Annotated in this window: 98 protein-coding genes, 1 tRNA gene, 1 other RNA gene and 1 pseudogene (2 of these 101 only partly in view); 35 read left to right on the top strand and 66 right to left on the bottom strand. The window is 58.0% G+C overall.

Annotated elements, in window-relative coordinates:
* On the top strand, positions 1-558 hold the 3' portion of the coding sequence (gene yvcK, locus AB5Y99_RS04215; RefSeq protein ID WP_047438497.1) for a uridine diphosphate-N-acetylglucosamine-binding protein YvcK. The gene continues 357 nt to the left of window position 1, outside the view; the window shows 558 of its 915 coding nt (coding positions 358-915); the start codon falls outside the window, past its left edge; it ends in the stop codon at positions 556-558.
* Between the two features lie 39 nt (positions 559-597).
* On the opposite strand, the gene AB5Y99_RS04220 is transcribed toward yvcK, so the two are convergent.
* The 3 genes from AB5Y99_RS04220 to lpcA all read right to left on the bottom strand — a co-directional run bounded on the left by AB5Y99_RS04220 (position 598) and on the right by lpcA (position 2,777).
* Positions 598-933 (bottom strand): Hpt domain-containing protein, encoded by a 336-nt coding sequence (locus AB5Y99_RS04220; protein ID WP_368208780.1) that lies wholly within the window; start codon positions 931-933, stop codon positions 598-600.
* A gap of 291 nt (positions 934-1,224) precedes the next feature.
* Positions 1,225-2,034, bottom strand: a complete 810-nt coding sequence (locus AB5Y99_RS04225) for a class II glutamine amidotransferase (protein WP_005334483.1) — start codon at positions 2,032-2,034, stop codon at positions 1,225-1,227.
* Positions 2,035-2,198: 164 nt separating this feature from the next.
* Positions 2,199-2,777, bottom strand: coding sequence for a D-sedoheptulose 7-phosphate isomerase (lpcA, locus tag AB5Y99_RS04230; protein ID WP_005334485.1), 579 nt, complete (start codon positions 2,775-2,777; stop codon positions 2,199-2,201).
* 255 nt (positions 2,778-3,032) lie between these two features.
* Between lpcA and fadE the strand changes: the two genes are divergently transcribed.
* Entirely contained in the window at positions 3,033-5,489 is a 2,457-nt protein-coding gene (fadE, locus tag AB5Y99_RS04235; protein ID WP_368208782.1) for an acyl-CoA dehydrogenase FadE, read from the top strand.
* A 179-nt stretch (positions 5,490-5,668) separates the two neighbouring features.
* The gene (locus AB5Y99_RS04240) at positions 5,669-6,943 is read left to right on the top strand and encodes an amidohydrolase (RefSeq protein WP_368208784.1); all 1,275 of its coding nucleotides are present in this window, start codon (positions 5,669-5,671) and stop codon (positions 6,941-6,943) included.
* Between the two features lie 81 nt (positions 6,944-7,024).
* Here the strand turns inward: AB5Y99_RS04240 and AB5Y99_RS04245 are convergent, their stop codons facing one another.
* Both AB5Y99_RS04245 and AB5Y99_RS04250 read right to left on the bottom strand, forming a co-directional pair.
* Complete coding sequence (locus AB5Y99_RS04245; protein ID WP_042054648.1) at positions 7,025-7,372, bottom strand: RnfH family protein; 348 nt, start codon at positions 7,370-7,372, stop codon at positions 7,025-7,027.
* On the bottom strand, positions 7,365-7,799 hold the full coding sequence (locus AB5Y99_RS04250; RefSeq protein ID WP_005334496.1) for an SRPBCC family protein: 435 nt from the start codon (positions 7,797-7,799) through the stop codon (positions 7,365-7,367). Before AB5Y99_RS04250 ends, AB5Y99_RS04245 begins: the two co-directional genes overlap by 8 nt.
* Positions 7,800-7,968: 169 nt before the next feature.
* Between AB5Y99_RS04250 and smpB the strand changes: the two genes are divergently transcribed.
* The 5 genes from smpB (at position 7,969) to fdhF (ending at position 19,418) form a co-directional block, all read left to right on the top strand.
* The gene (gene smpB / locus AB5Y99_RS04255; protein ID WP_005334498.1) at positions 7,969-8,457 is read left to right on the top strand and encodes an SsrA-binding protein SmpB; all 489 of its coding nucleotides are present in this window, start codon (positions 7,969-7,971) and stop codon (positions 8,455-8,457) included.
* A 166-nt stretch (positions 8,458-8,623) separates the two neighbouring features.
* Positions 8,624-8,983, top strand: a transfer-messenger RNA (tmRNA) gene (gene ssrA, locus AB5Y99_RS04260).
* A 293-nt stretch (positions 8,984-9,276) separates the two neighbouring features.
* Complete coding sequence (locus AB5Y99_RS04265; protein WP_368208786.1) at positions 9,277-13,521, top strand: transporter substrate-binding domain-containing protein; 4,245 nt, start codon at positions 9,277-9,279, stop codon at positions 13,519-13,521.
* The gene (locus tag AB5Y99_RS04270; RefSeq protein WP_368208787.1) at positions 13,514-14,725 is read left to right on the top strand and encodes an EAL domain-containing protein; all 1,212 of its coding nucleotides are present in this window, start codon (positions 13,514-13,516) and stop codon (positions 14,723-14,725) included. The genes AB5Y99_RS04265 and AB5Y99_RS04270 overlap by 8 nt, the downstream gene beginning before the upstream one ends.
* A 526-nt stretch (positions 14,726-15,251) precedes the next feature.
* Positions 15,252-19,418 carry a formate dehydrogenase subunit alpha gene (gene fdhF, locus AB5Y99_RS04275; RefSeq protein ID WP_368208789.1) on the top strand — a complete coding sequence of 1,389 codons (4,167 nt, stop codon included), beginning with the start codon at positions 15,252-15,254 and terminating at the stop codon, positions 19,416-19,418.
* 95 nt (positions 19,419-19,513) lie between these two features.
* On the opposite strand, the gene AB5Y99_RS04280 is transcribed toward fdhF, so the two are convergent.
* The 3 genes from AB5Y99_RS04280 to AB5Y99_RS04290 form a co-directional block, all read right to left on the bottom strand.
* Positions 19,514-20,371: an aldose 1-epimerase gene (locus AB5Y99_RS04280; protein WP_368208791.1), complete on the bottom strand. Its 858-nt coding sequence runs from the start codon at positions 20,369-20,371 to the stop codon at positions 19,514-19,516.
* The gene (locus AB5Y99_RS04285) at positions 20,368-21,819 is read right to left on the bottom strand and encodes a sugar porter family MFS transporter (protein WP_033136275.1); all 1,452 of its coding nucleotides are present in this window, start codon (positions 21,817-21,819) and stop codon (positions 20,368-20,370) included. Before AB5Y99_RS04285 ends, AB5Y99_RS04280 begins: the two co-directional genes overlap by 4 nt.
* An 81-nt stretch (positions 21,820-21,900) precedes the next feature.
* Positions 21,901-25,179, bottom strand: a complete 3,279-nt coding sequence (locus AB5Y99_RS04290; protein ID WP_368208793.1) for a DUF5107 domain-containing protein — start codon at positions 25,177-25,179, stop codon at positions 21,901-21,903.
* Between the two features lie 119 nt (positions 25,180-25,298).
* On the opposite strand from AB5Y99_RS04290, the gene AB5Y99_RS04295 reads away from it, so the two are divergent.
* On the top strand, positions 25,299-26,495 hold the full coding sequence (locus AB5Y99_RS04295; protein WP_368208795.1) for an ROK family protein: 1,197 nt from the start codon (positions 25,299-25,301) through the stop codon (positions 26,493-26,495).
* A 39-nt stretch (positions 26,496-26,534) separates the two neighbouring features.
* Here AB5Y99_RS04295 and AB5Y99_RS04300 read toward each other — a convergent pair.
* Positions 26,535-26,610: transfer RNA gene (locus tag AB5Y99_RS04300), tRNA-Thr, on the bottom strand.
* An 89-nt stretch (positions 26,611-26,699) separates the two neighbouring features.
* Complete coding sequence (locus AB5Y99_RS04305; protein WP_368208797.1) at positions 26,700-27,440, bottom strand: phosphatase; 741 nt, start codon at positions 27,438-27,440, stop codon at positions 26,700-26,702.
* A 471-nt stretch (positions 27,441-27,911) separates the two neighbouring features.
* Here AB5Y99_RS04305 and AB5Y99_RS04310 point away from each other — a divergent pair, with 471 nt between their 5' ends.
* From AB5Y99_RS04310 to ruvC, 5 genes are all read left to right on the top strand, one after another.
* On the top strand, positions 27,912-28,565 hold the full coding sequence (locus AB5Y99_RS04310) for a TetR/AcrR family transcriptional regulator (protein ID WP_005334507.1): 654 nt from the start codon (positions 27,912-27,914) through the stop codon (positions 28,563-28,565).
* A gap of 48 nt (positions 28,566-28,613) precedes the next feature.
* Positions 28,614-30,953, top strand: coding sequence for an acyl-CoA dehydrogenase (locus AB5Y99_RS04315; protein WP_368208799.1), 2,340 nt, complete (start codon positions 28,614-28,616; stop codon positions 30,951-30,953).
* A 167-nt stretch (positions 30,954-31,120) separates the two neighbouring features.
* Positions 31,121-34,183, top strand: coding sequence for an efflux RND transporter permease subunit (locus AB5Y99_RS04320; RefSeq protein WP_368208800.1), 3,063 nt, complete (start codon positions 31,121-31,123; stop codon positions 34,181-34,183).
* Positions 34,184-34,198: 15 nt separating this feature from the next.
* The gene (locus AB5Y99_RS04325; RefSeq protein WP_159164047.1) at positions 34,199-35,248 is read left to right on the top strand and encodes an efflux RND transporter periplasmic adaptor subunit; all 1,050 of its coding nucleotides are present in this window, start codon (positions 34,199-34,201) and stop codon (positions 35,246-35,248) included.
* Positions 35,249-35,363: 115 nt separating this feature from the next.
* Positions 35,364-35,885 carry a crossover junction endodeoxyribonuclease RuvC gene (gene ruvC, locus AB5Y99_RS04330; protein ID WP_005334512.1) on the top strand — a complete coding sequence of 174 codons (522 nt, stop codon included), beginning with the start codon at positions 35,364-35,366 and terminating at the stop codon, positions 35,883-35,885.
* Positions 35,886-36,028: 143 nt separating this feature from the next.
* On the opposite strand, the gene AB5Y99_RS04335 is transcribed toward ruvC, so the two are convergent.
* Together AB5Y99_RS04335 and malX are read right to left on the bottom strand one after the other, a co-directional pair.
* Positions 36,029-37,219, bottom strand: coding sequence for a MalY/PatB family protein (locus AB5Y99_RS04335; RefSeq protein ID WP_368208802.1), 1,191 nt, complete (start codon positions 37,217-37,219; stop codon positions 36,029-36,031).
* Between the two features lie 87 nt (positions 37,220-37,306).
* Complete coding sequence (gene malX, locus AB5Y99_RS04340; protein WP_368208804.1) at positions 37,307-38,878, bottom strand: maltose/glucose-specific PTS transporter subunit IIBC; 1,572 nt, start codon at positions 38,876-38,878, stop codon at positions 37,307-37,309.
* 281 nt (positions 38,879-39,159) lie between these two features.
* On the opposite strand from malX, the gene AB5Y99_RS04345 reads away from it, so the two are divergent.
* The 16 genes from AB5Y99_RS04345 (at position 39,160) to AB5Y99_RS04420 (ending at position 56,629) form a co-directional block, all read left to right on the top strand.
* On the top strand, positions 39,160-40,197 hold the full coding sequence (locus AB5Y99_RS04345; RefSeq protein ID WP_005344074.1) for a Mal regulon transcriptional regulator MalI: 1,038 nt from the start codon (positions 39,160-39,162) through the stop codon (positions 40,195-40,197).
* A 205-nt stretch (positions 40,198-40,402) separates the two neighbouring features.
* Complete coding sequence (locus AB5Y99_RS04350) at positions 40,403-40,666, top strand: hypothetical protein (protein WP_368208806.1); 264 nt, start codon at positions 40,403-40,405, stop codon at positions 40,664-40,666.
* A 379-nt stretch (positions 40,667-41,045) separates the two neighbouring features.
* On the top strand, positions 41,046-41,885 hold the full coding sequence (locus AB5Y99_RS04355; protein ID WP_368208808.1) for a hypothetical protein: 840 nt from the start codon (positions 41,046-41,048) through the stop codon (positions 41,883-41,885).
* Between the two features lie 77 nt (positions 41,886-41,962).
* A complete protein-coding gene (locus AB5Y99_RS04360) occupies positions 41,963-42,964 on the top strand; it encodes a hypothetical protein (RefSeq protein ID WP_368208810.1) in 1,002 nt (333 codons plus the stop codon).
* A gap of 307 nt (positions 42,965-43,271) precedes the next feature.
* A complete protein-coding gene (locus AB5Y99_RS04365) occupies positions 43,272-44,078 on the top strand; it encodes a phosphotransferase (RefSeq protein ID WP_368208812.1) in 807 nt (268 codons plus the stop codon).
* Positions 44,079-44,614: 536 nt separating this feature from the next.
* The gene (locus AB5Y99_RS04370; protein WP_368208813.1) at positions 44,615-46,522 is read left to right on the top strand and encodes a fructose-specific PTS transporter subunit EIIC; all 1,908 of its coding nucleotides are present in this window, start codon (positions 44,615-44,617) and stop codon (positions 46,520-46,522) included.
* Between the two features lie 632 nt (positions 46,523-47,154).
* A complete protein-coding gene (uhpT, locus tag AB5Y99_RS04375; protein ID WP_005353611.1) occupies positions 47,155-48,561 on the top strand; it encodes a hexose-6-phosphate:phosphate antiporter in 1,407 nt (468 codons plus the stop codon).
* A gap of 219 nt (positions 48,562-48,780) precedes the next feature.
* A complete protein-coding gene (locus tag AB5Y99_RS04380; RefSeq protein ID WP_005334611.1) occupies positions 48,781-49,086 on the top strand; it encodes a PTS fructose transporter subunit IIB in 306 nt (101 codons plus the stop codon).
* Positions 49,086-49,853: a PTS sugar transporter subunit IIA gene (locus AB5Y99_RS04385; RefSeq protein WP_216949018.1), complete on the top strand. Its 768-nt coding sequence runs from the start codon at positions 49,086-49,088 to the stop codon at positions 49,851-49,853. Before AB5Y99_RS04380 ends, AB5Y99_RS04385 begins: the two co-directional genes overlap by 1 nt.
* 104 nt (positions 49,854-49,957) lie before the next feature.
* Positions 49,958-50,869, top strand: a complete 912-nt coding sequence (gene rluE, locus AB5Y99_RS04390) for a 23S rRNA pseudouridine(2457) synthase RluE (RefSeq protein ID WP_368208816.1) — start codon at positions 49,958-49,960, stop codon at positions 50,867-50,869.
* Complete coding sequence (locus AB5Y99_RS04395) at positions 50,869-51,360, top strand: NUDIX hydrolase (protein WP_335873546.1); 492 nt, start codon at positions 50,869-50,871, stop codon at positions 51,358-51,360. Before rluE ends, AB5Y99_RS04395 begins: the two co-directional genes overlap by 1 nt.
* 157 nt (positions 51,361-51,517) lie before the next feature.
* On the top strand, positions 51,518-52,624 hold the full coding sequence (gene mnmA / locus AB5Y99_RS04400) for a tRNA 2-thiouridine(34) synthase MnmA (protein ID WP_127006697.1): 1,107 nt from the start codon (positions 51,518-51,520) through the stop codon (positions 52,622-52,624).
* Between the two features lie 23 nt (positions 52,625-52,647).
* Entirely contained in the window at positions 52,648-53,262 is a 615-nt protein-coding gene (gene hflD / locus AB5Y99_RS04405) for a high frequency lysogenization protein HflD (protein WP_005334622.1), read from the top strand.
* A gap of 129 nt (positions 53,263-53,391) precedes the next feature.
* The gene (gene purB / locus AB5Y99_RS04410) at positions 53,392-54,762 is read left to right on the top strand and encodes an adenylosuccinate lyase (RefSeq protein WP_368208819.1); all 1,371 of its coding nucleotides are present in this window, start codon (positions 53,392-53,394) and stop codon (positions 54,760-54,762) included.
* 139 nt (positions 54,763-54,901) lie between these two features.
* Positions 54,902-56,032 carry a cupin domain-containing protein gene (locus AB5Y99_RS04415; protein ID WP_005334626.1) on the top strand — a complete coding sequence of 377 codons (1,131 nt, stop codon included), beginning with the start codon at positions 54,902-54,904 and terminating at the stop codon, positions 56,030-56,032.
* A gap of 183 nt (positions 56,033-56,215) precedes the next feature.
* On the top strand, positions 56,216-56,629 hold the full coding sequence (locus AB5Y99_RS04420; RefSeq protein ID WP_368208820.1) for a hypothetical protein: 414 nt from the start codon (positions 56,216-56,218) through the stop codon (positions 56,627-56,629).
* Positions 56,630-56,725: 96 nt separating this feature from the next.
* On the opposite strand, the gene AB5Y99_RS04425 is transcribed toward AB5Y99_RS04420, so the two are convergent.
* Positions 56,726-57,265, bottom strand: a complete 540-nt coding sequence (locus AB5Y99_RS04425; protein ID WP_124928857.1) for a GNAT family N-acetyltransferase — start codon at positions 57,263-57,265, stop codon at positions 56,726-56,728.
* 300 nt (positions 57,266-57,565) lie between these two features.
* On the opposite strand from AB5Y99_RS04425, the gene AB5Y99_RS04430 reads away from it, so the two are divergent.
* Entirely contained in the window at positions 57,566-57,631 is a 66-nt protein-coding gene (locus AB5Y99_RS04430) for a hypothetical protein (RefSeq protein WP_368208877.1), read from the top strand.
* 456 nt (positions 57,632-58,087) lie between these two features.
* Here the strand turns inward: AB5Y99_RS04430 and AB5Y99_RS04435 are convergent.
* The 8 genes and pseudogenes from AB5Y99_RS04435 to AB5Y99_RS04470 form a co-directional block, all read right to left on the bottom strand.
* Positions 58,088-58,912 (bottom strand): annotated as a pseudogene (locus AB5Y99_RS04435) (GNAT family N-acetyltransferase); the annotation flags it as partial.
* Positions 58,912-59,526: a glutathione S-transferase family protein gene (locus AB5Y99_RS04440; protein WP_368208822.1), complete on the bottom strand. Its 615-nt coding sequence runs from the start codon at positions 59,524-59,526 to the stop codon at positions 58,912-58,914. The pseudogene AB5Y99_RS04435 and the gene AB5Y99_RS04440, both read right to left, overlap by 1 nt.
* 36 nt (positions 59,527-59,562) lie before the next feature.
* The gene (gene pdxH, locus AB5Y99_RS04445; protein ID WP_139734964.1) at positions 59,563-60,201 is read right to left on the bottom strand and encodes a pyridoxamine 5'-phosphate oxidase; all 639 of its coding nucleotides are present in this window, start codon (positions 60,199-60,201) and stop codon (positions 59,563-59,565) included.
* A gap of 176 nt (positions 60,202-60,377) precedes the next feature.
* Positions 60,378-62,567 (bottom strand): reprolysin-like metallopeptidase, encoded by a 2,190-nt coding sequence (locus AB5Y99_RS04450; RefSeq protein WP_368208825.1) that lies wholly within the window; start codon positions 62,565-62,567, stop codon positions 60,378-60,380.
* 303 nt (positions 62,568-62,870) lie between these two features.
* Entirely contained in the window at positions 62,871-63,209 is a 339-nt protein-coding gene (locus AB5Y99_RS04455) for a hypothetical protein (protein ID WP_368150323.1), read from the bottom strand.
* Entirely contained in the window at positions 63,188-65,158 is a 1,971-nt protein-coding gene (locus tag AB5Y99_RS04460; protein WP_368208827.1) for a reprolysin-like metallopeptidase, read from the bottom strand. The genes AB5Y99_RS04455 and AB5Y99_RS04460 overlap by 22 nt, the downstream gene beginning before the upstream one ends.
* Positions 65,159-65,411: 253 nt before the next feature.
* Positions 65,412-65,741 carry a hypothetical protein gene (locus AB5Y99_RS04465; RefSeq protein ID WP_368208828.1) on the bottom strand — a complete coding sequence of 110 codons (330 nt, stop codon included), beginning with the start codon at positions 65,739-65,741 and terminating at the stop codon, positions 65,412-65,414.
* Entirely contained in the window at positions 65,738-67,714 is a 1,977-nt protein-coding gene (locus AB5Y99_RS04470; RefSeq protein ID WP_368208829.1) for a reprolysin-like metallopeptidase, read from the bottom strand. Before AB5Y99_RS04470 ends, AB5Y99_RS04465 begins: the two co-directional genes overlap by 4 nt.
* Positions 67,715-67,929: 215 nt before the next feature.
* Between AB5Y99_RS04470 and AB5Y99_RS04475 the strand changes: the two genes are divergently transcribed.
* Positions 67,930-69,141 (top strand): RsmB/NOP family class I SAM-dependent RNA methyltransferase, encoded by a 1,212-nt coding sequence (locus tag AB5Y99_RS04475; protein ID WP_368208831.1) that lies wholly within the window; start codon positions 67,930-67,932, stop codon positions 69,139-69,141.
* Between the two features lie 81 nt (positions 69,142-69,222).
* Here the strand turns inward: AB5Y99_RS04475 and AB5Y99_RS04480 are convergent, their stop codons facing one another.
* The 6 genes from AB5Y99_RS04480 to AB5Y99_RS04505 all read right to left on the bottom strand — a co-directional run bounded on the left by AB5Y99_RS04480 (position 69,223) and on the right by AB5Y99_RS04505 (position 76,474).
* Positions 69,223-69,606 (bottom strand): RidA family protein, encoded by a 384-nt coding sequence (locus AB5Y99_RS04480; protein ID WP_368208833.1) that lies wholly within the window; start codon positions 69,604-69,606, stop codon positions 69,223-69,225.
* Positions 69,607-69,675: 69 nt separating this feature from the next.
* Positions 69,676-71,970, bottom strand: coding sequence for a formate C-acetyltransferase (pflB, locus tag AB5Y99_RS04485; RefSeq protein WP_368208835.1), 2,295 nt, complete (start codon positions 71,968-71,970; stop codon positions 69,676-69,678).
* Positions 71,971-72,014: 44 nt separating this feature from the next.
* Entirely contained in the window at positions 72,015-73,373 is a 1,359-nt protein-coding gene (tdcD, locus tag AB5Y99_RS04490) for a propionate kinase (protein ID WP_368208837.1), read from the bottom strand.
* Positions 73,374-73,423: 50 nt separating this feature from the next.
* On the bottom strand, positions 73,424-74,755 hold the full coding sequence (gene tdcC / locus AB5Y99_RS04495; protein WP_368208838.1) for a threonine/serine transporter TdcC: 1,332 nt from the start codon (positions 74,753-74,755) through the stop codon (positions 73,424-73,426).
* Positions 74,756-74,766: 11 nt separating this feature from the next.
* Complete coding sequence (gene tdcB, locus AB5Y99_RS04500) at positions 74,767-75,771, bottom strand: bifunctional threonine ammonia-lyase/L-serine ammonia-lyase TdcB (RefSeq protein WP_368208841.1); 1,005 nt, start codon at positions 75,769-75,771, stop codon at positions 74,767-74,769.
* 358 nt (positions 75,772-76,129) lie between these two features.
* Positions 76,130-76,474 (bottom strand): Grx4 family monothiol glutaredoxin, encoded by a 345-nt coding sequence (locus AB5Y99_RS04505; RefSeq protein WP_005353650.1) that lies wholly within the window; start codon positions 76,472-76,474, stop codon positions 76,130-76,132.
* Positions 76,475-76,762: 288 nt separating this feature from the next.
* Between AB5Y99_RS04505 and sodB the strand changes: the two genes are divergently transcribed.
* Positions 76,763-77,347, top strand: a complete 585-nt coding sequence (gene sodB, locus AB5Y99_RS04510; RefSeq protein WP_005334664.1) for a superoxide dismutase [Fe] — start codon at positions 76,763-76,765, stop codon at positions 77,345-77,347.
* A gap of 111 nt (positions 77,348-77,458) precedes the next feature.
* Here the strand turns inward: sodB and AB5Y99_RS04515 are convergent, their stop codons facing one another.
* The 39 genes from AB5Y99_RS04515 to fliE all read right to left on the bottom strand — a co-directional run bounded on the left by AB5Y99_RS04515 (position 77,459) and on the right by fliE (position 113,213).
* A complete protein-coding gene (locus AB5Y99_RS04515; protein ID WP_005334673.1) occupies positions 77,459-78,271 on the bottom strand; it encodes a VacJ family lipoprotein in 813 nt (270 codons plus the stop codon).
* An 85-nt stretch (positions 78,272-78,356) separates the two neighbouring features.
* The gene (gene ccmI, locus AB5Y99_RS04520; RefSeq protein ID WP_139493477.1) at positions 78,357-79,625 is read right to left on the bottom strand and encodes a c-type cytochrome biogenesis protein CcmI; all 1,269 of its coding nucleotides are present in this window, start codon (positions 79,623-79,625) and stop codon (positions 78,357-78,359) included.
* The gene (locus AB5Y99_RS04525) at positions 79,622-80,101 is read right to left on the bottom strand and encodes a cytochrome c-type biogenesis protein (RefSeq protein ID WP_368208842.1); all 480 of its coding nucleotides are present in this window, start codon (positions 80,099-80,101) and stop codon (positions 79,622-79,624) included. The genes ccmI and AB5Y99_RS04525 overlap by 4 nt, the downstream gene beginning before the upstream one ends.
* A gap of 11 nt (positions 80,102-80,112) precedes the next feature.
* Complete coding sequence (locus AB5Y99_RS04530; RefSeq protein WP_182925946.1) at positions 80,113-80,643, bottom strand: DsbE family thiol:disulfide interchange protein; 531 nt, start codon at positions 80,641-80,643, stop codon at positions 80,113-80,115.
* Positions 80,640-82,595 carry a heme lyase CcmF/NrfE family subunit gene (locus AB5Y99_RS04535; protein ID WP_368208843.1) on the bottom strand — a complete coding sequence of 652 codons (1,956 nt, stop codon included), beginning with the start codon at positions 82,593-82,595 and terminating at the stop codon, positions 80,640-80,642. The genes AB5Y99_RS04530 and AB5Y99_RS04535 overlap by 4 nt, the downstream gene beginning before the upstream one ends.
* On the bottom strand, positions 82,592-83,083 hold the full coding sequence (ccmE, locus tag AB5Y99_RS04540) for a cytochrome c maturation protein CcmE (RefSeq protein ID WP_368208845.1): 492 nt from the start codon (positions 83,081-83,083) through the stop codon (positions 82,592-82,594). The genes AB5Y99_RS04535 and ccmE overlap by 4 nt, the downstream gene beginning before the upstream one ends.
* Positions 83,080-83,286 (bottom strand): heme exporter protein CcmD, encoded by a 207-nt coding sequence (ccmD, locus tag AB5Y99_RS04545; RefSeq protein ID WP_100653287.1) that lies wholly within the window; start codon positions 83,284-83,286, stop codon positions 83,080-83,082. The genes ccmE and ccmD overlap by 4 nt, the downstream gene beginning before the upstream one ends.
* Positions 83,287-83,288: 2 nt before the next feature.
* Positions 83,289-84,029, bottom strand: coding sequence for a heme ABC transporter permease (locus AB5Y99_RS04550; protein WP_279488191.1), 741 nt, complete (start codon positions 84,027-84,029; stop codon positions 83,289-83,291).
* Positions 84,030-84,199: 170 nt separating this feature from the next.
* Positions 84,200-84,868 (bottom strand): heme exporter protein CcmB, encoded by a 669-nt coding sequence (ccmB, locus tag AB5Y99_RS04555; RefSeq protein ID WP_368208846.1) that lies wholly within the window; start codon positions 84,866-84,868, stop codon positions 84,200-84,202.
* A gap of 4 nt (positions 84,869-84,872) precedes the next feature.
* Positions 84,873-85,517 carry a cytochrome c biogenesis heme-transporting ATPase CcmA gene (ccmA, locus tag AB5Y99_RS04560; protein WP_368208847.1) on the bottom strand — a complete coding sequence of 215 codons (645 nt, stop codon included), beginning with the start codon at positions 85,515-85,517 and terminating at the stop codon, positions 84,873-84,875.
* Positions 85,518-85,715: 198 nt separating this feature from the next.
* On the bottom strand, positions 85,716-86,093 hold the full coding sequence (locus tag AB5Y99_RS04565; RefSeq protein ID WP_005353661.1) for a DUF2802 domain-containing protein: 378 nt from the start codon (positions 86,091-86,093) through the stop codon (positions 85,716-85,718).
* 28 nt (positions 86,094-86,121) lie between these two features.
* Positions 86,122-86,610 (bottom strand): chemotaxis protein CheW, encoded by a 489-nt coding sequence (locus tag AB5Y99_RS04570; RefSeq protein ID WP_005298836.1) that lies wholly within the window; start codon positions 86,608-86,610, stop codon positions 86,122-86,124.
* Positions 86,611-86,679: 69 nt separating this feature from the next.
* A complete protein-coding gene (locus AB5Y99_RS04575; RefSeq protein WP_042054452.1) occupies positions 86,680-87,552 on the bottom strand; it encodes a chemotaxis protein CheW in 873 nt (290 codons plus the stop codon).
* A complete protein-coding gene (locus AB5Y99_RS04580; RefSeq protein WP_005353663.1) occupies positions 87,549-88,343 on the bottom strand; it encodes a ParA family protein in 795 nt (264 codons plus the stop codon). The genes AB5Y99_RS04575 and AB5Y99_RS04580 overlap by 4 nt, the downstream gene beginning before the upstream one ends.
* A gap of 4 nt (positions 88,344-88,347) precedes the next feature.
* Complete coding sequence (locus tag AB5Y99_RS04585; protein ID WP_227274102.1) at positions 88,348-89,268, bottom strand: flagellar motor protein MotB; 921 nt, start codon at positions 89,266-89,268, stop codon at positions 88,348-88,350.
* Positions 89,269-89,270: 2 nt separating this feature from the next.
* A complete protein-coding gene (locus AB5Y99_RS04590; protein WP_201933214.1) occupies positions 89,271-90,008 on the bottom strand; it encodes a flagellar motor protein in 738 nt (245 codons plus the stop codon).
* Positions 90,009-90,010: 2 nt separating this feature from the next.
* Positions 90,011-91,126: a chemotaxis response regulator protein-glutamate methylesterase gene (locus tag AB5Y99_RS04595; protein ID WP_368208850.1), complete on the bottom strand. Its 1,116-nt coding sequence runs from the start codon at positions 91,124-91,126 to the stop codon at positions 90,011-90,013.
* A gap of 32 nt (positions 91,127-91,158) precedes the next feature.
* On the bottom strand, positions 91,159-93,387 hold the full coding sequence (locus AB5Y99_RS04600) for a chemotaxis protein CheA (protein ID WP_368208851.1): 2,229 nt from the start codon (positions 93,385-93,387) through the stop codon (positions 91,159-91,161).
* Positions 93,388-93,398: 11 nt separating this feature from the next.
* Positions 93,399-94,139, bottom strand: a complete 741-nt coding sequence (locus AB5Y99_RS04605) for a protein phosphatase CheZ (protein ID WP_005353668.1) — start codon at positions 94,137-94,139, stop codon at positions 93,399-93,401.
* A gap of 12 nt (positions 94,140-94,151) precedes the next feature.
* Positions 94,152-94,535, bottom strand: a complete 384-nt coding sequence (gene cheY / locus AB5Y99_RS04610) for a chemotaxis response regulator CheY (RefSeq protein ID WP_013723552.1) — start codon at positions 94,533-94,535, stop codon at positions 94,152-94,154.
* A gap of 111 nt (positions 94,536-94,646) precedes the next feature.
* The gene (locus AB5Y99_RS04615; RefSeq protein WP_047439647.1) at positions 94,647-95,366 is read right to left on the bottom strand and encodes an RNA polymerase sigma factor FliA; all 720 of its coding nucleotides are present in this window, start codon (positions 95,364-95,366) and stop codon (positions 94,647-94,649) included.
* Positions 95,359-96,234: a MinD/ParA family protein gene (locus tag AB5Y99_RS04620; protein ID WP_013723550.1), complete on the bottom strand. Its 876-nt coding sequence runs from the start codon at positions 96,232-96,234 to the stop codon at positions 95,359-95,361. The genes AB5Y99_RS04615 and AB5Y99_RS04620 overlap by 8 nt, the downstream gene beginning before the upstream one ends.
* A 1-nt stretch (position 96,235) precedes the next feature.
* Complete coding sequence (gene flhF / locus AB5Y99_RS04625) at positions 96,236-97,660, bottom strand: flagellar biosynthesis protein FlhF (protein WP_005362047.1); 1,425 nt, start codon at positions 97,658-97,660, stop codon at positions 96,236-96,238.
* 16 nt (positions 97,661-97,676) lie between these two features.
* Positions 97,677-99,779 carry a flagellar biosynthesis protein FlhA gene (flhA, locus tag AB5Y99_RS04630; protein ID WP_005353675.1) on the bottom strand — a complete coding sequence of 701 codons (2,103 nt, stop codon included), beginning with the start codon at positions 99,777-99,779 and terminating at the stop codon, positions 97,677-97,679.
* 107 nt (positions 99,780-99,886) lie between these two features.
* Positions 99,887-101,017 carry a flagellar biosynthesis protein FlhB gene (flhB, locus tag AB5Y99_RS04635; RefSeq protein ID WP_019444721.1) on the bottom strand — a complete coding sequence of 377 codons (1,131 nt, stop codon included), beginning with the start codon at positions 101,015-101,017 and terminating at the stop codon, positions 99,887-99,889.
* Positions 101,010-101,807, bottom strand: a complete 798-nt coding sequence (gene fliR / locus AB5Y99_RS04640) for a flagellar biosynthetic protein FliR (protein ID WP_368208854.1) — start codon at positions 101,805-101,807, stop codon at positions 101,010-101,012. Before fliR ends, flhB begins: the two co-directional genes overlap by 8 nt.
* Positions 101,804-102,073 carry a flagellar biosynthesis protein FliQ gene (gene fliQ, locus AB5Y99_RS04645; protein ID WP_069529536.1) on the bottom strand — a complete coding sequence of 90 codons (270 nt, stop codon included), beginning with the start codon at positions 102,071-102,073 and terminating at the stop codon, positions 101,804-101,806. The genes fliR and fliQ overlap by 4 nt, the downstream gene beginning before the upstream one ends.
* 25 nt (positions 102,074-102,098) lie before the next feature.
* Positions 102,099-102,872, bottom strand: a complete 774-nt coding sequence (fliP, locus tag AB5Y99_RS04650; protein ID WP_319889403.1) for a flagellar type III secretion system pore protein FliP — start codon at positions 102,870-102,872, stop codon at positions 102,099-102,101.
* A complete protein-coding gene (fliO, locus tag AB5Y99_RS04655; RefSeq protein ID WP_005362049.1) occupies positions 102,859-103,239 on the bottom strand; it encodes a flagellar biosynthetic protein FliO in 381 nt (126 codons plus the stop codon). Before fliO ends, fliP begins: the two co-directional genes overlap by 14 nt.
* Positions 103,236-103,628 carry a flagellar motor switch protein FliN gene (gene fliN / locus AB5Y99_RS04660; protein WP_005298791.1) on the bottom strand — a complete coding sequence of 131 codons (393 nt, stop codon included), beginning with the start codon at positions 103,626-103,628 and terminating at the stop codon, positions 103,236-103,238. Before fliN ends, fliO begins: the two co-directional genes overlap by 4 nt.
* Positions 103,629-103,677: 49 nt before the next feature.
* Entirely contained in the window at positions 103,678-104,748 is a 1,071-nt protein-coding gene (gene fliM, locus AB5Y99_RS04665) for a flagellar motor switch protein FliM (protein WP_005334736.1), read from the bottom strand.
* A gap of 7 nt (positions 104,749-104,755) precedes the next feature.
* Positions 104,756-105,271, bottom strand: a complete 516-nt coding sequence (gene fliL / locus AB5Y99_RS04670; RefSeq protein WP_043822474.1) for a flagellar basal body-associated protein FliL — start codon at positions 105,269-105,271, stop codon at positions 104,756-104,758.
* A 57-nt stretch (positions 105,272-105,328) separates the two neighbouring features.
* Entirely contained in the window at positions 105,329-107,257 is a 1,929-nt protein-coding gene (locus AB5Y99_RS04675) for a flagellar hook-length control protein FliK (RefSeq protein ID WP_368208857.1), read from the bottom strand.
* A gap of 67 nt (positions 107,258-107,324) precedes the next feature.
* Positions 107,325-107,765 (bottom strand): flagellar export protein FliJ, encoded by a 441-nt coding sequence (fliJ, locus tag AB5Y99_RS04680; protein ID WP_005334746.1) that lies wholly within the window; start codon positions 107,763-107,765, stop codon positions 107,325-107,327.
* A gap of 27 nt (positions 107,766-107,792) precedes the next feature.
* A complete protein-coding gene (gene fliI, locus AB5Y99_RS04685; protein WP_005334747.1) occupies positions 107,793-109,124 on the bottom strand; it encodes a flagellar protein export ATPase FliI in 1,332 nt (443 codons plus the stop codon).
* A gap of 52 nt (positions 109,125-109,176) precedes the next feature.
* Complete coding sequence (gene fliH, locus AB5Y99_RS04690; protein ID WP_368208859.1) at positions 109,177-110,001, bottom strand: flagellar assembly protein FliH; 825 nt, start codon at positions 109,999-110,001, stop codon at positions 109,177-109,179.
* Positions 110,002-110,069: 68 nt separating this feature from the next.
* On the bottom strand, positions 110,070-111,131 hold the full coding sequence (gene fliG, locus AB5Y99_RS04695; RefSeq protein WP_005334749.1) for a flagellar motor switch protein FliG: 1,062 nt from the start codon (positions 111,129-111,131) through the stop codon (positions 110,070-110,072).
* Positions 111,124-112,833 carry a flagellar basal-body MS-ring/collar protein FliF gene (gene fliF / locus AB5Y99_RS04700; protein ID WP_005334750.1) on the bottom strand — a complete coding sequence of 570 codons (1,710 nt, stop codon included), beginning with the start codon at positions 112,831-112,833 and terminating at the stop codon, positions 111,124-111,126. The genes fliG and fliF overlap by 8 nt, the downstream gene beginning before the upstream one ends.
* A gap of 62 nt (positions 112,834-112,895) precedes the next feature.
* Positions 112,896-113,213, bottom strand: a complete 318-nt coding sequence (gene fliE, locus AB5Y99_RS04705) for a flagellar hook-basal body complex protein FliE (RefSeq protein WP_005353687.1) — start codon at positions 113,211-113,213, stop codon at positions 112,896-112,898.
* A 155-nt stretch (positions 113,214-113,368) separates the two neighbouring features.
* On the opposite strand from fliE, the gene AB5Y99_RS04710 reads away from it, so the two are divergent.
* Positions 113,369-114,280 (top strand): GyrI-like domain-containing protein, encoded by a 912-nt coding sequence (locus AB5Y99_RS04710; RefSeq protein WP_368208861.1) that lies wholly within the window; start codon positions 113,369-113,371, stop codon positions 114,278-114,280.
* A gap of 65 nt (positions 114,281-114,345) precedes the next feature.
* On the top strand, positions 114,346-115,343 hold the 5' portion of the coding sequence (locus AB5Y99_RS04715; RefSeq protein WP_368208863.1) for an amidohydrolase. Its footprint extends 754 nt past the window's final position; only the first 998 of its 1,752 coding nucleotides appear in the window; the start codon lies at positions 114,346-114,348; its stop codon lies beyond the right edge, outside the window.

The following is a 115,343-nucleotide window of genomic DNA, read 5'->3' on the forward strand; positions in this document are numbered from 1 at the left end:
GACATGCTCAAAATCGAGTCACAATTGCTACCCATGTCTGAATTTCCCACTGATCTCTGCGCCCATATGGAGTGTGGCACCCAGATCCTGGGAGAGGTATCCATCGATCAACTGGCAACACCACCCCTCTCCCTCGGCCTGATGCCGGAGGTGCAAGCGACCCGGGAAGCGGTGCTGGCATTGCAGCAGGCGGACATGATCATTCTTGGGCCGGGCAGTTTTCTCACCTCCATCATGCCGCCACTGCTGCTGGCCGAGATCGCCCAGGCCATCAACGAGAGCAGCGCCATGCTGGTTTTCGTCTGCAATCTGGTGGCGGAAAACGGCCCTGCCAGTCAGCTGGACCTGATGAGTCAATGTCGCTGGCTGGAATCCCGGGTCGGTCAGGGTCGGCTGGATGCCATCCTGGCCCCACAAGGCGCGGGTGATGCGGGGGACTGGCAAGGGCGAGTGATCGAAGCCGAGCTGGGCGAGCTTGAGCTGCCCCATCGGCACGATCGGTTGAAGCTGAAACTGGCGCTGGACCGAATCATCCAGCAACTGCTCAACCAGCGTTAGGCAACGGTCACGGCGCCCCGGCATCCCTGCATGGCGCCGTTACTGATAATCGACAAGAAACGCGAGCACTTGGGGCAAGGAGGCCTCCAGCAGTTGCAATTGGCGCTCTGCCTCGGCCACATCGGCCTGCTTGCTGGCCATCTCCAGCGCCATCACCTGCTGATAACTCGGCATGGCGCCGTAGCTGCCACAGGATGATTTCATGCTGTGCGCCACCCGAGCCAGCGCCTCCCACTCTCCCTGTTCATAGAGGGGTCTGAGCTGACTCAGCTGCTCGCCCACCTCTTCAATAAAGACTGCGATGACCACGGGCAGCATATCCGGACCGATATCCTCTGCCAGCTGCTGCAACACCTTGCGATCCACCCACTCCATGCGAGGCTCCTCCAGAACGGTATTCAAACAGACCATACTATAGATAGTTTTCGATGTCGTGGCTCACGACCAGGCAGTGATGAAGCACCCGATTGGATGGCTCAGGGAATAAAGTGGCAAAAAATGTGATCAGTATCGAAATAGCGATGCTGAAACGCCCATCAAGACAACAATTTGATTGCTAAAAATTAACAATTGATCAACACTCAATGCCGTCAGAGTGATGATGCTCAGCAACACCTCTCATCCCTTTTGCCTTTTATGGCTGCTGCGAAGAACCAGGGTAGGTATCTACCCTGGTATTTTTTTATCTTGCTCAAACGCGACCTGGTTGGTCGCCACCCGCTCCCCCATGCGAAACAGATTGAATTCGCCGGGCGCCATTTTGACCCAATTCTCATTGCCGGTCAGCGGACGGGTGGTGATCAGGGTGACCACATCGTTGGGGGTGGTCTCCCTTTGAAAGTCGATCACCACCTCCTCATCCAGCAGGCTCGCCTCGCCAAAGGGCGCACAGCGAGTCAGCCAGTGCAGGTTGTTGCTGCAGTAGCTCATCACATACTCCCCGTCCGAGAGCAGCATGTTGAACACCCCGAACGCTCTGAGCTCGTCACACAGGGTGGCGAGATAGCGAAACATGGCAGGAAAGTTGGCCGGACGCTTGGGATATTTTTGCTCCAGCCTGTCGAGCAGCCAGCAGAAGGCGTGCTCGCTGTCGGTATCCCCCACCGGCCGGTGGCGGCCGGTGGGCAGCTTCTTGTAGCCGGTGAGTTGACCGTTGTGGGCGAAGGTCCAGTAACGGCCCCACAGCTCACGGGTAAAGGGGTGGGTATTTTCCAGTGACACGCAGCCACGGTTGGCCTGCCGAATGTGGCTGACCACAGCGCAGCTCTTGATGGGCAGCGCCTGTACCAGTCTGGCGATGGGAGATTGGGCGCTGGGCTCGGGATCCTTGAAGGTGCGAAAGCCCTTCCCCTCGTAGAAGGTGATCCCCCAGCCATCCTTGTGGGGCCCGGTCTTGCCGCCGCGCAGCATCAACCCGGTAAAGCTGAAGCAGATATCGGTCGGCACATTGGCACTCATGCCGAGCAGTTCGCACATATCCGGCAGACTCCTTTCATGATTTGGCTTGTGTCATGTTCGACCAGCACGCTGGTTCGACAGACAGCAAGGGAAGGCGCAATCCCTTCCCCTGTGACTGGCAACAACCGGCCGATGGCGAACCATGCTACCGGCGTTGCCCTTGTCTGGTGACGATGGCCTGATTACTTGGCCATCTCTTTTTCGACCAGCTGGATCAGGATGTGGATCACCTTGATGTGCACTTCCTGAATACGGTCGGCATAGCCAAAGTGCGGCACGCGGATCTCGACATCCGCCAGACCCGCCATCTTGCCGCCATCCTTGCCGGTCAGGGCGATCACTTTCATGCCTTTGGCGCGGGCAGCCTCGATGGCTTTCAGGATATTGCCGGAGTTGCCGCTGGTGGAGATGCCAAGCAGCACGTCGCCACGGCGGCCGACCGCTTCTACGTAGCGGGAGAAGACATAGTCATAGCCAAAGTCGTTGGAGACGCAGGAGAGGTGGCTCGGATCGGAGATGGCGATACCGGCATAACCCGGGCGGTTCTCGCGGTAACGACCGGTCAGCTCTTCGGCAAAGTGCATGGCATCACAGTGGGAGCCACCGTTGCCACAAGAGAGCACCTTGCCCTCTTCCTTGAAAGAGTCAGCCAGCAGTTTGGCGGCCGCTTCGATGTTTTTCAGGTTCTGCTCATCAGCCAGGAAGGCCTGCAGCACGCTGGCAGCTTCGGTCAGTTCATTGCGGATCAATTCTTGGTACATGATGTCTCTTCCACTGTTTTTAGTGTGCGTGTAGATCGCGGCTATTCTCGCACAAGCGAATCGCACAGTCGCCCCCCTGCGAGCCACAGCGCTGGCGGCGCGTGAGCGTTATGGGGATCACAGAGAGAAGGTAATGAAGATGTAAACAGCTTGATAACTTTGTGCGTATGAATTACAACAGGGGCCATATCCAACAGGTCAGACCTCTGGATCAGTTACGCCACGTTGGCAACCTAACCACGCAAGGAGCAAGCAATGACGACGACCCTCACTCTGCTCGGGGTGATCCTGGTTATCGGAGCCCTGGCCTATCGCCGGGCATCCCTGTTCATCTCCACCCTGGTCACCGGCGCCGCCCTGGTGCTTGGCGCCATCTATGGTCATGTGCCCTTGCTGGTATGGGCGCTGTTCGCGGTGATCGCCATCCCGCTCAATCTGGTGGAATTTCGCCGCAATCAAATAACCAAGCCGCTGTTCAAGATCTACAAATCGATCATGCCGGAGATGTCCCGCACCGAGAAAGAGGCGATTGAAGCGGGCACCACTTGGTGGGAAGCCGATCTGTTCGCGGGCAACCCGGACTGGAAAAAGCTGCACGCCATTCCGGTCAGCGCCCTCTCTGCCGAAGAGCAGGCCTTTATGGATGGCCCGGTCGAGGAAGTGTGCCGCATGGTGAGCGACTGGGAAGTGACCCACGAGCGCGCGGACCTCTCCCCCGAGGTGTGGCAATACCTGAAGGACAACAAGTTCTTCGCCATGATCATCAAGAAGAAATATGGCGGTCTGGAGTTCTCTGCCTACGCCCAGTCCTGTGTCCTGCAAAAGCTGTGCGGTGCCAGCGCCGTGCTCGCCTCCACCGTTGGCGTGCCCAACTCGCTGGGCCCGGGCGAACTGCTGCAGCACTATGGCACTGACGAGCAGAAGGATTACTACCTGCCCCGTCTGGCGGTAGGTAAAGAGATCCCCTGCTTCGCCCTGACCAGCCCGGAAGCGGGTTCTGATGCCGGCTCCATCCCCGACTTCGGTATCGTCTGCAAGGGCGAGTGGGAAGGAAAAGAGGTGCTCGGTATGCGCCTCACCTGGAACAAGCGCTACATCACGCTCGCCCCTATTGCTACCGTGCTGGGTCTCGCCTTCAAACTGCGTGATCCGGAACACCTGCTGGGCGAAGAGGAAGAGCTCGGCATCACCTGCGCGCTGATCCCCACTCACATCAAGGGTGTCGGCATTGGCCGTCGCCACTTCCCGCTCAACGTGCCGTTCCAGAACGGTCCGACCCAGGGCAAGGATGTGTTCGTCCCGCTCGATTTCATCATCGGTGGCCCGGCCATGGCCGGTCAGGGCTGGCGCATGCTGGTCGAGTGTCTGTCGGTCGGTCGCGGCATCACCTTGCCCTCCAACAGCACTGGCGGCGTCAAGATGCTGGCCCTGGCAAGCGGCGCATATAGCCGCATTCGTCGCCAGTTCAAACTGCCCATCGGCAAGATGGAAGGGATTGAAGAGCCGCTGGCCCGCATCGGCGGCAACGCCTACATCATGGGCGCCGCAGCCAACCTGACCGTGACCGGCATCGACCTTGGCGAGAAGCCCTCGGTCATCTCCGCCATCGTCAAATACCACCTCACCGACCGTGCCCAGAAGTGCATCATCGATGCCATGGACATCCACGGCGGCAAGGCCATCTGCATGGGCCCCAACAACTATCTGGCCCGTGGCTATCAGGGTGCCCCCATCGCCGTTACGGTGGAAGGGGCCAACATCCTGACCCGCAGCATGATCATCTACGGTCAGGGCGCTATCCGCTGCCACCCGTATGTACTGCCGGAGATGCTGGCCGCCAGCCACCCCGACAAGGAGCAGGCGCTGAAGGATTTTGACAAGGCGGTATTCAGCCACGTCGGCTTTGCCATCAGCAACCTGGTACGCAGCTTCTGGCTCGGTATCACCGGCGCCCGCTTTGCCGCGGCACCGTACAAGGATCAGACCAAGGGCTACTACCAGCAGCTCTCCCGCCTCTCGGCCAACCTGGCGTTCCTGTCAGACATGGCGATGGGCACCCTGGGTGGCGAGCTCAAGCGCAAGGAGCGGGTTTCCGCCCGTCTTGGCGACGTGCTGAGCCAGCTCTATCTGGCCTCCAGCGCCCTCAAGCGCTATCAGGACGAGGGACGCCAGCAGGCCGACCTGCCGCTGCTGCACTGGGCACTGCAAGATGCCATGTTCAAGGCACAAGAGGCGATCGACGAGCTGCTGCGCAACTTCCCGAACCGCTGGATTGGTCTGGCCCTGCGCGCCGTGGTGCTGCCGCTGGGTCGTGACCTGAACCGTCCGTGCGACAAGCTGGACCAGCAAGTGGCCCGTCTGCTGCAAACCCCGAGCGAGACCCGCAGCCGCCTGGCCAAGGGGCAATACCTGACTCGCGAAGAGGGCAACCCCTTCGGTCTGCTGGAGCAGGCGCTCGATGACGTGCTGGCCGCCGAGCCGCTGTTCGAGAAAGTCTGCAAGGCAGATGGTATCAAGCGTCCCTTCATGGCGCTGGACAAGGTGGCCGACATCGGCCTGGCCGCTGGCGTACTGACCCAGAGCGAAGCCGAGCTGCTGCGTCGCGCCGAGGTAAGTCGCCTTCGCACCATCAACGTCGATGATTTTGACCCCATCGATCTGGTGGCCAACAAGAAGCTGTTTGAAGCCTCCGCGTACCATCACGCGGCCTGATAACCAGCTATCGACAACGCCTCCCTTGTGGAGGCGTTTTTTATGGGCGCTCACCACTATTCACGGCCCTCACAGCCACCACTTGCACTCACAGCTCCCCCGACCAGCTGCGGGCCCCGTGTGGTCAGCCAGGAAAAAAGGCACAATAGCCGACAAATCGAATCACCAAGGAAGCCAAGATGACCCTTGAGCACCTGATCCTGTGGCGCCGCGACCTGCACCGCCTGCCGGAAGCTGCCTGGAAAGAGTTTCGCACCACCAGCCTGATTGCCCACCACCTGAGCGAGCTCGGTTATCGCATCGTGCTCGGCGACAAGCTGCTGGCCAGCAATTTGATGATGGGCCGTGATGTGGATGTGGCGGCCGAGAAGGCTCGCGCCCGTCGTCAGGGAGCCCATCCCGACTGGCTGGAGCGGATCGGCGATGTCACTGGCCTGATGGGAGAGCTGGATACCGGCCGTCCCGGTCCGACCCTGGCCTTTCGCTTCGATATCGACGCGGTGGAGGTGGAAGAGTCCGACGCTGAACAACACCAACCGCAGCAGGAGGGTTTTGCCTCCCACAACAAGGGGTGGATGCACGCCTGCGCCCACGATGGCCATACCGCCATCGGCATGGGGCTGGCCAGCAGCCTGATGGCGATGAAAGAGCAGCTGTGCGGTCGCATCAAACTCTTCTTCCAACCCGCCGAAGAGGGGTGTCGCGGTGGCAAGGCGCTGGCTGCCGGTGGTGCACTCGATGACGTGGATGCCCTGCTCTCGCTCCATATCGGCATTCACGCTGGCAGCGGCGAGCTGGTGATCAACCCCACCGAGTTTCTCTGCTCCACCAAGTTCGACGTCCACTTTATGGGCAGCGCCGCCCATGCCGGGCTCGAGCCCAATGCCGGCAGCAATGCGCTGGCTGCCGCCTGCATGGCCACCACCGCCATGCTCGGCATTCCCCGCCACCGAGACGGCATGACCCGCATCAACGTCGGCCAGCTTCACGCTGGCAGCGGCCGCAACGTCATCCCCGATCATGCCGAGCTGCGCGGTGAGACCCGCGGCGCCGACAGCGCGCTCAACGACTACATGTTCAGTCAGGTACAGCGCATCGTCGAAGGTACCGCCCTCGCCCACGGTGTCACCTATCGCATCATCAAGCAGGGTGAGGCCATTGCCCTCGACAACAGCCCGGCACTGCAGGCCGAGCTGGCGGCGCTGGCCCGCAAGCAGGGGCTCGCCACCATCCAGACTCGCCGCTTTGGCGCCAGCGAAGATGCCGGTTTTCTGATGGAGCGGGTGCAAAAGCAGGGGGGCGAAGCGGCTTACCTCATCCTGGGGGCCGATCTGGCGGCACCACACCATCACAACGAATTCGATTTCGATGAGCGAGTGATGCAAAGCGGGGTAGAGCTACTGGCCGCCTGGGCCCGTGCCCGACTGGGTGTGGTAGAAGCAACCCTCTCTTGATATCCCCTCGGCCAGCTCACTGGTTAACGGGATCAAAAAAAGGCGCCTCGGCGCCTTTTTTCTGCAAGAAAAACCTGAGCGCTACTCGCGGAGCTTGCGATGCACATCGGGGCGACCACCGGTCACGCTATCGGCTCTCCCCTCCTCTTTAGCCTTCTCGGCGCGCTTTTTACGCATCTCGCGGGGATCGGCGATGAGCGGGCGGTAGATCTCGATACGATCCCCGTCGTGCAGCGGTTCGCTCCCTTTCACCGGTCGGCTGTAGATGCCGAACTTGTTGACCGCCAGATCGATCTCGGGGTGCTTTTGCACGATGCCGGACTGCTCGATGGCTGCCAGCACACAGGTCTCGGGCGCCACCCGCAGGGCAATCACCGTCTGCTGCTGCGGCAAGGCATAGACAACCTCGATATTGAGCTGGTCAGACACCGTAGACCTCCTTCGCCCGGTTGGAGAAAGCGGAGACCATGGAGCTCACCAGATCGCGGAATACCTGACCAAAGGCCACCTCGATGAGCTTGGAGGTAAACTCGAAATCGAGATCGAACTCCACCTTGCAGGCGTCGACATCGAGCGGGGTAAAGGTCCACCAGCCCGCCAGCTTGCGGAACGGGCCATCCACCAGTTCCATCCTGATCTGGCGGTTCACATCCAGCTGATTGCGGGTAGTAAAGGTCTTGGCAATCCCCGCCTTGGCCACATCGACCGACGCCATCATGTAGTCATCGCCAGCCTCGTGGACACGGCTGCCGACACAGCCGGGCAAAAACTGCGGGTAGGCATCCACATCGTTAACCAACTTGAACATCTGTTCTGCACTGAACATCACCAGGGCACTGCGCGTAATTCGGGGCATGGCTTTTCCTCATCCAATCGGCGCGATTTTATCACCATGTTTAGGGTTGTGGAGGTAAAACCTCAGCCAAACCGCTCAGAAAGCCACCACTTGACCTGCTGCGCGTTTTACAGCCGTCCCTGCCTACGTATAATACGAGCCTCCTAGTCATTGCCGGAAATCGCCCGTCATGAGCAAAAAAAACAGTAAAAACAAAGCCGGGTCCAGCACCATTGCACTCAACAGAACCGCGCGCCACGAATACTTCATCGAAGAGAAGATCGAAGCGGGTCTGTCCCTGCAAGGGTGGGAAGTCAAATCCCTGCGGGCGGGCAAGGCCAACATCAGTGAAGCCTATGTCATCTTCCGCGATGGCGAGGCCTATCTGTTCGGCTCCAGCTTCCTGCCACTGCAAGCGGCCTCCAGCCATGTGGTATGTGACCCGACCCGCACCCGCAAACTGCTGCTGAGCCGTCGTGAACTCGACAAGCTCGAAAGCCTGATCGCCCGTCAGGGCTACACCATAGTTCCCCTCGCCCTCTACTGGAAACAGTGCTGGGTCAAGGTCGAGATCGGCCTGGTGAAGGGCAAGAAAGAGCACGACAAGCGCGAAGATACCAAGGCCCGCGAGTGGGATCGGGAGAAAGCTCGCATCATGAAGAACAAGCATCGCGGCTAACCTGCGACTGGCAGGATCAGAACGCCAGTACACCTTCCCCCGGCGCAGCTGACTCTTCAGGCTCAGCTGCGTACAATAAATCGGCAAACAGACTGGTTGCCAGAGGGAATGGGTATCAACGCCTTGCTATGACAGCATTTTTGCGTACAATCGCAATTAACAACTTGGGGCTGATTCTGGATTCGACAAGATTCACGAAACCCAAGGTGCATGCCGAGGTGCGGTAGGCCTCGTTAATAAACCGCAAAAAAATAGTCGCAAACGACGAAAACTACGCACTAGCAGCTTAATAACCTGCATAGAGCCCTTCTACCCTAGCTTGCCTGTGTCCTAGGGAATCGGAAGGTCATCCTTCACAGGATCGTGTGGAAGTCCTGCTCGGGGCGGAAGCATTAAAACCAATCGAGCTAGTCAATGCGTGGCGTGTCTCTCCGCAGCGGGTTGGCGAATGTAAAGAGTGACTAAGCATGTAGTGCCAAGGATGTAGTAATTTTGGACGGGGGTTCAAATCCCCCCAGCTCCACCAAACGTTTGGAAAGGGCCACCTCGCAAGAGGTGGCCCTTTTTATTTGTCCATGTCCATGTTGTTTACCAATATCAAACTGGTTGGATTTTTTTCCAATATCCCCCTTGAACTGGCCTTTGACAAAAAATCAGGCGCATCACCGCGCAGGCTTTATCATCAGGTTGCCATCCCGATACTAGCCGGACTCACAGCCGCACATTGGCATGTCGTGGCCCAATATTGAGTAAATTGATGTTGGCCGCTGCATTTTAATGCACTTACAATATGCGCCCAATTCTGTTGGATTCCTTCTTATGCTCCGCCAATGTGATCGTCTATTCCTGTTTCTCCTGCTACTGCTCTGGGGCGTGGCGGCGCACGCCATTACCAGTCTGAATGAAGACGAGTTTGATCTGTCTGAGCGCGCCTGGCTGTCATCACACCAGGAGCTGGTCATCGGCATGCCGATGATGGGTGACCCTCCATACAGCTATAAGGATGCAGATCAACGTTTTACCGGCCCTGTCCCCGATATTGCGCAGCAGATTGCCAGAACGCTCGGGTTGACCCTGCGCTACAAGGTTTACCCCTCCTACCTTGATGCGCTGACCGGGCTTGACCACGGCGAAATCGACATACTGGTGAACGACCAGCCAAGCGAACAATGGCGATCCAATATTGTCTCCCTCCCGTTTTTGCTCTCCATGCCGCGCGGCGTGCTGCTCAACAATGGCAAAACGAAGTTGTCACGACAGGATGCCCATGGTTTGCACTGGGTCTGTGTCACAGGAGTCAATGCTTGCAGTGAATTGAAAAAACTGGGATTTCTCCGTGTGACCGAGGCAGAGAGTCGCAGTGAAGCAGCCTTTATGCTCAAAAAGCGCATGGCTGACGCCTATCTTGCCGACATGCCGTCACTGGTGATGGTGAGAGATCAGCATCCCAAGGCTGGCTTCACCATTGCCACTCCGGAATGGGTAAGCGGCACGTCTCTCTCCATCAATATGCACAAGAGCGACCCGGCACTGGTCAGCCTGGTGAGCAAGGCATTCAACGAGATACCGGTTGAAGATCGTCGTCACATGCTGGCCGCCACTACGACTAGCCAACATGCGGACTCAGGAGCGGTGAAGTCTGTGCAGTTTACCCCTGAGGAGCAGGAGTGGCTCAACCAGCATCCTGAGCTGACTTACGGCGTCTCTCCGGACTGGACCTCCATGAGCGAATTCAATTACCGGGGCAGGCTGGTCGGTTATGTGGCGGACCTGATGGCGCTGATGCAGCAAGTCTCCGGGCTGAAGTTCTCTCTGGTTCGCACCAATAGCTGGGGTGAAACCCAGAATATGCTGAAGCTGCGGCAGATCGATTTTATTCCGGCCATCTCCCCCAACCACGACCGCGGCCAGTTTGCGCTGTTCACCCCCGGCTATCTGTTTGTCGATCGGGTCGTTATTGCCCCCAAAGGCAGTACCGATATCACCGATCTCTCACTGCTGCGAGGGAAACGGGTCGGCATGGTGCATGGCTCGCTGGATAAAGATCTACTGACCAACATTGGCGCCCATCCGGTAGAGGTCAACAATGACAACCGCTTGCTGGAGCTGCTGGACACGGGCGATGCCGACTACGTGATGGTTACCCTGCCATCCATCAACAAGCGGGTGAGCGAACGCTATCAGGTGGTCTATGCCGGCAAAGACTTGCGCCTGCCGGTCGCCATGGCCACGCGCAAAGATCCCATGCTGCAGCGGATCCTCACCAAGGTGCTCTATTCGATACCGCCGGAGGAGCTCAATAAAGTGGAGAGACGCTGGCTCTCCATGAGCGTGCAGACCGGCATCAATAGCGAAACAGTGCTGTTCTGGTTCGCAATGGGCGGCGCGACAGCCACCCTGCTGTTTACCCTGTTCTGGGCCTGGAACCGAACCCTGAAACGGGAGATCGTGCAGCGACAACGGGCCGAGAAGACACTCAATGAGCAGTTGGTGTTCGTCCAGACCCTGCTCGACTCCCTGCCCAATATGGTGGCATTGCGGGATCACGAGCATCGCCTGACCCTCTGCAACCGGGCATACCGCGAGCTGTTTATCGGTGACGGATCCGCAGGAGATGGCTGGGGTTATATGACCGAGGACGAGCGGCAACAGATGCTATGCGAGGAGCGTGCGGTCTGGGAAACCGGCGAGAGCTTCCAAGGATCGGGTTATACCCAGCGCGAGGGGGATATTCCCCTTCACGTGGTCTACGTCAAGTTGCCCTATCGCGCAGCAGACGGCGCGATTCAGGGGGTGCTGACGGTATTGACCGATGTCAGTGCCCTCAAGGCCGCCGAAAACAAGGTGCGAGAAGTGGAGGGCAGGCTGCGGGACATCACCGACAGCATGCCGGGTCTGGTTTATCAATATCTCTGGCAAGGGGCCGGCAAGGGGAAATTCCTCTATCTGTCCCAAGGAGCCAGCGACATTCTCGGGATGACCCATCAAGAGTTGATGGCAGCCGAGTCTGGCGGCGTGATCCTCGGCTTGAACGACGAGGCTCTGGCAGCCTTTATCGATAAGGTGGCCAAACATGCGCGAACCCTTGAGCCGCTCGATATGGAGGTGCTGGTGCCCTCTGTTCAGGGGGAGCGATATATCCAGATCCGCGGCAACTTTGTGGCGCAACAGGGCAATGATCGCCTGCTCAACGGCGTGGTGCAGGACATCACCGCCATCAAGCAACAGGAGCATGAACTGCGCGAGGCGCGCGCCGCAGCCGAGCAGGCGATGCAGGCTCGCAGCCGTTTTCTGGCCACCATGAGCCATGAGCTGAGAACCCCCATCTCGGGCATGCACGGCATGCTGGAGCTGCTGCGCATGAGTGAGCTCAATGATGACCAGCGCTATCTGCTGCGCAATGTGGAGAGCTCGGCCAACCACCTGCTCTATCTGGTCAACGATATCCTCGACTTTTCCAAAATCGAGGCGGGTCAGCTGCACCTCAATCGCCAATCCTGCCGTCTGCAACCCGTGGTGTGCGATGTGATCCGCGGCCATGCCGCACTGGCCTACAGCAAGGGGCTGAAGGTCACGCTCCAGTGGGAGGATCAACTCCCCGACCTGGCCGATATCGATCCGGTCAGAGTGGGCCAGGTGATTTCCAATCTGCTCAACAACGCGGTGAAGTTCACCGAGCAGGGCGTCATTTCGATCCAGGCCAGCTATCACGACCAGCAGCTGGTTATCGCGGTGACGGATACCGGCATCGGCATCGCCGAAGAGAAGCAAGCGCTTCTCTTTACCCCGTTCGAGCAGGTGGAATCCGATATCAATCGCCGCTTTGGTGGCACCGGTCTGGGCCTGGCCATCTGTGATCAGCTGGTGAAGAAGATGGGCGGCACCCTGACGGTCAAGAGCCAGCTCGGTGAAGGGGCCTGTTTCCGCTTCAGCATCCCGCTGCTCAATGTCCTGTGGGAACCACCCGCACTGGCGGGCAGCGAATGGTGGTGGCTGGGTAGCGATGCCACCTTGCAGGTCACCATGGCACGACTAGGCGCCCGATTGAGCCCCCTCGAGATCCGCCAGCTCACCGCCGATCTCGACGGCCTGCTGTTGGCGGAAGAGGCCGCGCTGGAGTCCAGTATGGGGAGCGATTGGCACACCTTGCTGCAATCCGGCACTCTCAAGGGGGTCATCCTCTCCCCCCGCGAAGCGTTGCGGGGGCGCATGGGCTCGGAGAATTGGTGGCGCCTCGGCCAATCCCCCCTCTATCCGGATCTGTTGCTCGAAAGCTGCCGCGAACTGATCACCGAGCGAGCCGTACCCACCCATGCCGCCAGCATCGAAAAACTGGGCGGGCGGGTGCTGGTCGCCGATGATCATCTGGTTAATCGCGCCCTGCTGACCCGTCAACTGGCGATTCTGGGAGTGGAGTGCGAGGTAGTGGAAGATGGCGAGAAGGCGTTGCGCGCCTGGCAAACCCGGAATTTCGCCCTGCTGATCACCGACTGCCACATGCCGCACATGGATGGCTACACCCTGACCCGCCGCCTGCGGGAACAAGAGGAGCAGGCCCCCATCATCGGCGTCACCGCCGATACCTCGGAGGAGGCGGCAGCCAATATGACGGCAGCCGGCATGAACGGCATGCTGTGCAAACCCTATTCGCTGGAGTCACTGCGCCAGATGCTGCTGCGGTGGTTGCCCGCGACTACGATCACAGAGAGAGTGCCCGCACGACAGGCCATCAATCTCGACATGATCGGTCGCTGGCAAGATCTGTTTGGCGATGAAGGGATTGCCAAAAGCATGGCAAGGGAGTATCTGGCCTCCAACCGGAAAGATTGCCACGCTATGATGAGCGCGCGCTCCTCCGATGATAGCCAGGAACTGGTGGAGATCGCCCACCGCATCAAAGGGGCAGCCAGAATGGTCGGGGAGCTCTCCCTGGCCGAGCAGGCGGCGCAACTGGAATCGGCGGCCCGCCTCAAACAGTTGAGCGAGCTCGCGCTGCTGACACAGAGAGTGGAAGAACAGATGAACAATATTGAACGTGAAATGGGATTGTGGCTCGATGAGTAGAACGGCAGACGAGTTGGTCATTATGGTGGTCGAGGATCACGGGTTTCAACGCAAGACCCTGATGCACCAGATCCGGGCGCTCGGTTATCAGCAACTGCTGGAGGCCGCAGACGGCATCGAAGCCCTGGCGCTGTGCCAGAGCCACACTGTCGACATCCTGTTCTGCGATCTGCGAATGCCCGGCATGGATGGCATGGCGCTGCTGCGCCGCCTCTCGCTGGGTGGCTTTCAGGGCGGCATCATCCTCTCCAGCGCGCTGGAAGATGACGTGGTGGAGGCCGTGCTGCGGATGAGCGCGGCCTATGGTCTCCATGTGCTGGGTCGCATCGAGAAACCCTCCAGCCCGCAGCGACTGCGCCAGCTGATCGACTCCTGGGCCCCCAAGTCGGCCCCCTCGGGCAAGGACGATGGCCTCGTCCTGTCGGTGGACGAGCTCAAACGCGCCCTCGACAACGACCAGTTGCTGCCCTGGTATCAACCCAAGGTCGGCTTTGCGTCCGGCCAGTGGGTGGGGATGGAGGCGCTGGCCCGCTGGCAGCATCCGGAATACGGGCTGATCTCCCCCGGCATGTTTATCCCGCTGGCGGAAAACAACGGCCTTATCGACCAGCTGACCGATGTCATCATCAACAAGTCGCTGCAGGATTGCCATCTGTGGGGCCAGACCGGCCTCTCCCTCAATCTGTCGATGAACCTCTCCACCACCTCGCTGATTGAGGGAGACCTCTGCCACTTCCTGATCAACCAGTGCCAGCGCTGGGGCGTCAACCCCGAGCTGATCACCCTGGAGGTGACCGAAAGCTCGTTTGTCGAGGATATCGGCAAGGCGCTGGAGGTGCTGACCCGGCTGCGGATGCACGGCTTTGGCCTCTCCATCGATGACTTCGGTACCGGCTACTCCTCGATGCAGCAGCTGGCGCTGCTGCCGTTTACCGAGCTCAAACTTGATCGATCTTTTGTCGATCGCTGCTATGCCGACCCCTCCCGTCTGGCCATCATCGAATCGAGCATCGAGCTGGCACGCAAGCTGGGGCTGAAATCAGTCGCCGAAGGGGTGGAAGATGTACAGACCTGGCAACTGCTGGCCAAGCTGGGGTGCGATATCTGCCAGGGCTTCTTTACCGCCCGCCCGATGCCACGCAGCGAACTGCAGCACTGGCACCAGATCTGGCAAGCCCGGCTGCCCACCCTGATATCCGGCTGATCTCCTGCGACCAACCCTTCGGGCCAACAGGGCACCGATCGGCAACGTGAATGGCCGCCTTCAAAAGGTGGCCATTTTCTTTGTGTCGGGCTCGCCACTCACGCATGCCCGCCCCCTCTCCAGCAACCGTCTATCCAGCCGAGTGCCACCCACCCCCTTTGCTCTGCATGCCTTCATCAGAGTCACCATTTATGCAAAATAAGTTGCATCACAAATGGTGCTACTGGCGGATCACGTCTACCGCGAGCGAGAGCGGCCTCTCTTCTACCAGACGCATAAACTGACAATAAGACAATGAATCTCCTGCTTTAACAGGAATGGTTCTCAACGATGCGCCGTGCCGATGAGGTAGACAAGACAACCTGAAATCGTTTTCCCTTTTGAACAATAAGCTGTCTAAAATCAAATAAAGTTGTAAATAATCTTTGTTATGGTGAGCGTATAGCAAGCGGCCTCCCTGTCGCTTCCCCTGCTGGCTCCGCCAGATGCAGCATTTTCTGCGCCTTGAAAGCGAGTTTATGACGCCATGCTCACCATCACCCTCGATGGAGCTCAGTTGACGGTTGACCCGACCAGAACCCTGCTCCAGATAGCCAAACAGCACCAGACTGATATCCCCTCCCTGTGCGGTGACAACACCAGCGGCCCCAAGACCCCCTGCGACCTCTGCGTGGTCGAGATTGCCGGTCTCGGCATCCGCCGCGCCTGCGAGACGCGCCCCGAGGCAGGGATGGTGATCACGACCCAAAGCGATACCCTGCGCGCCCACCGTCAGCAGGCGCTCGGCCGCATCCTCGCAGATCACTACGCCGATTGCGAAGCCCCCTGCCAACGCGCCTGTCCGGCCGGGGTGGACATTCAATCCTATCTGCACCACATCGCCATGGGGGAGCACGAGGCGGCGATGGCCGTCATCAAACAGACCCTGCCGATGCCCCTCTCCATTGGCCGGGTCTGCCCCGCTTTTTGTGAAGCGGAGTGCCGCCGTGCGCTGGTGGATGAGCCGCTGGCCATTCGTCAGCTCAAGCGCCATGCCGCCGATCTCGATCTGGCCGAGGTTGCCCCCTATCAACCGGCAAAGAAGCCTGCCAAGGGCAAGCGGGTGGCCATTATCGGCAGCGGCCCGGGCGGTCTCACCTGCGGTTATTATCTGGGTTACGAGGGGTTCGAGGTCGATCTGTTCGAGGCGATGCCCGAAGCGGGTGGCTGGCTGCGCTACGGCATCCCCGAGTACCGGCTGCCCAAGGCGATCCTCGATCAGGAGATCGGCCTGATGTGCCAGAGCGGCATGCGGATCCACACCCAGCAGCGACTGGGCCACCAGATCACCCTCTCGGCACTGTGCCGCGACTACGATGCGGTCTGTCTGGCAGTCGGCGCTTCCAAGGCAGTGCCGATGGATTACCCGGGCAGCACCCTGGCAGGTTGTTATCTCGGGGTCGATTACCTCAAGGATCGGATGCTGGCCAAGCGGTTCACCACCGGCAAGAAAGTTGCGGTGATCGGCGGCGGCAATACCGCTATCGACTGCGCCCGCACGGCAGTCAGGCTGGGGGCTGACACCACCCTTATCTATCGCCGCACCCGTGCCGAGATGCCTGCCGAAGCCTACGAGATCGACGAGGCGGAGCACGAAGGGGTGCGCTTCATGATGCTGACCAATCCGGTGGAGAATCTGCCGGACAACCGTGGTCGCGTCTGTCAGGTGCGCCTCGAGAAGATGGCCCTCGGCGAGCCGGATGCCTCCGGTCGCCGCCGCCCGGAGCCCACCGGCGAGTACCTCATTGAAGAGTTTGATACCGTGATTGCGGCAGTGTCGCAGCAGCCGGATCTTAGCTTTATGGAAGGGGAGCCCCTCACCCTCCCCTTCACCCGCTGGCAGACGCTGGAGTCCCACCCCGAGACCATGCACAGCGGCCACGGCAACCTGTTCGCCATCGGCGATCTGCGCCGCGGGCCCGCCACCGCCATCGAAGCGGTTGCCGATGGTCGCAAGGCCGCGCTGGCGATCGATCAGTTCCTCCATGGTGACATGATCGATCCGGTTCGCCCCTTCAACGCCTGCAAGGCTCCCACACTCAAACAGGTTGATCCCGCCCAGTTTGCTCACCTGAAAAAAGTCGCCCGCACCATCATGCCCCATCTGGCAGAGCAGGATCGCGAGGGCAGCTTTGCCGAGGTGGAGCGTGGTTTGAGTGATGCCGATGCCCGCAGCGAAGCCAGCCGCTGCCTCGAGTGCGGCTGTCAGGCCAACACCGATTGCGCACTGCGCGACTACGCCACCGAATACAAGGTCGAGCAGAGCGCTCTCGACACCAGCCAGTGCCAGAAGTTTGCAGTGGATAACAGCAGCGAATTTATCGTGTTCGATGCCAACCGCTGCATCGGCTGCGGCCAGTGCGTGCAGACCTGTGGTGCGCAAGCGGTGCAGGGAGTGCTGCACTTTGCCAAGCACAGCGATGGCACCCTCTCGAACCGCCCCCAGTTCGACAGCGGGCTGGCAATGGGCGACTCCCACTGCGTGCAGTGCGGCGCCTGCGTACAGGTCTGCCCCACCGGCGCCCTGGTGGATGCCCGCGACAAGTCGCAGGGGCGCACCGAACTGCTCACGCCGGTCAATACCATTTGCACCTACTGCGGGGTCGGCTGCGGCGTCACCCTCTATGTCGATGAGGCGCACAACCGCATCCGCTATGTGGAGGGAAATCGCAACTCGCCGGTCAATCAGGGGCTGCTCTGCGTCAAGGGGCGCTTCGGCTTTGACTTTATCCAGAGCGAGGAGCGCCTCACTACCCCGCTCATTCGCAAGGATGGCGAGCTGGTGCCCACCAGCTGGCAGGAGGCCATCGCCCTGGTCGCCGAGCGTTTCACCGCCCTGCGCCAGCGCTATGGCAGCGATGCACTGGCGGGCTTTTCTTCGGCCAAAACCACCAACGAAGAGAACTACCTGTTCCAGAAGTTCATGCGCCGGGAGCTTGGCACCAACAACGTGGATCACTGCGCGCGGCTCTGCCACGCCTCCACCGTTACCGGGCTGGAGGCGTCACTCGGCAGCGGCGCCATGACCAACGACATCCCGAGCATTGATCACTCGGATCTCATCTTCATCATCGGCTCCGACACCTCAGCGGCCCACCCCATCATCGGCTCCCATATCAAGCGGGCCGTCACCATGGGCAAGGCGCGGCTGGTAGTGGCCGATCCCAAGCGGATCGAGATGGCGGACCACGCCAGCCTCTATCTGGCCCATCGCCCCGGCACCGACGTGATGCTGCTCAACGGGTTGATGCAGCAGATCATCCAGCACGGCTGGCACGACAAGGCCTATATCGCCGAGCGGGTAGAAGGGTTCGAAGCGCTGCAAGCGGAGGTGCTCTCCCCCACCTATGCCCCGGACAAGGTGGCTCTGGTCACCGGCGTACCGGCCGAGCAGGTGATCGAGCTCGCGCGCCTCATCGGCACCGCCGAGCGCACCGCCATCTACTACTCCATGGGGATCACCCAGCACACCACCGGCCACGACAACGTGCGGGCCATCGCCAACCTGCAACTGCTGTGCGGCAATATCGGCATCGAAGGGGGCGGCATCAACCCGCTGCGGGGCCAATCCAACGTGCAGGGTGCCTGTGACATGGGGGCGCTGCCCAACTGCCTGCCCGGCTATCAGAAGGTGGCCAACCCCGAAGTACATGCCCGCTTCGCAGCTGCCTGGCAGCAGCCGAACTTGCCGCGCACGCCCGGCCTCACCCTCACCGAAACCATAGATGCCGCCTGTGCGGGCAGCATCAAGGGGCTCTATGTGATGGGGGAGAACCCAGTGCTGAGCGATCCGGATCAACATCACGTCATCGAGGGGCTCAAGCAGCTGGAGTTTCTGGTGGTGCAGGATATCTTCCTCTCCGAAACCGCCCAGCTCGCCGATGTGGTGCTCCCCTCTTGCTCCTTTGCAGAGAAGAGCGGCCACTTCACCAACACCGAGCGGCGGGTGCAGCGCATCTCCCCCGCCCTCAAGGCGCCGGGTGAAGCGCGGGAGGATTGGTGGATCATCCAGCAGATCGCCAACGCCATGGGCGGCGACTGGCGCTATCAACACCCGCAGGATATCACCGCCGAGATCTGCCAAGTCACCCCGCAATACGCCGGCATCCAGTGGGATAAGGTAGGTGTAGAAGGGCTACAGTGGCCCTGCAACGACGCGGCGCCCAAAGGCACTCGCCTGCTCCACGGCAAGCAGTTCACCCGTGGCAAGGGAGGGATGGTCGCCACCCCGTTCCGCTATGCCGCCGAACTGCCCGACGAAACCTATCCCATCGTGCTCACCACCGGCCGCCTGCTGGAGCAGTTCCACACCGGCACCATGACCCGCAAGACCAAGGGGCTCGACAAGTTGGCTGGCCCGCGGGTGATGATGAGCGTGGTGGATGCCCAGCGGATGGGCATCAGCAACAGCGAGCAGGTGAAGGTCACCAGCCGCCGCGGCCATATCGAGCTGCCCGCCTTCGTCACCAAGCGGATGCAACCGGGCGTGGCCTTTATCCCGTTCCACTTTGCCGAAGCCCCGGCCAACCGGCTCACCATCAATGCCACCGACCCTCACGCCAAGATCCCCGAGTTCAAGGTAGCTGCGGTGCGCATCGACAAGCTGACCAGCCAACACACCTCGACACCACAGCCAGAGATGGAGATAGCCTGACCGGAGATCAGGTAACACGCAGGATAATCCGCAATAAAAAGAGCCACCCGACGGGTGGCTCTTTGCGTTCACCAATACCACAAGCCAGATCATTATCAGCCCCCGGACGCCACTGTCAGGGTCATACCGATACTCATGCGGTCACCTCTGGCGAGTAGCCGCAAACCGGGGTGACCGGCCAGGTGGTGGGCATTGGCGGCATGACTCTGGGGCTCCAGACAGACGAAGCCACTCCCCTCATCGGGCTGATAGAGCATCAGGAAGGCACACTCGCTTGAAACCAGCAGCCGCTGCTGGCGGGCAGGATGGTCAAGCTCGGCCTGACCGCGCCAGCCGCCGTAACAGTGGTTGAGCCACCCTTGCGGGCGAGCCCACTGACGAAAGTCGAGGTGGGGCGCCAGCCTGCTCGACCAGTCGATCGGCAGATGATCTGCTCCCTCTTGCCAGACGCCGCTCGCCAGAAAACGGATGCGGGTCTGCTCGTCGCGCCAGAAGAAGGGGTGAAAACCCGCGCCATAGAGACAGGGGCTCTCCCCAAGATGGGTCAGGCTGATCCGCGCCACCAGGCTCGCACCATGCAGCCGATAGTCTATCTCCGCAAGATAGTGAAAAGGGCCGCATTGGCTGGTCAACTGCAACGTCACCGAACTGGTAGAACCCGCCACCCACTGCCATGACTGCAACCAGCCATCGCCATGCAGGAAGAAGTCGGGATCGACGGGACTTTCTGGCAAGCGATGCTCCTCCCCCCACAACTCAAAACGGTTGCCTGCGACCCGGTTGGCCAGCGGCAACATGGGAAACAGCGCGCTCTGGCCGGGATGCCAGGGCTGCGCCGGGTCCGTGTCGCGCAACAGCGGGCGCCCCTGCTCATCCTCCAGCCCCAGTAGACAAGCCCCTTGTGCAGAGACCCGCATCCGAAGATGCGGGTTGCCCAATGTGTAAACCGTCATGCCGAGGCGCTCGCCTTGGTCGGCGTCAGTTCGACCTTGCCCTGGGCCAGTTGGGCTTCCAGTGCCTCCAGCGTCACCCCTTTGGTCTCGGGCACCTTGCGATAGATAAAGATGAGACCGGCAAAACAGATAAGGCCATAGAGCAGGAAGCTGCCCGCAGCCCCCAACCCGGCATTGAGCAGCGGGAAGGTGTAGGTCAGCACGAAGCAGGCGATCCAGAGCGCCAGGGTACCGGCCGACATCGCCAATCCTCGCACCCGGTTCGGGAAGATCTCCGAGAGCAGCACCCAGGTGACCGGCGCCAGGGTCAAGGCATAGATGGCGATGGCCGCCAATACCAGCAGCAACACTGGCAGCCCCAGTACGCCTGTGGCGTAGGCCGCCGCCATCATGCCGTAGATAATGGTCAGGCCCGCCGAGCCAATCAGCATCAGCTTGCGGCGGCCAATCTTGTCCACCATGGGCAGCGCGATCAGGGTAAACAGCAAGTTGATAAGACCGGTGGCGACGATGGATTTGAGGGTGCTGTTGATGTCAAACCCGGCGGAAGCAAAGATCTCCTGCGCATAGTTGAAGATGACGTTGATGCCGCACCACTGCTGGAAGACTGCCAGTACAATCCCGATGATGAGGATCGGCCGCACCGAGGGTTTGCCCAGCTCCGCCAGCGAGACCTTGTGGGTCTCGCCCACCAGAGTCTGGCGGATATCGGCCAGCGTCTGCTTGGCATAGGCATCCCCGCCAATCTTGCCGAGCATGCGGGAGGCTTTCTCATACTGACCATCTTTGGCCAACCAGCGCGGCGACTCCGGCACGAAGAACATCAACACCAGAAACGCCAGCGCAGGTACCAGCTCGGCACCGAACATCCAGCGCCAGCCGGACTGGCCGTTCCAGGTCGCCAGAATATCGGCCTGAGTCGCATTGCTCGCCACCGGATCGGCGATCATCAGATTCACCAGCTGAGCCGCCAGCACACCGATGACGATGGTGAGCTGGTTGATGGCCACGAACTTGCCGCGCTTGTTGGCCGGGCTGATCTCGGCGATGTACATGGGCGAGAGCGCAGAGGCCAGACCGATGCCGATCCCGCCGATGATGCGATAAACCACAAACAGATCGAAGTTGCTGGCCGCAGCCGTGCCCCACGCCGAGATGGTGAAGAGGATGGCGGCCAGGATCAGCGGCTTCTTGCGACCAAAGCGGTCGGCTGACCAACCGGAGATGGCGGCCCCCAGCACGCAGCCCACCAGCGCCGAGCTCATGGCCCAGCCGGACTGGGCCGGATCCGTGATGGCAAAATAGGCCTCATAGAAGGGCTTGGCCCCGCCAATCACCACCCAGTCATAACCAAACAGCAGGCCACCGCAGGCGGCCACCAAACAGATCATCCAGATGTAGCTCATATTGAGCCCATTCGTATCCAATTGATTTTTAGTGCGTTCCATGACTCATCCTTTCTATCTTGTCGATTGTAGGGTGCAGTGGCGCCCCTCACCGTGGCGGGGCGCCGGTTTTTGTTATGAGAGTTATGAGTGGAGTGACAGCTCGCGGCAGATCAGGGCAAAGAGGTGTCCCTTGTCGTGAGCCGGGTTAAGGGTGAGCAGCTCTCGCAAGGTCTGTTCACAACCATCCCGCTGACCCAGCCCTAACAGACCGAGCGCTCTGACCAGCAGACAGTGCTGGCGATGTTTGTGCTGCGGGTCGTCATCCAGCACGATGAGATCCGGCAGTGAGACGGCGAAGAAGTCCGCCTCGACCGACTCGCCCATCGCCTGCTCGGCCCAGCCGACCATCCCTTCAAAGAGACGCTGCGCCTCCGTAACCCGACCAAGACGTGCCAGCGCCATACCCTGATAGAAGAGATAATCCACCGGCTGATCGTTGTAGTAGCGGCTGGCCCCCAGCGAACCCTGACCCAGACAGACCAGTTGCAGGCACTGGGCCGCCAGACTCTGGTTGTCACAGGCCAGATGGCAGAGCGCCAACAGGTAGTGGATATCGTTGTCGGTCTGTCCTACCAGACGTCCCTCCCCCAGATTGAGGGGGTAGTGCAGCGCCTGTTGCAGCAACGGAATAGCCTGCTCGTGGCGTCCCTGAATCATCAACGCCAACGCTCGGCGTTGCTGATTGATGAGGTACTGACCGGTCACCTTGCCCTCGCCCCCCTCCCAGGGGTGGAATTCGCGCAGCCGCAAGATCTCTGCCGCTGCCTCCAGCTGGCCGGTGATGTGATAGAGACTGAGCAGTTCAGCGGTCAGATCGTCGCGCTTGAGGACCACCTCACGATGCGCCTCCAGCAGCGCCAACCGCTCGCTTGGCGCCATGACGCAGCGCTTGTGCAGCTGATCCAGTTCAAACAGCAAACGGGCATCATCCGGCTTGAGGGAAAAGGCCCGGCTCAGACACTGCTCGGCCGCCACCGGATCGCCGCTCTTGTTGAAGTGATAGATGCCAAGGTTGCGCCATGCCGGGGCAAACCCGGGCGCCTGCTCGCACACCTGCTGCCACAGGGCAATGGCTTGCGGGTAGCTGCGCTTGCTGTAGTGGAAGCAGCCCAGCAGATAGCTGGCAAACCAGCTGTGTGGCAGTTGCGCCAGCATGGCCACCTCGCCAAGGGTATTGGGGAAGCGCACCTTGCGGCCAAACGCCTGCTCGGCCCGTTGCAACAGGGCATCCTGCGCCTCACCTTCCGGCAACAATGCAGCCTGGAACAGCAGCGGCAGGGTCTCCTCCACCGGCAGTGTTGAGAGCAGTTGCTGCGCCAGCTCGGGACGTCCCAATGCCAGCAGATCGCTTGCCAGGAAGCAGAGATTCACCCCGCGCCCGTTGCACAGGGTGCGCAGCGCCTCGAGATCGGTCGGCTGCTCGCTTGCCAGCCAGCGCAGGAAGGCCAGTTGATAGTGAAGTGGATAACGAACGCGCTGCTCGTCGATATAGGCGATGGCTGCCTCCCGCTGGCCAGACTCCAGCAGCGCCAACCCTTTGAGGGCGATAGCGCCGTAGTGGGTGCCGTTGACCGCAAGACTCTTCTCGACAAATTGCAGCGCCTGCGCGGGATCCCGGCGCACCATGGCGATGCGAGCCAGCCCGAGGAAGCCGCTGTCGCGGCAGTTACCGCTCCAAGTCGCCTTGTAGAAGTCATCGAAGGCGGCATCGAACTGCCCCAAACGTTCCTCGATGTGGCCACGCAGCAAGCTCGCCTTGCCACACTGAGGGTTCTTGTTGAGGCGATGGGCGCGGGTCAGCGCCTGATTGACGTAAGCTAGCGCCTGCTCATAGTTGGCGCGGTTGTACTCCAGCGTTGCCAGCGCCAGGTTGCAGCGATAGTCGCCGCCATCCAGCTCCAGTGCCCGCAGGTAGTAATCAAAGGGCGAGCGGCTGGCGTGCAGATACTGCTCAAGATGCTGGCCGATGAAGTAGAGCTCGTCGACCGAGTCGAGATTGACGGCGGGCTCCGGCGCGGTGGCAGGATCAGGCAGGGCTTCGCCCGCAGGCTGATGCTCGAGATAGCTCAGGATCGTCTGACCCTGCTCATCCAGCAGACGAGCCTGCAAGCGTCCCTCGCTGGTGATGGCCTGCGACTCAAGCCAGGCCTGACCCGGCTGCAGATCCAGCGTCTGGGTGAACAGCACGCCACTCTCATCACTCACTTCGAAACGGGCGTGGCACAGCGGCGCGATCGCATAGGCACCGCACAACAGACCGTCCTCGCTACGCTCCAGCTTGATGACGGCGCGGGTGTTGGCATTTTGCAGGGTGCCGAGGGTGTTGTAGGGCAGGAAGTTCTGCACAAACACCTTCTCCTCCCCCGCATCCAGCCAGGTAAAGTCAGGCTGGTTGTCGGTATAGACCCCGGTCATCAGCTCGATGTAGGGGCCGTTGTCATCGGTCAGGTTGCGATCCCAGGCCAGACCGAAGTCACAGTTGCCCCAGCTCCACTGCTTCTTGCCCGGCGAAACGTGGTGATCCGCCACGTGCAACAGGCCGCCCTGCTCGTCATGGCAGTAGGCACCGACAAAGTCGTAGTCAGACTTGTCCGCCATATAGGAGGTGGGTACCGGAATATTGCGGTAACGGGAGATATCGACCCCGGCGGAATAGTCCACCTTGTAGTAGGTACCGCGGGCGATGGGGAAGGCACTGACGTCGCGCTTGCCGTGGTCATAGACGGCGGTCACATCGGGCGGGAAGACGCTCTGGTGGGCATCGCCCCCTTTCACCGCCGGGTTGGACCACCAGAGGAAGTGGCGCGGCGTGTCGTTGCCGTTGAACACCTTGCCAGTGATCTCGATGAGCGCCTTGTCGGGATAGAGGGTAAACCCCGCCATCACCTGCAGACCACGCATCGGCTCCACCTCGCCGAGCCAGACGGTCTTGGCGCCCCCCTCCCGCTCCGTAATGGTGAAGTCCACCGGCATGAAAGTGGTGGGTCTGTGGTGCTGCGGCCAGTTGAACTCGATGCCGCCGGAAATCCAGGGCCCCACCAGCCCCACCAGCGCCGGTTTGATCACCTCGTTGTAATAGACGAAGTCGCGATTCATCACCTTGTCGTAAGCTCGGTGGATACGGCCACCCAACTCCGGCAGCAGCATCACCTTGATAAAGTCGTTCTCCAGCCAGACCGCCTGATAGGACTTCATCTGCTTCTGGCCGGTGAGGGTGTCGATCACCCCATAGGGATAGACAGCCCCCGAGGAGCCCTGATAGACCCGCTTCTCGAGAAACATGGGGTTGGGATCTTCGGCGCCTACCTCGTAGGTCGGCAGTGAGATGGTCTCTACCCAGACCTTGACATCAGCTCTCATTAATCTCGCCTCACTCAACATTTGTTAGTAAAGTTTTCAGTGAGACCAGATTAGAATGGTTAAACCTGCATTAATTGCTGAAAGATCACGCAATACAGTAAGCGGAGTTTAGTGAAGCGATGAGCATAGGGTTGAACAACCAGAAAGTCCGCCACCACAACAAGCAGGTGCTGCTTGCCCTGCTCTATCAGTTAAAAGAGGCGAGCAAGTCCACCCTGGCGCGCCACTGCGAGCTCTCCATTCCGGCGGTCAGCAAGATCCTTGACGAGTTGGTGGCCGATGGCGCCATCAGCCACAGCGATCAGAACCTCTCCCAGCGCGGCATCAATGGCGGCAGCTACCGCATCGCCAGCGGCCAGGGGGCCATTCTTTGCCTCAATATCAGCCCCACCCATCTGGAGAGCATCCTGGTGGATAACCTGATCACCCCACTGGGTGAGTTCAGCGACCAGAAGATTGCCCCACAAACCCCCGATGAGCTGCTACACCTGATTGAAGCGCACTACTACCAGCACAAGCGCCGCCACAAGGGACTGGCGATCCGGCTGGCCTTGGCGGTACACGGTCAGGTCAACCCGGCGACCGGGGTATCGCAAACCATGCCGCAAGCACCCTGGCATGCGCCAGTTGAGCTCAAGTACCTGCTGGAGGAGCGGCTGGGTTGCGAGGTGATGGTGGATAACGACTGCATCATGCTGGCACTGGCCCAGAAGTGGCAGGACCGGGAAAAGAACGGGGATTTTTGCGTCATCAACGTCGATTACGGTATCGGCTCGGCCTTTATCATCAACGACCAGATCTACCGGGGCGCCCTGTTTGGCAGCGGCCAGATAGGGCACACCATTATCAATCCGGACGGCAGCGCCTGTGCATGCGGCCGCTATGGCTGCCTGGAGACAGTCGCCTCGCTGTTTGCCATCAAGAAACGGGCCCGGGTCTTTCTCAAACAACAAGCCAGTGCCGACAACCCGGCGCAGACTGGTGTAGAGCTGGAGACCGCCCAACTGCTCACGCTCTACCATCAGGGGGATGCAATGATCCGCGCCCTGGTGGACGAAGGGGCCCGCGCCATTGGCCTGAGCCTCTACAACTTCCTCAATATCCTCAACATCAACCGCATCTGGCTCTATGGCCGCAGCTGCCACTTTGGTGAAACCTGGCTGCAAACGATCGTCAGTCAGACCGGCGCCAACCCGTTCGACTGCAGCGATGCGGTCAACGCCACCCATATCCGTTTCGGCCAGCTCAGCCGCGCCCAGCAGGTGATGGGGATTGGCTATCTCTATGTGGAGCAAGCCTTGGCAAAAGCCATGTAAAAAGGGCAGGTTTCACAAATGAAACCTGCCCTCACGATCTGGTGCCGATAAGGGGAATCGAACTCCTGACCTTCGCATTACGAATGCGCTGCTCTACCAACTGAGCTATACCGGCTTGTTGCTCTCCACATTCATAAAAAATGACCGGCAAGTCAATTGAGCCAGCTCGATTTTATGAGTTGGCTCATGGTGTTAGAGCCCGATTTACAGATCGGAAAACTCGGGGATATGGGTCCGGCCGCGGCTCTCGAGGAAATCGAGCAGGGCGCGGGGGGAGCGCACCAGGATCCGCTCTTGCGGGAAACCCGCTTCGGTCACCAGATGGTGGCAATGGTCAAAATCTCCAAGAGTAAATGCCACGTGGGAATCGGAGCCGAAGGTGAGATAGGCCCCCAGATCTCGCGCGGCTTCGACTATGGCACGGCAGTTGCCTTCGCTCCCCGGGCGGGAATGAATGAAGGAGGAGTTGTTGATCTCCAGCGCCACCCGATAGTCCGCCGCCGCCTTGACCACCGCCTGAATGTCGATGGGAAATGCGGGGTTGCCCGGGTGGCTGATCATGTCGACCCGGCCGCTCTTGATGGCGTTGATCATCGCCTGGGTATGGGTGGCCTGATCACAGGGAGGGAATACCTGCTCATGAAAACCCGCCATGATCATGTCGAGGCGCGACTCATAGCGCTCGGGAAAATCGATCTCCCCCTCCAGGTTTTTGATGTTGGCCTCGATACCCCGCAGGATCCCCACCCCATCCACCACTCTTGGCAATATCGGCAAGTTGGCAAAATGCCAGACATGAGGGGCATCGGCCATCTCGGGGCCATGATCCGTGGTGGCGAACAGCTTGATCCCCTTGGCCCTGGCTATCGGCAGATAGTCGTGGATAGTGCTGTAGGCATGGGTGCTGGCAATGGTGTGAGTGTGGGTATCGACCGGGTACTTCATCTTCTCTCCCCTCATATTTTGAAAGGGCAGCATAACAAAGAGCGGCAGCTTGGGCCACGCCAATGCTTGCCACACTTTGTCACAAAATACCGCGAAGCTGACATAGTCTGAGGGGCTCTGGCTGGCATACTGCCCCCGTCGATACATGCCTGAACTCGCATCGACAGTTTGCCGTCAGGATGACGCGAACTCACTTTCCCCACCGTCGCGCCCTGCGGCGGTTTTTTTTGTCTGTTTGTTACTCTCTGCCACAGCCAGCCGGGCAAAAAAATGCCCAACTAGCATGGTGCAGGTTGGGCGAGACTTAATGTTTAATTGCAGTGGCATAGATATAGAGTCCTGCTTTTTGACTAAGTTCCGCCCACTTTGCTTTTTTCATCGAAAAACATTCCGCTAACACTCATTCACATTCTCTTGACACTTCACGTTATGAAACGTACTTTTTAAACATTCGTTTAAGTGAGGTGTCCAGTGAGTAAAATCGATACCAAAAACCGTATTCTCGACGCCGCTGAAGTGCTGTTTGCCGAGCGGGGATTCGCCGATACCTCTTTGCGTCTGATCACCAGTGAAGCCGACGTTAATCTGGCGTCGGTGAACTATCACTTCGGCTCCAAGAAGGAGCTGATCCAGGCGGTACTCGACCGCTATCTGAGCCTGTTTATGCCCGACCTCGATGCGCGCCTGCGGGTACTGATGGAGCAGGAGCAGCTGACCCTGCTGCAACTGTTTGAAAGTTTTGTCGAGCCGCTGATGAAGCTCTCGGCAGTGCGGGCCAACGGCCCGGCCATCTTTATGCAGCTGCTGGGGCGCGGCTATATCGACAGCCAGGGCCACCTGCGCCGCTTTATCACCGCCCACTATGGCCCCATTTTGCAGCGGATCACCCAGGCGATCTCCAAGGCCAATCCGGCCCTGTCGCCCGCGGATCTCTTCTGGCGCCTGCACTTCACCCTGGGCACCGTCGTATTCACCATGGCCTCTGCCGATGCCCTGCGCGACATCGCCCTGGCCGACTTTGGCCAGCAACTCGATGTGGAAGGGCTGGTGCGCAACGTTATTCCTTATCTGGCGTCCGGAGTCGGGGCGCCCGTGGAGTCGACCAGGCTATCCCTGGCCGTGTAACAACCAACAATAAATCAACGGAAACAGTGAAATAGAAGGAACTTCGGTATGATCACATTGCTTGTCCTGCTGGTGCTGGCGATAGCCGTTGTGCTCGGCGTACCCTCCATCCGTAAAAAGGTGGTAACCCGTCCGGTGTTCGGCATCTTCAAAAAGATATTGCCGCCCTTGTCAGCTACCGAGCGGGAGGCCATGGAAGCCGGCTCCGTCTGGTGGGATGGCGAGTTGTTTCGCGGCAACCCCGACTGGAAAAAACTGCACGGCTACGGCAAGGCCGAGCTGACCGCAGAGGAGCAGGCCTTTATCGACAATCAGGTCGAAACCCTGCTCGCCATGGTTGATGACTTCAAGATCGTCAACGAAACCAAAGACCTGCCGGAGCCGGTGTGGGACTATCTGAAGAAGGAAGGCTTCTTCTCCCTGATCATCCCGAAATCCTATGGCGGCCGCGAGTTCTCGGCGATTGCCAACTCCACCATCGTTACCCGCATCGCCACCAAGAGCCTGAGCGTGGCGGTTACCGTCATGGTGCCGAACTCCCTCGGCCCGGGTGAGCTGCTGATGCACTACGGCACCCAGGCCCAGAAAGATTTCTGGCTACCGGGGCTAGCCAACGGCAAGGAAGTGCCCTGCTTCGCCCTGACCGGGCCGGAGGCGGGCTCCGATGCAGGTGCCATTCCTGACAAGGGAATCGTCTGCAAAGGGATGCACAAGGGTGAAGAGGTGCTGGGTATTCGCCTCAACTGGAACAAGCGCTACATCACCCTGGCGCCGCGCGCTACCGTGCTGGGGCTGGCGTTCAAACTCTATGACCCGGAAAAGCTGCTGGGTGACAAGGAAGAGCTCGGCATCACCTGCGCGCTTATCCCAACCAGCCACCCCGGTGTGCGCGTTGGCGATCGTCACTACCCCATGGGTCTGGCGTTCCTGAACGGCCCGACTTTCGGCAAGGATGTGTTCATTCCGCTCGACTGGATCATCGGCGGCCCGGATTACGCCGGTCGTGGCTGGCGCATGCTGGTGGAGTGCCTCTCCGCCGGTCGCGGCATCTCGCTGCCTGCGCTGGGCACCGCTTGCGGTCACATGGCGACCCGCACCGTAGGCGCTTACTCCTATGTACGCAAGCAGTTCGGCATGTCCATCGGCAAGTTTGAAGGGGTGCAAGAGGCGCTGGCTCGCATCGGCGGCCTCACCTATCAGCTGGAAGGGGCCCGTCGCATGACCGCCGGTTCGCTGGATTTGGGTCAGGCACCGGCCATCGTCACCGCGATTTCCAAGTACCACATGACCGAAATGGCGCGTCAGATCATGGATGACTCCATGGACATCCACGCCGGTCGTGCCATCCAGCTGGGCCCGAAAAACTACACCGGCTACGCCTACATGGGTATTCCGGTGGCCATCACGGTGGAAGGGGCCAACATCCTGACCCGCAACCTGATGATCTTCGGGCAAGGGGCCACTCGCTGTCACCCGTACGTGTTTGCCGAGCTGGAAGCGGCGGCCGATACCGACGTGGAACGCGGTCTCGAGAAGTTTGACGCCCTGCTGATGAAGCACATCGCCTTCGGCGCCGGCAACTTCTTCGGTTCCCTGTTCCAGGGGCTGACTCTGGGTCAGTTCAACAGCGCGCCGGTGGCCGGTGAAACCGCCCGCTACTACAAACAGCTCTCCCGTATGAGTAAAGGGCTGGCCCTGTGCGCCGACGTCTCCATGCTGATGCTGGGGGGCGATCTCAAGCGCAAGGAGATGATCTCCGCCCGTCTGGGTGACGTGCTGAGCCACCTCTATCTGGCCTCCGCCACCCTCAAACATTACGAGGATCAGGGCCGCATGGTCTCCGATCTGCCGTTCGTGCAGTACGCGGTGGAGCGCAACCTCTACCTGATTGGCAAGGCGTTCGAGGGCTTCTTCCAGAACTTCCCGAACAAGGTGGTGGGTGCCGTACTCAAGCGCGTGGTGTTCCCGTTCGGCGTCGGTTACAAGATGCCGGCCGACGATCGCTGCCACGCCATCTGTCTGGCCATGATGAAGCCGGGCGAGTTCCGCGACCGTCTGACCGCCCTCTGCTACGTGGGCAAGGACGAGGCGGATCCGGTCGGTCTGATGGAGCGTGCCTTCCAGGCCATGGTCGCTGTGCAGCCCTACGAGAAGAAGCTGGTGCAGGCCCAGAAAGAGGGCAAACTGCCCCGCAAACTGGCGCTACCGGAGCTGGTTGCCGCCGCACTGGCCGGTTCCATCTTGAGCAAGGACGAAGCGGACAAACTGCTGGCCGCCGATGCCCTGCGCTACGAAGCCATTCAGGTAGACAACTTCGCCCCGGGCGAGCTGGAAGGCTTCTCCCAGCAAGCAAACAAGCAGCCAAACAAGGTCGAGCACGCCGCCTGATCCCTTGGCAAACCAGTACCAAACCGGCCCTCGTGGCCGGTTTTTTTGTTTGTTAACCATGCATTTACAAGCCGGGAGAATTCCAGTTAAATGCTTGAGTCCCTGTTGCAGGGGCTTTGGAAGCAAGGCCAGCGGAATGGCCGATAACAACGACTCAGGAAGAGTGAATGAACCTCGCCAAAACGGCGATCGAACGCCCCATCTGGGTGGCGGTCTCGATCGTGCTGATTTTCCTGCTGGGCCTGCTCAGCATCCGGGGACTGCCGATCCAGCTGTTCCCCGACATCGACCGTCCACACCTCAACATCTCGGTGAGCTGGCGTTCCGCCTCGCCCCAGGAGATGGAGTCGGAGATCACCGACCCCATCGAACAGGAGATGCAGGGGGTGCAAGGACTCAAGAGCCTTGTCAGCAACAGCTATCCCGGCTTTACCGAAATCGACATCGAGTTTGCCCTCGGCACCGACATGCAACGGGCCCAGCTCGATGTGATTTCGCGGCTGAACCGGGTCTCGGGATTGCCGGACAAGATTGGCGGCCCCTACGTCAACAACTACAGCAGCAACGACACCCTCACCTTCTTCTTCATCCAGCAGCTGCCCGGCGCCAAGGGGGTGATCGATGATCATCAGGCGTTGATCGAGGCGCGGGTCAAACCCGAGCTGGAGCGCATTGAAGGGGTCTCGACGGTCGCAGTCGAGGGGATCAACGAGCGCCAGATCCAGATCCGCTTCGACCCCTATCGCGCCGCCGAGCTGGGGGTGGAGATCCCGGTGCTGGCCAGCCGGGCCACCACCGGCTGGGACGTGTCGGCCGGTACCCTCGACATCGGGCGCTGGGAGTACAAGCTGCGCTTCGCCGGTCGCTATGATGTCGAGACGCTGAGGGACAAGGTGGTGGACTGGCGCGATGGCCTGCCCATCTATCTGCGGGATGTAGCAGAAGTAAGGGTGGCCCGGGAAGAGAACCCGGTGCTGCGGATCCAGAACGGCAATACCGCCATCGCCGCCCAGATCTTCAAGGAGAGCGGCGCCAATGCCCTGGCATCCCTTGAGGCGATCAAGGCCCGGGTGAACGAGCTCAACCGCGAGGTGCTGGAGCCGGTCGGGCTGCACATGGAGCAGTCGTTCGATGCCTCCCTCTACATCAATCGCGCCGTCAGCATGGTCACCGCCAACCTGGGGCTCGGGGTGCTACTCTCCTGTGCCATCCTCTGGCTCTTCCTGCGCCAGCTCAAGGCGACCCTGATGATTGCCCTCGCCATCCCCATCAGCATCATGCTCACCTTCTGCTTGCTCAAAGTGATGGATCGCACCCTCAACATCATCTCGCTGGCGGGCATCGCCTTTGCCGTCGGCATGGTGCTCGACGCCGCCATCGTGGTGCTGGAGAGCATCTACCGGCGCCACGAGCGGGGGGATTTGAGCAAGGCGGAGGCGGCGCTCGAAGGCACCCGTCAGGTGTGGACGGCGCTGGTCGCCTCCACCCTCACCACAGTCGCCATCTTCCTGCCGGTGTTGCTGCTCAACGATGTGGAGGGTCAGCTGTTTGCCGATCTGGCGCTGACCATCGCCTGCGCCGTGACGGTCTCCATGCTGGTCGCCGTCATCGTGCTGCCCGCGGTGGCGGCGCGCTGGATGGGGCGTGAAACGCTGACCGATCCCTATGAATCGCTGTGGCAGCGCACTACCCGTCATGTGATCCGCTGGACCTCTACCTCACGCCAGCGCTGGGCGGTCATCACCCTGATGATGAGTCTGCCGGCACTGGCCACCTGGGCGCTGCTGCCGAAGATGGACTATCTGCCGGACGTGAAACGGGACGCGGTGGATGTCTGGATGAACTTCACCCCCGGGGTCAATCTCAAAGCCCAGCGCGAAGAGGTGATCGATACCCTGATCGCCCGCCTCGCCCCCTACATGAAGGGGGAGAAAGAGCCTGCCCTCAAGAACTACTACATCTTGCGCTACCCGGGGGGCGCCCAGATTGGCGTGCGACCCAAGGACGAGACCCGCATCAAGGAGCTGGAGAGCCTGTTGATGAAACAGCTGCTGGTGGGTATTCCCGACACCCGGGTGTTCGGCGGTCAGGGGTCGCTGTTTGGCGGCTTTGACAGCGAGAACGGCGTCTCCCTGCTGCTGCAGGGGGGCAACCTGCCCGAGCTCTATCAGGCGGCCCGTGCCAGCATGGGGATCCTCAGCAAGGACCTGCCGGGAGCACAGATCCGGCCCGAGCCGAGCCTCGACTTCACCGCCCCCGAGCTCAAACTGGTGCCGCAAGATCGGCGCCTCGCCGAAGTGGGTTGGGATCGCACGCCCCTGCCCACCATCATCCAGACCTTTGGCGACGGCTTGCGGGTTGGCGAGTATTTCGACGGCGAGGATCGGCTCGACATCATGCTGATGGGGCAGAGCTCCGCCAATCCGGACGAACTGAAGGCAGTGCCGCTGGCCACCCCCTCCGGGCGCATCGTTCCCCTTGGCGAGCTGTTGCGGGTAGAGCACGACATGGGCCCGGCCAGTATCTTCCGGGCCGATGGGCGGCGCAGCATCAGCCTGCAGATAGCGCCCCCGGCGGGCATGACCATGGAGCAGGTGCTCGACACCCTGAAAAACCGCAGTTTTGCCGCCATCCGCCCCCTGCTGCCCGCTGGTGGCGAGCTGCGCATTGCCGGCAATGCCGACAGCCTGCAACAGGCGCTCGACAATCTGGGGACCATCTTCCTGTTCGCCGTGGTGATCCTGCTGGTGCTGCTGTGGGGGGTGTTTGCCTCCATCAAGGATGCCCTGCTGGTGCTGCTCACCCTGCCCCTTGCCTCGGTTGGCGGCGTGCTGGCGCTGCAACTGAGCGGGCTGCTGGTGCCGCTGCCGATGGACCTGCTCACCATCATCGGCTTTGTCATCCTGCTGGGACTGGTGGTCAACAACGCCATCCTGTTGGTGCATCAGACCCGCACCGCCGAGCGGGACGGCATGAGCCGCCAGCTGGCGGTGGCCGATGCCCTGCAAAGCCGGATGCGTCCCATCGCCATGACCAGTCTCACCAGCATCTTCGGCATGCTGCCGCTGATGCTGAGCCCGAGCGAAGGGAGCGAAATTTACCGCGGGCTCGCCACCGTCATTGTCGGCGGCATGAGCTGCAGCACCCTGTTTACCCTGATCCTGTTGCCTGCCTTCCTGCGTCTCGGGGAGCAGGTGGCGATCCCACAACCCCTGCGCCAGCGGGCCTGAGCAAGGAGCTCATCGATGACACATATGATTAACCGAATGTTGGCTGGCGCTGTGTTGATTGCAGGCAGCGCGCTACCGGTATTGGCCGATCAGGGCAAGATGGTGACCCTGGCGGATGTGACCCAAGGGGATGCGGCCGCCAATATCTGGGTCAGCGGCACGGTGGCGAGTCGCCAGCAAGCTGCGCTCAGCGCCGAAGTGAGCGGCCGGGTGGAGTGGATCGCCGAATTTGGCAGCCGGGTCAAAAAAGGGGATGAGCTGCTGCGCCTCGACAGCGCAGCACTGCGCCTCTCGCTGGAGCAGGCTCGCGCCGAGCAGGCGAAATGGCAGAGCAACCTGCGCTTCGCTCGCGCCGAATCCCAGCGGATCACCCGGCTACACCAGCAAAAGAGCGCCTCCCAAAGCCAGTACGACAAGGCCAGTTACGATGTGGAGCAGGCCGCGCTGGCCGAGCGACTGGCCGCCATACAGGTGAACCAGATTGAAGAACAGCTGCGCCGCAGCCACATCTATGCCCCGTTCGACGGGGTGGTGAACAACCACTTCATCCAGCCCGGCGAGCATGTGGACGCGGGCGAGCAGGCGCTGGAGCTGGTCAACCCGGATCAGCCGGATATCCGCCTGCAGGCCCCCATTCTCTGGGCCCAGCAGCTGGCGCCGCAAACCCGGCTGCGGGTGGAGGGGGAGCAGCTGAGCGGTCACGGCGTCTATTACCAGCGAGCCGCCAGCGCCGATCCCAAGTCGCGCCTCATCGAGCTGCGCCTCAAACCGGAAGCGGGCACCTTCATCATCGGCTCGCCGGTGCGGGTTGCCCTGCCACTGGGGGAGCAACAGAGCATGCTGCTGCCCCGGGATGCCCTGGTGCTCGGCACCGATGGCAGTGTGGTCTATCAGGTGGCGAGAAGCGGCAAGGCGCTCAAAGTGAATCGGGTGCCGGTCACCGTGCTGTTTGGCGACAGCCAGCAGGTTGCGGTGAGCGGCGCCCTCAAGCAGGGGGATCGGGTGGTGGTGCGCGGCGCCGGCAGCCTGCAGGATGGCGACACCATAGCGCTGTTCAAGGGCTAACCACGCCCGACGCAAGCTGGCCAATCTTTGCCCGCTTGACCCGGGACATACAGCCAAACGGGCCACAGTTTGCTATCTTGGCGGCCATCACTCGCGTTTAGAGCAATCAACACCCATGAGCATTATTTTGGGCATCGATCCGGGTTCGCGGATCACCGGATACGGGGTTATCCGGGTCGTGGGCGGCAAGGCCGAATACTTGGGCTCTGGCTGCATCCGCACCGATTGCGGCGAGCTGCCGGAGCGCCTCAAGCAGGTCTATGACGGGGTATGCGAGATCATCACCCAGTTCAAACCCACCGAGTTTGCCATCGAGCGGGTCTTTATGGCCCGCAACGCCGACTCGGCCCTGAAACTGGGGCAGGCCCGGGGCAGCGCCATCGTCGCCGCGGTCAACGCCTATTTGCCGGTGAGCGAATACTCTGCCACCCAGATCAAGCAGGCAGTGGTGGGCACCGGCGGCGCCGCCAAGGAGCAGGTGCAGCATATGGTGACCCATCTGCTGAAACTCTCCGCCACCCCGCAGGCGGATGCAGCAGATGCCCTCGGCGTCGCGCTCTGCCACCTGCACACCCGCCAGAGCCTGATCAAGATGGCCGGCCGCGCCAGCAGCTCGGTACGCGGCCGCTATCGCTGAGCCCTTGCCCACCCACACGGCCCATCTCGGTATCGTTAAATAAAAAACCGCCCCGGATCTCCGGGGCGGTTTTTTATATTGCCCCACATAACGGGGCCATCACTGATGGCCCCGTTATGTTTCTCATGTTGAATGGATTTGCTCTACACCACCTCCCCCAGCGCGCCGATCAGGGCGTCGAGTCCTTGATCGACCTTTGAGCGCGGGCAGCCGACGTTGAGGCGGATATAGCCTTTGCCTTCCGGGCCGTAGGTGTCGCCGCGCATAATGGCGACCCGGTATTTTTCCACCAGCAAGGTTTGCAGGGCATCCATCCGCTCGGTGGAGTCGATGCCAAGCCCGCGCAGATCAATCCAGGCGAGATAGGTCCCTTCGGGCACCCGATAATCGATGGCGGGGAACGCCGCGTTGAGCCGCGCCGCCACATAGGCGAGGTTGCCGTGCAGATAGCTTTTCAGGGCATCGAGCCAGGCAGCGCCGTCCCGATAGGCACTGATATGGGCCAGCACCCCGAGAATGGGCGGCGATGAGAGGCCATGGGCCGCCTTGAGCCGCAGCAGATAGGCGGCGCGCACCGCGGCGTTGGCGATAAAGGCGTAGGCGCCGCCAAGGGCGGGAATATTGAAGGATTTGGAGCCCGAGCTCACCAGCGCCCAGTGATCGTCCGGTGCCACCTCGCTCCACGGCAGATAGCGGGCAAAGCTCACATCCATATGGATGTCGTCCGAGATGACCTTGACCCCATGACGCTGGCAGATGGCGGCCATTCGGCCGAGTTCATCCCGCGTCCAGACCCGGCCAGTGGGGTTGTGGGGGCTGCAGAGCAGCAAAATCCGGCAATCGGGACGAGCGGCTTGCTGCTCGAAACATTGCCAGTCGATCTGGTAACTCCCCTGCTCTTTTTTTAGCGGGCAGGGCAGCAGCACCCTGTCGTTGGCTGCCAGCATATTGCCGAAGGCATCGTAGGCGGGGGTATGCACCAGCACCCCCTCCCCCGGCGCCGACCAGAGGCTCACCAGCTGGGCAATCACATAGATGACCGAGGGGCCGTAGACCAGCGTCTCGGGGTCGAGGCTCGCCCCGTAGCGGTGGGCAAACCAGTTGCTCACCGCCCCCTTGAAGTCGTCGTGATTCCAGCGGCTGTAGCCAAATACCCCGTGCTCAAGACGGGTTGCCAGGTTCTGGCGAATGCAGGGGGCGGTCTCGAAATCCATATCGGAGATGGTAAAGGGGAGCAGATCGGCATGGCCAAAACGGTCGGCTACATAGTCCCACTGGGTGCAGTAGGTGCCGTGGCGGTCGACCACATGGTCGAAATCATAAATATCGTGCATGAAGTTTCTCCCTCCATAAACAGGAGACATATTGGGAGAGGCAAACAAGGGGGGCTTGCGCCCCCCGTTCGGATCTTATTGGCCGGTTCAGGCCCCCATCAGACTCTGCAGCTGGTTTTTCACCAGATGCACCTGCGGGCCGATCACCACCTGCAGGTTGTGCTCGTCGAGCTTGATCACCCCGATGGCGCCGTTTGCCTTTAATACCTTGTCATCGACCCGGCTCATGTCCTGCACCGACATCCGCAGGCGGGTGATGCAGTTATCGAGCGCGAGAATGTTATCGGCCCCGCCCAAGGCGTTAAGGATGATTTCACCGTTGTAACCGCTGTTGCCGGCCTTCTTGCCTGCGGGCTGAGCAGTCTCGCTGGTTTCAATCTCACGGCCCGGGGTCTTCAGGTTAAAGCGCACGATGGCGAAGCGGAACACGCTGTAGTAGATGGCAAACCAGATAGCGGCCGCGACCGGCACCAGATACCACTTGGTGGCGGTGCCTTGCAGCACGCCGAACACCAGAAAATCGATGAGGTTGCCGTCAGTGTTGCCGATGGTGACGCCGAGCAGCCCCATGGTCATAAAGCCCAGACCCGTCAGGATGGCGTGAATAACGTAGAGCACCGGCGCCACGAACAGGAACAGGAACTCCAGCGGCTCGGTGATGCCGCCGATGACGCAGGCCACCACGCCGGAGACCAGCAGCGCCTTGATCTTGCCGCGATTTTCCGGGCGAGCACAGTGATACATGGCGAGCGCCGCACCCGGCAGGCCGCCGAGGAAGGCAGGCATCTTGCCCTGCGAGAGGAAGGAGGTGGCAGAGACCGAGAAGCCGGAAGTGTCGGCGCAGGAGAGCTCGACGTAGAAGATATTGAGGGCGCCGCTCACCTCGTGACCGCATACCAGCTGGGTGCCGCCCGCTTCAGTAAAGCGGATCAGCGCCACCAGAATGTGGTGCAGGCCGAGCGGCAGCAGCAGACGCTCACCGGTACCGAACAGGAAGGGGCCGAAGGGACCGGCGTGGGAGATGAGCGACCCGATGCCGTTGATGCCGGCAGCAAACCAGGGCCAGACGAACGGCACGACCAAGCCGACCACACCCAGCACCAGCGCGGTGATGATGGGCACGAAGCGGGCACCGCCGAAGAAGGCGAGCGCATCGGGCATCTTGTAGGTGTAGAAACGGGCGTGCAGTTTGGCGACGATCACCCCGACGATGATGGCCCCCAGAATACCGGTGTCGATGGAGCTGATGCCGAGGATCGATTTCACTCCGTAGGCCTTCTCCGCCGCCCCGTCACCGATGACGTTGGCCACGGTCAGGTAGAAATTGATGGAGAGGTTGAGCGCCGCATAGCCAACAAAACCGGCAAAGGCCGCCACCCCCTTCTCTTCCCGCGCCAACCCCAGCGGAATGGCCACTGCGAACATCACCGGCAGGTAGATAAAGGCCACCAGCCCCACCTTGGTCATCCAGAGGAACAGCAGTTGCAGCACGGTATTGTCGAGGAAGGGCATGCTCTGCTTGACCGCATCGCTGGTGAGCGAGCTGCCGACACCGAGCAGGATGCCCGAGAAGGCCAGCAGGGCGACCGGCAACATAAAGGTCTTGCCGAGGCTCTGCAGGAACTCCCATATGGTGGATTTGGCTTGAGGCTTGGCCATGAAACGGCTCCTTGTGAATAGACAGCAATGTCTGCGGCTTTCCCCGTGGCTGCTCGTGGCAATTTCGACGCAGAGGCGCGGGTCAGCATCAGGTTTTGCCGGATGATAAAACGTTTTATCAATTTACAAGTGCCGACAGGATCACAGAATAAGGGGGCTGGCTGGCAGCAGGATCCAAATTTGTGAGCCGGATCGGCCAGATGGTGATGTAACGTTTCACTTGGCAACCCAAGCAGGTATGCTGGGGCCTCTCTCTCAACTGTCCGTCGTCCATTCGCCCTATGTCGCCCAAATCCCTCTCTGCCAAAGCCACCAAGATCACCGATGTCGCCCAGCGGGCGGGAGTGTCGGTCACCACCGTCTCCATGGTGCTCAACGGCAAGGGGCGCATCTCGCCGGCCACCGCCGAGCGGGTGCAGCAAGCGATAAAAGAGCTCGACTACGTGCCCAACAGCGCCGCCGCCAACCTGCGCAGCCAGCAATCCAATCTGGTGGGGCTGATCCTGCGCGACATCACCGACCCCTTCTATACCGAGGTGACCGCCGGAGTGAGCGAGGTGCTGGAGCAGCAGGGCTATCTGCTGTTTCTGACCCAGTGCGGTCACAGCCCGGAGCGGCTGCAGCAGAGCATCCACTCCCTGTCGCGGCAGGGGGTGGCGGGCATCATCTTCAATCCGGTACGCGGCGCGGCAGCCAAAACCCTGGAGACCCTGCTCGATTCCGAGCTGCCGGTGGTGTGCGCCGCCCGCTCCTACTATCGCGATGACGTGGACTTTATCGGCCCCGACAACACCCACGCCGCCAAGCAGGCCACCACCTACCTTATCGAGCAGGGCCACCGCCATATCGCCTACGTCGGCGGGCGGGCCGACTCCCTCACCCGCGCCGAGCGCATCGGCGGCTACTGCGCCAGCCTGCTGCAATATGGCCTGCCCTTCAAACCGGAGTGGGTACTGGAGTGCGAGCGCACCCAGCGCAGCGCCGCCGACACCATCGCCCAGCTGCTGCACCAGCACCCCAAGGTGACCGCCGTGCTCTGCCACTACCCCGAGGTGGCGCTCGGCGCCATCTATGGCGTCGAGGCGAGCGGCCGCACCGTGGGCAAGGACAACTACATCGGCCAGCAGGTGGCCCTGCTCGGTTTTGACGATGTGGCGGAGGCCGAACTCACCTCCCCCGCCCTCACCTTTGTCAGCTCACCGGCCCGCGAAATCGGCCGTCAGGCGGCAAGACGACTGCTGACCCGGATGCAGCAACCCGAGCTCGCCCCCAACCGCCATATCATCACCCCCAATCTACAAAAGCGGGAGTCGGCCTAAGCTGGCTGAGCAAGCCCTAGCTCGCCCCATCCGCCATATCATCACCGCTCATCAGCAAACCGCAGAAGCGGGCATCGGCCTGAGCTGGCTGAGCAAGCCCGCAGCAGCGCAAAACGTGAGGCAGCTCACTGCGCCGGCAAGGAAAGATTGAGAGCCAAGTGGAGAGGAATATGATGGGCGCCTGCCTCACTTCACGAGCCCATTTATGAGCCACCCGCACGACCAGAATCCGCCAACTGAAATCCACCGCTGTGACAAATGCGGCGAGCGTACCCGCCATCTCGTGGTGCTGGTCGCCCGCGATCACAGCCAGGACATCATGCCCAAGGATCCGCGCAAAGCCTTCTGGCAAGCCTTTAGCTCCAGCAGCCTGACCAATGCGGTATTCGGCCAGACCCTCGCCTATCAGGCCACCCATGTAAAACATCTGATCTGCGAACGCTGCGGGGAGAAGTTTCTGGAGTATTGAGTGGCGGTAGCACCCGGCAAGAGATGAAGCTCTGTCTGCGGCTGCTGTGCCAAGCGGTCAGATAGCAGTCGCTTAATAAGTAATTTGTTGATCTTTGGCAGGTTTTTGCCCGACTGCGGTTTTACCCTGCTCCTCTCTCGACTAATATGCTCCACTTGGCAACCACTCTTGCAGAGATAACCCTGTGCAGCCGTTTCGCCATCCACCACATCGCCGGAAAACAGCAGCAGGCTGGAGGCTGTAATCCACGGGCGGTAGCGTGGTGTGGGATAGTTAGTGCAAAACAATACCCAACATATAAACATTGTTTGGCCTGCCAGAGCGAGATGAGTGCTGATATGGCAGGGCCGCATATGCAATAAACCATTAGGTAAATTTTATGAGTTTTAAACAACTCCTAACCATTTTATTTAAAAAAAGCCAAACTCTTTGTAAAAACCTCAACCGCAGCCAAAAATTTTTCTTTTTCGGAACAATCCTTATTTTTCCGACGCTAGTATTTTATATTTTATCGATGAGTAAAGCATCAATTGCATTTATATGTTTTTCATTTTTACTACTATTATTTGGCATCATTTCCGACTTGTTACTTTTATATGGAAAAGTTTGGGATACTTTTATTGGAAAAGGCATCATTCTCATAAGTTATGCCATGTGCACTACCATTTCATATGCTTTTGCATCTCAGTTAGTAAATGATGTTATTGCTTTTGATTCATCAAAGCTAACTAATTCAATTACATTTACATCTATATTATTAATACCTGTTTTTATTTTAGGATTTAGCTTTTTATTATTTATTGGGATCTTTATATTTGGTCAATTCTATCTGATTATTGCATCTACATTAGAAAACCTAAAAGATGATGAATGCTTTAATCTTATGACAATTGTCCCAAAAGAGTGTTATCCAAAAGCGACATTCATATCAAGATTAATCATTTATCCATTAGTTATTGGTAGTTTCCTATCTTTTGGTAGTGATATGATGCCTGCATATGGTAAGAGGGTAGAGTCATGGACTAAATGGTTCATTTATAACCTAGAAGCAGTAAAACATTCCCGATGTGAAATTAAAAACAATGATTCGAAGGTTATTGTCATCAATGAAAATGAAATTGTCATTGCAACAAAAAATAATGATTCATACATGTTTACTCCAGCAATATGTATTCCAAGGATAAAGTCTAACACTATTGATAAGCAACAAAACAAATAGTCAAGACCACTATCAAAACCCATATTGAAATTATATAATCGAGAGCATTTAAATTGCCAAATTTATTGACAAAGACAATGTCAAGAAAAACCAACAAAATAGATAAAGAAGTTATCAAACTAGCAAATACCATTAAAAATGCTAAAAAACATAAATACCGATACATAGACCCTGATGCAGTAAAGAAAATAATGGGGAAATGGTCACCAATTTCCATCATAAGCTTTTCATATCTATTAGAGTGTTTCTTAACCGCCATGAATGACACCGGAATAAGTATCATGGATGCTAATGGTGCATATCAATCAGATATATATAATGTTCCCACAGCTTTAAAAGGCATCGCTGATAAGTTGCTTAATTCAAATCGATGTTATCAGCAAGGAAAATGGAACTTATTTAATGATTTGGATTTTGATGTTGTACATCAATGCATCCCAGGTAGGGCGGTAACAACTCAAGTAAAGCCTTACTTTGCTTTTGATGAATACAAAAGAACAAAGGATGAATCTAGGATAGTTATACATGCAATCGTAGATGAATTTGAAGGCACACCTTGGGCAATATCATTTCCTTTACAATACATAATGAAAGATTTTCCGAAAGTTGAAAATCAGCACTCTGGCTATTGCCATAAAATTGCTTTTTTAGATAACAATGGAATAGTTGAAAATGAATATGTATATATTGGAGTAACTAGCCGAGATTGGCTCAAGCGGATGAATGAACACTTTCGTGAGATAAAATCAGGGAGTAACAAGCTATTCCATAAGACTTGGCGGGAGTTTACTGGAAACAAAAATATATTATTAAGCAGCGAGTTAATTGTAAATGATCACTCTTATGAGCAAATAATGGCATGGGAGGAAACAATGGTAGATCGACTTATGAAGGATAATCGTTCGCTAAATATGATTCCTGGTGGATTTAAAGGCATGCAATACCTTTATAAACACAGTTTACTAAAACAAGACAAGGTTTCACTATCAGAAAGAGATGCTGCAATCGAGGAATTGCCAGAAGCTTCACCCCAAAGCCGGTATAGCAAACTTATTTATAAGCAACTTATGGAAAGATAAAGAATACGCTGCAAAGGTTATTTGTAGTTCAGATGAAAGGCTCTCTGTAGAACAAGTTATAAAAATTCGTGAATTAAGCGCACTGAATTACACGGATGTGGAAATTCTGAAAATTGTTGACGCCAGAAATTTACTTCAAGTCCAGAGAGTTATGAAAGGTATAACTTATAGTCGAATAACTTAAATAACATCTATTTGAGATGGTATTTTGGCCGTAGGTTCGAATAGCGAAGCGTATTCGGACATTCACGTCATCATCTCTACTTTCCAGCCTCCAGATATCTGTTCCAAAAAAGAGAGCTCATAGATGAAACGAATTCTGATTATTGGCAACTCGGGATCGGGCAAGAGCTGGTTAGCGGCTCGATTGGCTGAACAGTTAACTATCCGCGAGGTCAATCTCGATACCATCGTCTGGCAACCGGGCGGGTTTAACAAAATACGGCCCCGGCATGAGATTGACCATGCCATTCAAACACTTGCTCAAGAGCCATCATGGGTGGTCGAAGGGGAGACCCTGTTCCTTGAGCAGATCCCTCATCCGGTCACGCTCACGCAGCTGCACCACAACGAACAGACCTTTGCTCAGCTGGCCTGCCTGCATAACGCCAACTATCAGCCCGACTTTGCGGTGAAAACTCACGGCTGGTCGCTCGCCGACACCAACGAGGCGCTCTCTGTACTCTGCCTGCCGGAAGCGGTAAACGAGAAGATCCGCCATATCCAGCAAGTTGGTCACGAACTATTCGAGGAGTCATGCCTGATTTCGGGAGATAGCAATGAGGGCAACTGGGGCACCCGCGACAATGGTGAGCTGGTGTTGTTTGACTGGGAGCGATTTGGTTATGGCAGTCCGGCCATCGATCTGGCCCCGCTGGTGCCGCGGATGGGTTCGCTGGCTGAATATGAAACCATCATTGAACGCTATCTGCGCCACAGTTCGCTGCTCTCTGGCGACCGGTTGCTTCGCCATCTCGTCATGGCCAAGTGCTGGCTGATTATTGAAGTCACCAATCTGTTGACCAGAAGGGAGAAGCCGCAGGCACAGCAATATCTGGAGTGGTATCGGCAACAAGTTCCCCACTGGCTGGGGTCGGTGGCGCATATTGTGTAATCCGTAGGTTCGAATAGCGGAGCGTATTCGAACGTTCGCGTTATCACCTCTCTCTTTTCGTCCATCCCCTCTCTTGCCACCACACTTTCTTCCCAAACAACACCCCTCTGCGCTCGCCCAGCCAATTCGATTGGCCTCCGCCATCAGGCGCATAAAAATCCTAATCCTCCCGGCGAAATGGCGATTTTTTGTGATAAGGGTCACATCTGATGGCGCCGTTTAACCACATATAAATCCAGACCATGCTGATGATTAATTTATTGATATGGCGCATCACAAACCTGACGGCGAGCCTGGCATCAATACATTTATCTGTTTTTAAAGAAAAAATGGATGGGCGGCTGAAAATGGCGAGTCCTGCCTGAAAACGGGATCTTCATCACATCGCGTTTTACTGCGCACAAAAATCTAGTGATTAGCACATTTGTCCGATAGGGAGGGTGCGGGCGAGCCGCGATAATGATCAGGTCATTTTTATCCAGTACGTAGATACGTACTCACGCATAGCTTCCGTCACCGGAAGCGGGGAGAGCGCTATGATCACCACCTTGATCAATGAACATCTGATCAACCTCGATTTGAAAGCGACGCGTAAGGAAGAGGTCTTCACCGAGATGGCCCGCCTGCTGGCGTCGCAAGGCAAGGTCAGCGACGAGCAGGCCTTTATCAAAGATCTGTGGGCCCGCGAAGAGCTGGGCAACACCGGCTTTGAAGAGGGCGTGGCCCTGCCCCACGCCAAGAGTGCAGCGGTATGCAACCCGGCGGTCGCCATCGGCATCAGCCGCAACGGCATCGAGTACGGCGCCGAAGATGGCAAGCCGTCCCATATTTTCTTTATGATCGCCTCCCCCGATGGCGGCGCCAACCACCATATCGAGGTGCTGGCCGAGCTCTCCGGCAAGCTGATCGAAGAGGGCTTTATCGCCAAGCTGCTGGCGGCCAAAACTCCGGCCGATGCGCTGGCGCTGCTGCTGGCCAAGAAAGAGGAGCAGAGCGCGGCCCTGACCACCAGCAAAGGCTTTATCATCGGTGTCACCGGCTGCCCGGCCGGTATTGCCCATACCTATCTGGCGGCCGAGTCGCTGGAGCGCGCCGCCAAGGAGCTGGGTTATGAGGTGAAGGTGGAGACCAACGGCTCCATCGGCGTCAAGAACAGCCCGACCGCGGACGAGATCGCTCGCGCCAGCGCCATCGTGGTCGCCTGTGACAAGCAGGTGGATATGGCCCGCTTCAACGGCAAGCCCCTCATCAAGACCGGCGTCAAGGCCCCCATCAAGGATGGCAAGGGTCTGATCGAGCAGGCCCTGAAAGCCCCCGCCTATGTGGCTGGCAAAGAAGATACAAAAGGTGAAGAGAAGAGCGCGGGTGGCAGTTCCGATCTCTATCGCTACCTGATGAACGGCGTATCGCACATGATCCCGTTCGTGGTGACCGGCGGTCTGTTGATTGCGCTGGCACTGGCCATCGGCGGCAACCCGACCCCGAGCGGCATGCAGATCCCGGAAGGGAGCATGTGGAACCAGATCCTCAACGTGGGCGTGGCCGCCTTCACCCTGATGATCCCCATTCTGGCGGGCTATATCGCCTACGCCATCGGTGATCGTCCGGCGCTGGCACCGGGCTTTATCGGCGGCTGGATCGCCAACAACGGCAGCTTCTACGGCGCGGATGCCGGTACCGGCTTTATCGGTGCCATCATTGCGGGCCTCCTGGTCGGTTATCTGGTGCGCTGGATTGCCACTCGCCAGTACCACAAGATGGTGCAACCGCTGGTGCCGATCCTGATCGCTCCCATCGTCGGCTCCCTGTTTATCGCTGCGGTATTCATCTTCATCATCGGCGCCCCGATTGCCGACATGATGACCGGCCTCAACGCCATGCTGCTCTCCATGAGCGGTGGCAGTCTGGTGCTGCTGGGTATCGTGCTCGGTGGTATGGCTGGTTTTGATATGGGTGGCCCGGTCAACAAGGTGGCGTTCCTCTTCTCCGTCGGCATGATCGCCTCCGGCCAGACCCAGTTTATGGGCGCCATGGCTTGCGCCATCCCGGCTGCGCCCCTTGGCATGTCGCTGGCGACCGTGCTCGGTCGCAAGCTCGGTATCTTCGATGCTTCTGAAATCGAAGCGGGCAAAGCTGCCGGCGCCATGGGTCTGGTGGGTATCTCCGAAGGGGCGATTCCGTTCGCCGCCCGTGACCCGCTGGCCGTTATCCCGGCCAACATTCTGGGCAGCATGACCGCCGCTGTGATGGCCTTCCTGTTTGGCATCACCAACAGCGTTGCCCACGGTGGCCCCATCGTGGCCCTGCTGGGTGCCGTCAACAAGCCGCTGCTGGCCCTGCTCTGCATGATCTGCGGTGCCATCGTCACCGGCGTGGTGGCGGTTGCCCTGAAAAAACTGCGGGTCAAAAAGAGTGATGAGGTAACTCTGGCCAAGGCGGCCTGAGTGCCCCCTCGCCATCGCGGCTCGTAAAACATGACAAGAGGCCACCCCACGGGGTGGCCTCTTGTTTTTGGGATGGCTGACGGGCCTTTCCCCAATATCGCCACCTGAGAATTGGTGGTCAATCAGCCCTCTCCCTTCACTTTTCCCTTAACTTCTCCCCTTACCTTTCCCTGGCTACCTTCTGGCCAATCCATCCCACCTCCCCATCCCAGCCAAGCCAAGCCAAGCCCAGCCCAGCCCAGCCCAGCCCAGCCCAGCCCAGCACTCGCACAAAGCGCCAAACTGGCTGAAATGGCAGCAATCCGGCATCAGCGGTGTGATGTTTCTCACGCTTTGTCCGCGAAAGCGCAAAAACTAGGAAAATTTCCTAGCCCCACTAGGGATGGCTCTCAAGCCATTTTTTGCCCCTCTTATTAGAGTCACCTCACCTGATGTCGTGACCCGCACCGCGACGGGCAATGTGCCCCGTCATCCCGTGCCGGGCCCGGGTTTATATGGATGGAGCGTCGAGCGCAGCAACGGCTGACAGCCCCGACGTTCCGTTCCCCCTTCCGTGGCGTGACCTCGAACAACCTATCTACAAATGAGGGGCGCGGCGGAAATACCGTCTATCTCGCAGAGGATGAACGAAGATGTTGAAATTGCTCCAACAGGTCCGGGTCCCCACCCTGGACCTGCCGGTCGAAGCCCGGCGCAAGCTCTGGTTCAAGCCGTTTATGCAATCTTATCTGGTTGTATTTATTGGCTATTTGACCATGTATCTGATCCGCAAGAACTTCAACATTGCGCAGAATGACATGATCCAGGAGTACGGTCTCTCCATGACCGAGCTTGGCATGATCGGCCTTGGCTTCTCCATCACCTACGGGGTGGGCAAGACCATCGTCTCCTACTATGCCGACGGCAAGAACACCAAGCAGTTCCTGCCGCTGATGCTGATCCTCTCCGCGCTGTGCATGCTGGGCTTCAGTGCCAGCATGGGCGGCACCGGTTTCAGCCTCTACTTCATGATCTTCTTCTATGCCCTGAGCGGTTTCTTCCAGAGCTGTGGTGGCTCGTGCAGCTACTCCACCATCACCAAGTGGACCCCTCGCAACAAGCGCGGCACCTATCTGGGCATGTGGAACCTCTCCCACAACGTGGGCGGTGCCGGTGCGGCCGGTGTGGCGCTGTTCGGTGCCAACTACCTGTTCGATGGCAACGTGCTCGGCATGTTTATCTTCCCCTCCATCATCGCGCTGATCGTCGGTTTTATCGGCCTGCGCTTTGGTAGCGATTCGCCGGAAGCCTATGGCCTGGGCAAGGTGGAAGAGCTGTTTGACGAAGTGGCGAGCGAAGAGGATATCGCTACCGAGGAGCAGCAGCTGACCAAGTGGCAGATCTTCGTGAAGTACGTGCTGCTCAACAAAGTGATCTGGCTGCTCTGCTTTGCCAACATCTTCCTCTACGTAGTGCGTATCGGTATCGACCAGTGGTCTACCGTCTATGCCCACCAGGAGCTGGGCTTCTCCAAAGACGTTGCCATTCAGGGCTTTACCTTCTTCGAAGTGGGCGCACTGGTCGGTACCCTGATGTGGGGTTACCTCTCCGATCTGGCCAATGGCCGTCGTGGTCTGGTTGCCTGTGTGGCACTGGCGCTGATCATCGCGACTCTGGGTCTCTACCAGCATGCGACTACCCAGTTCATGTTCCTGGGCTCCCTGTTCACCCTGGGCTTCCTGGTGTTTGGTCCGCAGTTGCTGATCGGCGTCGCCGCCGTGGGCTTCGTCCCCAAGCAGGGCATCAGCGTAGCCGATGGCGTCAAGGGCACCTTCGCTTACCTGATTGGTGACAGCTTCGCCAAGCTGGGTCTGGGCATGATCGCCGATGGCACCCCCATCTTCGGTCTGACCGGCTGGACCGGCACCTTCGCGGCGCTGGATATCGCAGCCGCCGCCTGTCTGGTGCTGATGGGTTGTGTCGCGGTCGCCGAAGAGCGCAAGATCCGCCGCATCAAGCGCGAACTGAAAGCCGCCGAGCTGGCTGCCCAGACCGCCTGATAGCCATAACAACAGACGCAGATTGTTCAGGGCCACCCACAGGGGTGGCCCTTGTTGTTTGGAGCAATCAGACACCCGACTGGCCCGGCATGAGCCTGCACTACCGTTCAAGGGACGGGCATATCCCCATCAAGATCCCACTTTTCATATGGACTTTTGGTAAAAGCCCCCCGCTGGCGCTATCTTGTTGCTCCCCCTTGTCAGCATCACAGAGAGCAGATGAAGATCGTCGCCGTCACCGCTTGCCCGACCGGTATTGCCCATACCTATATGGCTGCCGATGCCCTGCAAAAAGCCGCCACTGGGCTGGGACTCAAGATCAAGGTCGAAACTCAGGGCGCCATGGGCATGGAGAACATGCTGACCGCCCGCGATATTGCCAGCGCCGACCTGGTGCTGATTGCCTCCGATATCGAGATTGAGCAGAAAGAGCGCTTCCTCGGCTGCACCATCCATCAAGTGAGACTGGAAACCGTGCTGCTGGATGCCAACGCCGTACTCAAGGCCCTGCCGATCCCGGCCTGATGCTGACCCGCGAAATCACCTTCTACTGCCAGCAGGGGTTGAGCATCACCCAGGCCAAGCAGTTGAACCGGCTGGCGGGGATGTTCAAATCCACCATCCGCTGCGCCAACCTCACCCGGCGCCAGACCGTTGCCGCCAGCAACCAGCTCTCCCTGTTGACCCTCGCCACCCAGCCCGGCGATCTCTGCCAGTTGCAAATTGAAGGGTGCGATGCCGAGCTGGCCCACATGGCCTTCACCTGCTGGTGCGGCGAACTGGGTCAACCGCTGGTGCGCCCGCGCACCGCCGCGCTGGCGGAGTTGCGACTGGCCAACGCCCTGCCCGACTACCATTTTGCCCTGCGCCAGCTGGCCCACAGCCCCGAACCGCTGACCAAAGCCGAAGCGCTCGAGCATCTGATCGATCTGTTGCCCGACGAGCTGGTCACCGACCGCGCCACACTGACCGCCGCGGTGGAGCGGCGCGAGCAGGTCTCGGCCACCATCATCCGCCCCGGCCTTGCCATGCCCCATGTATTGAGCGAAGGGATCAGCCAGCCAACGCTGGCCCTGCTTAGCTGCAAGGAGCCCATCGAGTGGGGCTCTCAAATCGGGCCGGTGCAGACCATCATTCTGCTGGCGGTACCGGTTGGTAGCGGACGGGAGACCCTGCGCCCCCTCACCCGACTGGCGCAGGCGATGATCGATGATGTGGTCAGCCACGCCCTGCTGTTGGCGGGCTCGGCCCCCGCCCGTCAGGCTATCGTGATCGAGAGCCTGCTGAGCTAGGCGAATTGGCTCTGGGCGCTGCTTGCTGTAACGCCAGCCATTCATCCTGCCCTCAGCACCCTGTGGTACACTCGCTGCCATCGTCTGTCTGAAGTGTGTATCCGATGAAATCTCCCCGCTCCCGTCTCTCTGTCAGCCGCGCGCCGCGCGATAACGCCCCGCGCACGGCGGCCAAACCAGCCGCACCCCGCCATGCATCCCCCCGCAAACCGGAGCTGGCCCCAGAGGATCGCAAGTTGCTCCTGCTGAACAAGCCCTACATGGTGCTCTGCCAGTTCACCGACGAGGCGGGCCGCGAGACCCTCAAGGATTACATCAAAGAGCCCGGCATCTATGCCGCAGGGCGGCTCGATCGCGACAGCGAGGGGCTGCTGCTGCTCACCAACGATGGCAAGATGCAGGCGCGCCTCACCCAGCCGGGGGAGAAGACCCCCAAGACCTACTGGGTGCAGGTTGAAGGGATCCCGAGCGAAGAGAAACTGGCCGCCCTGCGCGCCGGCGTGGAGCTCAATGACGGCATGACCCTGCCCGCCGGAGCGCGCATCATGGATGAACCTGCAGTGTGGCCGCGCAATCCGCCGATCCGCGAGCGCAAGGAGATCCCCACCAGCTGGCTGGAGATCAAGATCATCGAGGGGCGCAACCGCCAGGTACGGCGGATGACTGCCCACATCGGCCACCCCACCCTGCGCCTTATTCGCTACGCCATCGGCGACTGGACCCTGGATGGTCTGGCACCCGGCGAGAGCCGCAGCCTGCCCGCCCCCGAGCAGGCGCCGAGCTCCAGCAGCCGCCTGCGGCCCTCCTCATCCCGTTCAGGCGGGAACGCCAAACCGGCAGGGGATGCGCCACGGCGGCCCAGCCAGCCGAGACGGGACGAGCGCCCCCGCACCACTCACCCAACCGAGCGTTCAACTTCAAACCCGACCAGCGGCAAACCCCGCAGCAGTGGTCGAGGAACGGCACGCCGACCGGCCCGAGCGGGCAATCCCGATAGCAACGACAAGGAGTCATGATGAGCAATCAGGCAGAGCAATCGGCCACCAGCCACGCCCGCATGGAGGCGCGCCTGACGGTCGCCGCCCTGGTGCAGTGGCAGGGGCGCTTTCTGGTGGTGGAAGAGGAGATAAAAGGCCAGCGCCGTTTCAACCAGCCCGCCGGCCATGTGGAGCCGGGGGAAAACCTGCTTGAAGCGGCTTGCCGCGAGCTCAAAGAGGAGACGGGTCTGACCGCCGCGCCGACCGCCTGGCTTGGTACCTATCTGTTCAAACCGGCCGACAGCGAAGCCACCTATGTGCGCACCGCCATCATCTTCGACCTTGAAAAAGCGCCGGGTCAACACCATCCAGAGGATCCTGACGGCGATGTGCTCGCTTGCCACTGGCTCACTCTGGAAGAAATAGCGGAATGCAAACCGGCCCTGCGCAGCCCCTTGGTGTGGCAGTGCATTCAGGACTATCTGGCGGGGACACGACTGCCACTGTCGGCCCTCAAGGCCTTTATTTGAGGCTATTTGACACTCTTTTACGGCCACGCTGGCCAATAACAGAAAAACGATTTCCTGCTATCAGGCTCCTGATGGGAACTGCGGCATGGATATGTGACCGGGGGCGCAAAACTCTGGTAGAATACGCCCCGTTTAAACGAACTGGTAACTTCGACTAATGACAGACAACAGCCAAATCAAGGTGATCGTCGGCATGTCCGGCGGCGTGGATTCTTCCGTCTCGGCCTACCTGCTCCAGCAGCAGGGCTATCAGGTCGAAGGCTTGTTCATGAAGAACTGGGAAGAAGACGACACGGACGAGTACTGCTCTGCCGCCCAGGATTTGGCTGATGCCAAGGCCGTCTGCGACAAGCTGGGGATGAAACTCCACACTATCAACTTCGCGGCCGAGTACTGGGACAACGTGTTCGAGCACTTCCTCGAAGAGTACAAGGCTGGCCGCACGCCGAACCCCGATATCCTGTGCAACAAGGAGATCAAGTTCAAGGCGTTCCTCGAATTTGCCGCCGAAGAGCTGGGTGCCACCTACATCGCCACCGGCCACTATGTGCGCCGTGACGACAGCACCGGCCGCCCGCGCCTGCTGCGCGGTCTCGATACCAACAAGGATCAGAGCTACTTCCTCTATACCCTGAGCGAGAAGCAAGTGGGTCAGAGCCTGTTCCCGGTTGGCGATCTGGAGAAGCCCGAGGTGCGCCGCATCGCCGAGCAGCTCGATCTCATCACCGCCAAGAAGAAAGACTCCACCGGCATCTGCTTTATCGGTGAGCGCAAGTTCAAGGACTTCCTGGCCAAGTTCCTGCCCGCCCAGCCAGGTAAAATCGAGACCGTGGATGGCAAGGTGATCGGCGAGCATCAGGGTCTGATGTATCACACCCTGGGTCAGCGCAAGGGGCTCGGTATCGGTGGTCGCAAAGATGCCACCGAAGAGGCCTGGTACGTGGTCGACAAAGAGGTCGAGCGCAACGTGCTGGTGGTGGCGCAGGGCGAACATCCCCGCCTCTACTCCGATGGTTTGATTGCCAGCCAATTGCACTGGGTGGATCGCACTCCGATCCGCGAGCCGCGTCGCTGCACCGTCAAGACCCGCTACCGTCAGCAGGATATCCCCTGCCTGATCCAGCCCATCGACGATCTGACCATCCGGGTCATCTTCGACGAGAAGCAGGCTGCGGTGACCCCGGGCCAATCCGCCGTCTTCTACGACGGGGAAGTGTGTCTGGGCGGCGGCATCATCGAACAACGTTTCAGCCATCCGGTTTGAATCCTTAACAGAAGGCAGCAGACGTGAGCGATAAATTCCAAGACAGAACAATGGCCTTTGCCGGCATCTGCCAGGCCGCGTATCTGGTGCAGAAGGTGGCCCGAGACGGCAGCTGTGACGAGGCCGCCCTGCGCGAGAGCCTCTCCAGCATTCTGGTGACCAACCCGAGCCAGCCGCTCGAGGTGTTCAACAACACCCATCTGGCCATTCGCGACGGCTACCGTGCGCTGGTCGAGCAGCTGGGTGCCGACGGCAGCCAGAAGAATGCCGAGCTGACCCGCTACGTGGTCAGCCTGATTGCACTGGAGCGCAAGCTGGCCAAGCGCAAGGACATTCTCAATATGCTGGGTGAGCGGATCAGCCAGATTGGCCGCCAGCAACAGCACTTCGATCTGCTCGACGAGCAGATTTTAGCCAACATGGCGAGCATCTACAGCGATCTTATCAGCCCCATCGGGCCACGCATCCAGGTGGCGGGTACCCCGCTGTTCCTGCAGCAACCACTGGTGCAGCACAAAGTGCGCGCCCTGCTGCTGGCAGGCATTCGTGCCTGCGTGCTGTGGCGTCAGCTCGGTGGCAGCCGCACCCAGATCATCTTCGCTCGCAAGAAGATGGTGGAGCTGGCCAAACGTTACTAATCATCGGCTCGCGCGCGGGCAAGCGTGATCGACATCAGGGTGAACAGCCGCACATCCGCCTTGATGACGACTCAGCCCCACGCGCGAGTGGATACGGATCCCCCACACAAATCATCAGGAGTTCACCCCATGGAGCTGTCCGCGCTGACTGCTGTTTCCCCGATTGACGGTCGTTATGGCGACAAGGCCGATGCCCTGCGCCCTATCTTCTCCGAATTCGGCCTGCTGCGTTTTCGCGTCGAAGTCGAGGTGCGCTGGTTGCAAAAACTGGCCAGCCACGCCGGGATCCCGGAAGTCCCTGCCCTGAGCGCGGCCGCCAACGCCCTGCTCGACGGCATCGTCAGCAACTTCAACGAGAGTGACGCCGCCCGCATCAAACAGATCGAGCGCACCACCAACCATGATGTGAAAGCGGTGGAGTACTTCCTCAAAGAGAAGGTCGAAGTGAACCCGGAGCTGGCGGCTGTCAGCGAGTTCATCCACTTCGCCTGCACCTCGGAAGACATCAACAACAACTCCCACGGTCTGATGCTGAAAACCGCCCGCGAAGAGGTCATCAAGCCTTATTGCGAAATGCTGATCAGCGAGCTCAAGCGTCTGGCCCACGAGTACCGTGACATGCCGCTGCTCTCCCGCACCCACGGCCAGCCGGCGACCCCGAGCACCATGGGCAAGGAGATGGCCAACGTCGCCTACCGTCTTGAGCGCCAGTTCAAGCAGATCATGGCGGTGGAGATCCTCGGCAAGATCAACGGTGCGGTCGGCAACTACAACGCCCACCTCAGCGCCTACCCGGATGTGGACTGGCACCAGTTCTCCGAGGAGTTTGTGACTTCCCTCGGCCTGACCTGGAACCCCTACACTACCCAGATCGAGCCGCACGACTACATCGCCGAGCTGTTCGACGCCATGGCCCGCTTCAACACCATCCTGATCGACTTCGACCGCGATGTATGGGGTTACATCTCCCTGGGTCACTTCAAGCAGCGCACCATCGCGGGTGAAATCGGCTCCTCCACCATGCCGCACAAGGTCAACCCCATCGACTTCGAGAACTCCGAAGGCAATCTGGGTCTGGCCAACGCCGTGTTCCAGCATCTGGCGAGCAAGCTGCCCATCTCCCGCTGGCAGCGTGATCTGACCGACTCGACCGTGCTGCGCAACCTGGGTGTGGCGGTGGGTTACTCCCTGATTGCCTATCAGGCGACCCTCAAGGGTATCTCCAAGCTGGAAGCCAACGACGCCGCCATGGCCGCCGATCTGGATGCCAACTGGGAAGTGCTGGCCGAGCCGATCCAGACCGTGATGCGCCGCTACGGTATCGAGAAGCCTTACGAGAAGCTCAAGGAGCTGACCCGTGGCCGCCGCGTCGATGCCGAAGGGATGCGTACCTTTATCGACACCCTGGAGCTGCCGGAAGCTGTCAAGGTTGAGCTGAAGAAGCTGACCCCGGCCAACTACATCGGTGACGCCCAGCGTCTGGTTGACCTGCTGAAGTAAGCCAGCCGCTACTGACGAAGGGGCCCTGTGCACGATACGCCACAGGGCCCCTGTTATTTTCCCTGCCACGGTAGGGTCCCGAGTGGCTTTTCCCAAGCCTGCCTTGGGCAAAACCTCTTTGCGAGACACGAGAAACAGCATGTACGAACTCAATCTGGATATCGCTCACTTCCTCGAGCACTACTGGCAGAAGCGCCCGCTCCTTATCAAGGGTGGCTTCACCGACTTTCAGGACCCTATCAGCCCGGACGAGCTGGCGGGTCTGGCCATGGAAGAGGTGGTAGAGTCCCGCCTCGTCACCCGTTTCGACGGCAAGTGGGATGCCGCCCACGGTCCCTTCGAATCCTACGACCATCTGGGCGAAGAGAACTGGACCATTCTGGTACAGGCTTGCAACCACTGGGCTCCCGAGGTGAACGAGCTGGCGGTACCGTTCCAGTTCATTCCGGGCTGGCGCTTTGACGATGTGATGGTGAGCTTCTCCACCCCCCATGCGGGTGTTGGCCCCCACATCGACAATTACGATGTGTTTATCACCCAGGGTCTGGGCAAACGCCACTGGCGCGTTGGTGATGCCAAGCCGCTCAACGAGTTCGCCGCCCACGCCGCCCTGCTGCACTGCGAGCCGTTCGAGGCGATCATCGACGTCATCATGGAGCCGGGCGACATCCTCTACATTCCGCCCGGATTCCCCCACGAAGGCTACGCCATCGAGCCCTCCATGAACTTCTCGGTGGGTTTCCGCGCACCGGATGCCAAGGCGCTTATCTCCTCCTTTGCCGATCATCTGATCGACAACGAGGTGCGTACCGAGCGTTACGGCGATGCCGATCTCAAGCCCCGCGCCCGTCACGGCGAGATCCAGCCCCACGAGCTGCACCGTCTGCGCGAGCTGATGCAGCAGGCCCTCGATGACGAGACCCTGTTCAAGGAGTGGTTCGGCACCATGATCTCCGAGGCCAAGCACGATCTGGACGTCAATCCGGTCGAGCCGGACTACAGCGCCGAGGAGGTAGCCGACCTGCTGACCCAGGGCGAGCCCGCCATCAAGGTGCCGGGTCTGCGCACCGTCTGGTTTAGCGGCGAGAGCCAGCAGTGCTTCATCGACGGCGAAGCCTGGACGCTGCAGAGCGAAGACGCGGCAGCCATTTCGCTCTTGTGTGACAAAGACATCATCACTCAAGCCGACATGGTGGAGCTGGCCGATCAGGCTGGCTTCCTGCAACTGCTGACCCGTCTGGTCAACCGTGGTTACTGGTTCTTCAACTGATCCGGTGGTAAGCGAAGGATAAAAAGGCGCCTTATGGCGCCTTTTTTGTCACTCAGAGGCGGTTCAATTAACAATCGATGCGCGAAGCTGAACCTACTCTTGATGAACCGACAAGTGGTCATTTATTGAGCTAACATGGATGGGTATCATGCGTCCGTCCCTGTTCACAAGAGAAGCGCCACCATGCAAATCACCTCCCGGCCCATGCCGCTGCCCGATTACGGCAAATCCCCCTCCTCTCCGGCTGTCACACCCGAGCAGGTCAGTCAGGCCCGTAACGAAGCACTGACCAAGAAGGATGAATTGCAGGCACAGAGCGAAGAGAAAGCAACGGCTCGCAGAACCCTGGCGGTCTCTTATACGGCTAACCAGCAAGATAAAGCCGTGGTGGAGCGCTACCTGGAGGCCAGCGGTCAGGAGAGCGACAGCAAGTCGGGCCCGAGCACGGCTGATATGTATCAGGCTGCGAATCGCTACCAGCGCCAGCAGAATCTGAGCGACTACATGCAATTCCAGCAGAGCCCGCTCGCCCAGCAGATGGGGGACATGTTGGGTGAAGATAAACGCAAGGGCACCCAGCTCGATATCATTGCCTGAGCCAATTTGCTCGAATAAGCCCGGCAGGGACCAATACAAGATGCAAAAGCCCTCGATGAGGGCTTTTTCGTTATGGCTTGTCGCTGCGACGTCTCGCTAGAAATGGGACACTTCTGCCTGCGCGTCCGGCAGCTCGTCGGGGAGTTCATCAAACAGGGGGTGGTAGAGCACCTCACCCTGCACACCCGCAAAACCGCGCTCCTGCAGCTCCATCGCCATAAAGCAGTCGGCAGGCACCTCATAGATGCAGTGGAGGCCAAACTCGCTGGCCGGGCGGAAACCGAAACGGCTGTAATAGGCCGGATCCCCGAGTACCACCACCCCTTTCCAGTCCATTTCGAGCGCCGTATCAAGCCCTTCACGGATAAGATCCGAGCCAATCCCCTGGCCTTGCCAGTCGGGATGAACCGCAACCGGCGCCAGACCAAGCCAGGGCCCTTCCATGCCGTTAATGGTGATCGGGCTTAGCATCAGGTGCCCCATGAACTCGTACTCTTCCTCTTCGACCATGGTCACTACGGCAGCACCACATTCGCGCAGGCGGTTGACCAGTTCGGCCTCATCGGAACGACCGAAGGCGGCACTCAGCAGCTCATAGACCGGCAGCATGTCACCGGGGCGCTCGGTTCTCAACATCAGGTATTACTCCTCGTACAGCAGAGCGGGCATTATTCCACACAACGGCTGGTCATTCTGAGTACCTTTGTCCAAAAATGGGAGGGTGCACTCAGGAAAACGAGCGGCAAACTGCTGCTGCAAGTCGGTTAGCGTAGCCGGGGTGACCCTGTTCATCGCCTCGCGGTAGGCCAGCCAGAGGGCGGGAGCCTCCCGCGCCAACCGCTCAAAGGTCAGTTCGGGCGTTTGATGCCAACAGCCATCCAGCTCATCGACCAGCTCTGGCAGCTCCACCAGCAGCCGTAACTGCTGATAGCGTATCTGCGACGAGTCACCGTTGCCACCCAGCGCCTGCGCCATCAATTGGTTGAACCAGTGGCGCCGTGATGCGCGCTCCTCGCGGCTGAGCAGGTCGGGACCCTGACGCTGCAGCGCGGCCAGTTGCAGCAACCACGCCAGCCCCTGTTCATCCCTGTCTTTCAGCAAGACGCCGCCAAGATGGGACAACTGCTCCGGTTCGGCCTGCTCCAGCAGATCGACGGGATAACAGTGCAGCGCCAGCAACCTCTCAAGATGCGGCGGGCAGCGCAGAAAACAGGGCTTCTCCCCCGCGCCCCTCTCATCCACAAAGAGCGAGATAGCCAGCTTACCGTTGGCGCTCTGCCGATCCAACGTTACAGGATCCCACAGGATCACCACGGCGATCCGCTCATCAGCCAGCCAGCGGGAAATTTCCTCGGGCAAAGGATTGGGTAAGGAGGGAGCGCGATCCAGCCGCCAGTAGCTCACCTCGCACGGCTGGCGACCACTGATATGGCGCCGCCCGCGATAGTGCATGCCCACTTTTGCCATCACCCGGCCGGAGGCTAAATTGTCTGGCATATGGCGAGCCGTCAGCGCAGGCAGTTGCAGTTGGCCAAAGGCGAACTCCTTGACCAAGCTGGCGGCCCGGGTCGCCAGACCGCGATTTTGCCAGGGCACACCCACCCACCAGGCGAGCTCGCCATTCCAGTGCAGGGAGATCACCCCAAGCAACGCCGCACCTTGCTCCTCTGGCAAGGTGATGGCCCAGCTCCAGCCAAGGCCAAGCGCCGCCTTGCGCCAGCTGAGCGCCAGCCAGTCGCGGGCCCCCTCCGGCGGATAGGGGTGAGGAATATTGAGGGTGTAGCGCGCCAGCGCCTCGTCGCTGCAGTAGCGCACTATCTCGCGTTCATCGTCGGCCTGCAGTGGTCGCAATACGACACCTGATAGCGAATGCCCCTCAGCCAGGGTCGGCACCGTCACGCGGCGCGCCAGCAGGCGATTGAGCACGGCGCCCAAATCGGCCTCGGGGGTGAGCGGCAGATCGGCCCCCACAGGGCCAAGGGTGAGCAGTCCCTGCTCCCTGGCGAGGGTCAGCAGCGAGGTGGAGGCGCTGATCAGGATCTGGCGGCTGGGATCAACATGAAAATCCGCCAGCAGATCCCCATCGAGCCAGGCAGCCAGCAGGGCCCCCGGGCAGAGCACCCCGTCAGGAGGACTGCTCGCCCAGGGAGCATCGGTTTGATCGAGGACGGCGGCCGCCTCTTTGCCCAGTAGCAGCTGCCAGCGATGACCTTGCTGCTGCCAGTGCAGCAACAGCGCAGCCCACTGCGGTTGCCACAGACTGGCCTCGATCAGCAGTTCCATCAGCTGGCCTGACAAGCCACTGGCAGCGTCAGATGGCGGGGATGGGCTTCGATACGGGCGATCCAGCTACGGATAGCGGGCCACCCCTGCAGGGAGAAGATCCCCTCCTCTGCCACGTGGGTGTAGGCATAAAGGGCGATATCGGCGATGGTCGGCGCATCACCGCACAGGTAGGGGCTCTGTTTCAGCTGCTGCTCCATTACCGCCAGCGCCTTCTCGCCACCGGCTTTCAGCCCGTCGAGACGCGCCTCCTGCGACTCGGGTCGGCCGAGATAGTGAACAATAAAGCGGGCCACCGCGATGTAGGGCTCATGGCTGTACTGCTCGAAGAACATCCATTTGAGCACCTCGGCCTGCTGGCGCGGATCGGTTGGCCACAAGGCACTGCCTTGCCCCAGATAGAAGAGGATGGCGTTGGATTCCGCCAGCGCATCGCCCTGGCCAATCTCCAGTACCGGGATCTTGCCGTTGGGGTTCTTGGCCAGAAATGCGGGGGTACGGGTATCCCCCGCCTGAATATCCACCTCAACCCACTCAAGGGGCAGCTCCAGCCAGCGGGCCAGCAGCCACACCTTGTAACAGTTGCCGGAACGCAGATCACCATACAGACGCATACACACTCCTTGTGAAAACAGATTTGAACAGCGCGATCAGGGGGCCAGACGCTCGATATGCCAGCCATCCCCGTCGCGGGTGTAGTAGAAGCGGTCGTGCAGCCGGTGCTCGCCCCCCTGCCAGAACTCCACCGTCTCGATCACCACCCGGAATCCGCCCCAGAAGCTCGGCAGCGGCACTTCGCCATTGGCAAACTTCTGCTTGAGCTCGAGGAACTTGGCCTCCAGCACGCCGCGGGCCGAGATGCGGGTCGACTGTTTGGAGACCCAGGCAGCGATCTGGCTGTCCTTGGGACGGCTGTGGAAATACTTCATCACCTCGAAAGTGCTCATCTTCTCCACTCGGCCGGTCACATGAACCTGTCTGTCCAGCGTGTGCCAGGGGAAGAGCAGGCTGATACGAGGATTGCCTTCCAGCTGCTGCGCCTTGCGGCTACCCATATTGGTGTAAAAGACCATTCCCAGGGCATCGTAGTGCTTGAGCAGCACAGTGCGCTGCCAGGGCTGACCATCGGCATCCACCGTCGCTACCACCATGGCGGTGGGATCGGTCAGTTTGGCCTCACAAGCCTGCGCCAACCACTTCTCGAACAGCGCCAGCGGCTCGGCCGGCAGATCGGCCCGGTGCAGCCCGCCACGGGAGTATTCACGGCGCAGATCAGCAACATCCATCATCTTGATTTTCCTTCAAATAAATAATGGTTCCACGACCATCAAGAGAGTGACGCAGGCATTGTGCGCTCGATAAAGCGACCTTGTAAACCATACAAAAAAAGCGAAGAGGCTAACGCCTCTTCGCTTGGTTTATCAATTTACCAAAGATGGGTAATCTCACCCTTGGGTTATCTGGTTTAGTTGCTCATGACCTCACGACGACGCAGCAGCGCAGCGATACCAAGGCCCAACAGCGCGAACAGACCGGTCGAACCGCCGCCACCACCGCCGCCATTGCTTTCAGGCTGGGGAGCCGGTGTATCACTGCTCTTGGTCGCCAGTTTTGGCGTAATGGCATAGAAGATATTGTCGCTACAGGCCAGCTTGAGGCGAACAGCGCTGCCAGCATTGGCCGGAATGGTCACCTCATGGGCGCCATTGTTGTTCACGCCATTGACCAGCGGCTGCCAGCTCTTGCCTTCATCGTTGCTATAACTGATATCGACCCGCTGACAGTTGATGCGGCCACCGTCGGTTCCAGCTACTTGCCAATTCACTGTGGTCGGGCTACCAACCAGAATACGCTGGTCAGGGGCTGGCAATATCTTGAAGGTTTGTGAACCTGTATCGACCACCTCGACCGAGGTCTCATCATAGGCACCACCACCTTTGCCATCACGGGCGACCAGACGGAAGTTAAGGGTGCGCGGTACATTGACCCATGGTTCGCCCTTCTCTTCATCTTTTATTAGCTCAGGCTGTTGCAACATAAATCGTTCATATCCCCTTAGCTGAGTCGCTAAAGAAGGAAAGTGACGTTCAGGAGACGTTGTAGGCGCCACAAAACGATATAAGGGGCCATCGTTCAATTTCCCATAGTATATATCAGATGCACTCTCTGTCGCTCGACCAAGATCAACCTGTTCCCAGGTAAAGGTCATTCCATCTTCATCAGAACCAATCCCTGTGAGTGAAAATGCAGTTCTAACAGGAATAACTTTTGATTGCGATGCTGGTGAGATGTTCACATCAATATCTTGCTTGGTCATAGGCTCAACAGCACCACAATTATCTGGACGACTGGCTAGCATAGCAAGCATCTGCTCAATGGACTTGCTATGAAAATAACCAGTCGTTTTAGATTGCAGATTTTGTGACCCCATGCCAACTCTGCCCGGATAACCCATGATGGTCGCACCGCTACCAACCTCCCAAGCGGAATTAGCTACACGTCCGAGGATGTCGACATTAAAGATATGCTCTGCACCGAGCTGATGACCCACTTCATGCGCAAAGGTATCGACAAACACCGCATCAATCTCTGCGATTCCCGCCCCCGAGCTGCCATTACCGGCTCCACTCATTGCATTAGAACGCAAATTTCGACCAGGGGAGTTTTCCCCGCTATAACCCCGATTTGGAGCTGCGCATAGCGTTCCCATTGCCAGACCAGAATAATTGGTAGTCGTAAGCACGTGACCAATATCAAAATCGCCTAGTTTTTTAGTGAGATCTGTCTCTCTGTGAGCCATCAGCTGGACGAGCTCATTTCGATAAGCATCGTTTCTATCCATGATTGGCGTGGTGAGAGTTGCATCTGCATTGTCCCCATTAAAAAACAGGTCTGTAGATGCATCTTCAAAAATGACATTGTCATTGCCATCAGCCAAGATAAATTTTATACCGAGATCACGCTCATATATCTCATTGACTCGAGCCAGCAATGTTACAATAGATGACAAAGCGCCTACTTTACCATGAAATGAGGTGGTATACTCTCCAGTGGTAGATATCGCAATCCGATATATTTTTATTCCAGGAAAGTTATGATTTTGTGCTGCTTGCTTAGTTGCACTATCTAACAATGAGCGCTTTTTTTCACTTTCATGCTCACTTGTATTATTCTGCATCAGCTCTTCATGATGCCCATTTTTTCGCGGCTTTACATTTTTCTTGTAATAAACAGAATAAAGACCACTACGTTGAACATCAATAAACACCTGCTCCCCTTGGTGCATAAACATGCCATTAAAACCACGTGGGGAAATATCAAAACTACCAGTGTTATTTTCATTACCCACCTCATGGCCTTTAAAGGTCATGATATCCGGATACTTGGCGGCCAATGCAGGTGGCAATACCGACGAGGGTTGCACTTCAAATTGCACCATTCCACCATTGGGTAATGGCAAGGTAATCAGCGTATCGCCAGCACGCAGATTTTGAATAAACTCTTCATCGACCTTAAAGCTGGTATAGGCACTAGTTGTGACTGTATCAGCCGTCTGCCTATTGTGTGCTTCGACCATATGCCATGGGGATGCCAGCGCGATATTGGCTGACATTGCGATGACAACTGAGATTGCATTTATTGTGAACTTCATCATTATTAATCACCTGACTGAACAGCCGGCGAGAATAACGTGACACAAATCACAATTCAACTTTTTCAATAAGAATTAAATGAATTTAATTTCATTTAAAATCATAAAGTTAGTGAGTTAAAGTTTATAAACAGCTCATTTTGTTAGCATTTTCAGCAGTTCTTTTTAATAGAGTTAAAACTCCAAAAAAGTATATGGGGCTCATATGTGAGTCATCGAATCACTCCCATGAGGCTATCACTATGTTTGGAATATTAGAGTTATAACTCCAATCATGCCGAATTACATGCCGTTGTTGAACAGCCACTACGGCCTTGAAATTGCCTCCGGCATGCACCTTTCCAGCATCTGTCGGTTATATCGGGTGGCATAGTCAATCCGCTGCTCAAACTCCGACTCCTTGCCCATCTCAATTACATCACCGAACCCTTTCAGATAACGGACTCCGCACCGGGTTATCGCTTCTGCTTGCAATGACTCCACAACCCCCGGGGCCATACCACCGCGCCCGCCGCGCACGATGAGCCGATAATCCTGAGCAGCAAGACTCTCATCTATTGCCTCGGTCAGTGATGCGGCCACAACAGGCACCACGCAGATATGCAGAAACAGCAAACTGACGACTAACCGTAATACCTGCGCCATCCAGCTATCCCTCCCATCAGGAGGATCACGATAAGATTCACTGCACCACCACCACCACCACCGCCGCCACCCGCATTGTTGTCGGTAATGACAGTTGCACTTTCCGTAGTGGCAGACGCATTACCTCTTATCCCATTGATAGAGAAAAAAATATTATTGCTACATGCCAGCTTCAGCCTGGCCGTGCTGGTCAACGGTGCAGGCAACACCACACTGGCCGACCCGTTATTGGCAAGCCCGCTTGCCAGCGTAGTCCAAGTAGAACCACCATTCTGTGTCAGTGCCAAATCCACGCTGGGACAATTGATAGGAGGCTGATCGGTCCCGGCAACATTCCATGTCACTAGCTGAGTGCTACCCGCCACCATGGCGCCGATCTGCGGAGCTGTGATGGCAAATGCCGCGCCGGTATTGATCACCTGAACCACCATTTCATCACTGCTCACCGCCCCCTGACCATCACGTACGGTAAGGCGGAACTGGAGATTGCGATTGGTCGCAGGCCACGCCTCTCCTTTGGCCAAGACACCCGATATCAGAGAGCTCATGGCGGGTAATGTTCTACGGGGATCCGATGTTGGTGAAACAAAGCGAAACAGCGGGCGGGTTCCATCATCCACCATGGTTGCCACGCTGTAGGATGCATTGCCAAGATCAACCTGCTCCCAGGTGTAACTGAGGGGATGACCATCCAGATCCAGCGCACTACCGACAAGAGTGAAAGGCGTATTGGCGGGGATCACCCTATCGCCCCCCGCATCCACAACCGGCGCGTTATTGGCAAGCGCCAGGTCGGTGCCGCAGGAGGGCAGAGAGGCCATCAGAGCCCGCATCTGCTCGATCGACTTGCTGTGAAAGAAAGGTGTGCTGTTAACCTGCAGATTCTCCTCACCACAGATCCCGGCATAGGCCATGATGGTCGAGCCACTGCCCGGTTCCCAGGCTGAGCTAGCCTTGCGACCTGTTGCACAACTGTCGGCCATGCCATTGAAGGAGTGCTCGGCCCCCAGCTGGTGCCCCAATTCGTGAGCCACATAATCAATAAAGAACGCATCACCGATAGGCTGTGAGCCTCCGGTCATGCCCCGTGAACGGCTGAAAGGGTTGCATAAAGATCTCAGGGTCGCCACCCCGCCGCCTGATGTCGCCAGCAGATGGCCCAGATCAAAAGAAGGATTGAGCAACACCCCCTGTTGGGTCTGGTTGATTGCGATATCCTGGGTCGAGTTGGTGAAAGGATCCGTCGCAGGATCGGTGAAAATCACATTATCCGTATCAGCTGCAAGCTGAAACTCGGCCCCCACATCACGGCGATAGACTTCATTGACCCGATTAAGCAGTGTTGCAATGGCCGAGAGTGCTGCAACCTTGGTACCACCGTGATACTGGGTATATTCCCCGGTTGCCGAGATGGCGATAGTGTAGCGCTTGCGCAAATTGCCATCGACCAGCACAGCTCGCTCACGCTCGATACCATGAGGATCAATCACCTGATCCACATCCTGTCGCCGCCAGGCATCTTGCTGTTCATAAACAGCATAAGAGAAACCGTCCTGAAGCGGATCGACATAAAAGGTACGCCCCTGATGGGTAAACATACCGTGAAAACCATGTATGGTGACATCAAATCGGCCTGTATCCGCCGCCCGATCAATAGCCTTCCCACTGTAAGTATTGATAGAAGGGTAGCGCTGGGCCAAAGGCTCCGGGAGCAAGGCATTGGGATGAACATCAAACTGCACCGTAGTGCCATCCGGCAATGGCAAGGTCAATACACTGGCGAGATGCCCGGGTTCAAAAGGCTTGTCAGGAACCACCACTCTGACCTTTTCAGCTCGCACATCATAGATCCCTCCCCTTTCCAAGTTTTCATCCATGAAGGTCCACTGTGGTTCTGCTGCAACCTGAACAGACAAACTGGTGATAATCACCGCAATGCCATGCTTCATAGAGCCTCCTTGCCCTACCTTGGTGACAACAAGTATGGTGCAGCGTCAATTGACGATCTGCGTGACAGACAGAAAAGAAAATTCGCACAAAACTTCTGTCACGCTGAAAAATCGTGCTACACCCGCGCTCCCCATCTCAGGCAATACAGACTGGCCCCATTCAACAACGGAAAAAAGTGAAGGCGCCATTGGCGCCTTCACGGATAGATAGGGGGATGAGTATCCCCTCCATTTGGATTGGTTCGTTGGTGTATTACTGCTTGCCAGCGCCCGATGTTATCGGGCAATGAATCACCATACGCTGGTTATACTCGCTGGCGTAAGCACTCAACTTGGCATGTATCTCTTGCTGACCGGGCCTTATCACATCGCCCAATCCATCCAGATAACGCTTGCCACAGCGCGCCTTGGCCTCTGCCTGCTGCTCGGCTGCAATACCGGGGGCGAACTCTCCCCGCCCGGCTATCACTATCAGGCGGTAATCCTGCCTGGCGAGGTTTGCACTCAGCTCCTGTTCCAGCGTGATGGCATCGGCCTGACAACCGCCGAGCATGACAAGCAGCAACAGAGGGACTCCCTTCATGTGCGCCTCCGTTGCCAGCCGAGCAGCGCCAGAGCCAGCGCCCACAATCCGATCGCCCCGCCACCACCGCCGCCACCTGAAGTCGAGCCACCTTGCACCAGAGGCAATTTGAGGGGACTGATGGCAAAGAAGATATTGTCGCTGCATGCCACTTTCAGCCTGACGCTGCTGGTGAGATCGGCAGGCAACGTTACCGTTGCTGCGCCGTTATTGGGTTGTCCGGCGGTGAGCATTGTCCAGCTTACGCCCTCATCCTGGGTCACCGAGATGTCCACCTTGCTGCAACTGATCGGCGCCACAGTTGTGCCCGCCACATCCCATGCTACGGCCTGACTGGCCCCCGGAGTGAGAGTCACCCCGTAAAACGGGTTGGTGATGCGAAATGCCGCGCCGGTATTGATCACTTGCACTTTCATGTCATCACTGGCAACGCCACCCTGACCATCACGCACCGTCAGTCTGAAATTGAGATCCCGGTTGGTAGTCGGCCAGGCCTCTCCTTTGGCAAGCGTGCCGGAGAGCAGGGATGGCAAACTCGGCAGGATCCGCTCCGGCAATGCCGTGGGAGAGACAAAACGAAACAGCGGCCGGGAGCCATCGTCAATCATGGTGGCGGCACTACTCGATTCAGTACCCAGATCGATCTGCTCCCAGTTGTAGAGCAGAGAATCATTATCCAGATCTCCACCAGCCCCTTTTAACATAAAGGCCGTATTGGCAGGGATCACATAGTCCCCCCCTGCTGCTGCCTGCGGGGCATTATTGCTCAACGCGAGTGTGGTTCCACAAGTCGATACGGTCGCCATGTGCGCACGCATCTGCTCGATGGACTTGCTATGAAAATAGGGGTCGCTGTGAGTCTGGATATTCTCATCACCACAAATACCGGCATAGGCCATGATGGAGCTGCCACTACCAGGCTCATAGGCTTGATTGGCAACCCGGGTCCCAGCACCGCAACTCCCGGTAGTGCCGTTGAAGGTATGATCAGCACCAAACTGGTGGCCAATTTCATGAGCCACATAGTCAACGAAGAAGGCATCTCCCACCGGTGTGGGTGAACCCGACATCCCGCCAGACTTCTGATTGGTGCAGAGCACTGCCAAACCGGCCAGACCACCGCTACCGGTATTGAGTACATGGCCAATATCAAAATTACCGAGCTGCATATTGGTAAAGTAATAAGCCTGTACCCCGATATTGGTCTGCGCATCCGAATTATCATTGGCAAACAAGTCGCTGGCCGGATCGGTAAAGATCAGGTTGTCATTGCCACTGGCCAGCACGAATTCGGCGCCCACATCCCGTTGATAGACCTGATTGACGCGGTTGAGCAAGGTCGCAATCGCCGCCATGGTAAGCGCTTTGGAGCCACCGTGGTATTGGGTAAATTCTCCTGTCGCCGAAATAGCAATGACGTAGCGCTTGCGAACATTGCCATCCACTTGCACCTTGCGCACCAGTTTGCTGAGCTTGGGCCCTATCACCTCATCTGCCGTCTCTTCCAATCGACTATGGGCATCCTGCTGGTAATAGACGGCGTAGCCTTCGGCATTGCGCAGCGGATCGACAAACACCATCCTGCCCTGATGGCTGAACATGGCGTGGAAACCCTGTGGCCCCAGATCGAAGCGCCCTGTCTCTATCGGATGCGCCGGGTTGTGACCTTTGAAGGTGCGGATCTGCGGATACTTGGCTGCGAGATCTGCAGGCAGCAAGTCGTAGGCTTCCAGAGCAAAGGTGACCTCCCCCCCATCGGGCAGCGGCAGGGTCAGCTCACTCGCCCCGGCTTGCAGCCCGGCAAAATAGTCGAGCGGCACCTTGGCCACCCGAAACTGATTGGCCCGCACCTCATAACCTTGCTCCGCAGTCGCTCTGGCGGCTACCGTACTCCACTCGCTGGCCATCAGGCTGGTTGACCCCAACAAACTGGCCACCAACAAGGCCAACGAACACTTACTGGTCACATGCATCTTTGTCATCCTTGTAGTCATGCACTTTTTTGAACCATTACCGGCATCATTATCCCGCCGAATCAAAAAGCCCGGCGCCACTGTTTCAGCCACTCACCCATGGGGAGTGTTGCGCCAACCCCGTCTAACCCCTATCATTGCGCGGATTTGTCAATTTTAGAACTGCCCCTCTTCACAAAGGTGCGGTTCATCTTTATCTGGCCAAGGTTAATCTCATGCTCAAATCCCCACTGTTGCCCCGTTTCGGGGATCTGGTCGTTGCCATTGTTGACGATGTGCTCGGTCAGGGTCTTACCCTCGACCGCGCTTATGCCCGTCACTTCTCCGGCATCGAACTCAAACCGCAAGAACAGGCAAGGATTGCCCTGGTCACCGGCGACCTGCTGCGCCGTCTCAGCCTCTATTGTTTCCTCACCGGTATTCAGGTGCGTCAGGCCGAAAAGAATGTCTGGCCGCTGCTGCACAGCTGGCATGCCTTCCACAAAATTGCCCAGCCCAACCACCCGACCCTGGATCGCTTCAATGAAGAGGCATTCCGCCGCCGTCTGACCGAGGCGAAGAAGAACCCGGTATTGATGGATGGTTGCCCGAGCTGGCTGGAGAAACTGGGTAGCGAGCAGCTGGGTGAAGCCTGGCCTGCCGAGCGTGCCGCCCTGGCCTGGATGCCCAAGCGTTACCTGCGGGTCAACCCCCTCAAGTGCACCCGTGATGAGCTGCAGGCCATGCTGGCCAAAGAGCAGGTCACCACCATTCCGGTTGAAGGTGTGGAGACTGCCCTGCAGGTCACCTCCGACGCCGCCCTGTTCCGTACCAAGGCCTTTGCCGATGGTTGCTTCGAACAGCAGGACGCTGGCTCCCAGCTGGTTGCTGCCGCTTTGGAAGTTGCCCCAGGCATGCGCGTTATCGACGCCTGCGCCGGTGCCGGTGGCAAGACCCTGCATATCGCCGCCATGATGCAGGGCAAAGGCCGTCTGCTGGCAATGGATGTGGAAGAGTGGAAGCTGGAGAACCTCAAGCAACGCGCTCGTCGCGCCGGTGCCCACAACGTGGAGACCCGGGTCATCACCAGCAGCAAGACCGTCAAGCGCCTCAAAGAGAGCGCCGACCGCGTACTGCTTGACGTGCCCTGTTCCGGTCTTGGCGTGCTCAAGCGCAATCCGGATGCCAAGTGGCGTGATACCGCCGAGCGTCTGCCGGTGCTGGTCGCGCTGCAAGAAGAGATCCTGCAGCGTTACAGCCAGATGGTGAAAGTCGGCGGCCTGCTGGTCTATGCAACCTGCTCCATCCTGCCCGAGGAGAACCGCCAGCAGGTGGACAAGTTCCTCGCCGCCAACGAAAACTTCCGTCTGCGTGACGATCACACCGTGAGCCCGTCCGAGACCGGCTTCGACGGCTTCTACATGGCTCGTATCGAACGGCTCGCCTGATCTGCCCGATGACCATATAGACAAAAGCGGCTGCCATTGGCAGCCGCTCTGTTTTGGCTTGCTGACACACTCCCGATGGGGTTACAGCGCAGCAATCGCCTCTATCTCGATCTTCACATCCTTCGGTAACCGAGCCACTTCTACGCAGGAGCGAGCCGGATACATGGCATCGTGCTCGATGAAAAAGTCGTTGTAGACCCGGTTAACCGCAGCAAAGTCGTTCAGATCCGAGACAAACACCGTGGTCTTGAAGATGTTGCGCACCTCGCCGCCTGCCGCCTCGACAATCGCCTTGACGTTTTGCAGGGAGCGCAGGGTCTGCGCTTCGATCCCCTCCGCAACGTCGCCGCTCACCGGGTCCAGCGGGATCTGACCGGAAGTGTATAGGATGTTGCCAATCCGGGTGGCCTGCACATAGGGGCCGATGGCGCTCGGCGCCGCCTTGGTAGTGATAACCTGTCGCATCTGTTACTTCCTCGTGCTGACAAACAAAAAGTAGGCCCGGAGCAAGCCTGCTCACCCCGGGCATCAGAGTTACATCATGTTGGTGAAGGTTCTGGAGATGACGTCCTGCTGCTGCTCGCGGGTCAGGGCGTTGAAGCGCACCGCATAGCCGGAGACCCGGATGGTCAGGCTGGGGTACTTGTCCGGATTCTCGATGGCATCCAGCAGCATCTCGCGGTTCATCACGTTGACGTTGAGGTGCTGACCCCCTTCTACATCCCGCTCATGATGGAAGTAGCCATCCATCAACCCCACCAAATTGTTCTCGCGATTGGCGGGTTCCTTGCCGAGCGCCCCCGGCACGATGGAGAAGGTGTAGGAGATCCCGTCCTTGGCATATTTGAACGGCAGCTTGGCCACCGAGGCGAGCGAAGCGACCGCCCCCTTGCGATCCCGACCGTGCATCGGGTTGGCCCCCGGCGCAAACGGGGCACCGGCGCGGCGGCCATCCGGGGTGTTGCCAGTCTTCTGGCCATAGACCACGTTGGAGGTGATGGTCAGGATCGACTGGGTCGGCACCGCATTGCGGTAGGTCGGCAGCGCCTGGATCTTCTTCATGAAACGCTCGACCAAATCGCAGGCGATGGAGTCGGCCCGCTCGTCATTGTTGCCGTACTGGGGATACTCCCCCTCAATTACGAAATCGACCGCCAGCCCGTCAGCATCGCGCACCGGCTTGACCCGGGCGTACTTGATGGCCGCCAGCGAATCAACCGCCACCGACAGACCGGCAATGCCGCAGGCCATGGTGCGATAGACGTCGCGATCGTGCAGCGCCATCAGTGAGGCCTCGTAGCTGTACTTGTCGTGCATGTAGTGGATAAGGTTGAGCGCACTGATGTACTGCACCGCCAGCCAGTCCATAAAGCTGTCGAGGCTGGCCATGACAGTGTCGTAATCCAGCACCTCGTCCATGATGGGCGCCACTTTCGGGCCGACCTGGATCTTCAGCTTCTCGTCCACCCCGCCGTTGATGCAATAGAGCAGGGTTTTGGCCAGGTTGGCGCGGGCACCGAAGAACTGCATCTGCTTGCCGATCACCATGGGGCTCACGCAGCAGGCAATGGCGTAGTCATCGCTCTCGAAGTCGGTGCGCATCAGGTCATCGTTCTCATACTGCAGGGATGAGGTATCGATGGAGACGCGGGCCGCATAGGTCTTGAAGGCCCGCGGCAGCCCTTCCGCCCAGAGGATGGTGAGGTTGGGCTCGGGCGCCGGCCCCATGGTCTTGAGGGTGTGGAGGTAGCGGAAGGAGTTCTTGGTCACCAAGGTGCGACCATCCAGCCCCATGCCGCCGATCACCTCGGTCGCCCAGATGGGATCGCCGGAGAAGAGGGAATCAAACTCGGGGGTACGCAGGAAACGCACCATGCGGATCTTCATGATGAAGTGATCGACCAGCTCCTGGGCATCCTGCTCGCTGATGAGCCCCGCCTTCAGATCCCGCTCGATATAGATATCGAGGAAGGTGGCGGTACGACCGAGGGACATGGCCCCGCCATTTTGCGACTTCACTGCCGCCAGATAGGCAAAGTAGAGCCACTGCACTGCCTGCTGGGCAGTGCGTGCCGGCCCGGAGATGTCAAAGCCGTAGTTGGCCGCCATCTGCTTGATCTGCACCAGTGCCCGCTTGTGCTCGGCCAGCTCCTCGCGCTGGCGGATCACCTGCTCCAGCTGCTCTCCCCGCTCGAGCGCCGGTTGCAGATCGGCGAACTGCAGCTCCCGTTCACGGATTAGATAATCTATGCCATATAGCGCTACCCGACGATAATCTCCGATAATGCGACCACGGCCGTAACCATCCGGCAAACCGGTCAAAATCCCTGATTTTCGGCAGCGCAACATCTCGGGAGAGTAGACGTCGAACACGCCCTGGTTATGGGTTTTGCGCAATTCGCTGAAGGTATATTCAAATTCGGGATCCATCTCCCGGCCATATGCTTCAAAAGAGCTGCGGATCATATTTACGCCGCCAAATGGGTGCAGTGCTCTTTTCAGTGGCTTGTCGGTTTGCAGGCCAACGATTTTTTCCAGCCCCTGCTCGATATAACCCGGCCCGTGGGCAGTAATGGTCGTGGCAATATTGGTATCAAAATCGACCGGTGCGTGGGTGGCGTTCTCGATACGGATCCCCTCCATCACCTTATTCCACAAAGTGGTGGTCGCTTCGGTCGCATCTGCTAAAAACTGTTCGTCACCTTCATAGGGGGTGTAGTTCTGCTGGATAAAATCACGGACGTTGATCTCGTGCTTCCAGTTTTCACCGGCAAACCCTTGCCATGCCTGACGGAATTTATCCTGATCCAATTGCATATCAACTTTCATCAAATAAACCTCATTCACTACTCATGACACAAGAGTGGAAGATGTCAGACGCACTCGGCCTGACGAACCAGCTGCCCCAGACGAATGGCATCCAGCGCGATCATTTTCTCTTCATTGGTGGGAATAACCGCCGCCAGTACCATGGATTCTGCCGCCGAAATTACCCGGCAGCCCTCGCTATTGGGACGCTGGTTAAACGGCTCGCTGATCGCTACGCCAAATACCTGAAGTCGTTCGCATACCAGCTTTCTGATAAAGGCCGAGTTCTCGCCGATCCCGCCGGTGAAAATAACGGCATCCAGCCGGCGCAATGAGATGGCATGACCGCCGATATGGCGGGCAATACGATGGACAAAAGCGTGAATGGCCAATTTTGCCCCGGGATGTCCTTCGTGATAGGCAGCTTCCAATACCCGCATATCCGAGGAGAGCCCCGAAATACCCAGCAGGCCGGAGTGCTTGTTCAATACCCGCTCGATATCCTCGATGGATTGACCCGTCTTGCTGGCGATATAGGCCAGCGCGCCAAAATCGATATCGCCGCTTCGGCTGCCCATGATCAACCCCTCCAGCGGCGTCATCCCCATCGAGGTATCGACGCTCTTGCCATCCTGTACCGCGCAAATAGAGGCACCATTGCCCAGATGGGCGATGACCAGACCGGCATGCTGCTCATCCAGCCCCATAAATACGCAAGCCTGCTCGGCGACATAGCGATGGGAGGTACCGTGGAAGCCATAGCGGCGTACGCCATAATCCTGCAAATATTGGTAAGGCAGCCCATATATATAAGCTTCCGGCTTCAGGGTCTGGTGAAAACCGGTATCAAATACCGCAATTTGGAGTTGTGTGGGAAATAGCTGACGAGCCGCCATCACACCGCTCAGATTTGCGTGATTATGCAGGGGAGCCAAAGGTGACACCTGCTTGATTTTGGCCAATACATGTTCATCAATGATCACGGCTTCACTAAATTCACTACCACCATGAGCAATACGATGACCAACCAGTGCAATGGCATCCAGCAGATCCCGTTTTTTCAATTCCGCCGCGATGGCAGCCAATGCACAGGTGTGGTTATTTTCAGCTAATGACATTGCGGGCTCTTTACCCACTTGCAATTGGGGATGGGCCGTCTCAATACCATCCGCCATACCGGATATCACCACCTCACAGGATTGACTCTCCAGTACCGAGAATTTGACCGATGAGGAGCCGCAATTGATAACCAGAACCAACGAATCAAACTTCATTACATCGCCTCGATATTTATGATGTCGAGTCACTGCAGTCAGAACATATTTACCACTGAGTGTGGTGGCCAAATCACGGATAGCCTTGCCCTGGGCCCACATAATTGGGCCAACCAAGAACAGATTATTGCGCACTTCTAACTGCGCCATGCAGACCCCGCCAGGGGGCCTGAATGGCTGATGACTTGCAGAAAAGGTTTTCAGAACAGTTTGGAAACTATATTCAAGATGGTCAGCACACCTATGATGGTGACAAACACGTTGCTGGCCTGGCCTTTATATTTGGCCAGCGCAGGTGTCTTGCTCACCGCATACATCGGCAGCAGACAGAGCAGGGAAGCGATGATTGGCGCCCCCATTGCCTCAATCAGGTCGAGGATGTTGGGGTTCACATAAGCGACCAGCCAGGTCGAACCCATGATGAACAACATACTGACCATGTTGAGTTTTTTACTGGAAACCTTGCTCTTGTCGCCCTGGTAGCCAAAGCGGAGGATGAGGCCGTTCAACCCTTCCAGCGTCCCCAGATAGTGGCCAAAGAAGGATTTGAAGATGGCAACCAGCGCAATGATGGACGCCGCATACTCCAAAGTGGTGGCAAACGCAGACTTGCTGCCCGTCATTGAGGAGAAGTGGTTGGCCAGATAGGAGAGCACCGGAATGTTCTGGGCTTTGGCTTCCGCCATATTTTGCGGTGACAGGGTAAAGAGGCAGCTGAAGGCAAAGAACATCACCACGGCCACCATCAGCATGCTGGCACCGGAGATAATCTTCGAGCAGCGCTTCTCGGTAAAATCACGACCGAACTCCTGCTCATACTCTTCCCGTTTGGAGACGATGAAAGAGGAGACAATCGGCGAGAAGTTGAAGGAGAAGACCATGATGGAGATCCCCAGCCAGACGGTAACCAGAATACCATCGTGACCAAACATCGATATCTCGCTCAGATTGACCTGATCAAAGACGGCACTGTTCCAGTACGGGACGAGGGAGAGAGAGATAACGATCAGACTGGCAATAAAGGGAAAGACCAGATAGCTCATCACCTTGACCATCAGATCTTTACCGAAGTAGATCACGAATGCCATCAACATCAACAATGCCAGTGCAACCACACCTCGATTAAGCGGAACCAACTGTAGTTGATGCTCCCAAAATGCCATAAAGGTATTGGTGATCGTCACACCATATATCCACAGCAGTGGGCAGATGGCAAAGAAATAGAGGAAGGTAATTACCACTCCTCCCATCTTTCCAAAATGTTCTTCAACGGTCTCGGTAATATTTTCCGATGGATTACTGCCAGAAAGACATAATCTGGCCAACGCCCTATGGCAATAAAATGCAATGGGGTAAGCCAGCACCAACATGATTAATATTGGGATCAGGCCACCATATCCGGCCCGGATTGGAAAGAACAAGACCCCCGCCCCGATAGCAGTACCGAACAGACCTAATCCCCATGTGGTATCCGATTTACGCCATGCACGAGTATTCTCTTTACTACCGGTGACAACACTGTCTAATATCATGACTGCATTCCTTACAGGCTAAATTGACGAATATTGTTCTGTTCAATAATTTCGGCGATCCGGGTCAGATCAATATTGCCACCCGAAATAATGCTGACGGTCTTTTTACCTTCGACATAATGTTTCAGCTTGCCACTGAGCAGCGCTGCCGAGGCCAGAGCTCCCGCCCCTTCGGTAATCACCTTATTGCGCTGAATAAGGTCAACCATGCTATGACGAATATCATCCTCGGTGACCAGTACAATATCATCCACCAATTGTTTGACGATTTCGAAGGTCAGTGAACCGGGTCTTGCCACATCACAGCCATCGGCCAGCGTGCTGCTGGTTCTGTGATTGGTCATAGTACCGGCATAGAAAGAGGCCGCCATACCGTGCACATTCTCGGATTGCACACCAATCACCTTGATGGTCGGATTAATAGATTTGATAGCCATGGCAACACCAGCAATCAAACCACCGCCACCGATCGGCACTATGATGTTATCGACATCATACAAATCTTCGATAATTTCCAGGCCAATGGTACCCTGGCCGGCAATCACTTTTGCATCGTCGAAGGGAGGGATAAATACGCGACCTTCTATCTCCACGATTTCGCTGACTTTGGCAATGGTGTCATTGAAGCTATTTCCATGGAGGATCACTTTGGCTGAATAGTCACTGGTTGCAGCAATTTTTGATTTGGGGGCACAGCAAGGCATGACCACCTTGGCATCAATTCCCAGCATGGCACTGGAGAGTGATACACCTTGGGCATGATTGCCCGCCGAGCAGGCGACAACACCTTTTTGTCGGTCTTCCAGACTTAATGAACTGAGTTTGTTGAAGGCGCCACGAATTTTAAAAGAGCCTGTACGTTGCATGTTTTCAAGCTTGAGGTAAACCTCGCCATGGCAACGTTCACTGATGTAGTTAGAGGGTAGTTGCGCGGTCTTGTATATATGATTGGTCAGTCTTTTTTTGGCTTCAGTAATATCATGAAGACCAATGGGCAGATTGCTATACATCTTCATCGCAAATCTCTTTTTATTTATTAATTTGTAGGGTTTTATTTCACAGGGCGAAGCGATACTAGGTTCTATCACTTGCAATTAATGTGAGCATAAACACAAAAAAATCTACAAAGAGACTGCGTTACGGTGAAATTATCAAAAAATGTGATGACAGCAACACTTGAATCCAAATGGATTAAAAAAGTAATCAGATATTGGCAAGCAATATAATTAACAACTCAAAAACAAAGCCGTAAAGATTAGATTTTTCAGGGCAATTGCGTTGCTTTTTGCAACCGGCAATCAGTTGCTTGCCTGCCAGAACCGGGACAATAAAAAAGGGAGCCTATAAGGCTCCCTCTCGATAACACAGAGCCGATTACTCGGCTGCAGCATCATCTTTCTTGTACTTGGCAGCAGTCTCTTTGATCAGAGCCTGCAACTCGCCAGCCTGGAACATCTCGATCATGATGTCACAGCCACCGATCAGCTCACCTTCAACCCACAGTTGGGGGAAGGTCGGCCAGTTGGCGAATTTTGGCAATTCGGCGCGGATATCCGGATTTTGCAGGATATCAACGTATGCAAACGGCTCGCCGCAGGACATCAGAGCCTGGGAGGCCTGGGCAGAGAAGCCACAGCTGGGTAGCTTGGGGGAGCCCTTCATGTAGATGATGATGGGGTTGTCAGCCAGCTGCTGCTTAATCTTTTCAATAGTTTCCATAGGTGCCTCACTAGAGCGATTTCGGCGGCCATTCTACTGCAATCTTGCCCGAGCACAAACTGACAAAGGGGTGACCCGGCTCGAATTGTGCAAAGAACCCACACAGGATTGATCGCGATCATGGCGCCAATCAAGAGTTGTTAGGCCATCTTTGATACTGCTACAATCCCTTGGCTTTGGGCTACCCAGCCCCATCATTTTAAAAACAACTCTTTTCACATATAGAAAAGAGTACGCAATGTCTTGCAACCGTCGCCTTCGCACGGTCCAGCCAATGGAGAGTAGAAAATGGCATTCGAACTTCCCGCTCTGCCCTATGCAATCAACGCTCTGGAACCGCACATCTCCCAGGAAACTCTGGAATATCACCACGGCAAGCACCACAACACCTACGTGGTCAACCTGAACAATCTGGTGCCGGGTACCGAGTTTGAAGGCAAGTCTCTGGAAGAGATCATCAAGACCTCCAACGGCGGCATCTTCAACAACGCCGCCCAGATCTGGAACCACACCTTCTACTGGCACTGCCTCTCCCCGAATGGCGGTGGCGAGCCGACTGGCGCCCTGGCTGATGCCATCAACAAGGCATTCGGCTCCTTCGCCGAGTTCAAAGATGCCTTCACCAAATCAGCCATCGGCAACTTCGGTTCCAGCTGGACTTGGCTGGTGAAGAAAGCTGACGGTTCTCTGGCTATCGTCAACACCTCCAACGCTGGCTGCCCGCTGACTGAAGCCGGTACCACCCCGCTGCTGACCGTTGACCTGTGGGAGCACGCCTACTACATCGACTTCCGCAACCTGCGTCCGAAGTACATGGAAACCTTCTGGGCTCTGGTTAACTGGGAATTCGTGGCCAAGAATCTGGCTGCCTAATCAACCTCGCTTGCCAAAACGCCCCGCACTGCGGGGCGTTTTTTATCTCTATGTGGCTGCGAAAATGAATAAGGCGCCCGCAGGCGCCTTTTACATATCGAGATAACCCGCTTACTGGTCCAGCTCGTCCATGTATTCATCCAGATTGGCATCGTCAGCCTGCTCTTGCTGAGACGCTTTCAGCTCGGTCTGCTTGCCCGTCACCTTGCCCTGGTTATATTGCAGGTAGAAGTCCTTGGTCAGCGCATAAGGATCGAGGGAGTTGTCGATGATCCGCTCCTGATCGATCAGCTTGGCGCGTGTGCCCAAGCCATCCAGCGCCCAGTGTGCGACCTTCATCGGGAAGGTCAACAGTGCATAGGGGAAGTAGAAGCTGTCAATCGCATCACCAACCAGCTCCCGGGTGGTGGTCGGACCGTAGACAGGCACCATGATGTAGGCACCATTACCGATATCGGCCCTGCCCAGCACTGTGTCCATCTCCAGCTTGTTGCGCTCGAGGCCGGCATGTTTGGCCACATCGAAGATACCCAGCAGACCGACCGTGGTGTTGAGGGTAAAGCGCCCCAGGTTGGTGCCTGCCCCTTTCAAATCACCGGTGATCAGATGGTTCACCATGCTGCTTGGCTCATCAAAGTTGGCAACAAAGTTGGCAATGCCATCCTTCACCCCGACCGGAATGTAGCGGGCATAGGCATGTACCACAGGACGTGCCACATAGGGTTCCAGCACATCATAGTTGACCGCCCACATGGCCCGGTTGGCCCCCTGGAAGGGATCGCGGGGATCGGCCGCCGTACTGGTGGCACCCGGATTATTCATGCCGGGATTGAGATCCAGACTCTCTGGGCCAGGCTTGGGTGGGCCACCGGCACAGCCAGCCAGCAAGAGGGCTGCCAGTATGGCCCCTGAACGAAGATACATATGATTGTCCTGACGTTTTATTTTGATTTATCAGAAGTATAGATAACCCGGCTCCTATCCAGGAGCCGGGTTATCCAAAGGCATATTAGAGGGCGTGATCGATGCGGATGTCAATCGGAGCAGCAGGGATCTCGGCCGTCTTGACCGGCACGGATACCCCTTCGAAGGCTCCTTCCTTGTTCATCACATTGCCACCGCGCGAGAGACGTGCCTTGAACTGCAGCTCCGGATAGGCCGCCAGTTTGCTACCTTCCATCATGGCATCGCCATCCCCGAGTGACAGGGTAACAGGCAAGGTTGGCCCTGCGATACGCTTCACGGCGATGGGCATAGGCGGCCCGTTGGGCACCACGGCAAAGACGAAGAGATGGGCATCTTCCGGCATCTGAATGCCCGCCGCCAACGTGACGTGGATGGGGAATTCCCCCTCCTTCACCGCCAGCAGTTGTCCCTCAACAGCGCCCGCTTTGGCTGCGCCTGAATTCGTCACCTCAATGCCGCGCTGCTTGAGCTGCGCGCGGGCATACTCCATGGAGCGCTCGACCATCACGTAACGGGGGGTACCTTTCTCCATCAGTGGCAACATCGCCTGCCAGCGAGCCAGCGCGGTCTGGAAGTCCTCTTTTTGCAGCGCCATAAAGGCATAGACAGAGCGCGCCTCGATATTGTCCGGATCCTGCGCGATAGCAGCCTGCAACAGGGCATCCGCTTGCGCCTCATCCCCCGTCATCATCAGCGCCTGCGCATAGGGCACCGCCACCAGCGACTTCTGGGGGGCAAGCGTGTAGGCCCGCTCCAGCGCCTCGCTGGCCATCTCGGGATCATTGCCATCCAGCGCCAAACGTCCCAGCAGCAGCCAGCCACGGTAGTCGTTCGGTTCATCCTTGAGGCGGGTACGCAGTGCCAGCGTGAAATCCAGCAGATCCTGCTCGGTCACCTGGGCATCGCGTTCCACCAGAATGCGGTTGCTCAGCTCGCCAAGACGGCTGCTGGCATCTTGCCAGCGACTCACCTCTTGCCAGGAGCCCAACTTGTAGTAGAGCCCCAGACTCACCACCAACAGCACCAGCACACCCGGGATCCAGATCAGACTCTTGCCACTGCGGGCAGTCTGCTCCACATCAGGGATATCATCCAAGAGACTTCGTTGCAGCTCGACCAGCGAGTCGGACTCCTCAGCCAGGACACCCTGCTCGCGCTCTTCGCCAATCTCCAGCAGCCGCTGGCGATAGAGCTGTTTGTTGAGCGCCGAGCGACTGATGCTCTGTTTGCCTTCACCACGCCACAGCGGCACGACGAGCGCCAGACTCACCAGCACCAGCAAGCCCGCAATCACTATCCAAAAAGCGGTCATTGTTTCTCTTCCTCTTTGAGCAGCTCGGCCAGTCGGCGCTGCTCCTCCTCGCTCAGGGCGTTATCCAGTTGTTTTTTAACCGCAGGGGACCGGCGACTGCGCATCACGACCACGGCGCCACCGATCAGGATCACCATCAGCGGACCGAGCCAGAGGATCAGGGTGGAGGCCATCAGGGGCGGGTTATAGAGGATAAAGTTGCCGTAGCGGGCCACCATGTAATCCACTATCTCCTCTTTATCCTTGCCCTCGCGCACCATCTGGTAGGTCTTGTCGCGCAAGTCCTTGGCCAGCCCCGCATTGGAGTCGGCGATATCCTGGTTCTGACACTTGGGGCAACGCAGCTCCCTGGTCAGCTCCCGAAAGACCTGCTCCTGGTTGTCGTTGTCGAAGGTATAGACATCGATGGCGGCCATGGCCGGGGCTTGTCCCCCCCATCCCAGCAACAGCAGCAGGGAAGCAATTAACACTCTCATCAGCACGCCCCTCACTTCATGGCATCAAAGATGGGTTTGAGGGTCGATGCCCAGTTTTCGGGGTTGATATCCCCGACGTGGCGATAACGGATGATCCCCTTGCTGTCGATAAAGAAGGTCTCCGGCGCGCCGTATACCCCCAGATCCAGCCCCAGCATGCCGTCCGGATCATAAAGATTGATCTGGTAGGGATTGCCCAGCTCCGCCAGCCATTTGATCGCCTTGTTTCGCTCATCCTTGTAGTTCATGCCGACGATGTAGATCCCCTGCCCCGCCAGCTCCTTGAGATAGGTGTGCTCGCCATAGCAGGTCGGGCACCAGGTAGCCCAGACGTTGAGCAGCATGGGACGACCGGTCAGGATGCTGCGATCGTGCTGTTTGCCCAGATCGTAAATGTCCTGCAGGGTGAAGACAGGCACCTCTTTCCCCACCATCACGGATTCGAGTTTGGTGGGGTCAGAGTAAAGTCCCTTGAACAGAAAGACGGCGCCCAGCAGAAAGACGACAAAGGGAATTAAAAACAGCCAGGTCTTGCGATTCATGCCTTGCTCTCCTCCTCACGACGGCCAAAACGGTAGCGCTTGTCCAGCATCGCCAGCACGCCGCCGATAGCCATGAACACGCCGCCAAACCAGATCCAGCGCACGAAAGGCTTGTAGTAAATCCGCACCGCCCAGGCACCGTTGTCGAGCTGTTCACCAAGGGCGGCGTAAAGGTCACGGGTAATGCCGGCATCGATGGCCGCCTCGGTCATCGGCATCCGGGTCACCTTGTACATCCGCTTCTCCGGCTTGAGCAGGGCCACCTGCTTGCCATCCTTGTGCACTTCCAGCACGCCTTTAAAACCGTCGTAGTTGGGGCCGTTCTTCTCCTTGATGCCAGTGAAGACAAACTCGTAATCGGCAAAATGAACCCGATCCCCCGCCTGCATCCGCAAATCTTTCTCGATGCTGTAGTTCTGGGTACAGGCGATACCGATGATGCTGACTGCCAACCCAACGTGACCCAGGATCATGGCCCAGTGGCTGTTGCCCAGCTTGCGAACTCCGCTGGCAAAACTGTGCTTGTGGGTAGCCCGCGCCCAGGTCTCCTGCGCACTGGTGACGATGATCCAGGCGCCAAGACCGATCCCCAATGCCGCCCACGGCTTGAATGTCTCGGCAAGGGTCAGCGGCAACAGGAAGGCCGCGGCCAGACTCAGGAGCAGCGCAATCACGACCTTGCTCTTGAGCTCGCCCAGCTCCTGGCGGCGCCAGCGAAACAGCGGGCCAATACCCAACAGCAGGGCGAACGGAATGATCAGCCAGCTGTAGATGTGGTTGAAGAAGGGAGTACCGATGGAGATGCTGCCCAGTCCCAGCTCCTTGTGAACCAGCGGCAGCAGGGTGCCAAGCAGCACGGTCAACAGACCCGCCACCAGCATGATGTTGTTGCAGAGCAGCAGGGTTTCACGGCTCCACAGCTCATGCTTGCCATGGCTCTTCACTTGCGAGCCCTTGAAGGCAAACAGCAGCAAGGATGAGCCGATTACCGCCAGCAGGAAGCCCAGAATGAACAAACCGCGGGTCGGGTCGGAGGCAAACGCATGCACCGAGACCAGCACGCCGGAACGCACAAGGAAGGTACCGAGCAGGCTCAGGGAGAAAGCGGAAAGCGCCAGCAGCACGGTCCAAGCCTTGAAGGTGGCGCGCTTTTCACTCACCGCCAGCGAGTGCAGCAGGGCGGTACCTGCCAGCCAGGGCATAAAGGAGGCGTTTTCTACCGGATCCCAGAACCACCAGCCGCCCCAACCGAGTTCGTAATAGGCCCACCAGGAGCCCAGCACGATCCCCAGCGTCAGGAATACCCAAGCTGCCATTGTCCATGGGCGGGACCAGCGCGCCCAGGTCGCATCGAGACGGCCGGTCATCAGCGAAGCAATGGCAAAGGCAAACGCCACCGAGAATCCCACATACCCCATGTAGAGCATCGGCGGGTGGAAGATGAGACCCGGATCCTGCAACAACGGGTTGAGGTCGCGGCCATCTACCGGGAAGTAAGGCAAGGTGCGAATGAAGGGGTCGGAAGTAAACAGCACGAAGGCGGTAAAACCGACCGAGATAAGGCCCAGTACGCCGAGTACCCGCGCTACTGCGTCGAGCGGAAGACGGCGGCTGAACATGGCGACGGCCGCAGTCCAGCCCCCCAGCGTCAGCACCCACAGCAGCAGAGAGCCCTCATGGGCACCCCATACTGCTGAGATACGATAAGCGAGCGGCAGCAAGCTGTTGGAGTTGGTGGCCACATACTGCACGGTGAAGTCGTTATCGATAAATGCCCAGGTCAGGCAGAGGAACGACAGCAACAATAGCAGGAACTGAGCATAAGCGAGCGGACGGGCCGCCGACATCATGCCAAGGCGCCCCCAGCTGGCGCCAAGCAGCGGGTAACTGCCCAGCAATATGGCGGTGGCAAAGGCCAGGATCAGTGCAAACTGTCCTAATTCCGGGATCATTGCTTGCTCCCCTTCAACTGCGCCTCGGTATATTGCGGCTTGAAGTGCATGCCGTTGGTGGCATCGGCCACTTCAGGCGGCATGTAGTTCTCATCGTGTTTGGCCAGCACCTCGAAGGCTTCGACTGTAGTGGCATCCTTCAGAGTGCCCTGCGCCACAATGCCCTGCCCTTCGCGGAACAGATCCGGCAGGATGCCGTCATACTCCACCGTCACCAGATGACCGCCGTTATCCACCAGCTTGAAGGCTACCTTGAGGCTCTGGGGATCCCGCTGTACCGATCCCGGCACGACCAATCCACCGATGCGCAGGCGCTGCCCCTCTTCCGGCTTGATCTTGTCCGGCCCCTTCCCCTCCACCAGCTCACTCGGGGTGTAGAAGAGGTCGATATTCTGACTGAGGGCGTAGAGCACCAGCCCGCTGACGGTCGCCAGACCCAGGGTAATGGCCAGAATGATGGTGAGGCGTTTTTTGCGTCTCGGATTCATAGGGTGTTCTCCATCTGCTGGGCCGCCTTGCGACGGGCCTCACGCGCCTGTTTGCTGCGTAACTCGGCGAGCAGGCTGCGGGTTTTCATGCGGGTAGAAATGATGATGCCGACCAGACACACCAGCGTCAGGCCAAATGAGAGCCAGACATAGAAGGCGTAACCGCCCATCGCCAAAAAATCACTGAAAGAGGCAAAGTGCATGCTTACTTCTCCTGCTCTGCAATCTCTTTGACCCAGGGGCGATGCCACTCCCGCATCAGGAGTTCATTGCGAAAACGCATCAGGGTCAGGACCCCGAGAAATGCGGCAAACGCCAGGATCATGATCAGCAGCGGCCAGAGCATCTCGGGTGAAATAGAGGGTTTGTCAAATTTGGTGATGGTGGCCCCCTGATGTAGGGTGTTCCACCACTCCACCGAGTAGTGGATGATGGGCAGGTTGATCACCCCAACCAGTGCCAGAATGCCAGCGGCACGGCCAGCGACCACCTTGTCACTGAAGGCGTTGTAGAGGGCAATCACGCCGAGGTAGAGAAACAGCAGGATCAGTTCAGAGGTGAGCCGCGCATCCCACACCCACCAGGTTCCCCACATGGGTTTGCCCCAGGCGGCACCGGTAAAGAGGGCAATAAAGGTAAATACGGCGCCGACCGGCGCAATGGCTGCAACCGTCATGTCCGCCATCCGCAGTTGCCACACCAGGCCGATAAAGGCGGCCACCGCCATGGTGGAGTAGGCTCCCATGGAGAGAATGGCGGAAGGCACGTGGATATAGATGATCCGGAACGAATCTCCCTGCTGGTAATCCGCTGGCGCAAACGCGAGGCCCCAGACAGTACCGATCACAAACGAGAGCAGACTAATCACCGCAAACCAGGGCAACAGCGTGCCTGCCAGCTGATAGGCACGCTCCGGTTTGGCATAAGGGTGCAACCATTTCCACATAGCTCACAAAACCTTTTTGTTATTAATCGTTTGGCGAGGCCTACCATACCGACCGCAGGGCAGCATCAAATACCCCGAAAGCAATAAGCGGCACTCTCCTTGATCCATCGCAACATTATTTTTTGTAAAAAGACTCCGTTCGGAGCCAAATTCGGTTCAGCTCACGGCCATCAGTTGAGGCTGACCCGCAACGCTGCCGACACAGCCAGCGGCGTCAGTGTCAAAGCCCCCACCAGCATGGCGGCCAGAATGGCAAGCTGCCCGCCATAGGGCAAGCTCATCCCCGCGGCATCGATGGCTGAGGTGGCAAAAATCAGTACCGGAATATAGAGCGGCAGGATCAGCAGACTGAGCAGCACCCCGCCTTTGCGCAATCCCACCGTCAACGCGACCCCGACCGCGCCGAGCAGACTCAATACCGGAGTGCCAAGTGCCAGCGTCGAGACGACAGCCAGATAGGTGTTCATATCCAGCGACAGCAAAATCGCCAGCAAGGGAGAGATCAGCAGCAGCGGCAAGCCGGTCAGCAGCCAGTGAGCGACCACTTTCGCCAGCGCCAGCAAGCCCAGCGGGTACGGCATCAGCATCATCTGCTCCAGCGCGCCATCGGCAAAGTCGTCGCGAAACAGCCGCTCCAACGACAACATGGCCGCCAATAGCGCCGCCACCCAGATAATCCCCGGGGCAATACGGGCCAGCAGTTTGGGCTCCGGGCCAATGCCTAACGGAAACAGGGTGATGACGATGAGGAAAAACCAGAGCGGATTGAGAATATCGGAACGCTGGCGCAGAGCCATCAGCAGTTCACGGTGAATAAGGTGCATAACAGCGCGCAACATGGCGTTACTCCTGCAATGTCGAGGCGAAGGGGATCAACGAGATAGTCTTCAGCCGTCCCTGCATCAGGGTCAGATCCTGATGGGTGGTGAGGATCACCATGCCGCCCCGCTCGGCGTGTTCCAGAAAGAGCTGCTCGAGCACCTTGACCCCTTGCTTGTCGATGGCGGTAAAGGGCTCATCGAGGATCCAGAGTGCCGGTTTCTGTGACAGCCAGAGTCTGGCCAGGGCCACCCGGCGTTGCTGACCGGCAGAGAGTTGCCCGGTCGGGTTCTCTTCAAATCCGGCCAGCCCAACCCGGGCCAATATCTGCCACAAGTCAGTCTCTGTTTGCTGCGGGTGATGTAACTGCTGGTAGAATTTCAGGTTTTCAAAAGGGGTCAGCGCCGCTTTGACACCGGGCTGATGGCCGAGATAGAGCAGATTGGCATGATACTCATCACGACAGTGACGAATATTCTCCCCATTCCAGCACACCTCACCGGCAAACGGCTGCGACAGCCCGGTCAACAACCGCAACAGGCTTGTCTTGCCAACCCCGTTGGGCCCTTCAATTTGCACCAGATCGCCGGGCGCAACAGAGAAAGAGAGGTGTTCAAACAGAGTGCGATCTTCACGCACGCAGCTCAGATTGTTAACTTGAAGCAGCATGGGGATTTTTTCAGAGAAAATGAAGCGGTCTGCATCTTAACACAGTATTGGAATACGTCTTTTCAAAGATGCAACAATTGAACTGACTGGCGACCGGGATCACAAAGAAAATACGGTAGAAACCGCCTGCTCAACGCAGCTGGGAGACAAGCGGCTGCACGCCATAAAATTCAGGAAGGCAATTGCCTTCCTGAATCATCAAGAGCGACCTTTTCGCAACGATATCAAGAGCTCTGCCTCTGCCTTTGGCAACTCGCACTCACTCATGACTTCATCAAGATCGGCGCCCAGTTCGACCATCTTGGCCGCTCGGCTGTAGAGCCTGCGTTCGGGATCCTGCATGGTCAGTTCTTGCTGGCGTTCATTGACCTGCTGCATCGCCCCTTCCACCGACTGCAGACGCTGCCCCATGCCAATAGCGCCGGTATGGAGTTCCATCATCTGCTTGCGCAAGCTTTCCAACTGACCCTGCAGGGTTGCCACACTGGCCTCGGACTCCTGCTTGCTGCGCTTGCTCTTGAACCAGATATAAGAGGCAAACGCCAAGGCAATCAGGGACACCCCCAAGGCAACCATCTCGATTATCAAAACATCACCTTACTTATCAGAGGGAACCGATATCTTCCCACTCTTCATCGGAGAGCAGCTTGTTCAAGTCAACCAGGATCAGCAGTTGCCCATCGCGGTTGCTCACCCCCTGAATAAACTTGGCGCTCTCTTCAGTACCGACCGCAGGTGCCGCATCGATCTCGGAAGAGCGCAGATAAACCACTTCAGCCACGCTGTCGACCATGATGCCGATCACCTGCTTCTCGGCCTCAATGATCACAATCCGGGAGTTTTCACTCACATCACCGGAAGGCAGACCGAAACGGGAACGGGTATCGATGACAGTCACCACATTGCCACGCAGGTTGATGATCCCCAGTACGTACTCAGGCGCACCCGGCACCGGTGCAATTTCGGTGTAGCGCAACACCTCCTGAACCTGCATCACATTGATGCCGTAGGTTTCGTTTTCCAGTTGGAAGGTTACCCATTGCAGCACTTCATCTTCGGCCAGATTCTGTGCAATATTGCGCTTTTCTGTCATGTTTTTATTCCTTTTATGAAAACGTCTACTGCTAAAACTAGCAATAAAACAGCTCGATTGCAGAAGTTATCAGCGACCTTCTATGTTAACCCCACGCTCCAGCAACAGGAGCAGTTCGCGAACGTGTAACAGGGCACACATTTTTTCTTTGACCATGCCAGCCAACCAAGGGCGCTTGCCCTCCTGATGGCGCCATTTCACCTGGTCACGGTGTAACAATTCAGTCCCTTTGAGATGATGGCAGGCTAATCCCCACGGCGATTCACCAAGCATAATCAGATACTTGTAATCATCCATCTCAAGATGCTGACCCGGCATGACCCACTGGGCAGTATCAACCACATTCATCTTCTGCTCGCGAGAGGTCATGATCCCCTTGTACCAGCCCGGCTGGCCAAACAGGGAGGTGATCTCGCCCAGCTGATGAATACCACCCAGCTCGGTCAATGGCACCGCAAACGTCACACCCGCGACTTCAAAAAAAAGGGCCTGGAACTCTTTGCCGGTATCGATATTTTCCCAGGCAACCGGTTCACTGGCCTCTACCGGAGCAACCTCCAGCGCTGTCTCGGTCAGGATAGTAGTATGGGGCTCCGCAACCTCGGGGAGCAGCACCTCCGCAGGCCACTCAGGCTCCACCGGCAACAGTGACTCCTCCGCCACAATCTCCAGCGGTGCGGTGAGTGTTATCTCCTGGGTGAAGGCGTCATTCTCAAACTGGACTTGTCCCACCTGAGCCAATAGCTCACCAAGCTGGGCAAGCCGTGGATCGCTTTCGAGGTAAGGTGCGGCGACTACCTCGGGGACGCTTTGGGGCTGACGTTGCAACTGTAAAACAGGGGCAGATTGAACCTCTTCCACCTCATCCAGCACTAGCGGCTCATCGAGCAGCAGGGAGTGGAAATAGTCATCCATCGCCCGTACTTGAATGGTATCTCTCATGCCGTCACCTCATGAACCCGTTGCCGCTCAAGGGCATCAAGATGGTTGAGCAGCGTTTCATATGCATAGGTTCCACGACTCCCGGGAGAATAGATAGACGGGGGGATATGCAGTAAGCTGGCATCCCGAAACTTGGTATCAATAGGGATCACCGCATTCCAAACTGAATCTCCATATTGATCCTTGATCGACTTCAAGGTCATCAGAGAGGCTCGGGTGCGCTTGTCGAACATAGTCGGGATCACTGTATAACGGAACTTGTCACGCTTGGAACGCTGCATGATCTCGAATGTTTTCATCATTCGCTCCAACCCCTTGAGGGCCAGAAATTCTGTCTGGACAGGCACCAGAATGCGATCGCATGCAGCCAGCGCGTTGACCATCATCACCCCCAGTACTGGCGGGCAATCGATCAGCACGTAATCATATTGCTCCTGAATTCGCAGCAGTGCCCGCTTCAGTACCAGTCCCATCCCCTCACGATTGCCCATCACCCGATCAAGGGTCGCCAAAGTAATAGATGCTGGCAGTAAGTTGATATTTTCGAACTTGGTCTTGAGCGTCAGTTTATTGACAAGCTCAGCTGTCGGTTTGACAGCTTGAAACAACTCATAGAGGGTTCCATCCAGGCGATCTGAATCAAAATCAAGATATGCAGTCAGCGAAGCATGGGGGTCGGTATCAATCAACAGCACCCGCTGGCCACGCTGGGCCAGGATCCCCGCAAGCGAGACCACTGTGGTGGTTTTACCCACACCACCTTTCTGGTTGGCAACCGTCCAAACAATCACTGTATCAATCCTGCCTTGTTGTTATGCGTATGCCACCACCGGGCAAGGTGATCACCTTTATCTCTCCTGCATCCACCGCCTGCTGTACAGCAGGGACCGGTTCAGCAACTACCGTCGGTGTTGCAACCACAGGTGCCGGCGGCACCCAGGCAAATTTGGAGATAGCGACCACAACCTTGCGATTCTGCAGTCTGCCCTGCTCGCTGCCGTTGTCAGCAAAGGGGGAAAACTCGCCATATGCCTCGAACGCCAGACGCTGAGGGGCGATCCCATCGGCAATCAAGCCATTGAGTACCGCCTCGGCCCGAGCAGCAGAAAGCGCCCAGTTAGAACGATAAATTTCATTATTTATCTGTTGGTTATCGGTATAACCCCTAATCCTTACATAGTTATCGACCGGTTTGAGAATACTTGAAAGAGTATTAATGACCGGTGCAGCGTTTGGCCCCAAAAAGGCACTGCCGCTGCCAAACAACAAGCCGGAACTAAGTTCAACCGTCAGCCAGTTCTCATCTTGCGTCAGTTTGACGATACCGGCATCCACCAGCGAGCCCATGCTCTGTTGCAACTGCATATCAAGTTTCGCAAGTGTCGTGCCATCTTGCAGCACTGGCACTCCAGAAATGGGAGCAAGTGAAGGAGAGGGGGATGCTGGGCTTTCCAGCAACGATGGAGAGGCAGATACCGCGTTATCCAGCAGGGAATTACCCTGCCCTTCAAGCAAGCCATTGCCGCCAGACTGCATGACACTGAACGCCTGGCTCATACCATCAATCACCGCGCGATACTTGTCCTTGTTCACCAGCGCAACAGAGTAGAGCACCACGAACAAGGCAAAGATCAGCGTCATATAATCGGCATAGGAGACCAGCCAACGGTCAAGATGCTCGCGACCCTGCAAGTGCAACCGATAGCGCTTGCGCATGGCTACTCTCCTTTCAAATAGGCCCTGAGCCGGCGTTCAACCTGCAAGCCGTTTTCACCATGGGCGATAGCCAGCAGCCCTTCAAGGGTCATCTCCTGAAAGAGTGCATAGTGATAGTGAAATGCGCGTAACCGATTGGCGATAGGCAGGTAGATGAGGTTGGCAAACCCCACTCCATAGATGGTTGCCACAAATGCCACTGCGATCCCCGCCCCCAGCGCAGACGGATCTTCGAGATGAAACATGGCCTGGATCAGGCCCAGCACGGCACCGATGATCCCGATGGTCGGACTGTACCCCCCCATGGCTTCAAATACCCTGGCGGCATGTTCATTGCGCTCCTGCTCGATATCGATGTCCGCTTCCAGCAGCATACGGATATCCTCTGTGGATACCCCATCGACAATCATGCCAAGCCCTTGACGGGTAAAGTTGTCTTCCTCCTGCTCGGCCTGATTTTCAAGGGCAAGCAGCCCTTGCTGGCGCGCAAAGACTGCCCATGACTGCAACCGTTCGGCCTGCGTCGCAAGATCCTGGCGGGGAGGGGTAAAAATCCATAACAGCTGGCGCAACGCCAGCAAGATGTACTTGGCTGGGGTCTGCAACGTGACAGCACCGACGGTACCGCCCAGCACGATCACAAAAGCAGGGCCGTCCACCAGCGTCAACAGGGAGCCGCCATGCCACAGTTGGGCAATGGCAATAGCCCCCAATGCCAGGAGCAGACCGAGCAAGCCCATGATTAGCGCCCCAACTCAACCAGAATACGCTGGGCCACCTTGTCCAGAGGGAGTGATTCGCTGGCAATCCCCGCCTTAGCTACTGCTTGGGGCATACCATATACCACGCAGGAAGCCTCATCCTGAGCCCAGATGGTTGATCCCTGCTCTTTCAGCAGTCTGGCGCCATCACGGCCATCAGCCCCCATACCGGTCAGCACAATCGCCAATACCTTGTCGGCATAGGTTTTGGCCGCAGAGGCAAAGGTGATGTCCACACAAGGCTTGTAATTTACCTTGTCGTTGCCATCCACGATGCGAATGCGAGCCCCTGCACCACGACCTTCCAGCAGCATCTGTTTGCCACCGGGAGCAAGGTAGGCATGCCCGGGTTTAAGCACATCGCCATCTTCCGCTTCCTTGACGCCAATCTGGCATAACCCGTTGAGACGGGCAGCAAACGCGGCAGTAAAAGTGGCTGGCATATGCTGGATAAGCAGGATGGGATGGGGAAAATCCCCCGGCAACTTGGTCAGCACATTTTGCAAAGCAACAGGTCCGCCGGTAGAAGTACCGATCGCCACCAACTGATAACTCTTGCCACTGCGCTTGAATGAAGCACTTGATACAGTGCGTTGCAGGTCAGGCTGACGATCAGGCGTTCTGGGCACTGTGCTGCCCAGAGGAGCACGAGCAACCGGTTCAGGTGCTTTGGGACGAGCAGCGGATGTCATCAGGAAGCGCTTGCGGGAGATCTCCTTCACCCGTTGTTGCAACAGTCTGACCGCTTCATCTTTGTCTCTGGCAATGTCCTCAAACTTCTTGGGTAAGAAGTCGAGTGCACCGGCGTCCAGCGCATCCAGCGTAGCCTTGGCCCCTTCATGGGTCAGGGAGGAGAACATCAGAATGGGGGTTGGGCACTTGGCCATGATCTCCCGCACCGCACTGATGCCATCCATCACGGGCATCTCGATGTCCATGGTGATCACATCAGGGCGCAGCGACATCGCCTTGTCCACCGCCTCACGTCCATTCTGGGCCGTATCAATCACCGTCAGCATGGGATCCTGATTGATGATCTCGCTCACCCGACGGCGAAAGAAGCTCGAATCGTCGACAACTAATACCTTGACTGCCATTGTTGTTTTTCTAACTCCTTGGGCCTGAGCTATTAATGTCTACGCGCATATGCTTTGAGCAGACTCGGCACATCCAAAATAAGGGCAATTCCGCCATCACTGGTAATGGTCGCCCCGGCCATGCCTGGGGTGCCTTGCAGCAGATTATCGAGTGGCTTGATCACCACCTCTTCCTGACCAATCAGGCTATCTACCACAAACCCGATTTGCTGAGTGCCAATCTGCACGATCACCACATGTCCGGTATCCTGACGTGAACGCTTGTTGGCGCCACGAATCAACCATTTGTGCAGATAGAAGAGCGGTATCGCCTTCTCGCGCACAATGATGGTGAGCTGGCCATCAACCATGTTGGCTTTTTTCAGGTCCAGATGGAAAATCTCATTCACACAACCAAGGGGAAGTGCGAAGGTCTGCTCACCCACTTCCACCATCAGAGTCGGCAGAATGGCTAGCGTCAACGGAACCTTGATTTCGAGACGGGTACCTTTCCCCCAAGTGGAATCGATGTGCACCGACCCATTGAGACTGACAATGCTGGTTTTAACCACATCCATTCCGACACCACGGCCAGAGATATCGGAGATCTCGGCCTTGGTTGAAAAGCCCGGGGCAAAGATCAGGTTATAGGCATCGTTGTCGCTCATGCGAGCGGCAGTATCTGCATCCAGAACACCGCGACTGATTGCGATGGACTTGAGTTTCTCAGGATCCATCCCTGCTCCATCATCCTCGATGCAAAGCAGAATATGGTCACCTTGCTGGGAGGCGCTAAGGGTGATCGTCCCTTGCCGCGGTTTGCCCGCTTTCTCCCGCACATCCGGCATTTCGACCCCGTGATCGCATGAGTTGCGAACAAGGTGAACCAGAGGATCGGCGAGCGCCTCCACCAGGTTTTTATCCAGATCTGTCTCTTCGCCCACCATCACCAGCTCAATCTCTTTCTTGAGGGTTCTGGCCAGATCACGTACCACGCGCGGGAAACGACCAAATACCTTCTTGATTGGCTGCATGCGGGTTTTCATCACCGCACCTTGCAGGTCAGCCGTTACCACATCCAGATTGGCAACCGCCTTTGACATCTCTTCATCATTGCTGGCAATACCCAGGCTCACCAGCCGGTTACGGACCAGTACCAACTCACCTACCATGTTCATGATGACATCGAGAGTCTTGGTATCCACCCGCACCGTCGTATCGCTTTGCACGGCACTATTTTCTGCTGGTGCAGGCGCAGCCTTGGCGGTAGGCGCTGGCGCCTTGGCTGCTTCGGCAGGTTTTGCGGGGGCTGCCGGTGCTGGTTTGGCAACAGGAGTGGCCGGTTTGGGCGGAGTCACCGCGGCAGGTGCGGCAGGTGCGGCAGGTGCGGCAGGTGCGGCAGGTGCGGCAGGTGCGGCAGGTGCGGCAGGTGCGGCAGGTGCCATAGTACTCTGAGGCCCTTGACCACGACCATGCAATTCATCAAGCAGGCGTTCAAACTCATCATCATCGATAAGCTCGTCCACCTCTTTTTGCACCGACTTCAGAGGATTAACCTCTGGCGCCCCCATGTGCTGTCCCTGGCCATGGAGCTGGTCCAGCAAGGCCTCAAACTCATCATCGGTGATATCGCCAGAGCCACCCGCTATCGGGACTGCTGCAGCCGTCTTGGTCGGTGCCCCCCCCACGCCGTGGAGCTCGTCCAGCAGACGTTCAAATTCGTCTGCAGAAATTTCATCGATCGAGCCGCCGCCATTGACAGGAGCAGGCTCGCTGCTGATGGCTGCGGGTTCAACAACTTCTGGAGCAACTTCTTCAACAACTACCGGTGCTGCAGGTTCAGATTCTACAACCGCAGCCGCACTCGTAGCAGTGCGCAGTTGCTCTTCCCCTTCCGGCTTGCACAACTCATGGAGGTCATGAAGCAAATCATCTGACGCAGGGCTGGGTGCTTCGCGATTTTGAACCTGGGCGAACATGACATTGATGGCGTCCAGCGCTTGCAGGATCACATCCATCAACTCCGCAGTAACGGTTCGCTTGCCATTACGCAAGATATCGAACACGTTTTCCGCACCGTGGCATACATCCACCAGTTCACCGAGCGACAGAAAACCTGCCCCCCCTTTCACGGTATGGAAACCGCGAAAGATGGCATTCAACAGGTTCTTGTCATCGGGCCGCTTTTCCAAGTCGACCAGTTGTTCAGACAACTGTTCCAATATTTCGGATGCTTCGACCAGAAAGTCTTGCAGTATGTCTTCATCAACTTCGAAGGCCATGCGTCACTCCATTAGAATCCCAAGCTAGACAGCAGATCGTCCACATCATCCTGACCATTGACCACATCGGCACGAGCCTCGGGGTTCATGATAGGGCCCTCTGCTTCAATCCCGTTGACAGGAATACTACGAGTTGAATGCTCAGCAGAAGCCTCACCAAACATGGTCAGCATTTCTATTAATTTTGTTTCAACTTCCTGAACAAGCTTGATGACCTTGCGGATCATCTGACCTGTCAAATCCTGAAAATCTTGTGCCATCAGGATTTCTGTCAGCAGTTGCCGTAATTTATCGGCATCAGACTCTGAAGCCTTAATAAAATCATCAAGTTGGTGACATAAGGATTTGAACTGCCCCACGCTCATGTCACGAGACATCAGGGCATTCCAGTTCGGCATCACCAGCTGGATATTGTCATTCAGGCGATCCGCTATCGGCAAACTGGCTTCCACCGCATCCATTGTGCGATTGGCCGCTTTGTCGGTCATATCGATAACGTAGCTCAAGCGTTCCCGAGCATCGGGAATATCATGAGTAGCCAAATCGGGAATACGGGGATCAAGGCGAAATTCTTGAAGTGAATCATGCAGTTGTCGGGTCAGCTGACCTACTTTTTCAAACAGATCGGCTGCGTTGGGGGCACATACTTCGGCAAGCAGTTCATCGGCCAGCTCAAATTCGCCTTGCTCCAGATGAGCAACAAGCATCCTTGCCTGGTCGAGCGAAATCATTGCTCTCGTTTTGGCCATCATCCCTGCAGCTCCTTAGCCAATTCGTTCGAAAATTTTGTCGAGTTTTTCTTTGAGCGTTGCTGCGGTGAAGGGCTTGACGATGTAACCGTTGACGCCAGCTTGGGCGGCTTCAATGATCTGCTCACGTTTGGCTTCAGCAGTTACCATCAGTACCGGCAGATGCTTGAGCTTCTCATCGACACGGATGGCTTTAAGCAGGTCAATACCTTGCATGCCAGGCATGTTCCAGTCGGTAACTACAAACTGAAAATCACCATTTTTCAGCATCGGCAGCGCTGTATTGCCGTCATCCGCCTCATGGGTATTGTTGAATCCCAAGTCGCGCAGCAAGTTCTTGATAATCCGGCGCATCGTTGAAAAATCGTCAACAATGAGGATTTTCATGTTCTTGTCCAAAATTCCCTCCTAAATAGCCACCAGAGTGGCTCACTTACATGATGCTAAAAACGGGTTGTGTCGTGCGGATTATGCCTTAGAGTTTCATCTCAGTGTAGCCAGTACAAACACTTATAGATGCCAATCTCTCAAACGAGCACGCAATCTGTGCATTGCCTGACTGTGGATCTGGCTCACACGCGACTCGCTGACATTCAAAACCTCGCCAATTTCACGCAAATTCAGCTCTTCATCGTAGTAAAGAGAGAGAACCAAAGCTTCTCTCTCTGGTAGACGACCAATTTGCTCGGATAATTGAATCTGAAATCGCTCGGCAGCCAATTCATCGAATCCCGAGCCTGAAGGGGCATCATCGGGGTTGCCGATCACATCCTCGCTGACGCCCAAATCTTCGATGCCGATAATTTTGCCGCAGGAGACATCTTGCAGCATCGCATGGTAATCAGCGATGGATACCCCCATCTCGGCAGCAACCTCGGTATCTCGCGCGTCACGCCCGTGAGTCTGCTCGACACTCTCGATCGCCTCTGCAATAGCGCGACTATTGCGATGCACTGAACGGGGCACCCAGTCACCACGCCGGATCTCATCCAGCATGGCGCCACGGATGCGGATCCCGGCATACGTCTCGAAGCTGGCTCCCTTGCTACCGTCAAAGTTGCGAGAGGCTTCAAGCAGCCCAATCATACCTGCCTGGATCAGGTCATCCAGCAAGACACTGCTGGGCAGGCGAGCCAACAAATGCTGGGCAATTCGCTTGACCAGGGGAGCATGACGCTCCACCAGCACGTAGGAATCCTGATGACGCAAGTACGCTTGGGCTTTATTCACGGGAACCTTCCTGTGTTGTGGCCGGTTTCTGCAACAAATTTTCCAGGAAAAACTCCAGATGGCCGCCCGGCTGGTTGGGAACCGGCCAGCTCGCCGCCTTGTTGGCAAGGGCTCGGAACGCCAGTGCGGCCGGCGACTTGGGAAACGCCTCGACAATCAGCTTCTGCTTGCGCACGGCGGCACGCAGGTTGGTGTCATAAGGTACACAGGCGACCAGCTCCAGCGAAGTGTCGAGGAAACGATCCGTGACCCGGGTCAGTTTGGCAAAGAGCTCCTGCCCTTCGCGCAGACTGCGCACCATATTGGCCACCACCTTGAAACGAAACACGCCGTGATCCTTGGAGAGGATCTTGATGAGGGCGTAGGCATCGGTGATGGAGGTCGGCTCATCACAGACCACCACCATGATGTCCTGAGCGGCACGGGTGAAGCTCAGCACCATGTCGGAGATCCCCGCAGCCGTATCCACCAGCAGGATGTCGACCTGGGTCTTCATTTCGCTGAAGGCACGGATAAGTTCGGCATGCTGCACCGGAGAAAGCTCGACCATGGACTGGGTGCCTGAGGTCGCAGGCACGATCATCATGCCGTAGGGGCCTTCGACGATGATATCGTCGATGGTGCACTCACCCGCCAGCACGTGAGAGAGGTTGCGATGAACCCGCAGCCCCAGCATGACGTCGACGTTGGCCAGACCCAGGTCGGCATCCAGCACCATCACCCGCTTGCCTTGGGCGGCCATGGCTCCGGCCACGTTCAGGGTCACGTTGGTCTTGCCCACGCCACCTTTACCACCGGAAACGGCGATTACTTTTACTCGATTGTTTTGACGCATTTTGCGCAGACCACTCGCCTGATCCATATACATGTTACTCATAAAACTCCGAATCTTCGGCCTCGCCAAAGCCTGCGCCCCAGAAATAGGGCTCCTCTGTTTCTCGCTCCAGCGAGCCCATGGCAGCCCCGACGAGCTGCGCCGCATTGGCAACCTGAATATCTTCCGGAACCCTTTGTCCGTCAGTGATATAGCTGATGGGCAATGAATTCTGGATACACACGTTAATCACTTCGCCAAGATTCAGACTTTCATCCAATTTGGTAAGTATGCAGCCGCTTAATGGAATACGCCGGAAATGGTCAACCGCTTCCTGCATCACCCGACGCTGGGAAGTTGCCGACATCACCAGATAACTGCGGATCCGTACCTTGGCATTCTTGACCAGGGTATCGAGCTGCTCGGTCAACCGGATATCCCGTTGGCCCACCCCGGCCGTATCGATAAGTACCAGCCGACGATGGCGGAACTGATAAAGGGCATTGGCCAGCTCTTCGGCATCACGCACCTGCCGTACCGGACACCCCATGATGCGACCATAGGTCTGCAGCTGTTCATGGGCACCAATCCGGTAGTTGTCGGTGGTGATCAGCGCCACCTGCTCGGCGCCATACTTCATGGCGAAACGGGCCGCCAGCTTGGCGATGGTGGTGGTTTTGCCCACCCCGGTCGGACCAAGCAGCGCCACCGCGCCGCCCTGACGCATGATCTCGTCCTCACTGATCTTGAGCTGGGCCGTCAGCACTTCGGCCAACTGGGCCATCGCCTGATGGATGGACATATCTTCGGGGATCAGTCCCGCCAATTGATCGGCAAAGGCATCATCAAAGCCCAGTTTCTTGAGCTCCTTGATCAACAGGGCCCGCATCGGTTCGCGGCGCTCCACCTCTTGCCACATCAGCCCGGAGATCTGGTGCTCCAGCAATTTACGGATGCTGGCCATCTCCTTGCGCATCCCTTCCATCTCCTGATCCCGCTGGGCAGGTTGAGGGGGGCGCTGGCCGGACGCAACCCGGGCCTTGGGCTTGGCAGGTTCCGGAGCGGCGCCCCACTGCCCCTGCTCGGCCAATGTTCTGGGCGCTGCATTGGCAGCGGCCAGACCGGCCGATTGGGTATTACCCAGTGGCGCCCCATTGCCCGGCTTGAGCTTCTGCTGGCGCGCCAGCAAGGCGGCCAGGGTATCGGCATAATGTTCGTTCTGCTCCTTCGCCGGCGTCGGCTCGGGGCGGATCATCTGCCGAGCAGCAGACGAAATATTGACGCTCTCATCGTTCAGCTGACGGCGAACCGGCGCATCTTTGGGCCCCGGAACCTGGGATTGATAATCGACTGCGGCGACTATCTCTACCCCTCCGGTGACCTTCTTGTTGGACATGATGACGGCGTCAGGCCCGAGAGTCTCCTTGACCTCGGCCAGAGCCGTTCGCATATCCTTGGCAAAAAAACGCTTAATCTTCACCCGTCGTCTCCGCTAACTAGTTCTGCCCTACCGCACTGACGATGCGGATCTGCTTGTCGTCGGGCACTTCCTGATAAGACAGAACGCGCAATCCAGGAATGGCATTCTTGACAAATTTCGCCAGGGTATTGCGCAAGATCCCCGATGTCAGAAGCACGGCCGGTTGGCCTTCCAATTCTTGTCGTTGAGTGGCTTCCACCAGCGAACGCTGCATCCGCTCAGCCAGACCCGGTTCAATACCGGCACCATCACCGCCACCAGCCTGCAGGGATTGATGCAATATACGTTCCAATTCCGGCGCCAAGGTAATCACCGGCAGCTCGGGATCGGGGCCTGCAATCTCTTGCACAATCAGGCGACGCAGGGCAATCCGGCAAGCAGCTGTGAGCACTTCCGGATCCGGACTGCGCGGCGCATATTCAACCAGGGTCTGCAGGATAGTGCGCATATCGCGGATTGGCACGCCTTCATTGAGCAAATTCTGCAATACCTTCACAAGGTTACCCATGCTGATCACTTCCGGCACCAGCCCTTCGACCAGCTTGCTCTGATGTTTGCCAATCATGTCGAGCAGCTGTTGTACCTCGTCATGACCCAGCAACAGAGCCGCATGGTTGGTCAGGATCTGGCTCAGATGGGTAGCCACCACGGTCGCGGTATCTACCACCGTATACCCCAGCGTCTGTGCCTGAGAGACCATCTCCTTGGCAACCCAGACCGCTTCCAGCCCGAAGGCGGGATCCCGCGTCGCTATCCCCTGGATCTGGCCGAACACCTGCCCCGGATTGATGGCCATCTCCTTATCATGGTAGACATTGGCCTCGCCGGTACTGACCCCCATCAAGGTGATGCGGTATTGATTTGGCGCCAGATCCAGGTTGTCGCGAATGTGGACGGCTGGGACCAGAAAGCCCAGCTCTTGCGAGAGTTTCTTGCGCACCCCTTTGATCCGGTTGAGCAGTTCGCCACCCTGATTGCGATCCACAAGCGGGATCAGCTGATAACCCACTTCCAGCCCGATGATGTCCACCGGCATCACATCGTCCCAGCTCAGCTCTTTCTGCTCATGGGGTTGTTCGGCAGTGGCAGGCAGCAGCTCGCCCTTGGCCGCTTTGGCGGCAGCCAGTTTCTCGCGGCGCAGCAACCACCAGGCGCCAGCGGCGGCAAGAGCCCCCAGACTCAGGAAGGCGAAATGCGGCATCCCCGGCACCAGCCCCATCATCAGCAGAATCCCGGCCGAGATGATCAGCGCCTTGGGATTGTCAAACAGCTGGCCCAGTACTGCGGTACCCATGTCCTGATCAGTATTCTGACGGGTCACTATGATGGCGGCAGCGATGGAGAGCAGCAGGGAGGGGATCTGCGCCACCAGACCGTCACCGATGGCCAACAGGGTATAGATCTCGGCAGATTCGCTGAAGGTCAGCTGGTGCTGCATCATCCCGATGATGAAGCCGCCGATGATGTTGATAAAGAGGATCATGATGCCCGCAATGGCATCCCCTTTGACAAACTTGGAGGCACCATCCATGGAGCCGTAGAAGTCAGCTTCCTGGGTTACATCCTGACGACGCTTCTTCGCCTCTTCCTGATTGATGAGACCGGCGTTCAAATCGGCATCGATGGCCATCTGTTTGCCCGGCATCGCATCAAGGGTAAAACGGGCACTTACTTCCGCGATCCGCCCGGCACCCTTGGTGATCACCACAAAGTTGATGATCATCAGGATGGTAAAAACGATGATGCCGACCGCATAGTTGCCGCCGATCACCACGTTACCGAACGCCTCGATCACATGGCCAGCCGCCGCACTGCCATTATGACCTTCCAGTAACACCACCCGGGTCGAGGCGACGTTCAACGCCAACCGCAGCAAGGTAGCGAGTAGCAGTACGGTCGGGAAGGCAGCAAATTCGAGGGGGCGGCGGGTATAGACGGATACCAGCAGCACCACGATGGAGAGGGCAATGTTAAAGGAGAAGAGCACGTCCAGCATCAGCGGCGGGATGGGTAACACCACCATGCCGAGCGCGGCCAATACCAGCAGAGGGGTACCAAGGCCTTTGCCCAATACTCCCCGGTACTCTTTGAACTGGCCCAATACTGCCTTGAATTCCATCGCGCTTCTCAATTTCAACCTGCTGGTGCCAGATTAAAGCAAACATCAAGCCAACAATGCAAGACATTGAAATGCAATGGATTTATTTTGACTACGTCAGAACTTTGTCATTTTCGATATTCGGTCGGAATAGGCAGATCTTTAGCCAGCGGCTGGGGACGGCGCCCCTGACCACGGCGGAATTTCTTGAGCTGGAAGACATAGGCGAGCACCTGGGCAACCGCCGCAAACAGCCCTTCCGGGATCTCGTGGCCCAGCTCGGTTGAGTGGTAAATAGCCCGGGTCAAGGCTGGTGACGGCATGATGGGGATCTCGTACTCTCTGGCGATCTCCCTGATCTTCATTGCAATTTCATCTGTGCCCTTGGCCACGACCTTGGGCGCGGCACCGGGTTTGCCCGCATCATACTTGAGCGCTACCGAGTAGTGGGTCGGGTTGGTGATCACCACATCGGCCTTGGGTACATCCCCCATCATCCGGCGCATCGCCATCTGCATCTGCAACTGACGGATCTTGCCCTTTACCTCGGGCTTGCCTTCGCTGTCCTTGAACTCGTCCTTGACCTCCTGCTTGGTCATCTTGAGCTGACGCATGTGGTTCCACTGCTGGAACGGCACGTCGATGGCAACGATGGGAAGCAGGGCGCAGCAGAGGATGATCAACATCCAGAGAAACAACTCCAGCGCATCAATAATGCCGCCGGGGAAACCCTCCATTGAGAGGTTGAGCAGGTGATTGAACTGGCTGGATAACATCCACCAGGCAAACAGGGTGATGAACACCACCTTGGCGATGGATTTGACCAGCTCGATCAGCGACTGCACCCCGAACATGCGCTTGAGGCCGCTGAGTGGACTCAGCTTGCTCATCTTGGGCATCATGGCTTCGGTGGAGAAGTTCATCCCCCCCATCAGGGTGTTGCCGATAAAAGCGGCAATCGCCACCAGCGCGAACAACAGCCCCAGCGGAAGCACCAGTTCCCCCAGCAGCGCCGGCACCATAGCGATCATGGCATTGGGATCGAACGCCTGCTCCCGGTCCAGGGTAAAGCCCATGGTGACAACCTTGACCATGGCGGTCGCCAGAGAGCCCTTGAGCATCAACAGGCCAAAGACCGCCGAGAGCAGAACGCTGGCGGTCCCCAGCTCTTTTGAACGTGCAATCTGCCCTTTTTCACGGGCCTGTTGCAGTCGTTTGCCCGTGGGTTGTTCGGTACGTTCCTGGTCGGTATCAGCCATGAGCGCCCCCGAAGCACTGGGTGTTGATCAGCTCGCAGCTAACCTCCTGCACCCGCTCCCACATGATGTCAAAGTGACCGAGGAACCCGCCGATAGTGAGCCAGAGGATCAGCAGACCCGACATCATACTGACCGCAAAACCGATACTGAAAATGTTGAGCTGCGGCGCCGCCCGGGTCATGACGCCAAAAGCGAAGTTGATCAGCAGCAGGGCGACGATGGCAGAAAGGGCCATCACCAGTGAGGCCTGATACATCACTCCGAGAAAACCGATCAGGGTACGGATGGCCGGTAAAGTGAGTCCAGCGTCCGACACCGGCAAGGTTTCAAAGCTGAGGATCACCAGCCGCAGCATCACCAGATGACCATCCAGCGCCAGAAACACCAGGGTCGCCAGCATCAGATAAAACTGCCCCACCACGGGGGCCGACTGGCCATTCATCGGATCCACCAAGGTGGCAAAGCCGAGGCTGGTTTGCATGGCGATGACCTGACCGGCCATCACGAAGCTCTCCATCAGAAACTGGGTCATCAGACCAAGGGCAATACCGATCAGCAACTGCTGGCCCAATACCAGAAAACTGCCGGCCGAGAAGAGTTCAATTGAAGGCATTTTCGGGAGCAGCGGGGCAATCAGAAAGGTGATGGCAAGAGCCAGCCCCATCCGTACCCGCGCAGGAGCGAGGCGGCTGCCGAACACCGCCATCACCATCAGCAGGCTGCTCACCCGCGCCAGCGGCCAGAGGATGGAAGACAACCACTCCATGATCAGAGCGGTTGTGTAGGTCATCCCACCACCTCGGGGATTTGATTGACCATCAGTATGAAGAAGTCCATCAGACTCTGCAGACCCCAGTGAGCGCCCGCCCCCAGCGCAAACAGAGTCACGATAAGACGGGGCAGAAAGCTCAGGGTCTGTTCGTTGATGGAGGTGGCGGCCTGAAAGATGGCTACTACCAGTCCGATTGCGAGGCTGGGCAGGATCACGGCGCTGACCATGATATTGACCAGCCAGAGCGCCTCGCGAAAGACGTCAACAAAGGTTTCAGGACTCATGTTCGGGCTCCTTGCGCTCGACCGGCTAACCGGCACCCAGTCCGAAACTGTTGGCCAGTGACCCCAGAATGAGGTTCCAGCCATCCACCATCACAAACAGCATCAGCTTGAAGGGCAGCGAGACGATCATCGGCGAGAGCATCATCATCCCCATCGCCATCAGAATACTGGCGACCACCAGATCGATGACCAGGAACGGTAAGAACAACATAAAACCAATCTGGAAGGCGGTTTTCAGCTCACTGGTGACAAACGCCGGGATCAGCACCCGTAGCGGCACATCGGCAGGTTTCTCCACCTGCACGTTGGCGATCTCCATAAAGGTGTTTAAATCCTTGATCCGGGTCTGGGCCAACATGAACTGATGGATGGGCAACTCGGCCCGCTCCAGCGCCTCCTTTGCCTGAATGGTCTCGGCCAGATAGGGCTGCAAAGCCTCATCATTGATGCGATCCAGCACCGGCGACATGATGAAGAACGACATGAACAGGGCAATGCCGATCAACACCTGGTTGGAAGGGCTCTGTTGCAGACCGATCGCCTGGCGCAAGATACCCAACACCACAATGATGCGGGTAAACGAGGTCATCATGATCACCATGGCCGGCAAGAAGGAGAGCGCGGTCATCAGCGCCAGCACTTGCAGGGTCAGGCTGTACTCCTGAGAGCCATCCCCCATGGTCTTGACGGTCACCGCCGACATGGCGTCCTGTGCCAGCGCAGGCCAGGAGCAAAACAGCGGTACCAGCAGGCTGGCCAGCAGCCCCGTTTTCAGCCATAAGCCGTTAGCTTTTTTCATGCTTGCCCATCAATTTGCCAAGCTGCTGGGAAAACGCCTGAGGTTGGTTTTCATCCAGCGGCTCCTCCAGCCGGTAGAGAAAGTTGACCTGCTGCGGTGTTACGCCGACCAGCAGTTGCTGTTCGCCCACCTTGACCACCAGCAGCTTCTCTTTGTAACCCACCGGCAACGAGGCGATGACCCGCATCTGGCCGCCACCCATGGCGGTCGCCAGCTTGCTCTTCTTGAGCAGAAAGCCCAGCACCAGAATGAGACCGATCACCATCAGACTGGAGAGCAACCAGGAGCTCAGACTAGGCACGTTGGCAGATGCCGCTGTCTCGGCAAAGGCCGGAACAGGCAGCAATAACAACAGGAGGCGCATCATTTGAGCTTCTTGATCCGTTCAATCTGGCTGATGACGTCAGTCAGGCGGATACCGAACTTGTCGTTCACCACCACCACCTCGCCGTGAGCGATCAGGGTACCGTTGACCAATACATCCAGCGGCTCGCCTGCAACACGATCCAGCTCCACCACCGAGCCCTGGTTCAGCTGCAACAGGTTGCGGATGCTGATCTGGCTACGGCCCACCTCCATGGCGATAGTGACCGGAATATCGAGAATAGTGTCGAGCTTGCGACGCTCCTCGGCACTGATGGGGGCATCATCTTTCAACTCTTCCAGCGGGGCTGGCTTGGCTTCCGCCGTCACCTGCTCCTCCAGAGCCGCAGCCCAGGCATCAGCCATCAGATCCTCTTCCTCAGTTCCGCTCATCTTGTTTCCTTATGCTACTTCGTGACCGTTTACCGTAATAAACCGTCAATTATCGCTGTTGATCTTCGATACTGCGCTCGAGCTCTTCCAGCTCGGCCTCGCCATCAATTCGTACCCCGCCCCGGGTCACCAGATGCATCTCCGTCTTGACCCCTTCCGGACGTTTGAGCTTGTCGGTGATCTTGAGCGCCACATTATCCTTGGTGCGGCCCATCTTGGCGTGGAAAGTGGGCAAGTCCTCGACAAAAACCAGCAGATTTTCCGGCATATCGACCGGAATGATATCGCCAGGTCGCAGCTCCATCAGTTCACGCAGGGTGAGTTCGGTCTCCAGCAGCTTGGCCCGCAGCTCCACCTTGACGTCCATGATCTCGTCACGCAGCGCCTTGCTCCAACGTACGTCGGTATCCCCCTTGTCACTCTGCACACCGGCATCCAGCAGCTCGCGGATCGGTTCCAGCATGGAATAAGGCATCGCCACGTGGAAGTCGCCGCCGCCACCATCGAGCTCGATGTGGAACGAGCTGACCACGATCACCTCGGTCGGGCTGACGATGTTGGCCATTGCCGGGTTCACTTCGGAGTCGAGATACTCGAACCCCACGTCCATCACCGGCGCCCAGGCATCCTTGTAATCCTCAAACACCAGTTTGAGCAGCATCTGGATAATGCGCCGCTCGGTCGGGGTAAATTCGCGCCCTTCAATCTTGGCGTGATAACGGCCATCGCCACCGAAAAAGTTCTCCACCAGAATGAAGACCAGTCGAGCCTCCATGGTGATGAGCGCCGTCCCCTTGAGCGGGCGGAAGCGCACCATGTTGAGACTGGTCGGCACAAACAGGGTATGAACATACTCGCCAAACTTGAGCATCTGCACGCCGTTGATGGAGACCTCGGCGGTACGACGCATCATGTTGAACAGGCTGATCCGCATATGGCGGGCGAAACGTTCATTCACCAGCTCCAGCGTCGGCATGCGACCACGGACGATGCGGTCTTGGGAGGAGAAGTCAAACTGAGCTACGCCGGGGTCTCCAGCGCCGCCTATCTCTTCCTCTTCGACATCATCGACACCGTGCAAGAGGGCATCAATTTCGTCCTGACTTAACAGATCGCTCACGCTTCACCTACTGCATTACAAAGCCGGTAAACAGCACTTGTTCGATAACGGGGGAAGAGACCAGGTCCTTGAGCACCCGACGGCACTCTTCCAGTGAATCCTTGCGCAGCTTCTCCTTGCCTTCAAAGGTCATCAGCTGTTCGGCACTGGCTGCGCTGAATACCCGCAGCAAGGTGCCTTCAATCAGGGGGATATTCTGTTTGGCCAGCGTCTCGTCGGCGGTACCGCGCACCATCAGCTGAATCTTGATCTGCACCAGTCGATCTCGCTGGGCACCTGCGACGTTGAAGACAAAGGGGCGCGGCATACCGACATAGAGGGAAGGTTTAGGCGCTTCCTCTTTGGGTGTGGCCTCGGCACCTTCCGCAGCTTCAGCGGGCGGTTTATCGGAGCCGGAGAGCATCAGGAAGGCGCCAGCACCACCACCGCCCAGCAAAATTACCGCCAGGGCAATGATAATGATCAGCTTCTTTTTCTTGCCCGCAGCCGGGTCTTTTAGAGTCAACTCGTTATCGTCAGCCATCCCTTGTCCACCCTAGTCTCAAACTTGTTCGATATCATAAACTTACTCGGGATTGCATCAAGCATAGAAATCAATTCCGGAACCGTTTGTCGATTCCACCAGCAAACTGGGGTTGGATGTGGTGAGTTCCCCTTCAACCAGCCCGTTACCGGACCGCGGCTGACCACTACTCTGCCCCTGCTGCCCCTGCCCGTTAAAGGTGGGCTGGCCCTGTTGCTGCTGTTGTTGCGACTGCTGCTGCACCTGCGTCTGACCAAGCTGGATCCCCTGCCCTGCCAGCATGTCACGCAGCCGGGGCATCGCCTGCTCCAGCATCTCGCGGGTCTGGCCATGTTGTACCACAAAATGGACGTTGGCTTGGCTGTCGGCGCCCATCTGGATCTGGATTTTCATCTTGCCAAGGCCGAGGGGGTCGAGCTGAATTTCCGCCTGTTGCAGTTTCTCGGCCAGCATCACATTGACCTTCTGGTGCAATTCGGCAGGCGCTTCCTGACTGGCCAGTTTCAAATGGGGTAAATTCTGCGGCTCACGGCGCAGCGTCGTCTCAGCGGCGGGCGCCCGGCTATCGGCTACCTGTGGCTGAGTCTGGCTGTTCTGGCCATGCTGAACGGTCTGGCTCGGGCTGCTCTCACTGCTAGATGTCGTCGCAACCAAGCTCTTCTCCGCCTCACCGGCCTTCGGTTTTACCTCAAGCGAAACCGCTTTACGCACCTCGTCAGTGCCGGTCACTTCCATCTGCTTGATGCCGGCTGAAATAGTCGACAGCGGTGCTTGCGGCCCCTGAGATTCAGCCTGTGCCAACACCTGCTGCGGCGCCACCATCACGGGGGCGGCAGCGCTATCGCTCTGAACCGTCGCATTTGCCGTCACTCTGCTCTGGGCTGCGGCACTTTCTGCGGCACTCTGCGCCGTCGTCACGGGCGCGGAACCTTGATTGGCGGCGGTGGCTGGCTGCTGGCTACCCTCGGCGGCACTCTTTTCTGCCCCCTTGCCAGCTACCCCACTTCCATCCGCAGCTGCTGAAGTGGTTGCAGCACCCGCCTCAGGCTGCTTGAGCCCCTCATTGAAGGCCTTGAGCGCGGCCCCCTGAGTCGCGGCTTGCGTCGCCTGCCCCTTGTTAGTCAAAGCATTGCTGGCGGCGAGATCGGATTTGCTGTCGCCAGCCTCTTTTGCAGCGAGTGACTCAGCGGATTTGGCAGTGCTTGCCGACTCATCGACCGGCAGCACCTTGGCCAGCTGGGCCATTCGCTCGGCCCCCGTGAGGGGCTTGGTGTGCTGGCCATCTGCCCCGAGGGTCTCGCCCTTGGCAGAGGCTTTCTTCCCGGCCTGCCCATCCGCAGTAGTGGCGGCATCTTCACCTTCAGATGAGAGAACGGCAGCAGAGGCATCGCCCTTAGCCACCACTCGCGCCGCTGAGGACGATACCGTGGTATCAAGAGTCGAATTGGCGGTCGTCGCCAGCGGCGACTGCGCCCCGGTCTGACCGGCAAGCTGTTGGACAATTCTGGCAGCGGCAGGAGTCTGCTCGCTTTCATCAAGCGCAGTCCCCTCCAGCTCACCCTCTTGCGGCAACGGATTGCCGTCTACCGCAGTGGCGCTCTGTTGGGCCGCCACCGCCAGCTGGGGAGTCACTAGCGAGGTATCGAGCTTGAGGGAGTCTTGCAGGCGCAGCAGAAAGTCGGTGGCAGGGACCTCCTCCACCTTGTTGTCGGCGTCAGGATCCTGCTCCTTGCTGGTCTCCTCTTTGGGAGAGGCGCTCTCGGTCGCCAAAGATTTGGCTGATCGGACATGGTTACCGCCCTGAGTGGCCTCGGCGGCGCCCTGTTCGCTGTTCCGGGCCTTGGCAATCAGGGTGGCGAAATCCCCCTTGCTGTCGCTGCCGGTTCCCCCATCGATACTTTTGCTCTCGACGGAACCGCTCAGAGGCGCTTTGTCCAACCCGTTGGCCGGAGCCGAAGGCGTTTGTGTCAACAGTGTCTGCATCATGATGGGATCCCTGAATTCTGGTGGCCCCCAAAGAGATGGCCGCCGACAATGTCCATATCAAAGCAAGTTACAGGCCAGATTGATGAAAGCGTCGCAACATGGCGTACTCATCCAGCATCTTCTGCTCCTGACGCTGGGCTTTCTGCTGCTCGCGGCTCGCTTGCTTCTCCAGCAACAGCTCCACCGCCTTGCGCCGCTGCTGGGCAGCCAGCCACTCTTCACGGCGCTGTTCCAGCGCCTGACGCACCTGCAACACCCCTTCGTACTGCTGGGTCGCTGCCTGTTCGAGCTTGTTGATAAAGGCGTGATACTGGGTATTTTGCTGGGGCGAAATACCCTGCAGGCCGCGATCGGTCCACTGCTGGTGATAGATCTGGCGGTACTGGTTGAGAGCATTTTGCTGATCCATGAACAGCTTGAGATCCTGCTGCGCCTTCACCAGTGCCAGCGCACACTGCTGCTCCGCTTCCACCAGCCGATCGGCCAACAATACCAACCCTTTACTCATCGTCGACCTCTCTGTTACCGACCATCATCAGCGCATCAATGGCATCGCCACCATCTGCAAGGCTTGCAGGCCATCATCGTAGTGAATGACCTCGCGCATCCCCTGCTGCAAGAACTGATCCAGATAGGGTTTTTGAATGATGGCGCGGTCAATGCGCGGATCGGAACCCTGACTGTAGGCGCCGATGGTGATGAGATCCCGGTTCTGCTGATAGAGGGAGTAGAACTGCTTGAGGGTGCGCGCCAGATCCATATGTTCCGGCGAAGTGACCATGGGCATGACCCGGCTGATGGACTTCTCGATGTCGATGGCCGGATAGTGGCCCGCATCGGCCAGCTCGCGCGACAACACTATGTGGCCATCGAGGATCGCCCGCGCCGCATCGGCAATAGGATCTTGCAGGTCATCCCCCTCGGTCAGGACGGTGAAGAAGGCGGTGATGGAGCCCTGGCCGTCACTGCCGTTACCCGCCCGCTCCACCAGCGCCGGTAATTTGGCAAATACCGAGGGCGGATAACCCTTGGTCGCCGGCGGCTCGCCCACCGCCAGCGCGATCTCACGCTGGGCCTGAGCGTAACGGGTAAGAGAGTCCATCAAGAGCAGCACATTAAGCCCCTGATCGCGGAAATACTCGGCGATGGCCAGCGCCGTTTCACACCCCTTGAGCCGCATCAGCGGCGAGGCATCGGCGGGAGCAGCTACCACCACGGAGCGGGCACGGCCCTCCTCTCCCAGAATGTCTTCGATAAACTCTTTAACTTCCCGGCCCCGTTCACCGATGAGGCCGACCACCACCACATCCGCCACCGAGCCGCGGGTCATCATGCCCAGCAGCACCGATTTACCGACACCGGAACCGGCAAACAGCCCCATCCGCTGGCCCTGACCGACAGTCAGCACGGCGTTGATGGCGCGCACTCCCACGTCCATCGGCTGATGGATCGGGCGGCGAGAGAGCGGGTTGATGCGGTGCTGGGCAAACTGCACGGTCTGGGAGGAGAGAATGGGGCCGAGCCCATCGAGTGGCTGGCCGATGCCGTCGATGACCCGACCAAGCAGGTTCATACCAACCGGAATGCCGTGCTCTTCGGTGATGGGCACCACCCGGGCACCGGGGATCACCCCCTTGAGCTGCTCGCTCGGCATCAGATAGAGGCGATCGCCAGAAAAACCGACCACTTCAGCCTCCAGCGTCCCATCAAGGGTATCGATGCGGCAGAGGGCACCGATGGCTGCGCGACAGCCGATGGCTTCGAGGGTCAGCCCCACCACCCGGGTCAATTTGCCGGCGACCGGCGGTTTAGGGGCGCTGTCGCGTACCTTGTACCCTTGCAACCGGTTAAGTAGCGAGCCGCTCATCTGGCCTCCTGAGAGCTAAAAAGTGCAGCCGGACGGCAACGTCCGGCATCGGTTATGGACGTGAGTCCTGCGAAGCCGGTTTCTGCGACGCATTGTCCCGCAAGAAGTTGCGCAGTAGCTGATCGATGCGCCCGGAGAGGGTCAAATCGATGCTGGATAGCTCGGTAGCCAGTTGCAGATCGCCGGGGGAGAGGGTGGGATCGCTCTGCAATCGCCAGTGGCGCTTGGCGCACTCGTCGGCGCCAAATGCCTGTTCGATTCGCGCGATATCGTCGGGATGCAACATCAGAGTCACCCCCTGTTCGGCGGCAGGCAGCAAGGCCAGCCCCTCTTTAAGCGCCTCCAGCAGAATGCGGGGGGAGGTCTCGGCTTCGTGACGAATAAGCGCGCGGGCCAGTTGCATCACCAGCGAGACCAGTTGCTGCTCCACCGCCTGATCCAGCTCGTTAAGCGGATTGGCAAGGCGGGCGGCGAGTCCCTGCCAGTGGGCGATCTCCTGCTCCACCAGCTCGCGGCCCATGGCCAGCCCCTCCTCGCGCCCCTGTTCGAGACCGGCAGAGTGGCCCTGTTGCAATCCTTCCAGTTTGCCCTCTTCCATTCCCTTGGCATAACCAGACTCGCGTCCCTCGGCCATCCCCTCTTCCCAAGCGGCTTGGCGGATCGCTTCGAGCTCCTCGGCGGTGATGCTGGGGGTCGGCTCCTGTTCGGGCTCCGGCTCCATCACCTCCTCTTCCTGCTGATACCAGTCAGGGGCCAGGCCGAGGGCATTGGTAGGCGCCCCCGCCTCTACCTCGACCTCCATCTCGGGCCAGCCCCAGGTCTCAACCCGGGCATCATCACCCTCGGGGCGCACATAACCACGCAGTTTGTTGTTCATGCTTTGCGCGGCTCCTCACCACTGCCTGATGCGGGCTTGGCATCGCAATTCTGTTTATGGGCCATGGCTTAGAGGAACTCCTCGCCGCCACCGGCACCCAGCATGATTTCGCCAGCATCCGCCAGACGACGGGCGATGGAGAGGATCTCTTTCTGGGCCGCTTCCACTTCGGAGACCCGGATCGGCCCCATGGCCTCCAGATCGTCCGCCAGCATTTCGGCCGCACGTTTGGACATGTTCTTGAAGATCTTCTCGCGCATCTGATCGTCGGAGCCCTTGAGGGCGCGTTGCAGCAGATCCCCCGGTACTTCCCGCAGCATGGTTTGGATGCCGCGATCGTCCACATCGATGAGGTTTTCGAACACGAACATCAAATCCTGGATCTGCTGGCTCATCTCTTCGTCCGACTCGCGGATGGAGTCCATCAGCTGGCCTTCGATATTGGTATCCAGATAGTTCATGATGTTGGCGGCTGCCTTCAGGCCGCCCATCTTGGCTGCCTGGGCTCCGGCGGCACCGGCAAACTGTTTCTCCATGATGTCGTTCAACTCTTGCAGTGCCGCCGGTTGTACCTCTTCGAGGTTGGCGATACGCATCACCAGATCGAGGCGCACCTGCTCCGGGAACTGGCTCAGGATCTCGGCGGATTGCTCCGGCTCCAGATAGGAGAGCACGATGGTCTGGATCTGCGGGTGTTCATTCTGGATGATGCTGGCCACCTGACGTGCATCCATCCACTTGAGCGAATCGAGGCCGCGGGCGCCGGAACCGAGAATGATCTGATCCACCAGATTGCTCGCCTTGTCCTCGCCAAGGGCCGCCACCAACGCCTTGCGCACGAAGTCTTCGCTGCCGATACCGATGTTGGTGTACTTCTGGATATCGTCGATGAATTGACGGTGCACCGCCGCCACCCGATCGTGACTGAAGTCGGACATGGAGGCCATCGACATACCGAGCCGCTGCACCTGCTTGGGCTCGAGATGACGGAAGATCTGGGCAGCATCCTCTTCATTGAGGCTCAGCATCAGCACCGCAGCCATCTCCATCCCCGACATCTGGTCGAGGATCTGGCGCTGACTGTCGGTGATGTCATTGCCGGTAACTTGACTCTTCTTTTCTTCAGGCATCTTTGTTCGTTACCCATTCTTTAATGACCTGAGCGGCCAGATCCGGCTCGTTCGCCACCAGCGCACGTACCGCCTTGAGCAAGTCTTCGTCACGGTGCAGGTCCGGCAGTTTCAGCTGGCCATCGCGTACACCAAATACCTGATCGTTCTCGACTTGTGCTGACAGCAGACTCAACTCGTCGTCGCCACCCAGTACGGTGTGGTTGTCAAAATCCACTTCCCCTTCCGGTTTGGCATCCGGGTAGAGCAGTCGCTTGAGCATGGGGCGAACCACGGTGACGATCAAGACGATGATCACCAGTACCGAGGCGGCAATTCGCACCGCACGCCAGAACCAGGGCTGATCGTAGAGCGGCACTTCAGCCACGGTATCCAGCTCTGGGCGATTGAACGGAATCGCGACCACCTCAAGGGTATCACCACGGGTCACATCAAAGCCAAGGCCACCGCTCAGCAAACGACGCAATGTATCGAGTTCTGCCTGGGTGCGCGCCTCACGGGTCACAGCCCCGTCGGCACCGGGTACCGCTTTGTAATCCACTGCAACCGAAACAGTCATGCGGCGAATGCCTCCCATCTGGCGACGGGTATGGCTGACGGTGGTATCCAGCTCGAAGTTGCGGGTTGCCTCTTTGCGGGAACGGCCCGAAGCGGCAGCGCTGGCACCATCACCACCGGTCGCCTCCTCGGGAATATTGGAGGCGGCAGGGGGCTGGTTGGAAAGGGCGCCGGGCACACCACCATTGCTGCCGCTGGCGCTGTTCTCTTCCATGGTCATTTCGGAGCGCACAGCAGGCAGGTCCGGGTTGTAAGTCTTGCGGGTCTGCTCCTGCTGGGAGAAGTCGAGGGAGAGATCCACTTCCGCCGTATAGTTGTCGGCCCCCAGCACCGGGATCAGGATGGCGTCAATTTTTTGTTTGTACTCCAGCTCCTGCTTTTGCTGCATGGCAAACTCTTTGCGAGTCTGGGCCGAGATCGGGTCTTGCGAGCCGGAGTTGAGCAGGCGGCCATTCTGGTCGGTGACGGTGACGCGGGTCGGCTCAAGGCCATGCACGGCGGAAGCGACCATATCAACGATGGAGTCCACCTCCCCCTGCCCCAGCGCCGCCCCTTTCAGGTTGAGCACCACGGTGGCACTGGGTTTGCGTTCGTTGCGGGCAAACACGTTGTCTTTCGGGATAGCCAGCAGCACCTGGGCCTTGGCCACATTCTGGAACTGCTCGATGGCGCTCGCCAGCTGGCGCTCGCGGCTCAGCTTCAGACGTTCACTCTCCATCCGCTGGCTGACGCCGAAACTGGAATCTTTGAGCAGGATATCCTCACCACCGATGTTGCTATCGGTGGCATTGGCAAGACCGGCACGGGTCAGGGCCAACTGGATAGTGGGGTAACTTTCGGCGTTGACCAGCACGCTCTTGCCATCTACCTCGTAGGGGATCTTCTGCTGATCGAGGAAATCGAGAGTCTTCACCAGCTCCTGGGTGGTGTAGGTGCCGAGGGGACGCATATCCGGCTCCTTGCCCCACAGCAGGATAAACACCGCAATGGCCAGACAGATGGCAAGCCCCAGGATCAGGGTGATTTGCCGCAGCACATCGGTGTTGGACAGGAAGCCCAGCGCCGAACTCTTCTGCTCATTTTCATCGAGGGCGGCGGTGCCCTCATCGTTTATCAGCAGATCGCCGTTTTGGTCAGTAGCCACGATTTATGTCCTTATTGCTGACATGTTCATGATGTTCAGTCGTCATGGTTTATTGGCGTCGCTTATACCGGCATGTTCATGATGGTCTTGTAGGCATCGACCATCTTGTTGCGCACCTGTACCGTGGCTTCAAAGGCGATGGAGGATTTTTGGCCCGCAATCATCACCTCGGCCAGATCCACCGACTTGTCGCCCATATCGAAACGGGTGCGCAGGTCATTGGCGGCCCCTTGCAGTTCGTTGACGTTGCCAAGCGCCTGTTGCAGCAGCAGACCAAAGTCGGAGGTTACCTGACGACCGGGTTGTGCCAGCGGCGTTGCGCCTGCTTCAATCTTGAGCGCCTGCATCTCTTGCATCAGGCTGCTTGCACTAATTTCCATTTTCCATCCCCCAGACAAATCATTGACGCTGGCATGCAACAAGCAATTAGAGTGCCAATGCGTTAAAAGCGCGATGCGGATGAGTGGCCAGACCAGGCTGGACGGGTTCGACAACGGCAGGTGGCTCTGATTAAATCCGACTCTGACGCCCACTTTTGCTGGCTGGCAAGGAGTCTGCTCTGGATTATCGCAAACCCGTGTTCAAGGCGATGGACTACATCAGCCACCATCTGGATGACAATCCGGGCCTGGATGAGGTCGCAGCAGCAGCGGCCATCTCCACCTTCCACTTCCACCGTATTTTCAAGACGATGGTCGGCGAGACCATTGCCGGATTTACCCGGCGCCTGCGTATGGAGCGCGCTGCCCGTCGCTTGCTCGCCTCCCCCCAAAGCGACATCACCACCCTCGCACTGGCCGCCGGGTTCTCCAGCTCCCAGAATTTCGCCAAGGCCTTTCGCCTGCACTTCGCCATGAGTCCTTCGGAATACCGCCAGCAGCAGGGGGGAAACTGGAAAAGCAAGATTGGAAACGATCCCCTTCCCTTTGACACCTATGATGGCCTGGTCATGCACCCGGTCACCGAACACCCGGGTCTGTTGCAGGGGGCTAGCGTCAGGCAGATGCCCGCCCGGCGCGTGGCGTACATGCGCCGCCTGGGCCCCTATGGCAAAGAGACCTGCGAGCAAGCTCATCGGGATTTGCTCGCGCAGTTCGCCTCAGACGAGGCGATGACACCGGCGGGTACCCTGAGTCTCTATTGGGATATCCCCGATATCACCGATGAGACCCGTTGCCGTACTGACGTCTGCATCGAGCTGGGGCCAGAGATCCCCGCTGGGCGCCAGTTAACCACCCAGACCATCGCCGAGGGCCCCTATGCGGTATGTCACTTTATCGCTCGCGGCGATCAACTGGTCGCCTGCTGGGAGACGGCATTTCGCTGGGTAGTGGGCCAAGGGCTGAACTGCGACGATCGCCCGTGTTACGAGCAATACCACGCAGGCACGGACCCCGACCGGGATCATTACGTGTTTGATATCTGTATCCCGCTGATCAACCGATAAGCCGATACCTCATTTCCTTTACCCACTTCGGTGCCTCCGGGCACTGAAGCGACGGAGTCATGCCCATGAATATCAAAACGCTGTTTCTCGCCAGCCTGCTGGTAACGCTTCCCACTGCCGCCAATGCCCAGTCACAGAGCCAGACGCTGATCTTTGGCGGCACCATCTACAGTGGTGATCCGGCGAACCCTCACCCGGAAGCGGTCGGCATTGAAGGTAAAAAGATAGTGGCAGTCGGCAGCTATCAGGAGGTCAGCACCCGCCTCGGCAACCATGCCAAGCGTCTTGATCTGAAAGGAAAGTACCTGATGCCAGGGCTCATCGACAGCCATGTTCATGCGGCATTTGCCGGTTTTCAGGGGATGACAGTTAACTTTCCCGATGCCATGAATGAGGTTGAGCAGGTGCAGCAATTTCTGACCCGCAGCAAGGATGATCCCCGCCTGACACTGGGCGATGTAGAGCTATACAGCAATGTCTCCCTCGACTACTGGCATCAGCTTCCCCTGCTTGATGAGGTGTTCAATGGCCCGCAATACCGGCAGATCCCGGTAGTGCTGGCAGGTTCGGATGCCCACACCGGTTGGGCCAATCAGGCCATGCTGCGCAAGGCTGGCATTGATGCCGACACCCTTGACGGTCGTTATGCTCCGCTGAAAGGCAATTTTGGCCTCACCCCATCCGGCAAGCTCAATGGCTTTGCCTCGGAAGGCGGCTGGGATGCCATCCTCAAGGCGCTGCCTCCCGTCAGCGACGAGACGATTGCCAGTGCCATCATGACTGCCGCCAAACAACTCAATCAGGTGGGCATTACCGCCTGGATGGACCCTATCAGCAACATTCGCCCCCTCGCCCCCATCTTCAACGCCGAGCCGGATCGCCGCGATACCGGCCTGCTGCCGGCGTACAGCATGCTCTCCCGGGAAGGCAAGCTGACCGGACATGTATCCGCACTGGCACTGGTGGGGATACATGCATCACCCGCCATCATTGATGACGTATTGGCGCTGCAACAGCAGTTTCAAGATGCCCCGGACGTTAAACTGGTGGGGATCAAGATCCT

Source organism: Aeromonas sp. R4-2, assembly GCF_040908295.1.
Classification (GTDB): domain Bacteria; phylum Pseudomonadota; class Gammaproteobacteria; order Enterobacterales; family Aeromonadaceae; genus Aeromonas; species Aeromonas veronii.

What these genes read in the sequence shown, in the direction of transcription:
- AB5Y99_RS04220 (WP_368208780.1), bottom strand. Translation starts at nt 933, where the DNA reads ATGGAGTGGGTGGATCGCAAGGTGTTGCAGCAGCTGGCAGAGGATATC.
- AB5Y99_RS04225 (WP_005334483.1), bottom strand. Translation starts at nt 2,034, where the DNA reads ATGTGCGAACTGCTCGGCATGAGTGCCAATGTGCCGACCGATATCTGC.
- lpcA (WP_005334485.1), bottom strand. Translation starts at nt 2,777, where the DNA reads ATGTACCAAGAATTGATCCGCAATGAACTGACCGAAGCTGCCAGCGTG.
- fadE (WP_368208782.1), top strand. Translation starts at nt 3,033, where the DNA reads ATGACGACGACCCTCACTCTGCTCGGGGTGATCCTGGTTATCGGAGCC.
- AB5Y99_RS04240 (WP_368208784.1), top strand. Translation starts at nt 5,669, where the DNA reads ATGACCCTTGAGCACCTGATCCTGTGGCGCCGCGACCTGCACCGCCTG.
- AB5Y99_RS04250 (WP_005334496.1), bottom strand. Translation starts at nt 7,799, where the DNA reads ATGCCCCGAATTACGCGCAGTGCCCTGGTGATGTTCAGTGCAGAACAG.
- smpB (WP_005334498.1), top strand. Translation starts at nt 7,969, where the DNA reads ATGAGCAAAAAAAACAGTAAAAACAAAGCCGGGTCCAGCACCATTGCA.
- AB5Y99_RS04265 (WP_368208786.1), top strand. Translation starts at nt 9,277, where the DNA reads ATGCTCCGCCAATGTGATCGTCTATTCCTGTTTCTCCTGCTACTGCTC.
- AB5Y99_RS04270 (WP_368208787.1), top strand. Translation starts at nt 13,514, where the DNA reads ATGAGTAGAACGGCAGACGAGTTGGTCATTATGGTGGTCGAGGATCAC.
- fdhF (WP_368208789.1), top strand. Translation starts at nt 15,252, where the DNA reads ATGCTCACCATCACCCTCGATGGAGCTCAGTTGACGGTTGACCCGACC.
- AB5Y99_RS04280 (WP_368208791.1), bottom strand. Translation starts at nt 20,371, where the DNA reads ATGACGGTTTACACATTGGGCAACCCGCATCTTCGGATGCGGGTCTCT.
- AB5Y99_RS04285 (WP_033136275.1), bottom strand. Translation starts at nt 21,819, where the DNA reads ATGGAACGCACTAAAAATCAATTGGATACGAATGGGCTCAATATGAGC.
- AB5Y99_RS04290 (WP_368208793.1), bottom strand. Translation starts at nt 25,179, where the DNA reads ATGAGAGCTGATGTCAAGGTCTGGGTAGAGACCATCTCACTGCCGACC.
- AB5Y99_RS04295 (WP_368208795.1), top strand. Translation starts at nt 25,299, where the DNA reads ATGAGCATAGGGTTGAACAACCAGAAAGTCCGCCACCACAACAAGCAG.
- AB5Y99_RS04305 (WP_368208797.1), bottom strand. Translation starts at nt 27,440, where the DNA reads ATGAAGTACCCGGTCGATACCCACACTCACACCATTGCCAGCACCCAT.
- AB5Y99_RS04315 (WP_368208799.1), top strand. Translation starts at nt 28,614, where the DNA reads ATGATCACATTGCTTGTCCTGCTGGTGCTGGCGATAGCCGTTGTGCTC.
- AB5Y99_RS04320 (WP_368208800.1), top strand. Translation starts at nt 31,121, where the DNA reads ATGAACCTCGCCAAAACGGCGATCGAACGCCCCATCTGGGTGGCGGTC.
- AB5Y99_RS04325 (WP_159164047.1), top strand. Translation starts at nt 34,199, where the DNA reads ATGACACATATGATTAACCGAATGTTGGCTGGCGCTGTGTTGATTGCA.
- ruvC (WP_005334512.1), top strand. Translation starts at nt 35,364, where the DNA reads ATGAGCATTATTTTGGGCATCGATCCGGGTTCGCGGATCACCGGATAC.
- AB5Y99_RS04335 (WP_368208802.1), bottom strand. Translation starts at nt 37,219, where the DNA reads ATGCACGATATTTATGATTTCGACCATGTGGTCGACCGCCACGGCACC.
- malX (WP_368208804.1), bottom strand. Translation starts at nt 38,878, where the DNA reads ATGGCCAAGCCTCAAGCCAAATCCACCATATGGGAGTTCCTGCAGAGC.
- AB5Y99_RS04345 (WP_005344074.1), top strand. Translation starts at nt 39,160, where the DNA reads ATGTCGCCCAAATCCCTCTCTGCCAAAGCCACCAAGATCACCGATGTC.
- AB5Y99_RS04350 (WP_368208806.1), top strand. Translation starts at nt 40,403, where the DNA reads ATGAGCCACCCGCACGACCAGAATCCGCCAACTGAAATCCACCGCTGT.
- AB5Y99_RS04355 (WP_368208808.1), top strand. Translation starts at nt 41,046, where the DNA reads ATGAGTTTTAAACAACTCCTAACCATTTTATTTAAAAAAAGCCAAACT.
- AB5Y99_RS04360 (WP_368208810.1), top strand. Translation starts at nt 41,963, where the DNA reads ATGTCAAGAAAAACCAACAAAATAGATAAAGAAGTTATCAAACTAGCA.
- AB5Y99_RS04365 (WP_368208812.1), top strand. Translation starts at nt 43,272, where the DNA reads ATGAAACGAATTCTGATTATTGGCAACTCGGGATCGGGCAAGAGCTGG.
- AB5Y99_RS04370 (WP_368208813.1), top strand. Translation starts at nt 44,615, where the DNA reads ATGATCACCACCTTGATCAATGAACATCTGATCAACCTCGATTTGAAA.
- uhpT (WP_005353611.1), top strand. Translation starts at nt 47,155, where the DNA reads ATGTTGAAATTGCTCCAACAGGTCCGGGTCCCCACCCTGGACCTGCCG.
- AB5Y99_RS04380 (WP_005334611.1), top strand. Translation starts at nt 48,781, where the DNA reads ATGAAGATCGTCGCCGTCACCGCTTGCCCGACCGGTATTGCCCATACC.
- AB5Y99_RS04385 (WP_216949018.1), top strand. Translation starts at nt 49,086, where the DNA reads ATGCTGACCCGCGAAATCACCTTCTACTGCCAGCAGGGGTTGAGCATC.
- rluE (WP_368208816.1), top strand. Translation starts at nt 49,958, where the DNA reads ATGAAATCTCCCCGCTCCCGTCTCTCTGTCAGCCGCGCGCCGCGCGAT.
- AB5Y99_RS04395 (WP_335873546.1), top strand. Translation starts at nt 50,869, where the DNA reads ATGAGCAATCAGGCAGAGCAATCGGCCACCAGCCACGCCCGCATGGAG.
- mnmA (WP_127006697.1), top strand. Translation starts at nt 51,518, where the DNA reads ATGACAGACAACAGCCAAATCAAGGTGATCGTCGGCATGTCCGGCGGC.
- purB (WP_368208819.1), top strand. Translation starts at nt 53,392, where the DNA reads ATGGAGCTGTCCGCGCTGACTGCTGTTTCCCCGATTGACGGTCGTTAT.
- AB5Y99_RS04415 (WP_005334626.1), top strand. Translation starts at nt 54,902, where the DNA reads ATGTACGAACTCAATCTGGATATCGCTCACTTCCTCGAGCACTACTGG.
- AB5Y99_RS04420 (WP_368208820.1), top strand. Translation starts at nt 56,216, where the DNA reads ATGCAAATCACCTCCCGGCCCATGCCGCTGCCCGATTACGGCAAATCC.
- AB5Y99_RS04425 (WP_124928857.1), bottom strand. Translation starts at nt 57,265, where the DNA reads ATGTTGAGAACCGAGCGCCCCGGTGACATGCTGCCGGTCTATGAGCTG.
- AB5Y99_RS04440 (WP_368208822.1), bottom strand. Translation starts at nt 59,526, where the DNA reads ATGCGTCTGTATGGTGATCTGCGTTCCGGCAACTGTTACAAGGTGTGG.
- pdxH (WP_139734964.1), bottom strand. Translation starts at nt 60,201, where the DNA reads ATGATGGATGTTGCTGATCTGCGCCGTGAATACTCCCGTGGCGGGCTG.
- AB5Y99_RS04450 (WP_368208825.1), bottom strand. Translation starts at nt 62,567, where the DNA reads ATGATGAAGTTCACAATAAATGCAATCTCAGTTGTCATCGCAATGTCA.
- AB5Y99_RS04455 (WP_368150323.1), bottom strand. Translation starts at nt 63,209, where the DNA reads ATGGCGCAGGTATTACGGTTAGTCGTCAGTTTGCTGTTTCTGCATATC.
- AB5Y99_RS04460 (WP_368208827.1), bottom strand. Translation starts at nt 65,158, where the DNA reads ATGAAGCATGGCATTGCGGTGATTATCACCAGTTTGTCTGTTCAGGTT.
- AB5Y99_RS04465 (WP_368208828.1), bottom strand. Translation starts at nt 65,741, where the DNA reads ATGAAGGGAGTCCCTCTGTTGCTGCTTGTCATGCTCGGCGGTTGTCAG.
- AB5Y99_RS04470 (WP_368208829.1), bottom strand. Translation starts at nt 67,714, where the DNA reads ATGCATGTGACCAGTAAGTGTTCGTTGGCCTTGTTGGTGGCCAGTTTG.
- AB5Y99_RS04475 (WP_368208831.1), top strand. Translation starts at nt 67,930, where the DNA reads ATGCTCAAATCCCCACTGTTGCCCCGTTTCGGGGATCTGGTCGTTGCC.
- AB5Y99_RS04480 (WP_368208833.1), bottom strand. Translation starts at nt 69,606, where the DNA reads ATGCGACAGGTTATCACTACCAAGGCGGCGCCGAGCGCCATCGGCCCC.
- pflB (WP_368208835.1), bottom strand. Translation starts at nt 71,970, where the DNA reads ATGAAAGTTGATATGCAATTGGATCAGGATAAATTCCGTCAGGCATGG.
- tdcD (WP_368208837.1), bottom strand. Translation starts at nt 73,373, where the DNA reads ATGGCGCAGTTAGAAGTGCGCAATAATCTGTTCTTGGTTGGCCCAATT.
- tdcC (WP_368208838.1), bottom strand. Translation starts at nt 74,755, where the DNA reads ATGATATTAGACAGTGTTGTCACCGGTAGTAAAGAGAATACTCGTGCA.
- tdcB (WP_368208841.1), bottom strand. Translation starts at nt 75,771, where the DNA reads ATGAAGATGTATAGCAATCTGCCCATTGGTCTTCATGATATTACTGAA.
- AB5Y99_RS04505 (WP_005353650.1), bottom strand. Translation starts at nt 76,474, where the DNA reads ATGGAAACTATTGAAAAGATTAAGCAGCAGCTGGCTGACAACCCCATC.
- sodB (WP_005334664.1), top strand. Translation starts at nt 76,763, where the DNA reads ATGGCATTCGAACTTCCCGCTCTGCCCTATGCAATCAACGCTCTGGAA.
- AB5Y99_RS04515 (WP_005334673.1), bottom strand. Translation starts at nt 78,271, where the DNA reads ATGTATCTTCGTTCAGGGGCCATACTGGCAGCCCTCTTGCTGGCTGGC.
- ccmI (WP_139493477.1), bottom strand. Translation starts at nt 79,625, where the DNA reads ATGACCGCTTTTTGGATAGTGATTGCGGGCTTGCTGGTGCTGGTGAGT.
- AB5Y99_RS04525 (WP_368208842.1), bottom strand. Translation starts at nt 80,101, where the DNA reads ATGAGAGTGTTAATTGCTTCCCTGCTGCTGTTGCTGGGATGGGGGGGA.
- AB5Y99_RS04530 (WP_182925946.1), bottom strand. Translation starts at nt 80,643, where the DNA reads ATGAATCGCAAGACCTGGCTGTTTTTAATTCCCTTTGTCGTCTTTCTG.
- AB5Y99_RS04535 (WP_368208843.1), bottom strand. Translation starts at nt 82,595, where the DNA reads ATGATCCCGGAATTAGGACAGTTTGCACTGATCCTGGCCTTTGCCACC.
- ccmE (WP_368208845.1), bottom strand. Translation starts at nt 83,083, where the DNA reads ATGAATCCGAGACGCAAAAAACGCCTCACCATCATTCTGGCCATTACC.
- ccmD (WP_100653287.1), bottom strand. Translation starts at nt 83,286, where the DNA reads ATGCACTTTGCCTCTTTCAGTGATTTTTTGGCGATGGGCGGTTACGCC.
- AB5Y99_RS04550 (WP_279488191.1), bottom strand. Translation starts at nt 84,029, where the DNA reads ATGTGGAAATGGTTGCACCCTTATGCCAAACCGGAGCGTGCCTATCAG.
- ccmB (WP_368208846.1), bottom strand. Translation starts at nt 84,868, where the DNA reads ATGTTGCGCGCTGTTATGCACCTTATTCACCGTGAACTGCTGATGGCT.
- ccmA (WP_368208847.1), bottom strand. Translation starts at nt 85,517, where the DNA reads ATGCTGCTTCAAGTTAACAATCTGAGCTGCGTGCGTGAAGATCGCACT.
- AB5Y99_RS04565 (WP_005353661.1), bottom strand. Translation starts at nt 86,093, where the DNA reads ATGGTTGCCTTGGGGGTGTCCCTGATTGCCTTGGCGTTTGCCTCTTAT.
- AB5Y99_RS04570 (WP_005298836.1), bottom strand. Translation starts at nt 86,610, where the DNA reads ATGACAGAAAAGCGCAATATTGCACAGAATCTGGCCGAAGATGAAGTG.
- AB5Y99_RS04575 (WP_042054452.1), bottom strand. Translation starts at nt 87,552, where the DNA reads ATGAGAGATACCATTCAAGTACGGGCGATGGATGACTATTTCCACTCC.
- AB5Y99_RS04585 (WP_227274102.1), bottom strand. Translation starts at nt 89,268, where the DNA reads ATGCGCAAGCGCTATCGGTTGCACTTGCAGGGTCGCGAGCATCTTGAC.
- AB5Y99_RS04590 (WP_201933214.1), bottom strand. Translation starts at nt 90,008, where the DNA reads ATGGGCTTGCTCGGTCTGCTCCTGGCATTGGGGGCTATTGCCATTGCC.
- AB5Y99_RS04595 (WP_368208850.1), bottom strand. Translation starts at nt 91,126, where the DNA reads ATGGCAGTCAAGGTATTAGTTGTCGACGATTCGAGCTTCTTTCGCCGT.
- AB5Y99_RS04600 (WP_368208851.1), bottom strand. Translation starts at nt 93,387, where the DNA reads ATGGCCTTCGAAGTTGATGAAGACATACTGCAAGACTTTCTGGTCGAA.
- AB5Y99_RS04605 (WP_005353668.1), bottom strand. Translation starts at nt 94,139, where the DNA reads ATGATGGCCAAAACGAGAGCAATGATTTCGCTCGACCAGGCAAGGATG.
- AB5Y99_RS04620 (WP_013723550.1), bottom strand. Translation starts at nt 96,234, where the DNA reads ATGTATATGGATCAGGCGAGTGGTCTGCGCAAAATGCGTCAAAACAAT.
- flhA (WP_005353675.1), bottom strand. Translation starts at nt 99,779, where the DNA reads ATGGAATTCAAGGCAGTATTGGGCCAGTTCAAAGAGTACCGGGGAGTA.
- flhB (WP_019444721.1), bottom strand. Translation starts at nt 101,017, where the DNA reads ATGGCTGATACCGACCAGGAACGTACCGAACAACCCACGGGCAAACGA.
- fliR (WP_368208854.1), bottom strand. Translation starts at nt 101,807, where the DNA reads ATGACCTACACAACCGCTCTGATCATGGAGTGGTTGTCTTCCATCCTC.
- fliQ (WP_069529536.1), bottom strand. Translation starts at nt 102,073, where the DNA reads ATGAGTCCTGAAACCTTTGTTGACGTCTTTCGCGAGGCGCTCTGGCTG.
- fliP (WP_319889403.1), bottom strand. Translation starts at nt 102,872, where the DNA reads ATGAAAAAAGCTAACGGCTTATGGCTGAAAACGGGGCTGCTGGCCAGC.
- fliO (WP_005362049.1), bottom strand. Translation starts at nt 103,239, where the DNA reads ATGATGCGCCTCCTGTTGTTATTGCTGCCTGTTCCGGCCTTTGCCGAG.
- fliN (WP_005298791.1), bottom strand. Translation starts at nt 103,628, where the DNA reads ATGAGCGGAACTGAGGAAGAGGATCTGATGGCTGATGCCTGGGCTGCG.
- fliL (WP_043822474.1), bottom strand. Translation starts at nt 105,271, where the DNA reads ATGGCTGACGATAACGAGTTGACTCTAAAAGACCCGGCTGCGGGCAAG.
- AB5Y99_RS04675 (WP_368208857.1), bottom strand. Translation starts at nt 107,257, where the DNA reads ATGATGCAGACACTGTTGACACAAACGCCTTCGGCTCCGGCCAACGGG.
- fliJ (WP_005334746.1), bottom strand. Translation starts at nt 107,765, where the DNA reads ATGAGTAAAGGGTTGGTATTGTTGGCCGATCGGCTGGTGGAAGCGGAG.
- fliI (WP_005334747.1), bottom strand. Translation starts at nt 109,124, where the DNA reads ATGAGCGGCTCGCTACTTAACCGGTTGCAAGGGTACAAGGTACGCGAC.
- fliH (WP_368208859.1), bottom strand. Translation starts at nt 110,001, where the DNA reads ATGAACAACAAACTGCGTGGTTATGTGCGCCCCGAGGGTGATGATGCC.
- fliG (WP_005334749.1), bottom strand. Translation starts at nt 111,131, where the DNA reads ATGCCTGAAGAAAAGAAGAGTCAAGTTACCGGCAATGACATCACCGAC.
- fliE (WP_005353687.1), bottom strand. Translation starts at nt 113,213, where the DNA reads ATGGAAATTAGTGCAAGCAGCCTGATGCAAGAGATGCAGGCGCTCAAG.